The organism is Sphingomonas sp. ERG5 (assembly GCF_000803065.1).
Lineage (GTDB): Bacteria > Pseudomonadota > Alphaproteobacteria > Sphingomonadales > Sphingomonadaceae > Sphingomonas.
The window spans coordinates 1-112266 of sequence record NZ_JSXI01000069.1; the positions used below are offsets into that span (position 1 = coordinate 1).

A 112266-nucleotide genomic window follows, 5' to 3' on the forward strand; every position below is an offset into this window, starting at 1 on the left:
CCCCAACCGCCCGAAGCGGCGGCGCCGCCTTCACCTGTCCCTGAGCCTTTGCCCGCCCCGGAGCCTTCGGCGCCGCCGGTCTCGCCGGCCCGGCCGGCACGAGAACCGGTCCGCCTTGGCTTCGAGGCGATCGTCGGCGGCAAGCTGCCGATCTGGATTGGCGGTGCCGCGCTGGTTCTCTCTGCCTTCTTCCTGGTGCGCTTCTCGATCGAGAACGGCTTGCTCGGCCCGGTCGCGCGCACGATTATCGCGACACTCTTCGGTGTCGGCCTGATCGCGGCAAGCGAAGGCGCGCGCCGGCTACCGGCGACCCGAGGCGACCCGCGCATCGGCCAGGCATTGGCCGGCGCCGGTATCGCGATCCTTTACGGCACGCTCTACATCGCCGCCGCGCTGTACAATCTCATCGGCGACCTCACTGCGTTCATCCTGATGATCGGCGTAACCGTGGCGGCGCTGGGATTGGCCCTGCGTCACGGCCCGCCGACCGCGATCATGGCGCTGATCGGTGGTTTCTCCGCACCCCTGATCGCCGGGTTCGACTCCGCCGGGATCGGCCCGCTGCTTGCCTATCTCGGGCTGCTGGTCGCGGCCTTGTTCGGTCTGGCCATTCGGCGCGGCTGGGTCTGGCTGGCGCTTGCCGCATGCGGCGGCGGGTTCGCCTGGGTCAATTTGCTGATCGCGACGCTTGGCGCGAAGGATCTGGCCGGAGTCGGCGCCTTTGTCCTGCTGCTGGCGATCGGCGCGACACTGGCCCTGCCCCATACCGGGCCACGGACCGGCGCTGCCCGCCCCTGGCTACGCCTGCTGCCTTTGGTGGCGGGCTTGGTCCAACTGCTCGTCCTTGCCCCGGCGCTTGATTTCGGGCCCCTCGCCTGGGGCCTGTATCTGCTGCTCAGCGCCGCCGCGCTGTGGCTCGGCTGGCGTGACGAAGCGCTCGCGCCAGGCGCCGCCGCCGCGCTGGGGCTCGTGCTGCTGCTGCTCGCCGTCGGGCTCGACCGACATAGCGCCACGGCACCGATCGCCGCCCTTGCCATCACCCTGTTATTCGCGGTCCCCGGTCATCTTCGCGCCCGTGACAACTGGCTCTGGGCCGGCATCGCGCTGGGCGGCACGGCCGGACCAGTGCTGCTTGCCACTGCGATCGCCCATCACCTGCTCGTTCCCTTTGGCTGGGCCGCGTTGCTGGCCCTGGCGGCGGGGGCGAGCGCATCGCTGAGCTGGCGCGACCGGTCGAACGCGCGCACCGAACGCCATTTCCTGCCGGCACTGACCGGTGGCGCGGCCCTTGCCGCGATGCTGTTCATGGTCGCCCTGGTCGAGCTGCTGCCCATCCCGTGGCGCTGGCCGGCATGGCTGGCGGTCGGCCTCGCGCTGGCTGTCTGGACACATCGCTGCAAGGACGGCGGCATTGCCCTGCTCGCGCCGATCGCAGTGGCCGCGACCGGGGCCGCGGTGATCTTCGGGTTGGGCGATCTTGGTGCTTATCTCGGCAGCGTGATCGATACCGAGCCATTGCCGCCGATCGCCGACCTGATCGCCATCGGCCTGTTGCCCCCGCTGCTGCTCGTCGCCACCGCGCGCCTCCTGCCCCAAGGCAAGTTGGCGATCGGGATCGAATGGATCGCCTTCCTGCTCGCGCTGGCCTTTGTGCCCGCAATCCTGCCTGCACCCTGGCACGCCGCCGGCCTTGGCCTTGCCGCCCTGGCGACAATCACGGCCCGCCTGCCACGTAACAAGGCGCTGGCCGCGCTGCTGGCGGCGGTCGCCGCGATGGTGCCGGTGCTGGTCGGCCTGATCGAGCTGGTCGGATCGTCGCTGGGCGGGGATGCCCTGCCCTATAATCTGCTGCCGCCGATCGCGACTCTGCTGCGCGAATTGACCTTGCCGGCCGCGCTCATCGCCGGTGGCCTGGCGCTGAGGCGCGACGCATTCGGGATTGCGCGACCGGGCGTGATCGCCGCGCTGGCGGCCGTTGCCATCGCCACGCTCTATGCGCTTGCCAAGCAGCCGCTGGCTATTGCCGCCCTGCCTCGTTTCGAAGCGGTCGGGTTCCTCGAACGCGCGATCCTGACGCAAGCGATCCTGGCTGCGGCCTGGGGGTTGCGCACGCGTCAAGCCAGGCTGTCCGATGCGTTGCTCTGGTTCGGGCTCGGCCGGTTCGCCTGGTTCGACCTGGCGCTGTTCGACCCGCTGTTCGTCACCCAGTCAGTCGGTAGCGTGCCGCTCTTCAACCTGGCGACGATCCATGTCGGGCTGATTGCGGGCTGGCTTTGGCTGATCAAGGCCGACCGTCGCTGGCGGATCGCCACGCTCGGCTTGGTTGCCCTTGCCGTGGCCGCGACGGTGCGTCAGGCGACGCATGGCGCGTTCCTGACCGGCGATATCGGGCGAACCGAGAACTGGCTCTATTCCGCGGCCCTGCTCGGCCTTTCGCTGGTCTGGCTCGCGCGCGCCATTCAGAGTGGCGCTGGCGATCTGCGCGTCGCCGGGCTTGCTTTACTCACGCTGGTAACGCTGAAGGTATTCCTGATCGACGCATCCGCGCTCGAAGGAATATTGCGTATCCTGTCCTTTCTCGGCCTCGGGATCGCGCTGATCGGCATTGGCTGGGCCTATGGCCGGGTCATCGGTAAGGCAAAGGCCGGTGAGGCAGCTGGGGAAACCGAGGCGTAGTTCCCCCGACGCCGTCGCGGCGTCGCTACCAACGCATGATATAGCCGATATCGGGCTTGGCTCGCCCGGCGACCTGATCGCGCCATACCTGCTGCATCGCCTCGGCACCGCTTTGCCGTTCGATCGTCACCCAGGCTTCGGCATCGGTGACAAAGGCATGCCAGCGCTCCGCCACCGCGGCCTGGAACCCATCTTGCCCGATCGCGCCGATCAGCGCCGCGGCGGCATCCGGCGCGAAGAACCAGACCGGCTTCGGCCCCGTTGCCGCGCCCGCATCGCCAATCGCATCACCCTCGTCATGGTGGGTCACGCCGACCTTCAGGATATGGACAAGCCGGTCGGTCAGCCGCGCCTGTACATCGGCCAGCACGCCTGAATTGCCGGCGAAATCGACCAGTACCGCCGTGCCCGTCACCGCCATCGTGTCGAGTGCATCATAAGCGACGACCTGATCATATAATCCGGCCTGCTCGACGAATGCGGCGTTCGATCCGCTGGTCAGCCCGATCCGCCGAATCCCCGGGCTGCTCGTCCGCGCGACGTGCGCAAGCCCCATCGCGGTCTTGCTCGACGCGCTGGTCAGGATCACCGTGCCGGCGCCATGCCAGTCCTGACGACGCAGCTGATCGTCGATCAGGAAGCTGGTCAGGAACAATGGCTCAAACAGCATCCGCGCCTCTTCGCGCGCCGCATCATGAGTCGGATCCGCCGCGAGCCGGCGATACTGGTTATAGACCGCCGCCATTGGCTGACGATGCGCGGACAGGTCGCGAAACAGCCCCGGTGAAACCTTGCCCGGCGCAACGATCAGGTGGGTCGCCATCGGCAGATAGCCATAAACCCGCTCGCCGACCGCGATATCCGGGTGCCGCGACGCCGCGACCCGGGCATGGCCCCATACCGGCACAATCCCCCATCCTTGCGCGGCAGGAAAGAAATACCAGTATTTCACCAGCTCGCCGACCACCGCATAAGTCACATTATTGGCGGTCAGCGCGAACGATTCGATCTCCAGCAGCACCTCGCCATCCTTCGGCTCGGGCGCGATCGTCTCGTTGATTGCGGTTTGCTCCAGCGCATCCTTGCGGACCATCATCTCGCGCTTGACCGGCATCGCTTTCTCCCCAGGCTGGATTTGCTTCGATAGCCTTTCCCGCCGGCAAAGTCAGCGCGAAGAGATGCTAAATCGGCCCGATACCGTCACCGGGACGCAAATTTCGGCGGCACTTGCCAAATCGTCACGCCTGACCGACAAGGGATCAGCCTATCTGGTTAGGATCAGATGCCGATGATCACCGCGATCCGCGAAGTCCGCCGCGCCAAGGGGCTCACGCTCGACGATGTCGCGCGGCGCTGCGATCCGCCGACGACCGCGCAGACGATCGGCCGGCTGGAGACGGGAACGCGTACCGTATCGGTCGGCTGGCTCAATCGCATTGCCGACGCGCTCGGCGTCACCGCCGCCGATCTGGTCAAGCTGCCGACCCGGACCGATATTTCCGTGGCAGCGGTGCTGGATGCGAGCGGCGTCCATGCCCCGAAGCGCGAGACGAGCATCGCCCCGCCCGCTCCGGCCCCCGGCCTGATCGCCATCATGGTCGCCGCCGGTATCGGCGATTATCGCAGTGGCGATGAACTGTGGTGCGAAACGCTTGCCCCTGACAGTTTCGGTCAGGCGATGAATCGCGACGTGCTGATCCCCCGCCCCGCCGGTCGCTTCCTGTTCGGCCGCCTGATCGGGCGCGAGGACGGCAAGCTTCATCTCCTGCCGCTCGGGCCGGGCGGGCGCCAGCAAGTGGTTGCCGATCCGCCCTGGATCGCGCGCGCGGTCCGGCTGATACGCTCGCTTTAGGCTCCAGATCGGCTGTCCGACTGCGAGTTCCTCCCCGGCAGAGCGCTGGGAAACCCGCGCTGCCAAGACATCAGCAGCAGCACTGGCATAGGGGGCGCACTCGAACGGAAAGACGCGGTAGCGCAAAATCTAGCTACTGGGTGTGGCTATCCACTCGCTGCGGTTGTGGTTGATCGGTACGGCTCCGTATCCAACGCTCGCCAGAAATTGCTCCGCATCGTCATTGTTGACGCCCAGCTCTGTCATGCGAGCGCGATTGGATTCGTAGAAAATGCAGTCGATGAGCTTCTCGCGAAGAAGGCGCTCGCATCCACGAAGGACGAGCGAGTCGGCGCCCTCAACGTCAATTTTCATAACGGCAACACGACGGTCGCCAACGATGTCATCAAGACGGACAGCTGGGACGGTCAAGCCCTTGCTACCCTCGACGGCCAATCCTCCCCATCCGGTTTGCTCGTCCGGGCCGACTGCGAATGTGATCTCTCCCGTCTGATCAAGCGCAGCCTTGGCGTGCGCATCGATTCTGTCGCCCATACCATTGGCGGCGACATTTCCGGCGAGTCGCTTGAAAACATTCGGGGAGGCTTCAAACGCGATAACGCGATTGTCGGCTCGTGCGGCAGCCCATAAGAGCGAAAAATACCCCATGTTGGCGCCGATATCGACGAAGAGCCCGCCGCCCTTCGCCAGCGCGGCAATGCGGTTCGAAAGCTCGGCTTCGTACTCACCCTTGAATGCGATATGGCCCGAAATGATATCGCCAGGCAGGAGGTCCACCATGGAAACGCCCGGCACTCGTCGGAGCGCCGCGCTCCTGAACAGTTGCGGCCATTGGCTATGTCGTGCCGAGTAATAACGACTGTACACCGAACTCCGGATAGATTGCGGAAGGAAATTCAGCAGCAAAGGACGGCGCACGCTCAAGATTTTTCCCCGAATTTATTCGCGCGTGTGTGCCTCCGCGCCCGAGCATTGTCCAGACGGGAGAGTCGGACGGCGACGGCATTGGTGCTAACGATTTCCCTGTGATCGTCTCGTCGCGATCCTTGGTCCGGTCCTCTGGCGGCTGTCAGCGCATACGTATCGTGATGACAGCGCTAAGTCGGCCGGAATGCAAACATGTTGACCGGCCCCTCATAGGTCGCCGCCTTCAGCCGCGGGCTCCACGCGCTGAACGGCCTCTCCTGACCGTGGTGCAGGAAAGTGGCTGCATAGCCAAGCGTCGCCAGCAGTTCGACAACGGCTTCGGGGCATCCGTCGCAGTGGCTGGCCTGGCTCTCGACAAGCAGGTTCGGGCGGTCTCGCTTGAGCGTTTCCCAACCGCCTCGCAAAGCGGCCAACTCGTGCCCTTCGACGTCGATCTTGACGAAGCCGACGTTCTGAATCTGGAAATCGTCAAGGCGTCGTACGTCGACTTCGACAGTTTGTTCGCGGTCGAAGGTCACGCCGTCGCTGATCGACGCATAGCCCGGCATGACGTGGCCGGTTTCGCTGATCGGCATACGCAGAGTGGCAGTGCCCTCCACATCGGAGAGGGCGCATTGCTCGACCCTGATGCCTGGCCAGGCGCGTTGAAGTTGACGCGCCAAGTTCGGGTTGGGCTCGAAGGCAATGACCAAGGAGCAATGCCCGATCAAGGTGCCACTATATGGCCCCCAATTCGCGCCGATATCGATTGCCACTTTCGACCGGTCAGCAAGCGCCGACGCCAACCACAGCTCCGGCTCACCTACGCGCCGCCACGCAGCAAGCTTCAATCTTGCGCCAAGGCGCGGCGAGATGGGATCGAGGCGTGCCGCAATACGGGACATCTGGGACCAAAAAGCCATCGCGTCGCATGTTATCATCCGCGCCTTTACGCCGCAACGCTTGCCGCCCGGAAGCGGTTATGAAATTCGATCCGCGCGACCAGTGGAGCGGCGATAACGGCGTGGCAGTTCACTTGCGGTGCCGCGCTTGGTGGACCATGCGCCGTTGGCTTGGCCTGCCCGTCAATGTCATTCCCAAGACGATCCGCCACACGATCGCGACCGAGCTTCGCCGCCGCGGGGTGCCGGCGGAGCAGATCAGCGGCCTGCTGGGTCACGTCGCCATGAACCGGACGACGAGGCCTATGCAAAGGATAATCCGTCTTATCCGCGCGAAGCGAAGGCCGCGCTGACCGCCATTTTCATCGAGGTCCAGCGCTTCGCCGAATCATGGTCTGCGGACCATCCGCGGACCAAAGTTGAACGGTCCGGTGATTGTGATTGCCCAGAAGAAAAGGTTAGAATTTCCAGGCTTTAATATGGTGGGCGATGACGGGCTCGAACCGCCGACATTCTCGGTGTAAACGAGACGCTCTACCAACTGAGCTAATCGCCCCTGCCATGGGAAGCCGTGCATTTAGGCCATTTTCTGGCCGCGTCAATTCCACCTATTCGGAACAGAGCAGGACCAGACGGCACAAAGCGGATCACAGACTCCCACGCTATTCCCGAAATACCTTTCCCCTCTCCCTGATCTCCCGCCTATCGGTGGCGGGGAGAGATGAGAACCTATTCAACGAGATCGATTTCGACGCCGTGCTGATCCTGCGCGCGCTGATCTCGCGAGAGAAGGCTCCGCCAGCAGGGCAGTCGATATCGCGGCTTGCGGCTTAAGGCGACGACCTATGATGGGCCGTTCACCGTTCAGGCTTCTTGCTGGCGGCACGTGGATCTTTCGGCGCCTTGATGGAGCGATCGGGAGCGGATAAGCGTCGCGGTCTTGATCCGCCGCATCCCTAAAGTGCTGCGGGCGCATGTCATTGCGATAGCTGGCGATGGCTGCGACGAACCAGGGCGCGGCAATGACAATCCGTGCCGCGACTGCGAATGGGACAGAGCGATTAGATGAACCGCAGCTTTTTCGACCGTTTCGGCGCGCTGATAATTTTTGGGGCGATCTTCGCGTTGTTCATTGGCCTCATCATCTACGCCTCCCGCACCGAGGAGGTCAAACAGGGCCATGACGTGCCGATGGGTACACGACGCGGTTAGGCCATTATGCCAATCGGGCGCACTTTTCGTTTGGGCACAGCAGGATGTTTTCCAACCGGCCGAGTTCGGCGAACGACCCGACTTTGACGAGATGATCGATTGATCGGTCGCCGCGTGGGCGCTCGTGCTTCCGCAAGTCACGATAGATCGTGTAGTCGGGCGGCAGACAGTCTTGATAGATATACTGGGCGGTGATGTCCTTCTGGTCCAGATAGAACTGGAATATCTCGGCAATGATGATGGGCCGGTCTCGCGCGATGATCGAAGCGGCGCCTTTGAAGAATTGATCTTCGTGGCCCTCGACATCGACTTTGATGACACCGACTGGCCGGTCCCCAAGGATATCGGCATGATCATCCAGACGGCGCACCTCAATAACAACGCGCTGGAATTGCGGGTCGAACTCTTCAGCGATCTGGATCGAGGCGTTGCCCGTGTCGGCTCCTCCCGTGAAATCCTCACGCAGCAGGAGCGGAAGATGGGCATCCGCGTCCGAAAGGCCGAACTCGTGTACCGTGACAAACTGCTCCCCACCATTGGCGGCAATGTTGGAGCGCAGGCGAGCAACGTTATTGGGCAATGGTTCGAAACAATGAACCTGTCCCGGCACCTGATGGCGGCGTGCGACCCGCGTACCATAGACGCCGATGTTCGCGCCAACATCGAGATAAAGCTTGTCGTCCTCAAGGAGATCTGAGCCGATCGAGACCCACAGATCATCGAACGAGCCTGAATAATATGCCTGATATTGACCGATTGAGCGCAAATCCAGCAGCAGGCGCGACCCGTCTTTCAATGTTGCTTCCCGTAATCGGGTGGCACCTAAGGACAGAACCACTTTGTTTACCGCCATGGCTGCGCGACTCGTGCCTCGCATTTTTCCTGCCGCACGCAGCACTTTCGCGGCCGTAGTCGCAATCCCGTCTGCTACAATATTCGCCACGACTATCCCCCTGCACCCAATCTCGCGATTAGACAGATGCGGGAGTTGACGCAACTGGGGGTGGAGCATCACTGCCTTCATCAGTCGGCGCGAACGGCGATCTCGGCCAGCAAGTCGCGCCACTTCTGACGCATGAAGATGAATTCGGATGCCGTGCCGAACCGCTGTTCGTTCGACTGCATTTTCTACTCGAACTCGATGGCGAAAGATTTGGTCGACATATCAATCGTTTCTCTCTGTTCTGATGATCACGGCATGCCCGCCGATCCCATCCAACCGCGTCTTGCCGAGATCACGCAGCGCGACTTGCAAACATATTTTGCCAAGCGGTGCGCCGGTCGGTCAGATGCAAGCGTCAATCGTGGAATCGAGAGCGCGTCCGAGCCCCGCTGGCAACCGTCAAGCGACAGTCTTCAAACAACAGGCCATCACGCGATCGGCAGGCCCGCACGTTTCGCCGCCGTCAGATAGCCGATCATGCCGGCTCGCGCCGTCGCCGACAGGGCCATGAAGGCACGGCGGCGGTCGAAGGGATCGGCGTGCCGTTCGAACAACCCGGCCTCGCTCATCTTGGCGATCCAGCGCAGCGCGGTGGTCGGCGCGACCGCCGCGGCGATGCACAGGCTCGATACCGAGACCTGCGACCGTTCGAGCTCCGCTGCGAACAGGTCGAGCAGCATGTCCCAGGCGGGATCCTCGAGCAGTCCGGCGTCGAAATATTGCCCGCGCAGCCGGCGGGCGCGGATCGCGGCGCGAATATCCTGGGCATCAATATCCGTCGCATCGGTCGGCGGCGGCGATGCATAGGCGAATCGCCGATCCCCGACGCCGGGCGTATCACGCTGCAGTCCCTCACCGCTGTCGCTGCGCGTGAGCCTGGCCAGCGTCTCGGCGATCCGCGCGACTTCCTCGTTCAATCGCCGCAAGCGCGCCTCTTCGCCATCACGGCTCGATTCATGCGCAGAGGCATTGCGCGTGCGCGCGGCGATGGTCAGCGCCACCACCCGTTCGGCGACCGAGGGACGGCACAGCAATTGCACATGCGGCCCAAACAATGTCGCCGCGACCAGATCGATCTGGTCCTCCGCCAGGGTAATGATGATCCGCGCCTGCCGGCCGAGCGCAATCTCGTCGAGCACCAGCAGCGCGCCCGTCAGCAGTTCGGGCGATACCGACACCGCTTCCGCGACGATCACGTCAATCGCGCGATATTCGGCAATGTGCGCCGCCACCTGATCCCAGCCAAGCGTCGCCTCGATCCGTCCGCCGGCCAGCACCGCCGCCTCAGACACGAGCTGGGCGGCCGCGGCGTCGTCGGCAACGATCAGCATCTGAGGTGTCACCACAAAGGATGCCGCCGTCGTCTCGATCATGCCCTAGCTCCGATAAATCCCTAACCCATTCGCAAACTACGTAATTTACCCGCCATACGGGACCCGACCTTATCCATTATGGACCAAATGGCCACCAAAGTCTCGTACAAGTATACGACGTAGATCAGCCAAATAGATTTTCCTGTCAATCGAGCGACTTGACGATCTCCTCTACCATCTTCTTGGCATCGGCGAGCAACATCATCGTATTGTCCATATAGAAGACATCATTGTCCACACCGGCATAGCCGACGCCACCCATCGAACGCTTGATAAATAGGACCGTTTTGGCCTTTTCCACATCAAGCACCGGCATGCCGTAGATGGGTGAACTCTTGTCGGTCTTCGCCGCCGGGTTGGTCACGTCATTGGCGCCGATCACGAAAGCGACATCGGTCTGAGCGAATTCGCTGTTGATATCCTCGAGCTCGAACACCTCATCATAGGGCACATTGGCTTCGGCGAGCAGCACGTTCATGTGCCCCGGCATGCGTCCGGCAACTGGATGGATCGCGTATTTCACGCGCACGCCATGCGCCTTCAGCTTGTCGGCCATCTCACGCAGCGCATGCTGCGCCTGCGCCACCGCCATGCCGTAACCGGGAACGATCACCACCTGCTCGGCCTGGCTCATCAGGAACGCCGCATCCTCGGCCGATCCGCGCTTCCATGGCCGGTCGGTGGCGGCCGCCGCGCCACCGCCGCTGGTGTCGGCACCGAAGCCGCCGGCAATGACGCTGATGAAGCTGCGGTTCATCGCCTTGCACATGATATAGGACAGGATCGCACCCGACGATCCGACCAGGGCGCCAGTGATGATCATCGCGGTATTGTGCAGCGTGAAGCCCATCGCCGCCGCCGCCCAGCCCGAATAGCTGTTGAGCATCGACACCACGACCGGCATGTCCGCGCCGCCGATCGGGATGATCAGCAGGAAGCCGATCGCGAAGCTCAGGCCAGTGATGGTCCAGAAGATCCAGGGGCTCTGGTCCTGCGTGAAGTACGCGACCAGCCCGACGATCCCGGCAAGCACCGCGAGATTGATCACATGGCGGCCGGGCAGCATGATCGGCTTGCCGCCCATATTGCCGTTGAGCTTCAGGAACGCGATGACCGAGCCGGAAAAGGTGATCGCGCCGATCGCGACGCCAAGGCCCATTTCAATTCGACTTACGGGCAAGATGTGCACGACCGGCGGACCGGTATCAGATACCAAAAGCGTTGCAATTCCGAACGCTTCGGGGTTGAGGAAGGCGGCCGCTGCGACCAGCACCGCGGCCAGACCGACCAGCGAGTGGAACGCCGCAACCAGCTGCGGCATGTCGGTCATTGCGATCTTTCGCGCGGTGACCAGTCCAATGACGGCACCAACAACAATGGCGCCGAGGATTTCCAGCATCGTTACCGTATCGAAGATCGGCTCTTCCGAAGAAAAACCAGCCGCCGCGCCTGCGGCGAGATCATACGGTACGTGCGTGATCAGCGTCGTCACGACGGCAATCGTCATGCCGGCCATGCCGAAGGCATTGCCGCGCTGCGACGTCGCCGGCGACGACAGGCCGCGCAGCGCCAGGATGAAGCACACACCCGCAATTAGATAGGCCAGCGCCGCCCAAGGATTTACTGCTATGTGTTCCATCTCGCTAACCGCCCCTAATTCATCGTGCCAGCGAAGGCTGGCATCTTCCCGTTTGCTCGCGCGGAACAGGTCCACACAAAACCCCAGCTTTCGCTGGAGTGACGGCTATCCGTGTTTGGCCGCTACAGGCCGGTCCTTCTTTTTGTACATCGCCAACATCCTGGCGGTCACCGCGAAGCCGCCGAAGATGTTGACGCTTGCCAACACCACAGCCAGCAGCCCCAACCATTTCGAAGTAGCGCCCGTACCGCCAATTCCCGCCGCCGCCGAGGCGATCAGCGCACCGACGATGATCACCGACGAAATCGCATTGGTCACCGCCATCAGCGGCGTGTGCAGCGCGGGCGTGACCGACCAGACGACATAATAGCCGACGAAACAGGCCATCACGAAGATCGACAGGATTGCGATAAAGTCCATGATTATCCCCTAACGGTCCATCTTTTGCGCAAGGAAGCTCTGCAGCCCGCGCATATCGGTATTGCGCCCCACCTTGAATTCGATCGGTTCATGGCCGGACAGGAAAATCTTGATTTCGGCATCGAGATCGAACGTGCCTGCCGTCTCAACCGCAAAGGCGGTAATCGAGCGGAACGGCACGGTCAGGAATTCGCGCTTGCTGCCGGTGATGCCCTGCACATTGATGTACAGCACGCGCCAGTTGGTGAAGGCGATATAGTCGCGGATCGTCTTGTAGACGAAATAGATCGTCTCGCCATCGGTCAGCGCCTCGCCATGCTTGTCGATCAGCTCGCGCGGGTCGACCGCGGTGGCGTTGAGGATGCCCATTATTTTTCCTCCCCGATTCGGGGAGGGGAACCAGCCGAAGGCTGGTGGAGGGGGGGCGCCGCATACGCCGCAATTGCCTCAGCGGCGGCGTCAGGATCTTTGAGAATGCGCGCAGCGGCGACGTGGAGAACCTTCAGCCCATTTTCTTTCAGAAAGGCATCGCGACGCTCATCGCGCTGCGGTCGATCGCCACGATTGTGCGCCTCGCCATCGATCTCAATGGCGAGCGCCGATTCGCGGCAGTAGAAATCAATGACATACGGCCCGACCGGATGCTGGCGGCGGAATTTGAGGCCTGCCTTTTTGCCGCGCAGGCGCTGCCATAACAGTACCTCCGGCAAGCTCATTTCTTTGCGCAGCTTGCGGGCAATAGCCACTTCGGGGCGCAGCGCTCCCGGCACACCCCCTCCACCAGCTTCGCTGGTCCCCCTCCCCGTGCCGGGGAGGAGTGTCATCCTAGCAGCCTCGCGTTCACGACCTGCCCGCCTTTGGTCAGCCGGATCGCATCGCCAATCTCTTCATCGAGCACTGGCCTGCCGCTTTCCTTGTCCCAGAAGGCGCTGAGGAAATTATACAAGTTGCGCGAGAACAGCGCCGAGGCATCCGCCGCGAGGCGGCCGGCGACATTCTTGTGGCCGATGATCTTCACCCCGCCGATCTCGACGACTTCGCCCAGAACCGCGCCTTCGACATTGCCGCCGGCCTCGACCGCGAGATCGACGATCACGCTGCCCGGCTTCATGCTCGCGACCTGCGCCGCCGAGATGAGGCGTGGCGCGGGACGCCCGGGGATCAGCGCCGTGGTGATGACGATGTCCTGCTTGGCGATATGGCCCGAGACCAGTTCGGCCTGCGCCGCCTGATATTCGGGCGACATCTCGCCGGCATAACCGCCCGACCCTTCGCCTTCGATGCCCGCGACATTCTCGACGAAGATCGGCTTGGCGCCGAGCGACTGAATCTGCTCCCTGGTCGCCGAGCGCACATCGGTCGCCGAGACCTGTGCGCCGAGGCGCCGCGCGGTGGCGATCGCCTGCAGCCCGGCGACGCCGACGCCCATCACGAAGACGCGCGCGGCGGAAATGGTGCCCGCCGCCGTCATCATCATCGGAAAGGCGCGACCATATTCGGACGCCGCGTCGAGCACCGCCTTGTAGCCGGCAAGGTTCGACTGCGACGACAGGATGTCCATCGACTGCGCGCGGGTGATGCGCGGCATGAATTCCATCGCCAGTGCCTCGATACCCGCTGCGGCATAGGCATCGACCCGGGCACGCTCGCCGAACGGGTTGAGCCCCGCGGCGAGCCAGGCGCCAGGCGCGGCGCCAGTGATCGATGCGGGATCCGGCCCCTGCACGCCAAGGATGATGTCGGCGCCCTTCAGCGTTTCCGCACGGCTGCCGACCTTTGCCCCCATCTCGGCATATTGGGCGTCGGCGATCGACGCCGCCTCACCCGCATTGCTCTCCACCGCCATCTCGGCACCGAGCGCGATGAATTTCTTGACCGTTTCCGGCGTCGCGGCAACGCGGCGCTCGCCCGGGGCTTGTTCCTTGAGGACCGCGATTTTCACCCGCGGCTAGCCGGCGATCAGCCAGATGACCGCGGCTGCGATCACGGCACAGGCGATGGCGCCCCATTTCAGCAAGCTGATGATGCTGTGATAGGTCGCTTCGTGCGCCTTCATGTCACTGTTGCCGGCCATGATCTCGTTCCCTGATGTGTCAGTCCCCAATTGCGCTTAGCCGCCCCCGCGCCGTCCCTCAAGTCCCGTCCCACGAGTCCCATTGAGGGGCAGTTTAAGCCCGTCTTTACCCGTCCGCATTAAGGTTACCGCAGAACGGGAAAACAGGAATGACCGAATGACGCGCAACGGACAGCGCCTCCTCATGTTGATCGACGACGAACCGGCGCAGCGCCGGCTCGTCGCGGCGCTCGCCGCGCGTCGCGGCTGGCGCGCGGTCTTCGCCCAGGATGGCGAAATGGCGATCGCCATGCTCGGCACGCAGGACGGCATGCAGCTTGATGCGATCCTGCTCGATCATTGGGCGCCCGAGGCCGATGCCAGCATGCTGATCGCCGAGATTCGCGAACGCCGCCCCGCCCTTCCCTTGCTGATGCTCACCGCCAATGGCTCGGTGGCGCAGGCCGTTGCGGCGATGCGCGCCGGCGCGACGGATTTCCTGGTCAAGCCGCTCGCCCCCGAACGCTTGCTCGCGGCGCTCGATGCGGCGGTCGCCGGCAAGGCCGCGGGCGAGTTGCGCCCGCTGACCGAAAAGATTCCCGCCTTGCTCGCCTTTGACGAGATCGTCGGTTCGGCGCCGGATTTCCGCGCCGCGCTCGCCATCGCCGCCAAAGCGGCGCGCGCACGCGTCGCGGTGCTGCTCGAAGGCGAAAGCGGCGTCGGCAAGGAAGTCGTCGCTGAGGCGGTCCATGCCGCCTCCCCGCGCGGCAAGAAGCCGATGATCACGGTCAATTGCGGCGCGATCCCCGCCAATCTGGTCGAAAGCGAGCTGTTCGGGCACGAAAAGGGCGCCTTTACCGGCGCGTTCGAGCGCAAGATCGGCCGTTTCCAGGAAGCCGATGGCGGCACCCTGTTCCTTGATGAAGTCGGCGAGATGCCGCTCGAGGCGCAGGTCAAATTGCTGCGCGTGCTGCAATCGGGCGAAATCCAGCCGATCGGCGCGCGCCATACCCGCGAAGTCGATGTCCGCGTCATCGCCGCGACCAACAAGCGCCTGATCGAGGAAGTCGAGGCGGGCCGGTTCCGCGAGGATCTCTATTACCGGCTCAACATCGTGCAAGTGACCATTCCCCCCTTGCGCGAACGCACCGGCGATATTCCGGCGCTGGCCCGCCATCTGCTCGCCCGGATCGCGCAGCAGCCGGGGCTGCGGCCGCTCGGCATCACTGACGATGCGCTGGCGCTGCTTGGCCAATATGACTGGCCGGGCAATGTCCGCCAGTTGCAGAACGCCTTGTTCCGCGCCGCCGTGCTGTGCGACGGCGCCGCGCTGACCCGTGCCGATTTCCCGCAGATCGCGGCGCTCGGCGCGCAACGCCATACCACGCCGGGCCCGTCGCCAATGGCGACCAGCGGCGGCGTCACCCTGTTCCATGCCGACGGCAATCTGCGCGCGCTGGAGGAGATCGAGGCCGATGTCATCCGCCTCGCCATCGGCCATTATCGCGGCCGCATGACCGAAGTCGCGCGGCGGCTGGGGATCGGGCGCTCGACGCTCTATCGCAAGCTTGGCGAGCTGGGGATCGACAACGCCGCCGCCTGAGGCCTGATTCAACAACGCCATCGGACCATCCCGGCGGAATCGATGCGTCGATTTTCCCGCAGCTGCGGGAGTTGTTGCGGGAGTTTCTGGGGGAAAATGCTTTTTGAGGGTTCTGCGGGAGTCTGCGGGAAAAGCTGCGGGAGTTTTGATGGATCCGCACGGGAGTTTTTCCGCTGTGCTGCGGGAGTAACGGGAGTTGCGCGCGCAATGGTCATGCTCTGCTCGATTCAACGCTGGTCATGCTCTGCTCGATTCACATCGTTGACCGAATGGGGTTTCACCGGTGACGCGCAACCTGCGCGCTGGAGACCAGGCATGACGACACCCGAACAGCATGTGAATCGAGCTGACAATCATCGCCTGTGCTCGACTCTGTTCGCATCGTGCGAATAAGATCGGGGATGACCAGTTCAGAGGCAAAAAAGCGTATCGCCTCTTTCCTGTCATTCCCGCGAAAGCGGGGATCCCGCTGCCTCGCCCCGCACTCGGAAGAAGGAGCGGGATTCCCGCTTTCGCGGGAATGACGGGGGGTGGGTCCATCACAAGCCATTCGGTTCTGGCGATGGACGACCGGATCGCCGCGGTCATTGCCGATCTGCGGCAGCATGCCGATCCGCGCTATCGTGACGATCTGGCGCGGCGCTACGGGATCATCGCGCCGACCGCGCTCGGCGTGCGCATGACGGAGATCAAGGCGATCGCCAAGCGGCTGAAGCGCGACCATCCATTGGCGCTCGCCCTGTGGGGAAGCGACATTTACGAGGCGCGGCTGCTGGTGTCGCTGATCGCCGATCCGGCGCTGACCACGCCGGAGACGATGGATGCATGGCGCGCGGATTTCGACAATTGGGCGCTGTGCGACACATTATGCTTCAATCTGTTCGATCGCACGCCGCATGCGCTGGACAAGATCCGCGACTGGAGCCGGCTGAACGACGAGTTCGGCCGCCGCGCCGCGTTCGCCTTGCTCGCCAGTGTCGCCCTGCATGACCGCAAGGCGCCGGATGGCCCGTTCCTCGACAGTCTGCCGCTGATCGAGGCCGCCGCGACCGACCCGCGCAACTTCGTCAAAAAGGGCGTGAGCTGGGCGCTGCGCGCGATCGGCGAGCGCAACGTCGCGCTGAATCGCGCGGCGACCGGGCTGGCCGAACGGCTCGCGGCATCGGATGAGCGGACCGAGCGGTGGATCGGCAAGGATGCGCTGAAATCGCTGACCGGGCCGAAGCTGAAGGCGAAATTTGGTCTTTAGGTCGCGAACCCATGAGCGGGAACGTCCGACCCTGGCGGAAAGCGGTCACCCGCCCCATAGTCGCACCCACGCTACGGAGCCAATGATGACAGCGCGGTATCTCACCAGTGATTTCCAAAGATCGCTCATCACGACGATTGATAGCTTGGACCGGTCCGCAGTGGATTTCTTCGTATCCGCACCGCTTGTGATCGACTGCAGTAATGATCGCGCCGTATTCGAGAGTCAGCTGACCGCGACGCAACGCGCATTCATCGTCGATTCCTACAAAGCGCGGGGTCGTTTTGTCAGCTGGCTTGCGCGGCCGGCTTACAATTATACGTGCGAAAAACTTCGTGAAAGGTTCCGGCTACTTGATCAAGATGCCGTGGAGAAGGTTCGAATTTTCCTTCTGGAGTGGCGTAAAGAAACCGGAAGAATGCCCTATCAGCCAGGAAAATCCGCTTCTTTAGAATCGGGTATCGACATCATTCTTCCGATCGAAGGCATACGACTTTCCTACGATCTGTCCGCCGTGAGAGAACTGTAGTTGTTGTTTGATGGCCGCAATTGGCGGGTAGGAGTCAAAGCAGGCGCTCGGGATAAACTTCGGCCGTTCGGGCCGCAGTCGAGACACATTGCGCAGCGTTTGTGGCTGTTTCTCGATCTCGACTATGCTCGAGAGGGCCCTCGCTCGAAACGAACGGGTTTTAGGGCAGTTGTTGTTTTGCCTCACCCTCAGCCCGCGACCAGGGCCTGATCCTTCATCCCACGCCAGACCCGGAGCGCCTGAACGGTTTCCGCAACATCATGGACGCGGAGCAATTGCATGCCCGTTTCCGCGCCCTTCAGCGCCAGTGTGAGCGAGCCGCCGAGCCGCTCGCTCGCCGGCGCTTCATTGGACAGCGCGCCGATCATGCGCTTGCGGCTTGCGCCGAGCATGATCGGGCAGCCCAGGCCGTGGAACAGTGTCAGGCCGTTGAGCAGAGACAGATTGTCAGCCAGCGACTTGCCGAAGCCGATACCCGGATCGACGATGATCTTCGCGCGGTCAATGCCGCCCGCGACCGCCGCCGCCACGCGCGCGTCGAGCCAGTCATAAACTTCGGTCAGCACATGGCCGTAGCCGTTGCCGCCATGCGGCCCTTTTTTCGGGTCGGGCGAGTGCATCAGAATCACTGGGCAGCCGGCACGTGCGACCACCTCCAGCGCGCGATCGTCCCACAGTAGCGCCGAGACATCGTTGACGATGGCCGCGCCCGCCTTGAGCGCCGCCTCCATCACCGCCGCCTTGCGTGTGTCGATCGACACCAGAGTGCCACCGCCGGCGAGCTTTTCGATCACCGGTACGACGCGGGCGATCTCGTCACCTTCCCACACCGTCGGCGCATTGGGGCGGGTCGATTCACCACCGATATCGATCAGCGCGGCACCTTTGGCCGCCATGTCGAACCCGGCGCCGGCCGCGTCATCGTGCCGGCCCCCATCGGAGAAGCTGTCCGGCGTGACGTTGAGGATGCCGGCGATCATCGGCTGGTCGAAGCGCAAGGTGCGATCGCCCAGCGTCAGTGGCGCGCGCGGGGTGGTGATTGCCTGATGGAGCTTTACGGCGCGATCGTTGGCGCCGAGCAGGCGGTCGAATTCGGCGATCTGGACGGTGCGGCGGGCGCCGTTCTCGATCACTTCATAGGCGCCGAACCATTGCATCCCGCCGGCGAGCCGCGCGACTTCGCCGTCACGGCCAACCGGCGTGTCGACGAACTGGATCGGGCGGAGATGGAGGGTAGAGACTGACATCAAATCAACCGTTCGTGCTGAGCTTGTCAAAGCACCGTCCTGACCTTTTCCAACGTCAAAGGAAAGAACGGCCCTTCGACAAGCTCAGGGCGAACGGAGGATAGCGATCCTTAAATCTGCGTCGCGAGCAAATAGGTCTGCCGCAGATCGTCGATCGGCTTCAGCCCTTCGGGCGTCTCATAATGCCAGAAGGTCCAGCCATTGCAGGCCGGCGCGCCCTGCAGGACCGAGCCGAGCTTGTGGATCGAGCCGGTCGTATCGCCCGACATGACCGACCCATCGGCGCGCACCGTCACACGATAGCGGCGCTTGGCGTCAGTCAGCACGGCGCCGGCGACCAGCATGCCGTTCTCGACGATCGTGCCGAAGGCGACGCGCGGTGCGGCCTTGGGGCTTTGCATGGTCTTCAGCGCGGATTCGTCGAGCGGCAATGCCGCATCGATGCGTTCGCGCGCGGCATCAACATAATCGATCTCGCGCTCGATCCCGATCCAGCGCCGGCCGAGCCGCTTGGCGACCGCGCCGGTCGTGCCGATGCCGAAGAATGGATCGAGCACCACGTCGCCCGGCTTGGTGCAGGCAAGCAGGATGCGGTAGATCAGCGCTTCGGGCTTTTGCGTCGGATGGACCTTCACGCCGCCGCGCTTGAGCCGCTCCTGCCCGCCACAGACCGGGAATTCCCAATCGCTGCGCATCTGCAGTTCGTCGTTCAGCGTCTTCATGCTGCGATAGTTGAAGGTGTAGCGCGCCTTTTCGCCCATCGACGCCCAGATCAGCGTCTCATGCGCGTTGGTGAAGCGGGTGCCCTTGAAATTGGGCATCGGGTTGGATTTGCGCCACACCACGTCATTGAGGATCCAATAGCCGAGATCCTGAATCGCCGAGCCGACCTTGAAGATATTGTGATAGCTGCCGATCACCCAGATCGCGCCGTCATCCTTCAGAATGCGCCGCGCCTCGGTCAGCCAGGCGCGGGTGAACTGGTCATAAGCGGCAAGGCTGTCGAACTTGTCCCAGTCGTCGGTCACCGCATCGACATGGCTGCCGTCGGGCCGGCTGAGATCGCCGCCGAGCTGCAGGTTATAAGGTGGATCGGCGAAGATCATGTCGACCGACTTGGCCGGCAGCGCGCGCATCGCGGTGATGCAATCCTGCATGATGATGCTGTCTAGTGGCAGCTGAACCCGTGGCTGGTCATCGACCATTGGCACCGCAACGCGCGCCTTAACCTTGTCGATAACGCCCATAAATCATTTCCCCGTTTGTATCCCGCGCATCCCTGCGGATGTGCGGACTCCGGTCAAGTGGAGAATGGTTAACGACTATGGCCACCAAATCGTTAACAAAACGGAACATTTTGGGAAGCTGCCCAGATATTGAGTCGGCACGAGTCGGCAGACTCAATGGATGGGGTGTGGCGCGAAAGACTCGGGGGGTGATTTTTTCTCTTAAAAATCGAGCCAGGCCTGCGCGACCGGCGCGAAGCTGCGCCGATGCAGTGGTGTCGGGCCATATTGGCGCAGCGCGTCGAGGTGCGTGCGCGATCCGTAACCCTTGTTCGAATGCCAGCCATAATGCGGATGCGCCTCGGCATGGGCGATCATGATCGTGTCGCGGGTGTGCTTGGCGATGATCGACGCGGCGGCGATCGACAGCGAGATCGCATCGCCCGACACGATCGCGGTCGCCGGATGGCTCCAGCGCGGCAGGCGGTTGCCGTCGACCAGCACATGGCCCGGTGCGCAGCCAAGCGCTTCGACCGCCAGGGTCATTGCCTTCATCGTCGCCCAGAAGATGTTGAGCGTGTCGATCTCTTCGGCCTCGACGATGCCGATGCCGACCATCGCGCAATCGCGCAGCCGGTCGTGCAGGCGGGTGCGTTCAGGCGCGGAGAGTTTTTTCGAATCGTCGATCCCGCGCGGCACGCCCTTTACGGGCAGGATCACCGCCGCCGCGACGACTGGTCCGGCAAGCGGCCCGCGCCCTGCCTCATCGACCCCGACAACCGGCGCGAGGCAGAGTTTTTCATGCTTGAGCGAAGGTCGGGTCACGGGATGCGCCATGGCGGAAAGCGGCGATTCTCGCCAGCCTGATAGAGGCAGATCGCATTGCCCGCGGGATCGGTCAGCCGTGCCTCGCGCCACAGCCATTCCTGCTCGACCGGCAAATGGTCGAAGGTCAGCCCGGCGGCCTGGAGCCGCGCCACTGTCGCATCGAGATCATCGCATTCGAGAAACATTGTGCTGCCCGCTCCCTGTTCGATCGAGAGCGTCGCGCCGCCGGGCGCCTCGAACCGGGCATAGTGATCCGGGCTGTCGACGATCTGCCGCAGCCCCAGCGTCGCATAGAAATCGCGCGATGCGGCATAATCGGTCATGCCGACCGTGATCTGGTTGAGCCGCGGTTCGGGGCCGAGATCGAGCCGTACCGCATGATGTCCCATCGGCCCATGTCCCCGACCGAGCCCCGGCGCGTCGCGTAGCGCGAGGCGGACGAACCGGCGCGCGCGATCTACCGCTGTCTCCAACGGATGACCCTCGGCCAGGAATGTGGCGATCGCCGAGGCAAGGGTGCAGCCGGTGCCATGATCGCTTGTCGTGTCGATGCGCGGACTATCCCAGCGCGCGACTTCGCGGTCTGAAACCAGTAACCGATCGGTGACGGTCGCCCCTTCGCCATGTCCGCCCTTAACCAGCAACGCACACCCGTGCGCGAGGATCGCCTCCTCACCGCCCAGCGCCGCGAGTTCCGGCAGGTTCGGCGTGACGATGGTGGCAAGATCAAGCAGCCGATGCATTGCGGCGGCGGTGCCGCGTTCGTTCAGCGCATCGCCACTGGTCGCCACCATCACCGGATCGAGCACGATCGGCAGGTTCGACGGCATGCCGATCAGTAAATCCCAGACCATCTCGGCGAGCTCGGCGCGGCCAAGCATACCGATCTTGATCGCATCGACCCCGATATCGTTGACCACCGCGAAAAACTGATCGGCGACGAGGTCCGTCGGCAATGGAAAGACCCGATCGACCCCGAGCGTGTTCTGCGCGGTGATCGCGGTGATGGCGGTCATCGCGTGGCCGCCAAGCATCGTCACCGTCTTGATGTCAGCCTGAATGCCCGCGCCGCCGCCCGAATCCGAGCCGGCGATGATCAGGATGCGCGCGGTCATGCCGCGCCTTTGTGGATCCGCACGGTCGAGGCGGGGTGGCGTTCGAGCCGCTTGCCGGTGCGGGTCGGGCGGTCGATCAGTTCGCCGCCGCAATTGGGGCAGACGTCGTCGAGCCCCTCGGTACAGGCGGCGCAGAAGGTGCATTCGAACGAGCAGATGAACGCACCGGGTGCGTCGGCGGGAAGATCGACGCCGCAGCGTTCGCAATCGGGGCGCATGTCAAGCATGCACCCCCTTTACCCGTTCGTTTCGCGTGAAGTCGAGAAACCTTGTGCCGGCCAGGCGAGCTCGCAGTTCGTTGCTTCCAAATGAGTTCACGCGGAGACGCGGAGCTAATTTGCGGTGGGCTGGCTATCAGGAGCGGTTGGCGCTTCAGGGACTTCTCTGCGCCTCTGCGTCTCCGCGTGAACCCCATCCACGCTGCAGCGGCGCCACTGCAATGCAAGTCGCACATTCCCCGTTTCGCGACTCCGGCCTGAACAGCCGAAGTTTATCCGGAGCGCCTGCCGTGGCAGGCAGTTGAAGGGCCTGAAAGCGCGGGAGGCGGGGATTTACCCCGCCGCCACGCGCACCGCATCGCAGATCCGGTCGACCAGCCGCGTGACCTGATCAGGGTCGTCGCCTTCCGCCATCACGCGGATCACCGGTTCGGTGCCCGAGGGGCGGATCACCAGCCGGCCCTGGCCGGCGAGTTCCGCCTCGGCTTCGGCGATCACCGCCTTGACGCTTTCGTCCTGGAGCGGCTTTCCACCCTTGAAGCGGACATTCTTCAGCAGCTGCGGCACGGGATCGAAGCGGTGCAGCAACTCGCTCGCCGGCGCGCCCGCCCAGACCAGCTCGGCCAGCACCTGCAACGACGCGACCAACCCGTCGCCGGTGGTGGCATAATCGCTGAGGATGATATGGCCCGATTGCTCGCCACCGACATTATAGCCTTGCGCGCGCATCGCCTCGAGCACTTGCCGGTCGCCGACGCCGGTGCGGATCAGCCCGATGCCCTGCGCCGCCAGATGGCGCTCGAGCCCGAGGTTCGACATCACCGTCGCGACCAGCCCGTCATTCTTCAGCCGCCCGGCACGCGCATAGCCGCTGGCGATCGTCGCCATCAGTTGGTCGCCATCGACGACATGACCGAGTTCATCGACCACGATCAGCCGGTCGGCATCGCCGTCCAGCGCAATGCCGAGCTGCGCCCCCGATGCCACCACCGTCTCGCACAGCAGGTCGGGCGCGGTCGACCCAACGCCGTCATTGATGTTCTTGCCGTTCGGCGTGACCCCGATCGCGATCACATCGGCGCCGAGTTCCCACAGCGCGGACGGCGCAACCTGATAGCCCGCGCCATTGGCGCAATCGACCACGATGCGCATCCCGTCGAGCCGCAGGCTTTCCGGAAAGGTCGATTTGGCGAAATGGATGTAACGGCCCTTGGCGTCGTCGACGCGCCGTGCGCGGCCAATCTCCGGCCCTGAGACGAGCGGGATGTCGCCGTCGATCAGCGCCTCGATCGCCAGTTCGTCCTCATCGCTGAGCTTGTAGCCATCCGGCCCGAACAGCTTGATGCCGTTATCGGCATAGGGGTTGTGGCTGGCCGAGATCATCACGCCGAGATCGGCGCGCATCGAATGCGTCAGCATCGCCACCGCCGGCGTCGGCATCGGCCCAAGCAGCACCACGTCCATGCCGACGCTGGTGAAGCCCGCGACCATCGCCGATTCGAGCATATAGCCCGACAGCCGCGTATCCTTGCCGATCACCACGCGGTGCCGGTGATCGCCGCGCTGGAAGTGCGCGCCGGCCGCCATGCCGACCTTCATCGCCATCGCCGCGGTCATCGGGTGCGCATTGGTCGCACCGCGAATGCCGTCGGTGCCGAAATATTTTCTTGCCATTCCGCGCAATCCCATTCGCTATGCGTCCAGCGTCCGTGACGCTTCAGCTTTGTACTGCCACTATACGTAATTCCAGCCATATCGAAGGATCAGCATGTCGCAAGCCACCCGTATCCTGCTGGCGCTGATCGCCGGGCTCGTGATCGGCATCGCCGCCGCATCCGCCTCGGCCGACTGGGCGCTGGCGGCGACCAAGATCACCCAGCCGATCGGATCGGCGTGGCTGCACGGATTGCAGATGGTGATCGTACCGCTGATCGTCGGCTTGCTGGTGACCGGCGTCGGCGCAACCGCCGATGCGGCGCGCGCCGGGCGGATCGCGGGGCGATCGGTGGTGATGTTCGTCATCCTGTTGTGGAGCGCGACATTGATGTCGGCGCTGCTCGTCCCGATGCTGCTCAAGCTGTGGCCGCTGCCGACGGCCTGGGCCGAGGCGCTGCGCACATCGCTGAGCCACGCCGCAGCGCCGGCCGGCAAGGTGCCGAACCTGGGCGCGTTTTTCGACACGGTGGTGCCGACCAATGTCGTGACCGCGGCGGCGGCCGACGCCTTCCTGCCGCTGACCGTGTTCGCGATCACCTTTGCTTTCGCCATCACGCGGCTGCCGCCCGAACCGCGCGCGCTGCTGACCAGTTTCTTCCAGGCGATCGTCGACACCATGCTGGTGATCATCACCTGGGTGCTGAAGCTTGCCCCGATCGGCATCTTCGCGCTGGCGTACGGCGTCGGCGCGCAGACCGGCGCGGCGGCGTTCGGCGCGCTGCTCCATTATATCGTCACCGTCTCGGCGATCGGGCTGATCGTGCTGCTCGCCGCCTATCCGGTCGCGGCGATCTTCGGGCGGGTCGGCATCCTGCGCTTCGCCCGCGCCGTCGCACCGGCGCAAGCGGTCGCGATCAGCACGCAATCCTCGCTCGCGTCGCTTCCCGCGATGCTCAAGGCAAGCGCGGAGCTTGGCGCGCCCGCGACCAGTGCCGGCATCACCCTGCCGATCGCGGTGGCGATCTTCCGTGCGACCAGCCCGGCGATGAACCTCGCGGTCGCGCTGTATGTCGCGCATCTGCTGGGCATGCCGATCGGGCCCGGCGCGCTGGCCGCCGGTGTCGCGACCGCCGCGATCACCACCATGGGCTCGGTCTCGCTGCCCGGCACGATCAGTTTCTTCGCCTCGGTCGCGCCGGTCGCGGTGGCGATGGGGGTGCCGATCGAAGCTTTGGGGCTACTCGTCGCAGTCGAGACGATTCCCGACCTGTTTCGCACCGTTGGCAACGTGACGATGGATGTCGCCGTCACCATATCCGTGGCGCGCGCCGATGGCGGCGCAACCGAACCCGATCTGGAGGCACACGCATGAAGTACCGCACGCTGGGGCAAGACTTGAAGGTTTCCGCGATCGGGGTCGGCTGCATGCCGATGGTTCGTGGCGGGAACATTGTCTATGGCACCGCCGACGACGATGAATCGACCCGCACCATCCATGCGGCGATCGACCTTGGCATCACCTTTTTCGACACCGCGCAAATCTATGGCCCGTTCGCCAATGAAGAACTGCTCGGCGCGGCGATCAAGGGCAAGCGCGACGGGCTGGTCATCGCCACCAAGTTCGGCTTTCGCTTTGCCGGCAAGGACATTGTCGGGGTCGACGGCAGCCCGGCCAATGCGCGCGAAGCCTGTGAAGGATCGCTCAAGCGGCTGGGCATCGACACGATCGATCTGTTCTACCAGCACCGCGTCGACCCGAACGTGCCGATCGAGGAGACCGTCGGCGGGATGGCCGAGCTGGTGAAGGAGGGCAAGGTTCGTCATCTCGGCCTGTCCGAAGCCGGACCCGAAACGATCCGTCGCGCCGCCAAGGTTCATCCGATCGCCGCGTTGCAAAGCGAATATTCGATCTGGGAACGCGATGTGGAGGACGATATCCTGCCCGCATGCCGCGACAATAATATCGGCTTCGTGCCGTACAGCCCGCTCGGCCGCGGCTTCCTGGCCGGCGGTATCCGCAGCCTCGATGACCTCGCCGCCGATGACTGGCGCCGCAACGATCCGCGCTATTCGGCCGAGAACATGCCCGCCAACCTCGCCATCGTCGATGCGGTGGCGGCGGTCGCGAAGCAGCATGGCGTATCGAATGCGCAGGTCGCGCTCGCCTGGCTACTCGCCCAGGGCGACGATGTGGTGCCGATCCCCGGCTTCAAGCGCCGCCCGACGATGAGCGACAGCGCCGGCGCTGCGGATGTGGTGCTGACGGCGGATGACCTCGCGGCACTGGACGCAGCCGCGCCGCGCGGCGGGACGTCGGGACCGCGCTATGCCGAGCGCGGGATGCGGATGGTGCGGCTGTAGGACTCTGCTCCTCCCCGGCACGGGGAGGAGCCAGGTCAGATCCAGCGCCATACCCCGGCCGCCCAGCCCGCGAGCGGGAGGTGCGCCCAGGTCGCGACCAGCCACAGCACCACGCCACCGGCGATATCATGGGGCCGGAATCCGCCAAATCTGGCCCGTCCGGCGGCGATCGCGGCGAAGGGCCAATAGCTGGTCTTCGCTTCCCATGCCCGCCAGCGCTCGGGCTGGAGCGCTTCCTTCTTCTTGTCCTGCAGCGCCGCGCCGACCAACGCGAGGACGATCACCGCGACCGACAGGATGATGTTCGAGCATAGCGGGAACACCGCAATATGGCTGACGCCCCACAGCGCGAAGGCCCACATCATCGGGTGGCGCGTGACTGCGAACACGCCGCGCGCCGCCGCCGGCGCGGCCCCCGGCGTGCCCGGATTGGGCAGGGCCGGATTGCCGATCAGCGACCCGAGCAGCAGCACGCTGGCGATCAGCATCACCAGCGACGCCGCCGCCCAGGTCGCGTCACCGACCTGCCATAACGGGGTTTCAGCCCCGACCGCGCGATAGGCGATAGCGAGCCAGCCCAGCGTCACCGCCGCGACCAGCGAATAGATGATGAGGAACACGCCCTCCCCGGCTCGTGCGACGATCGGCCGGCGCAGCGGATGCGACAGCAGGAAATGCGTGCCAACGAAAGCGGCCGCCGCCGCGAGAACCATTTCCGTGCCGTCCATGCCTTGTCTCCCGGTTATTTGACTCCGTGCATCCATTTCCTGAGCGGGATGGACAGCAGCATCAGCACCACGCCAAGCCCGATCGCAATCTCGGCGATGGTCATGAACACGCCGGTATAGGTGTCCAGGCTGACCTTCAAATTGGTCACCTGGCCACCGACCGTCTCCACGCTCGCCACCTGTGCGACCACGCCCGCGACATATTGCGCGACGGAGATCGACAGGAACCACAGGCCCATCATCAACCCCACGATGCGCGCGATCGACAATTTGGTGATCATGCTGAGCCCGACCGGCGAGATGCACAATTCGGCCAGGCTGTGAATCAGGTAAAGACCCGCAAGCCACCAGATCGCGACCTTATAGTCCGGGCCGGCGAATTGCGCGCCCCAGACGAGCACGAAGAAGCCAAGCCCGACCCCGACCAGCGCAATGCCGAACTTGACCGGGATCGACGGCTCACGTCCCATCGCCGCCAGCTTGGTCCAGAGCACCGCCATGACCGGCGCGAACATGACGATGAACAGCGCATTGAACACCTGAGTCTGTCCCGCCGAAATGGTGAACAGACCGAAGATCGAGAGGTCGGTATTGCGGTCGGCAAACAAGGTCAGGCTCGACCCGGCCTGTTCGAACAAGGTCCAGAACACGGTATTGAAGGTGATCAGCACCATCGCCGCGAGCATCATCTGGAACTCGGCGCGATTGCCCGCGAACCACGACCAGATCAGGATGCCGGGCACCGACAGCAGGAAAGTGCTGAACAGCAATTTGCCCATCAGCGGCAAAGCGACGAAATAGCCGATGATGCCGGAACCCGCGGCGGCTTCGCTCGCGCTCATCAGGTTGACGAACAGCAGGTAGAAGATCGGAATACCGATCGTCGCAGCCGCATAGATGCCAAGCGCACGGTCGGCGCCTTCGCGCTTGGGTGGTTCGCCAAAGCCGCTCAGGCGTCCGCCGTCGAACTGGATCAACGCCCAGGAGACGAGCATGCCCGCTGCCGCGAGACCGAAACCGGCCCACCAGCCGACCGTCGTCGCCAGCAATGGGCAGAAGAATTGCGACAGCAGCGAACCGAGATTGATGCCCATGTAGAAGATCGTGAAGCCAGCATCGCGTCGTCCATCCTTGGCGTCGTACAGCTCACCGACCATGGTCGAGATATTGGGTTTGAAGAAACCATTGCCGACCGAGACCATGCTCAGCGCGATCAGCAGGATCATGACATGGAAGGGACTGCGCTGACCGTCCGAGGTGAAACCGCCCTTGGCGATGGTTCGTGCCGGCTGGCCATCCGCGCCAAGCAGCGAGACCGATCCGTCGTCATTGCCCTTGATCGCGAGCTTCGACGTTCCATCGATGACATAGCGAGTCTCGACCTCGCCCTTCTTTTCGATGCTGACTTCGTAGCGCTGGCCATCGATCGTCGCATAGGGTTTGGCGGTTTCGCCACCGAAGCACAGCGTGAAATAACCGATCGCCATCAGGATCGCGCCGAATTTCACGGCGCGCTTCGAACCGAGATATTGGTCGGCGAGATACCCGCCGACCAGCGGCGTCAGATAAACCAGCGCGGTATAACCACCGTAAAGGCCGGTCGCGGCGCGATCGCCGAACAGGAAATGCTGCGTCAGATACAGCGTGAGCAGCGCACGCATGCCGTAATAGCCGAACCGCTCCCACATTTCAGTGGTGAACAACCGCGCGAGTTGCGGCGGATGGCCGAACCAGGTTTTGTCCGCGGCCGGATTGACGTGGCTGATATCCGGCTCGCGCGGGGTGTCCGCGGTCGGGGTGTCCACCATTTTTAATTAGCTCCCTGAATGCCTTGGCGCCGTCAAACGCGGCGCTCCTTATGGCGCGAGACACTAGCGGCAATCACGGGGGTGTAAATATGGCTCCCGGCCCCCTAACTGGCGGCCATGTTCAACGATCTCTCCACCCCGCTCTCCTATCTCGCCACGCGCCGCTCGGGCAAACCGCGCGACCTGGTCGCGCCCGGCCCCGATGCGGCCCAACTCGAGACGATTCTGCAGATCGCCGGGCGCACGCCCGATCATGGCAAGCTCGCGCCGTGGCGCTTCGTCGTCGTGCCGGCCGGAGCGCGCGACCGCTTCGCCGCGATGCTGCTCGACGCGTACCGGCTCGAACGCCCCCAGGCCGCCCGGCTCGAGATCGAAGCGGTCACTCAGTTCGCGCACCAGGCCCCGACTTTGGTCGTCGCCTTGTTCAGCCCGCGCACCGAAAGCCATATCCCATTATGGGAACAGGAGCTCTCGGTTGGAGCGGCGTGCATGAATCTGCTTCATGCCGCGCACGCCATGGGCTTTGCGGGCGGCTGGCTGACCGGCTGGGCGACCTATTCGGACATGGTCCGCGACTCGCTTGGCGCGGCGCCGGAACGGGTGGCCGGATTCATGTTCCTCGGCACCACGACCAAGCAATTTGAAGAACGTCCAAGGCCTGATTTAAGCACAATTATTACAGAGTGGAGTGTTTAAATGACTGGACTAAACAGCCAATTGCTGTATTAGAGCAGCATGACAGCGCTTAATTCCGAAGACAGTCCGGTCTATATCAAGCTGCGTGCCACCATTTCGGCGGCGATCCTGCGCGGTGATTTCCGCGCCGGCGATCAGCTTCCCTCAGTCCGCGCTCTGGCCGCCGAACATGGCGCCAATCCGCTGACTGTCGCCAAGGCCTATCAAAGCTTCCAGGACGATGGCTATGTCGAGGTGCGGCGCGGCGTCGGCATGTTCGTGCTGGCCGGAGCAGCCGAAAAATTGCGCATCGCCGAGCGCGACCATTTCCTGCGCACCAGCTGGCCGCGTATCCGCGACCATATCGCGCTGCTTGGGCTCAATGCCAGCGATCTGCTGGAACGCGAACGCGTCTGAGCCACGACTCGAGCGATTTTTAGTCGCGCCAATCCCGTGCCGTCATCGAACCGTCATCCGATTGTCCTAGCGCGCTCTCGAGCCGCCGGGTAATCGCTGTCGCCCGAAGCGCAGGAGAAAGACTATGGTCGCCGTCCGATCGTCCAGGAACCGCACCAACACCAATGGAGCGGTGCGCGCCGCCGTTCACCGCCACGACCATTTGTCGAAACAGGGCTTGCTCGAGCGCGCCTTCACCTTCGCCTTTCGCGGCCTGGTCTATGCGCAGATCTGGGAAGACCCGGAAGTCGATATGGAGGCGCTGGCGATCCAGCCCGACAATCATGTCGTCACCATCGCCTCGGGCGGCTGCAATGTGCTCAGCTATCTCACCGCCAATCCCCGCGCGATCACCGCGGTCGACCTCAACACCGCGCACATCGCGCTCAACCGGCTGAAGCTGGTCGCGGCGCGCCATCTGCCCGATTATCAGGCGTTTCACCGCTTCTTCGCCCGTGCCGACAGCCATGCCAATGTGCTGGCCTATCGCAGCGCCATCCGCCCGCATCTCGACGAGACGACGCGGCGTTACTGGGAAGGACGCGACCTGATCGGGCGGCGCCGCATCGGCGGCTTCGCCAAGGGCGTGTACAAGCGCGGGCTGCTCGGCAATTTCATCGGCGCGGCGCATTTGCTCGCGCGGCTCGGCGGATTGAACCCGAAGATTCTGCTCAAGGCGCAGTCGATCGAGGAACAGCGCGAGATTTTCGACCGCGAATTCGCGCCGATGTTCGACAAGGGCTTCATCAAATGGCTGACCGATCAGCCCGCCTCGTTGTTCGGCCTGGGCATTCCGCCGGCACAATATGAAGCGCTGGCCGGCGATGAGAAGATGGCGGTGGTGCTGCGCGAGCGGCTCGAAAAGCTCGCCTGCGACTTCGACATCAAGGACAATTATTTCGCCTGGCAGGCGTTTGGCCGCGGCTATGGCGAAGGGCCGAGCGCGTCGCTGCCGCCGTATCTGCAGCAAGCGCATTATGACGAGATCGTCGACCGCGTCGACCGGATCGACGTGCGCCACATCAACTTCACCGATTATCTGCGCAGCCGCCCCGATGGCTCGCTCGACCGCTATATCCTGCTCGACGCGCAGGACTGGATGACCGACGAACAGCTGACCGATCTGTGGAGTGAAATCACCCGGACCGCGAAACCTGATGCGCGGGTCCTGTTCCGCACCGCCGGCGCGCCGACCATATTGCCCGGCCGCGTGCCCGACACGGTCCTCTCGCATTGGGATTACCGCGCCGAAGAGTCGCTGGATTACACCCGGCGCGATCGGTCCTCCATCTATGGCGGCGTGCACCTCTATGTGCTGAACCCGAAGCCCGACGCTGCCGCCTGACATGGCCGACCAACCCGACGCGGGCCATGCCGGGCATATGGATGCGATCTATCGGACGCAGCGCCATTTCTACGACCTGACGCGCAAATATTATCTGCTCGGCCGCGACCGGCTGATCCGCCGGCTCGATCCGCCCAAGGGGGGCAGCGTGATCGAGATCGGCTGCGGCACCGGGCGCAATCTGATCGTCGCGGCGAAAGCGTGGCCCGAGGCGCGCTTTTACGGCATCGATATTTCCGAGGCGATGCTGGAAACGGCACGGGCGAATGTCGCAAAGGCGGGTCTTGCCGGCCGCATCACGCTGGCGCAGGGCGATGCGACCGCGTTCGATGCACAAGGGTTGTTCGGCATCGCGAATTTCGACCGGGTGTTCCAGAGCTACACGCTGTCGATGATCCCCGACTGGCGCGGCGCGCTGCGCGAGGGTGCGGGCAAGCTTGCGCCCGGCGGACGGCTCGAGCTGGTCGATTTCGGGCAGCAGGAGCGGTTGCCGCGCACCTGGCGCGCCTTTCTGTATTCCTGGCTGAGGAAGTTCGACGTCTCGCCGCGTGCGGAGATGAAGGCGGCGATCGACGAGGTCGCCAACGACATCGGCGCGCGTGGCGCATTCGTATCACTCTATCGCGGCTATGCCTGGGCGGGGTCGATCGGGCGAACCGGAATCTGACGGCATAAGCCAGGACCGTTGGGGCCAACAGCCTTCACATCAGGGCGCGCCGCTGCCCTTTCCCGGGGCGGTTGGCAGCACCTGGAACGACAGCACAGCGGCGCCCCCATCATGGCTGAGCGTCAACAGGCTGTAGAACTTACCCGCTGCCTTTGCCGCGGCGAAATCCTTTCCGGTCAGCTTCGATCCATCAAGCCAGCGGTCATTCTCGCGAAGAGCGAAGAAATTTGCCGACGTGCCGAAACTGAGCGCGGGGGCAAAACCAAGCATGGCTTGGACATCGGAGACGAGATCGGGCTGCGCCGTGGCGGCCGAAATGCCGCAGGTGACAAATAGCTCGCCATGTCCGCCGGTCTCGCGCGCGCTCAGTTTCAATATCGCCGTCCCGACAGGCTTGAACCGGTCGGCGGAGGGGTCGAAATCCTTCGGCTTGCCTGGCCCGCTGCTTTGCCAGCCCGCCTGGTCGGCGCGTGACAACACTGCCTGTGACGCGCTGCCGGGCACGCAAAGCTGGTCATAAGCCGTCATCATAATCTTGTCGGTCGCAGGAGCGGTCACTGCCGCCAGAACAGCCATCAGGATCATCACATGGACCCATTCATCTGAGGCTTCCCGGCCCGCACAATTTAGGGCGTTTCCGCGGGGGCGTAAAGATGCCCCGGCGCTGCGGGTCTTCTGACGGTGCCATATCCGAAGCATCCGGAACGCCGCCGGCCGGATCGTCGTTGACCTCAGTGGAAATCGCGCGACTTGGGGATGATCCGCACATCGCGCGGATGCCGGTGCCGCGCCGCGCCCGGATGGCTTGGCGGTTGCGGATGTTCGAACACATCGGCGCGCGATAGCGGCGGTTTCGCCTCATCGGTATCGGACAGCCGGTCAAGCAGGTCGGTGCAGTCATGGATGCGATCCGCCATCAGATGGACCACGCCTTCCGGGCTCTTCTGCAATTCACCCTCGACCATCATCAGCCGCGACGCCATCACCGCGCGGCGGAAGCGTTCGAACATTCGCGCCCACAGCACGATATTGGTGATGCCGGTTTCGTCCTCGATCGTGACGAAGATCGCATTGCCCTTGCCCGGCCGCTGGCGCACCAGCACGATCCCCGCGGTCTTCACGCGGCGGCCATTATTGGTCGCCGATGTCGCCGCGCAGCTCAGCACGCCCCGGGCAGTGAAGATCGGGCGCAGGAAGCCCATCGGATGCGCCTTCAGCGACAGCCGCGTCATCTGGTAATCGGCGACGACATGCTCGGCGTCGGTCATTGCGGGCAATGCCATGTCCTCTTCCGCGCCCAGTTCCGCCGCGCGCGCCGCCGCGAACAGCGGCAAGGCGGCGGACGGCGTGCGCCGTGCGTCCCAGAGCGCGTCGCGCCGATCGAGCCCGATCGAGCGGAACGCATCCGCATCAGCGAGCAGCCGCAGCGCGCGTTCGGGCAGGCCGGCGCGGCGCGCAAGCGTCTCGATCGAAGTGAAGGCGCCGCCTTCGTCTCGTGCTTTTGCCAGATTATCGGCCCATTCCTGCTTGAACCCGGTGATCTGACGCATGCCGAGGCGCAGGGCGAAGGAGTGCTGTCGAACCCCTTCCTTCTTGTCATCCCCGCATTCGCGGGGATGACTGTGAGGGAGTGTCGAGAGAGCCGGCTCCAGCCTATTATCCCATACACTCGCATTCACATCGACCGCACGCACCTCGACGCCATGCTCGATCGCATCGCGCACGATCTGCGCGGGCGCATAGAATCCCATTGGCTGCGAATTGAGCAAAGCGCAGGCGAACACCGCCGGATGATGGCATTTGATCCAGGACGAGACATAGACCAGCCGCGCGAAGGACAGCGCATGGCTTTCGGGAAAACCATAGCTGCCGAACCCTTCGATCTGCTTGTAGCAACGCTCGGCAAAGTCGCGCGCGTATCCGCGCCGCACCATCCCTTCGACCATCTTCTCGCGGAAATTGTGCATGCCGCCGACATTGCGGAACGTCGCCATGGCGCGGCGCAACTGATTGGCCTCCGACGGCGTGAAATCAGCGGCCACGATCGCCAGCTTCATCGCCTGTTCCTGGAATAGCGGCACGCCAAAGGTCTTGCCGAGCAGGGTTTCCAGCTCATCGACAGGGCCGAATCGAGGATCGGGCGCAGGATATTCCACCGCCTCCACGCCGGTGCGCCGACGCAAATAGGGGTGAACCATGTCCCCTTGAATCGGCCCCGGCCGGACGATCGCGACTTGTACGGTCAAGTCATACAAGGTCCTGGGCCTCAGGCGCGGCAGCATGTTGATCTGCGCCCGGCTCTCGACCTGGAATACGCCGATGCTGTCACCCTTGCACAGCATGTCGTAGACTGCGGGATCATCGGTATTCATATCGACCTCGAGATTATGGTCGCCAAGCCCGTGATCGCGCAGCAAGTCGAAGCTCTTGCGGATGCAGGTCAGCATGCCGAGCGCGAGAACATCGACCTTCATCAGGCCGAGCGCATCGATATCGTCCTTGTCCCATTCGATGAAACTGCGAGCCGCCATCGCCGCATGATGCAGCGGCACCGTTTCATCGAGCCGGTTCTCGGTCAGCACGAAGCCGCCGACATGCTGCGACAAATGTCGCGGGAATGGCGCCTTCAGGATCTGGTCCATGATGAAGCGCAGCCGTACGATCTCGGGATTGTCGAGGTCGAAGCCGGCATCGACGATGCGCCCGTCCTCCATATCGCCCGAATAGCTGCCCCAGACGGTGCTCGCCATGCGCTCGGGAATGTCCTGGCTCATCCCCAACGCCTTGGCGACTTCGCGCACCGTGCTGCGCGAGCGGTAATGCGCCACTGTCGCCGCGATGCCCGCACGGTGCCGGCCATAGCGATCATAGACATATTGCATCACTTCTTCGCGCCGCTCATGTTCGAAATCGACATCGATATCGGGCGGCTCGTCGCGCTCCTCCGACACGAAGCGCGAGAAGAGCAGGTCATGCTGCATCGGATCGATCGAGGTGACGCCGAGCAGAAAGCAGACCGCGGAATTGGCGGCGGAACCACGCCCCTGGCACAGGATCGGCGGATTTTGCGAACGGGCGAACCGCACCAGATCGTAGACGGTCAGGAAATAATAGGCATAGTTGCGCTCGCGGATCAGGGTGAATTCCTCGATCAGCGAGGCGAGCACCTTGTCCGGCATCCGGTCGTAACGGTCGATCGCCGCCTGCCACGCGACATGTTCGAGCCAGGCCTGCGCCTCCCAGCCTTCCGGCACCGGTTCGTGCGGATATTCGTAGCGCAGCTGTCCGAGATCGAAGCCGATGCGCGACAGCAAGACCTGAGTCTGCGCGATGGCATCGGGGCAGTCGCGGAACAGCCGCGCCATCTCATCAGGGCTTTTCAGATGCCGCTCGGCATTGGCCTCAAGCCTTTTGCCCGCCGCGGCGATCGTCGTGCCTTCGCGAATGCAGGTCAGCACATCGTGCAGCGGCCGTTGCGCGGGCGTGGCATAAAGCGCGTCATTGGTCGCGATCAGCGGCACACCCGCTGTGCGCGCCGTGGCTTGCAGCTTGCTCAGCGTGCGGCCGTCACGGCCCCGGCGCGGCATTGCCGCCCCGAGCCAGACCCGGCCGGGCGCAACGCGCGACAGGCGGGCCAGTACATCGCCGACATCCTCAGGCGATGATGTGACGAGACGCAGCAATGGTTTGGGCGGATCGCTCTCGTCGTCGAAATTATAGTTCACCGGGTTGCGATGCGCTTCTTCCTCCTGCGCGGTGGCATAGGGCAGCACGATCAGCAGCAAATCCTGGCTATAATCGAGCAGGTCGTCGAATTTGAGGATGCAGCTGCCCTTCACCGCAGCCAGATTGCCGACCGTCAGCAAGCGCGTGAGCCGTCCCCAGCCATAACGCGTCGCGGGATAGGCGATGATGTCCGGCGTGCCATCGGAAAACACCAGCCGTGCCCCGACCACGAGCCGCAGATTCACTTCGCAACTGGCCCATTCCTCCGGCGTCAGCACCTCCGCTTCGCCCTGGGCCTTCTTGTCGGCGAGCCATGCCACGCGCGCCTTGTCCGGGGCTTCCCTGAGCGCGACAAAGGCGCGCACCACCCCGGCCACGGTGTTGCGGTCGGCAATGCCGATACCGGTCATGCCGAGCTTGCTGGCCTGGGAGACGAAATCCGCCGGATGCGACGCTCCGCGCAGGAAGGAGTAGTTGGTCGCCGCGACCAGTTCGGCAAATTCGGTCATGGCCGAAGACCAACCTGCATAAGATGTGACTCATGCACCACCCTCCGTTCGCCCTGAGCTTGTCGAAGGGCCGCTCTGCCTTCCCTGTCGTTGGGAAAGAAAAAGCGGTGCTTCGACAAGCTCAGCACGAACGGCTTTTGGGGGTATGGCTCCATCACGCGAACAGCCCGTGCACATACCAGCCGGGATCGCTTTTCTCGTTGCCGTAGAGCCCGTGCCGGAACACCCAGAAGCGTCGCCCGCGCGCATCCTCGATACGGTAATAGTCGCGCGTCAGGCCGCTGCCTGTCTCTCGCTTCCACCATTCGGCGGCGATGCGCTCGGGCCCCTCGAAGCGCGTCACGTCATGCAAGGTACGGCGCCAGCGGAACTGGCGCGGCGGGCCGTCGGGAACTTCGGCCGTGACCTGGATCGGCTGGGGCGGGTCGAACAGGTGCAAAGGCCGCAGCGGCGGTTCGCCCGGTTCCGCCTCCGGCCAGCTTTCCGGCGTTGCCGCTTCGATCGCGGGCAGCGCCAGCACTGCCTGTTCGGGGATATGCGTGTCGCGCGGTGCGAGGCGGCGGAAGCGACCGCGGCCCATGCGCACGCTCAGCCGGTCGATCAGCGCGGCCAACTCGCCCGCCGCCACTTCGCCGCCTTCGAGCAGCAATTGCGTTGGCGCGAGCGGCGCGAGCGCGGGCACGGCAAGCCGGATCAGGTCGAAGCCGAAACCGGGGTCGAGCGGGTCGGCCAAGCTGTCGAGCCGTTCGTCGAACAGCCGCATCACGATCGCGGGGTCGCGCACTGCGAGACTCGTCTCGACCGCGAGATCGATCGCGATTCCGTCGCTGCGGAAGAAGCGTGCGGCGAAACGCCGGCCGCCAAGATGGCGCTCCTCCATCGTTTCCGCCGCTTCAGCGACCAGTTCGCCGAGGATCGCCAGCGCATGCTCGGTGCGCGCGATCGGCTCGGCCAGGCGGCGCTCGACCAGCAGCGCCGGGGCCACGCGGCGCGGGGTGATGCGGCTGTCCGATTTGCCCAGCAGCCGCGCGAGCAGCGCAGTGACATCCTCACCGAAGCGCGTCGAAAGCGGCGCAGTCGGGCGGGCGGCGAGATCGGCGATGGTCTTCAGCCCGGCGCGGCGCAGCGCCAGTTCGGTCTCCTCGTCCAGGTCGAGCGCGGCGATCGGCAGGCGGCGCACCGCGGCCTGTTCGTCGGTCGCGGGCATGGTCTGGTAGCGCGCAAGCGCCTGTGCCGCTTCGGGCGTACCGGCGATCGCGTGGCGCAGCTTCATGCCGTACGCGGTCAGCCGCGCCTCGATATCGGCGGCGAGTGCTGCCTCATCGGCAAAGCCCTGCCCGCAACCGGTAATGTCGAGCGTCAGCCCGTCGGGCGGATCGACCGCGACCAGCGGCGTATAGCGATCGCAACCATCGGCGATGCGTTCGAGCAAGGCGAGGTCAGCGGCCGGATCATGATCGACCACGGCGAGTTCGGGCACGCGTGCCCGCGCATCGGCCAGCGTCAGCCCCGGCCCGAGCCCCAGGCCTTGCGCGGCGGCATCGACCGCGACGAGGCGCATTGCGCCGCGCTGCTTCTCGACAAAGACATAAGGCGCGTCATCCGGCGCGCCGGCGCGGGCGAGGCGATTGGCGGGGAACAGCGGAAACCACAGCGCCAGATAGCGCCGCGCCCCGATTGATCTGGGGCTCGATTCCGGGCGGAGTGCCGGTCTGGCCGATGCCCGCCTGGTCACGGAAGATAGCCTGGTCACGATCCCACTCCAAAATCCATCGTCCCCCGGCCCTCCCGCCGCGCTGACGCACCAATTCCACGTCGAGCGCGGTATGCCCCGGCGCATCCGCCTCAAGCGGCAGCGCCGCGACGCTGCGCACCCGCCAGCGCGTATGCGCCGCGCTCGGCGTTTCCTCGGCGGCGACACGCAGCAGCAGCGCGGTCACGCCTGAACTCTCCGCCGCCACCGCGAGACGCCGCGTCGCAGTCAGATCGAGCGCGCGTGGGCTCTTCCACAATTCGATCACCGCCACTCCGACATCGGGGCAGCGCACCACTTCCGCCGCGACGCGCAGCAGCGACAGCGGGTCGGGCAGCACACCGATCACCAGCCGCGCCGGATCGATCCCGAGATCGACCAGCCCCGGCGCATAAAGCCCGCCCCCGCCACGCTGCGCATCGCCTTCGCGCAGCCACATGATCGTCGCGTCCGCCGGCCCGACGCGCCGCGCCAGCATCGAGGCGAAACCCGCCGCGCTGCTCGCATCGTCGGCCTCACCGGCAATCACTTCATGCAACTGCCCGCGCGCCAGCCCGCCTTCCAATCGCGCATCGATCCCGGCATGACCGAGCGAGGCGAGATTGGCCGACTCGGCCACCTGCACCCCCGCCATGGCGGCGATCCGCTGCCGAAGCGCGGTAAGGGGTGAGAGCGACTCGGCCATTATCGTTCCTGATATGTTCCATTATTGGGCGCAAGGAGGGGGCTGAGTCAAGGGTTGCCGGAGCGAATTGGATTGGGAGGAGCCACCTCTCCCCGTTCGGGCTGAGCCTGTCGAAGCCCTGTTTTTTCTAGCCGCAGAAGAAGAACGGCCCCCTTCGACTGCCTGCCAAGGCAGGCGCTCAGGACAGGCTTCGACAAGCTCAGGGCGAACGGAAGAAAATGGACTCATTCAACACGAGAAAGAGCACCCTCTCAAGTCGGGTCGATGATGCCCATGCCGATCATGCGCAGCGCGGTCATGCTGGGGATGAAGAAATAATCCCCGCCGCGCGATTCGACCAGTTGCGGGATATGGTCGCACAGAAAGGGCTGGCGCCCGGTCGCCGGGTCGGTGGCGATGACCAGCTTGGCCTGTTCATCATGATTGCCGACGATCGGACACGTGTCGCTGCCCGCGTTGAAATCGAGCCCATATTGCATCCATTGCTGCTGGACGAATTCGAACTGGCGGAACAGGCTGGAGCAGATCGCCATGAAGATGATCCCCTGTTCACCGGCATCATTGGGCGCGGCGGGATCGACATGGCCATAAGGCAGGCCGCGGCGCAGGATACGGCGACGATTGACCAGTGCCGACCCGTCCCAGCTTTTCGGATTGGGTGAGGTGAAATTGGGGTCGAGCATGTCGCGCGGATTGGCGCGGCGCAAATGCGAAGTCACCGGGCAGGTCGCGCCGGCCGGGTCGGGCCGGTACGTGAAGTCAGTATATTTGAGCGCGAGCTGCGCCAGTTTCGGCTTGTCCCCGGCGGCATGGGCAGCGGCGAGCTCGGCCTGGAACGCCTGCCAGTCGGCAAAGGTCGGCGCCGCCATCAGCGGCACGCCGTCGCTCCACCGCCCCACCATCTTGGCCTTGACCGTTTCGCGCGCCTCGTTCGGATCGGCGATGCCGAACAGCCCCGCATAACGCTCGCCCGCCTGGTCGATATAAGTCGCGAAGCTGGCGACATTCTCGTGCAGCTTGCGATAGGCCATGAAAGTGCCGTTGCGGCTGAATTCGATCGGCATCGCCGCGCCCGGAATCTCCTGCGCTTCATCGGGATAGCCAAGCAGGAATTCACCGGGCGCGAGCGGCGCCCAGCTCTGGTCGGGCAGGATCTTGCCGCCGCCGATCATGCGCAGCCGTTCCGCCTCACCCGACAATTGCCCCGCGAACACCGGGTCGCCAAAGCCGTCGGACAGGCCGAAATGTTCCTTGTTGGTCGGCCAGAGCGCGCCATTATCCTTGCGCAGCACCGCCGACAGATCCTGCCACAGCGCTTCGTCGGGCCCGGTCCCGGGCAGCAGCACCACGCCGCCCTTCGAATCGGCGCAAAGCTGCTGCAGCCAGCGCGTCTCCTCCTCCAGCGCGGCGATCGGTGTGCCGTCGGAGTTCATGCCGGCATTCATCGACACGAACAGATGGACGCGGTCTTTCCCTTGCGACTTGCGCCACACCGCGTCGCGACGGTCGAGGAACGGATCGTCGCCAAGGATCGAGGCGCGCCGTTCCATGCCGTCGATGAATTCGTCGGGCATAGCGCGCAGCGTGCGGGTCGGCACCTCGAGCGCGGCAAGACCGAAGAACGTGAAGGCGATGTTGAGCGTGACCTTCGGTTTGATCAGCTGCACCTCACCGGGATAGTCCGGCACGCCCTCGGCCCGGACCACGTCCTTGACGCGCGGGTTGCGCGTGCGCAGCAGCGCTTCGCCGCGATTGGGATCCTTCCACCGCGCGGCAGTGGTGATGCGTGGGCGCAATTGCTCGACGAACTGCCGCCCCTTGGCGGCATTACGGATCGTCAGGAAGAAGTAGCGCGCCTTGGGGAAGCTTTGCCCATAAGCGCGCAGGATGCCGCCCTGGATGTCGGCAAGGTCGAGCGCGGTCATGCGGCGCCTTTCGGGAAATGGCTGCGGATCACACCGGGCGGCTGAGTCGGCGCGTCGAGATCGCCGGGGCGATGCGCGGCGAGGAAGGCGCGGAAAGCCGGGCCGAGCGTGGCGGGGTCGGCGCCTTGCCGTTCGGCGGCGAAACGCGTGAAGGCCTGTTGCAGATAGAGCGCCTTGAGCACGTCGCGCAGCGTCGAATTGGGCGCTGCCGGGAAGGACTTGCCGCCGCGCCGCATCACCAGCCAGTAATCGATCAGCAAGCCGAGCAGCGCGCCGCCAATGCCGAGCAGCAAACCCTGCCACCACGACCAATGCCAGCACCAGGCCAGCAGCAACGGCACCGCCAGCCCGAGGATCGGGATCGCGGCGAGCACGCCCTTGGACAGTGAAGGCAGCTGCGGCGCGCCGACCCAATAATCGTTGAACGGCATCGTCGTTTCGACCTGGCAGGCGAGGATGAAGCCAGCGAAGCTCGCCGCATCGGTCACGGCGTCGAAGCCGTAGCAATAGCGGAACACCGCGGTCAGCTCGACCGGCATCAGCCGCCAGAGTTCCTCGAAATAGCCGCGCGGTTCGCCCTTGCCCTCAGCATCGGCCGGATCGAAGTCGATCATCACCAGCAGATAGGGGCAGGCGAGTGAATCGACCGGCTGCGCTTTCAGCAAATCGGTACCGCGGATCGCCGAGACCAGCGCGTCGGCATGGTCACGGCCATTATAGAAGGGATCGTCGAGCACCACGATGCGCGCGAAATGCGTGCGCAGCGAGCGGGCGAACGGGCTCTGGATGCCGATCTTCTCCGATGCCTGCGACTGCAGTGCGGTCGGCAACGTCTCCAGCGCTTCGCGCACCATATGGATCGGCGAGCTCTTCATCGCCTCATGCTGGACGATGCCAGTGTTGTTGACCGGGACGATGCCGGTGAAGAAATAATGGCCGCCGTCGAGATCAGGCATCGGGCTTCTCCCGTTCGGCGTCGGGCGGCGTGGGCGCGACCTCGACCGGCATCAGCGGCGGCGCTTCGTCAATGCGCGACGGACCCTTGACCATTTGCTTCACCGCCGCGCGCACCGCGGCGATCTCCTGTTCGGGATCGAGGCCATGCGGTTCGGCGGCAGTGATCGAGGGGGCCGTGATCGAGGCGGCGCCAACCATTGGGGGCGCCGGATCGCCGGCGGTCGCGGCGATCACCTCGGGCGCGATGCCGTGCAGCACGTGCAGCGCGGGCGGCGGCCCATCGCCCTTCGGTCCCCAGCGCTCGCGCACCGCTTCGCTGCGATGGCGGTCCGCCGCACTGGTGTCGCAACTCGCCACCGGGGCATAGCCCGGCACGCCGAGCCCGCCCTGCACCTCGAGCAGCACCGCGGCATATGCGGCGGCAAGCGCCGCATCGTCACCCGCCGCATCGACGCGCAGCAGCGCCGCCTTCAGCGCCAGGGCAAGCTTGATGTCGCGCTGCGCGCTGCCCGGGGTCGCGTTGTAATAATAATTGGTGTCGACCTGATTGGCGCGGATGTAATTCTTGAACGGGGTGATCGGGATCGAGTTGGGATATTTGGTGCTGGAGTACCAGAAAGTGTCGAGCCCGCCGGGAATGCCGTCGGCGAACGCGTCGATATACTGGTCCCAGGTGCCGTTAAAATTGCTGCAGAACAGCATATAGTCATTCCGCAGAATCTGCTGCCCCTGGCCGCGTTCGGGCCATTGGTCGCGCTTTATCATCACCCAGCGCGCGAAGTGAATCAGCGACAGGCCAAGCAGCCCCGACAATGTCCCCGGCATGGCGCGGGCCAGCATGAAGATGAAGCGGTTGATCCACGTCCTGCCCGGTCGCATCGGCGTGACGACGTTCATGCCATAGGCCTTGCCCGCGACGTTCGACATCGATGCTCCCCTCGGGGTTTTACCCGACTCCGGCCCGACTCTCGCAGCGGGCGGAGTCGCGCCGCCACTATAGCCGCGGAATGGCGACGCTCCAGACGATAGGGCCAGATCGGTGACGATCGTTACGATCGCAGCGCCGCGCTCTCCACCGCTCGTGCTGAGCTTGTCGAAGCATCGTCTTTCCTTCTTCCTCGCCAGAGAAGAAGAACGGCCCCCTTCGACTGCCTGCCAAGGCAAGCGCTCAGGACAGGCTTCGACAAGCTCAGGGCGAACGGATTCTGTTGGCCCAGCCTCTAAGCCGAGGGCGCGGCGATCTCCTGCACGGTCATGCGCTTGAACTTGTCGACCAGCGCCCTGCCCTCGTCCGACTCGACCGAGATCGCCAGGCGGATCGTCGCTTCGCCCAGTTCCCAGATCAGGAACGCCGCGACGTCGAGCCGCGCCGGGTCGATCGTCGGATGGACCCGCTGCATCGCCGCCGACAACAGCGCCCCGCACACCCGGCTTTCGGTAAGTTGCAGCGCCATCAGCTGCTTGTCCGCCTGCATCCCCGACCAGATGTCGCGCATCACCGGTTCGGCCATGACGATCTCATAATAAAGGTCGAGCAGCCCGGCATAAGCGCCGACCAGTTCGTCGAGCGTCGCGACCGGCGCCAGCGCCTGCTCGATGCACAGCCGGCTGGCGGCATTGTAGCGTTCGGCCAGGGTGCGGATCAGCGCGCTCTTCTCCGGGAAATATTGATAGAGCGAGCCGATCGAGATGCCCGCCAGCGCGGCGACCTCATTCATTTTCACCTGATCGCTGCCGGTGCGCACGATGAGTTCGGACGCGGCGCCCAGAATGCGCTCGAGCCGGTCGCGGCTGCGCTGTTGCATCGGCTTGCGCCGCGCCGCCGGCGCTTCCTCGTCAAGGCGATCCGGGGCGATGGGTTCCACGATGGTCATTTTTCGAACTCCGGCCGTTGACACTCTAAAATGTGAGTGTATATCACCTTTTATGTGAGCAATGCTCATGTTAATCGTAGGAGTGGATCATGACAACCGGAAAACAGACGACGGAAGCCAGCCCCATTCTCGTGCTGGGCGGCAATGGCAAGACGGGCGCGCGGGTCGCGGCACGGCTGTGGGAGGCGGGACATCAGGTGCGCATCGGATCGCGCGCGGCAACACCGGCGTTCGACTGGGACGACAACACCAGCTGGGCCGCCGCGCTGGACGGCGTGTCGGCGGTCTATGCCTCCTATCAGCCCGACCTCTGCGTGCCCGGCGCGGTCGAGACGATCACCGCCTTTTACAACGCGGCCGCAGCGGCCGGCGTGACCAATATCGTGCTGCTTTCCGGCCGCGGCGAGCCCGAGGCGCTCGACGCCGAACGCGCGCTGCAAGCCACATCGCTCGACTGGACGATCATTCGTGCAAGCTGGTTCTTCCAGAATTTCAGCGAGAATTTCTTCCTCGACGAGATACTGGCCGGCGCGATCGCGCTACCCGACAGCCTGTCGCCCGAGCCGTTCGTCGATGTCGAAGACATTGCCGAGATCGCGGTCGCGGCGCTGACCACCACCCGCCATCGCGGCCAGCTCTATGAAGTCACCGGGCCGGAAGCGATCAGCTTCGCCGACGCCATCGCGCAGATCGCACAGGCCCGGGGCCATGAGATCGGCTATCACAGCGTGCCGATGGCGGCGTACAAGCAGGGCCTGATCGATGCGCAGCTGCCGCCGGAGATCATCGAGCTGGTGATCTACCTCTTCTCCACCGTGCTCGACGGGCGCAACCTTCCGGTCGCCGACGGGGTGCGGCAAGCGCTGGGCCGCGCGCCGGGCAATTTCGCCGATTATGTCGCGCGCACCGCGACAACCGGCGCGTGGGAGGCCAAGTGATGAAGACCATCCCGTCGACGCTGCTGATCGGCGCAGCCATCGCCACCGCGCTCAATGCGGGCGTGTTCTACGCCTTTTCCTCCTTCGTGATGGCGGGCCTTGGCCGCATCCCGCCGGAGCAGGGCGCCAACGCCATGAACGCGATCAGCGTGACCGCGGTCATGGCACCGTTCATGATCCTGTTCATGGGCGCGACCCTGTTGTGCCTCGGCCTGGCCGGCTGGTCGCTCTTCTCCTTTTCGGCATTCGACTCGAAGCTCATCCTGGCCGCCAGCCTTTTCTATGTGATCGGCTGTTTCGGCGTGACGGCGATGGTCAACGTGCCGCTGAACGACCAGCTCGCCGCCGCGCCGCCGACCGAGATCGTGGCGATGTGGCGAACCTATCTGCACGACTGGGTGCAGTGGAATCATGTCCGCACGATCGCCTCGACACTCTCCGCGCTGCTGTACATCATCGTGCTGGTGCGGCGCTGATCTTCCCTGAGCAAGCGCGCCGGATTGGGCTCAGTCGATCCGGCGCAGCAGCTCCCCGCCATCGATCACCTCGAACGTCCGCGCATCGATGTAGCGCACCGCCGCCCCGCTCGCGAGCGCCAGGCGGCGGGCGCCGGGATAATGGCGGGCGGCCGCGCCGGGCACGGGCGCGGCGACATGCTGATACTCGATCACCGTGACGATCGAATGATCCTCCGTCATGCAGCGCGTGCGGGCGATTTCCCGTTCCATGCCGCTCCCTTCGGGCCCAGCGCCCCCATCCCGGCCATCAGCGCCGTGCCATGCCCGCCGACGCCGTAGCAAACAATCATTAACCGAACCGGGTTACCATGATGGCGGGATAGTCACCGGGCCAGTGCCCCAACAGCGGGAATATGATGGGCGTCATGCGCGGGATCGGCAGGCTGGAGCGGGAGCTTCGCACCAGCCGGCAGATGTTCCGGGCCAGTTTCCACGCCGCGGCGATCGGCAAGGCGATCATCAGCGTGGCCGGGCTGTGCATCGAAGTGAACACCTCGTTCGCCACCATGCTCGGCTATAGGACCGGCGAGATGGTCGGCATGCATTTCTCCGACTTCACGCACCCGCACGACATTGCGGCGGATTTGCACCTGTTCGAAGGCGTGATGCGGGGCGAGCGCGATTCCTACCAGATGGAGAAGCGCTATCTGTGCCGCGACGGCGCGGTGCTGCATGTGCTGCTGAGCGCGACGGTGGTGCGCGAGGAAGACGGCACGCCGATCCAGTTCATCTCCGAGATCGTCGATCTGAGCGAACGTCGCCGCGTCGGCCTGGAGCTGCAGGAAGCCAATGCCAAGCTGCGCGAGCTGGTGGTGCGCGATCATCTGACCGGATTGTATAATCGCCGCGGCTTCGAGGAGATGCTGGCCACGCCGATCGGGCCGGCACCGGTCAGCCTGTTGCTGATCGACCTGGACAATTTCAAGCGCATCAATGACGGGCTGGGCCATACCGCCGGTGACCTGGTGCTGTGCGAAGTGGGCAAGAGATTGCCGTTGCAGGTGCGCGACGGCGATCATGTCGCGCGGGTCGGCGGCGACGAATTCGGCGTGATCCTGTTCGACGCGGACCATGCCGAGGCCGAGGCGGTGGCCGAACGGATCGTCACCGAGCTGGGATCCGCCTTCCAGCTCACGGGATTGCAGGCCTTTGTCGGCGCGAGTGTCGGCGTCTCCTGCTCCGGCGGCCGCGCCGCCACGTTGCGCGAGATGATGACCCAGGCCGACCAAGCGCTCTACGCCGCCAAGGGCGCGGGCCGGGGACGGTGGTGTTTCGCGACGTGAGGGCCGAGTGGGCGTGGAAGGCGAGACGGAGGGTTGCGCCCGGGCTCTTGCACCTGTTTTACCTGTTATGTCGGCGGCAATTTTTCTCAGCCTGTTAAGTTGGATTCTCGACGCGGAATTTCGCTGCTTTTCCAATCCTTGGCCCCGCATCACCTGTTATTGAATAACAAATGAGAAACAGGTCGATAACAGGTGGCGATTTTTTCTGTTTTTTGGGCTGGAACAGGTGGCGGGAAAGCCCGCTTCCCGTCGCCCGGCCGGCCCCCGGGAGCGCGGCGAAAACGCCAACACTCGCTGCTGTTTTTCGCTGTTATTTCGGTCAACTTTTTTCGATGCTGTTAAGTTGGATTTCAGCGCTGAATTTTGTCTGACTTCCCAATAACTTGATACCCATGGATGCTGTTATGAATAACAGCATGGAAAACAGCACATAACAGCATGCGATCAGCGCCGCTTCCGCCGGAACAGCGGGTCGGGAATGTCCAGCATTTTCCAGTCATGTGAAAGAGCGCGGCAGGCGCCTGTGCGGAAGCCTGTCCTGAACGATGGTGTCAGAAGGATCGGGAGGATTGAATCGGCTTTGAGCGCGGGGTGTGTGCGAGTCAGCGGGGCTCGCTCGATGCCGCGTGCTGACGCCGGTTTCTCGCCAGGAATATGATGGCGACGGTCGCCGCCGCGAAGCCCGACGCTGCCCCGACGCCAAGGGCCCAACGGGGGCCCAAATGGTCGGCGACCCAGCCCACGATCGGCGCGCCGATCGGTGTTCCCCCCAGTGCAATGCCGATGCGCAGCGCCATCACGCGTCCGCGCATGGCAGGTTCAGTGGAAAGCTGCATCACGCTATTGGTGGTGTTGGTGAACGTAAGGGCTGCCACGCCGATCACGACCAACGCGGCGGCGAAGAACCAATAGCCTGGGGCGACCGCGGCCAGCGTGCAGCCGACCCCGAAGATCCCGGCTCCGGCCAGCAACGCCGGGAATCCGGGGCGCTGGCGCCCGGCGCTGAGCAACGCGCCGGTCACCGTGCCGATCGCCATGATCGACGACAGCAGACCATAGGCGCGAGCATCCGCATGGAACACGCCGACCGCCATGGTGGAGATGAAGATCGGAAAATTCAGCCCAAAGGTGCCGATCAGGAAAAGCATGAACAGGATCGCCTTGAGATCGCCGCGCGACCAGACGTAGCGGAAGCCCTGAGTGAAGCTCCCTCTCATGCGCTGCGCCCGGGGGTGCGGGTGCAGTTCGGCGGTGCGCAGCGTCGCGAGCGAGATCAGCACCGCGATGAAGGAAACGCCGTTGATCAGAAAGGCCCAGCCGGTGCCGACGGCGGCGATGACGAGGCCTGATATTGCCGGCCCGATCATACGGGCGGCATTGAAGGACGTCGAATTGAGCGCGACCGCGTTGGCGAGGTCCGCGTCGCCGACCAGCTGCGCGACGAAGACCTGCCGCACGGGCGCGTCGAACGCCGCCGCGCTGCCGAACAGGAACGCAAAGACATAGACATGCCAGAGCTGTACCGCGCCGCTCACGGTGAGCACGCCGAGCACCAGAGCGAGCGCCCCCATCGCGGCTTGCGTGGCGATCAGCAGCTTGCGCTGGTCGAGATGGTCGGCGGCGAATCCGGTCCAGGGCAGAAAAAGAAGCTGCGGTCCGAATTGGAGCGCCATGACGATGCCCACCGCGCCCGCGCTGTGATGCGTGAGCACGGTCAACACCAGCCAGTCCTGCGCCGTGCGCTGCACCCAGGTGCCGACATTGGAGACGAAGGCTCCGCCGACCCAGACCCGGTAATTGAACCCGCGCAGCGAACGGAACATGCCCTTCGCCGGAATGCTCACAAATGCTCTGGTGTATTGCCGCCATTGAAACGGCCGAAGTGCCGGGCGCAAAACAGGCCGAGCGCCAGCATGCCCAGCCCCAGCGCCACGGCATGTTCGGTGATCCGCAGGTCGAAGTTGCCGATGCGGCAAACCAGCAGGTAGCAAGCGACGAGATTGGCGAAACCCCATAACAGGTTCACGGTCGACGAGGACAGACCTTCCCCCCGCGGCGTGGCGAAGGGGCTCTGGAACGGGCGCCCCATCGTCCCGCTGACGAAGTGCGGGATCGCGTTCGCCAGGAAGGCGCCGCCCCAGAAATAGGCCAGAAGGTGAAGCCAGGGCATCAGGCGCGCCTTTCCAGCAGGGCGATAATGTCAGCGGCCAAACCGGTCTCGCCCAGCCGCGGGAACACGTTGCGGATGCTATAGTCATGCGCTTCCGGACGCATGTCCGTCATCGCATCCGTCGCGAGCGTCACATTGAAGCCCTGCTCATACGCTTGACGCGCGGTTGCCTCGACACCGGTCCCAGTGGCAACGCCGGTGACGACCACCTGCGTGACGCCCAATGCTTTCAACCGCGCCTCCAGGTCCGTGCCGGCAAACGCGCCCCAGGTCCGCTTGGTCACGACAATATCGTCCGGCTGCCGGTCGAGTTGGGGCACAAGTTCCGCGAAATCGGCGGGCAATGCGCTCATGTCGAGCCGCGGCCGTTCAGTGCGCCCCGGCGCGCCGCCGGTGACGTTGACCAGCACGACCGGCAGATTGCGGGCACGAAATGCGTCCGCCAGCGCGCCGCTGCGTTCGATCACGCCGTCGATCGGGTGCGCCGTCGGATACGCGACAATGCCTTTCTGCAAGTCGATGATGACGAGGGCGGTAATCGGATCGAGCGCGGTGAGCGCCATTGCTTAATCCTTTCGGGCGGGGAGCGGGGGTCAGTCCTCGACAAGGCGCTGGAGCAGGGGGATGGCTGTCGCGAGCTCCTCCTGCTCCTGAGGCGAAAGGCGAGACTGGATCATGCGCAGCAGCCAGTCCTGTCGCGCCGCGCGGCCTTCGCTGATCCATTGCCGGCAAGAGTCGGTCAGCGACACGATCGTCTTCCGCCCGTCATCCGGGTCGGGCGTGCCCTGCACCAAGCCGGCGCTTTCCAGCGCGGCGATGACCGTGCCCATCGATTGCGGCCGCATCGCCTCCGCCCGAGCCAGTTCGGACGTTGTCGCGGGGCCGCTCTTTTCCAGGCCAAGCAGCACAGCCGTTTGCGACGGAGTCAGGTCGCCAACATTACCCTGCTCCCGCAAACGCCGCTTGAGCTTGCCGGCCAGCGCCCGGATGTCCTGCGCCAGCACTGCTGCGCGGTCGGTCGGCCGGTCATCGGGTGGAATAGCCATGGGCCATATATAATTATATGAAGCTTAGCTGTAAAGTTTATATTCCTATATTATCGCTTTTCCGCATCATGTCTCACGGACGCGGATCGGTAATGCCGTGATCGAGGAAAGGCAGAACCGCCCTTCGATAGACTCAGGGAGGGCGGGACGCGGCGGATCAACCCAGCCCAAAACAACCCTCGCGCGGGAGAACCGCCGCACAGACACTGCCGACATCGCGGGCCCGTGTCAGCAGCAGCGGCGGGACGATGTCGGGATCGCAACTGGCGAGCATTTCCGCTTTGGCATTCGCGCTGTTCTCCAATGCGGTGGTCCAGCCTCCTTGCGTATGGCTGGATCTAGAAAATCCGCAGATAATTTAGTATTGTGTCCCGAAATACACGGACTTGCTTGTCTTCAGATGCGAGGCCACATCGGACGGCAACGAAAATGGAGAGTGTGCATGTCTGTAAAAGTGATCGCGTTCGTCACCGTGAAGGCGGGGGAAGAAAAGGCGTTCGAAGCCGCCGCCAGCATCTGTGTTGCGGCATCACGGCGCGAGCCGGGCGTGCTCCATTATGACCTGTGGCGTGAAACCGAAGGCGAGCGCCGTTACGTGTTCAACGAACTCTATGCCGATCAGGCCGCGGCGCAGTCGCACATGGGGTCGGATCACTTCAAGGCCTTCGGCCTGGCGGCCCGCGATCTGGCGGCAGCCCGCCCAACGATTATCGCCACCACCCCGATCGACGTGGCCGAATAGAATCTCGCCGCAAACCGAGGCCATTCCGCCGCGCGCTCGCGTGCGGCGGCCCGGGCGCTGACAGACAGCAGCAAAACGCCACTTTCAGCCGGTCCCAGCGAAAAACGAGAGACGCCAAGGCGGTCGCCCGTGCTTGAGCGCGAGCAGGTAATCATCGTTGCAATCATCCTATATATCTACCAATGTGGATATATGGAAAACGATTCGGCCATCGCCGCCCTGGCTGCGCTTGCGCAGAGCACTCGCCTCGACGCATTCCGCTTGCTCGTCCGGCATGAGCCCGCCGGTCTGCCCGCTGGCGAGGTCGCCAGGGCGCTGGGCGTTCCGCAGAACACCCTGTCGGTGCATCTGGCGACGCTCGCGCGCGCCGGGCTGGTCCGCTCGGAACGGCGCAGCCGCGTCATCAACTATCGCGCCGATCTCGACCAGGTGAAGGAGCTCGCGCTGTTCCTCGTCAAGGACTGCTGCGGCGGCGACGCGGCACTGTGCGCGCCATTGATCGCCGAGCTTACTCCCTGCTGCTGAGGTCATCATGGTTCAGGACATCATAATCTATCACAACCCCGAATGCGGGACGTCGCGCAACACGCTGGCGATGATCCGCAACGCCGGGATCGAGCCGCACGTCATCGAGTATCTGAAGACCCCGCCGTCAAGGGCGATGCTGTCGTCACTGATCGAGCGCATGGGGATCGCACCGCGCGCGCTGTTGCGTGAGAAGGGTACGCCCTTCGCCGAGTTGGGCCTGGACGATCCAGCGCTGGGCAGCGAGGCGCTCATCGATGCCATGATGGCGCATCCGATCCTCATCAACCGGCCAATGGTGGTTTCTCCGCTCGGCGTCGGTCTTTGTCGCCCGTCGGAGGCGGTGCTCGACCTGCTGCCCGCGCCGCAGCACTCGCTGTTCATCAAGGAGGATGGCGAGATCGTGGAAGCGACGCGGCAATGACGATCGCCCTTCGCGCGGCCCGGCTCGATGATGCGGCGGCGATCGCCGCGATTTACGCCCATCATGTTCTGCACGGCACCGCGACCTATGAGACGATCCCGCCATCGACCGAAGCCACGCGCGAGAAAATCGCGCATATCACGGAGAAGGGCTGGCCCTATCTGGTGGCCTGCGAGGATGGGATTGTGCTGGGCTATGCTTATGCAACCCAGTTTCGCGATCGGCCGGCTTATGCCTATGCCTGTGAGGACAGCATTTATGTTTCCGTGGATCATGCACGCCGTGGGATTGGCGGCGCGCTTCTGGCGGCCCTGCTGATTGCCGCCACGAACCATGGCTTCAGGCAAATGGTGGCGGTGATCGGCGGCGGCGAACCCGCCTCCATCGCGCTGCACGCGGCGCTGGGGTTCGAGCAGGTCGGCCGCCTCCCCGCCATGGGCTGGAAGGCGGGTCGCTGGCTGGACAGCGTCTATATGCAGATAATGCTTGGCGAGGGGGCTTCGACGAACCCGGCGGGTCGTTGAGCAGCATGGCCAAGCCCGCCATGCCGGTATTCGAGCGCTACCTCAGCCTCTGGGTCGTCCTGTGCATCATCATCGGCATAGCGCTTGGCTTTGTCATGCCCGGCCTGTTTGCGGTGATTGCCTCGGCGGAGGTCGCCAGGGTCAACCTCATGGTCGCGGCGCTGATCTGGCTGATGATCGTGCCCATGCTGCTGAAGATCGACCTGGCCGCACTTGGCTCCGTGCGACAGCATTGGAAGGGTGTCGGCATCACCCTCTTCATCAATTGGGCCGTGAAGCCCTTCTCCATGGCATTGCTCGGCACGCTGTTCCTGGGCTGGCTGTTTCGGCCGCTGCTGCCGGCGCCGGAGATCAGTTCGTATATCGCGGGGCTGATCCTGCTCGCCGCCGCGCCCTGCACCGCCATGGTGTTCGTGTGGTCCAACCTGTGTGAGGGCGACCCCACCTATACCCTTAGTCAGGTCGCGTTGAACGATATCATCATGGTATTCGCTTTCGCGCCACTGGTCGGATTGCTGCTCGGTGTCGCATCGATCACCGTGCCCTGGGACACATTGCTGATCTCGGTCGCCCTCTACATCGTCGTGCCGGTCATCGTCGCACAGATCATCCGTCGTGCGATCCTGTCAGCGAGCGGGCAGCCCGGGCTCGATCGATTGCTTGGCCGCCTGGGTCCAGTATCGCTCATCGCGCTGCTGACGACACTGGTGCTGCTGTTCGGCTTCCAGGGTCAGGCGATCATCGCGCACCCGCTGGTCATCGCGCTCATTGCCGTGCCGATCCTCATCCAGGTCTATGTCAACGCCGGTCTCGCCTATTGGCTCAGCCGCCGCTTTGGCGTTGCCTGGTGCGTCGCGGCGCCCGCCGCCTTGATTGGCGCCTCCAACTTCTTCGAACTGGCCGTCGCCGCCGCGATCAGTCTGTTCGGCCTTGATTCCGGCGCGGCCCTCGCGACGGTCGTCGGCGTGCTGGTCGAGGTTCCGGTCATGTTGTCGGTGGTCAGGATCGTGAAAGCGACCAGGCCCTGGTATGAGCAAGGGATTGCCTGATGTCGCGTCTCCGCATTCTGTCCGATCCGCACCACCTGCCCGCGCTCGATCACATGTCGGTGCGGTCCGATCTTGCCGTCGGCCTTGGCCCCGTCGATCCCCCACCCAGAATATTGCTGCTCTACGGCTCGCTTCGCGAGCGATCCTTCAGCCGCCTCGCCGTCGAGGAAGCCGCGCGGCTGCTCATTCTGTTCGGCGCGGAAGTGCGGATATTTGATCCGTCCGACCTGCCACTGCCCGATCAGGTGCGGGATGACGATCACCCCGCCGTGAAGGAGTTGCGGGATCATGCGCTCTGGTCCGAAGGCATGGTCTGGTGCAGTCCCGAACGGCACGGCCAGATAACCGGCATCATGAAGATGCAAATCGATCATCTCCCGCTGCAATTTGGCGGCATGCGCCCGACGCAGGGCAGAACGCTCGCGGTGATGCAGATATCCGGCGGATCGCAATCCTTCAATGCGGTCAACTCCCTACGTCTGCTGGGCCGCTGGATGCGCATGATCACCATTCCCAACCAGTCGAGCATCGCCATGGCGTTCAAGGAATTCGATGACGACGGACGGCTGAAGGCATCGAGCTATTACGACCGCATCGTCGATGTGATGGAAGAGTTGTTTCGCTTCACCATTCTGACCCGCGCTCATGCCGCACAGCTGGTCGATCGCTATTCGGAGCGGAAGTCCGAAGCGGCCAAACGCGACGTCGCGGACGATCTTGCATCCCGTTCGGTCGCCTGAATGATATCGATGCGGCGCTGAAGAACGGCAGCTTTCGCATTCTCTAAAACCCCAAGCGAGCCAGCCGCTCGGCCAGCCTTCGCCATTAAAGCGGTCTGTCGGCTTGCGGCCCAAAAACCACGAAGGTCCCTCCCCTTCCCCCTGACACCCCATCGCGTCCTCATGAACTTCTTCGAGATGCCGGCTGGAAGGTGAGACACAGACCCCGCGAGGCCGCAACCGTCATATTCCGGCTCAATCAAAGAGCCCTGAAATTAAAGGGACACGAAATTAAAGGGACACAATACATAATTAGCACGCTGGATTATCAATGATCCGGCCGGGCGGCGGACGCCGCAGCGTGATCGCGGTGGGCGATGGGACAGGCGCGGTGATCGGCACCAACACCTATGACGAATATGGCATCCCGGGCGCGGGCAATATCGGTCGGTTCCAATATACCGGCCAGGCATGGCTATCGGAGCTGGGCCTCTATTATTACAAGGCGCGGCTCTACTCGGCGACGCTCAGCACTTCATGCAGACCGAGGATGTATAGGTAGGAAATAATCGTGGAAAACGATTTGGAAGATCGGCGTATCCAAAAAAACGGGATGGCGAGATTTGTTATCGCGATCGTTGTTTCTCCCATTTTCTTCATTTTTTTGCATTTCAATCAACCAGAAAGAGGCTTCATGATCATGTCTCTTGCTGGGGTTTTTGGTGCGGTCCTTTATGTAAAGAGGAATTTGATGAAGAAGATGTATTTCATAGCAACAATTACGATACTATTTTTGATACAGCTTACCGCAATTATTATTTTTGACCCGTCCACGAAGGGGTATCCAAGTATCGTCGTACTTCCGTTCGCCATCGGAGATCTCTTTCTTGTGCTCACAGCCGTTTTGGCTGTGGGGAAACTGATTGATAGCTTTGGAGAACGGCGCACGCGTTAAATCGCCGCTAATGACCCAGTTGCGGGCACTCCCCTTTCCAGCGATGTTGTGCGGATGAGCCGGCTTGGCGCGATCATATATGGTGTGGCGATAGGGGGGATCGCCCTGCTCTTTGGGCGCATGGCGTTTGACGCATGTCTTTATCTTTACGAGGAGAATACCGGGGATCAGTTCGCGCTTGCGGTCACTGGCTGGCTAATCTCAACGCTCGGCCCGATCGCACTGTCGGCATGTGTCTGGCTGGTGGTTCGGCGACTGAAATCACGATGGCTCTTGCATCTAACCTTCATTCCGACGGCAATATTGATTTGCAGACAGGGAGGGTATCTATTCTTTTATGGGGCCGGGGTGTCTGGCGTGAATTCACCTGAAGGCTATGCGCTGTTGATGGCGAGCGCCTTTATGCTTCTAACGGTTCTCGTCCATACGGCAGCGCTTATCGTGGAGGTTTACAGAAAGGTCACGCAGCGGGTGAGCCACGGCTAATCACTCCTGAACATTCGCCGCGAAAAAGCACGCTTCAACCTGCCAGCTGGCTGTTCGGAGCGGAAGTCCGAAGCGGCCACACGGGACGTCGCGGACGATCCTACATCCCGCTCGGTCGCTTGATCCCTAGCGCTGGAGAACCGCCGCACACCCCGCGACACCGCCGACATCGCGGCCCCGCTTCAGCAGCGGCGTGACGATGTCGGGATCGCAGCTGGCGAGCATTTCCGCTTTGGCATTCGCGCTGTTCTCCAATGCGGTGGTCCAGCCGATCGACACGCCCCGGCCCTGCCACAGCAAGCGATAGGCGAGCAGCACTGGGGCATAGTGCAGGTCCTCGTCGCGCACGAAGCCGGGGTCGACCACGGTGATCGCGCGTCCCTGTGGCCCGAGGCGATCGAACAGCGCACCGTAACGGGCGGCATTCCTGCCCTCATAGGGCGGGTCGATCAGATAACGGCGCGTGAGGGCGCTCTGGCCCGCGGTGAACAGCGCGAAGGCGCCGACCGCGACCAGCCCTGCCGCGCGGATACGGTAACGGGAATTGCCGGCGGCGTGCGCGGCCGCCAGTCGTTGCAGGAGCGTGCGCAGCGTGATCGCCGCGGCGATCGCCATGAAGGGCAGCGCGGGCAGGATGTAATGATGCAGCTTCGATGCGGCGAGCGAGATCGCAACCAGCATCGTAACGATGATCGACAGGCTGTAGAGCAAGGCGGCGCGCGCGCGGCCCTGTGCCTGGATCAGCGCGACGGGGGCGAGGATCAGCAGCAGCGGCGCGGCGACATAGCCGGCCCACAGGATGGCGAGATAGAAAGTGGCGGGCTTGCGTGCGCCGATGAGCGATTGCGCGAAACGGCCGCCCGCGTCGTTGTGCCAGCTGGCCAGCAGATAGCCCGGCGTCTCGATCTCGCGCACCGCAAGGAACAGGAGGATCGTCGCGGCGATCGCCGCGCCGGTCGCGGCCCAGGCCCAGCCCCGCCACAGCCGTGCCAGGCGCTGCGTCAGCAACAGGTAAAGGCCGACGCCAAGGCCCGGGACGATGCCCGCGACGCTCTTGGTCAGGATCGCGCCGGTCACGCACAGGCCGATCAGCGCGAGCGTGCGTCCGGCCGGGCGGCGGTGGTGCAGCGCGCCGAACAGCAGCAGGAGATAGGCGGTGGAGAAGAAGACCAGCAGCGCGTCATAATCCGCGGTCCGCGCGCCATGTTCGCCGAACAGGCCGGGGCTCGCCGCGAGCAAGGCCGCCGCCAGCGCCGCGGTCCAGATCGAGCCGGTGGTGCGCCGCACGAACATCATGACCATGGCCAGCGTGCCCAGCGTCGCGATCATGCTCGGCAAGCGCAGCGCCCAATCTGATTCCCCGAACAGGCGCACGCTGCCCACCATCAGCCAGATGAGCAAAGGCGGCTTGGTGTTCCACAGATCGGGTTCACCGCGATAGGTGGTGACCAGGCTGAACCCGTTGCGGTTCATTTCCAGCGCGTTGACGATGTTGCGCGATTCATCCCACAACAGGATCGGCAATGGCCGTGCATCGAGAAACAGAAACAGGCCGGTGATCAGCAGCATCGCGGCGATGATCAGCCGGTCGCGATGACGCAGGCCGGCGCGCGCTGGCCGGTCCACCGGAAGCGTGTCGCCCTGGGAAATCCGCGCCATGAACATGCCGGCAAGCGTTACGCGCGCATGGTTACCCATTCCCTAATGCCGCTGCGCGCGGGGCAGGTTTCAGGCAATGGCGCGGCCGACCGAGAAGTCCTCACCCGAGGCGCGGCGGATTTCCTCAACCAGCCGCGCGACCGACAGGACCGAAAGCGCGCGGCCCTGCTGCGCGATGATCCCGAGCCGTGCCAGCCCGCCAAATTCGCGCGTGACCGCTTCGCGGTGCGACCCGACCCGCGACGCGATCACCGAATGCGTCGGCGCCGGCTCAAGCAGCGCCCGATCGTCATGAATGCCCGCCGCATTGGCGAGGCGAAGGAGTTCGCACTGGATTCGCGCGGTCGCCGCCATGGTCGACATTTCGAAATGCCGTTCGGTCAGGCGCCGGATCTCGTTGGCGAATTGATGCGCGAGCCACAGGCCGGCGCCGGGGATCAGGCGCAGGATATCGAGGAAATCATCGCCCTTCACCTGCACCAGTCGACTGTCCTGGCGCGCGATAACGGTGGCCGAACGCGGCCGGCCGTCGAGCGCGGCGAATTCCCCGAACAGCGATCCAGCGCCGATTTCGCGGATGATCATTTCGCGGCCGCGCGCCGAGATCATGCTGACTTCGACCAGCCCGTCAATGACGAGATAGGCGTCGCGGTCGGTCGCGCCGGTGTCGATGATGATCCGGCCACGCCGCGCGCTCAGCGCGCGACCGCGCTCGATCATCACCGCGCGAAGTTCATCGGGCAGCGCCGTGTCGGCGATCATGTCGCTCGCGGACATATCCGTTTCCCCCCCATGGTCGTTTTCCGCCTGCTCCCCAGCTGCGGTTAGATGGGCCAGGGTACCGGTTCGCGGTCAAATCGGAAAGCCGGCGCGGCTTTTGTCCCACATCGGTTCTGTCTCGTATCGGGCGTTGTATTACGCCCGGCATCGCTTCAAGATCTGCGCGGGGGACTTGGAGATGGGGCGGCGGATCGCGATCATTGGCGGTGGGCCGGCGGCATTGGCCGCCGCGTTCGACCTGGCGGCGCGCAACACTGGCGACGACGAGATCACGCTCTATCAGATGGGCTGGCGGATCGGCGGCAAATGCGCGAGCGGCCGGGACCCCGTGACCGGACGCGTGCACGAACATGGGCTGCATGTCTTTGCCGGCTTCTATCACGAGTCGCTGCGGCAATTGCGCATGGTGTACCGGCGCTGGCAGGAGTGTGGCCAGCAGCCCTTCCCGATCGAGCAGGCGCTGATGCCGGTCAATGGCTGCATGCTGGCCGAACCCCGCGCGCGCGTCATTCCGATCGAAGTCGATCCGTCGAACCGGCCGCTCGATTATGATCAGTCGTCGATCGAAGCGATCGACCTGGTCGGTGCGCTGATCGAAACGGCGTTCGGGCAATTCCTGCGCCGTGCCGAGACATTGCCCTTTCCACTGCGCCTGCCCTTTGCCGCGATCGAACGGCGGCATGAATTCCTGCTCGGCGAAGCGATGCGGCTGCTGCGCGCGGCGATTCCACGGCGGACCGCGACCCAGACCGCACCGGCGGAGCGGCTGGCGGCGCGCGCGCTGGCATTGGCATTGCGGCCGCTGCGCGATGCGCTGTCCCTGTTCATCACGCTCGGCATCGGCGACGCCAAAGCGCGCGACGAAGCGACGCTTGCCGCGCTGGCCGCGGTGGTCGCGATCGGGCTGCTCGACGACGATATGCTGCCGGGCAATTTCGACCGCGTGAACGATATGGAAGCGAGCGCGTGGCTGCGCCGTCACGGCGCGAACCGGGTGGTGCTCGAGTCATCCTATGTGCGCGGCGGCTATGATTATCCCTTCGCCTATCGGGACGGACAGACCATGCCGACGCGGCGCTGGATCGCGGCGGGCACGGCGATCCGGGGCTATCTCAACCTGGTACTGACCTATCACGGGTCGCTCTTCTATCATTTCGAGGGAGCGGCCGCGGAGATCCTGTTCACGCCCTATTATGAGGTATTGCGCGCAATGGGGGTGCGCTTCGCCTTTTTCCACCGCGTCGATGCGATCGAGCTCGATGCAAGCGGGACGCGGGTCGAACGCCTGCGCGGCGTGCGCCAGGCGATACCGCTGGGCGATCGGTTCGATCATGACCCGTTGATTGAGCATGGCGGGCGGAAATGCTGGCCGACCGAGCCGAAGTTCGGCTTGCTCAAGGATGGCGAGGCGCTGCGGGCCTGGCTTGCCGAACAGCGGCTGACCCTCGAATCCGACGGCTTTCCCGCATCATGTCCGTTCGCCGAGCCATTCGAGCTGGCGTATGGCGACGTGGACGGCGGCTTCACTCATGTCATCCTGGCGGTACCGCCCAAGGTCGTCGCCGGGATCGCCGCGCCGCTGATCGCGGGCGATGCGCGGTGGCGCGACGCGGTTGAATCGGCACGCCAGATTCCGACCATCGCGGTCGAGTTGCGCGGGACCGATCCGCTCGCGGGCCGGATCACGCACGGCGCGTTGCTGACCGCGAACGAACAGCCGTTCGGGACCTGGGCGGACATGTCGTTCGTGCAGGAGGCTGAGGGCGGCGATGGGGCCGCGCATTTGAGCTATCTCTGCGGCGCCTGGCCCGACCATGCGCGCGAACCGGGCGAGTCCTGGCCCGATTTCGTCGCGCGCGAATTGCGCGATGCCCGGGCACTGACCGACATCTGGCTGGGCAAGAATCTGGAGCGGACGCTCAGGCTTGGGCTGGGCCGGCCGGACGGTCCGATCCCGGTGATCGACAGCATCGAGGTGCGCGTCAATCTCAATGCGAGCGAAGGCTATGTGCTGTCGCCGCCCGGCAGCATCGCCAAGCGGCTGATCCCGGGCCAGCCCTATTTCGAGACGATGTTCGTCGCAGGCGACTGGACGCGCACCGGCATCGATGCGGGCTGTTACGAAGCGGCGGTGCTGTCGGGCCTGGCATGCGCCGCGGAGATCCTGCGCGCGCCGGCGCAGCCATGATGCCGTGACCGGCATGACCGCCCGGGGATCCGCGATCGATGGCCGCGTCTTCGGCTTCGATTATTGCGGTTTTTCCGATTGGGTCCAGCGCCGCATCGACACGCAGGGCGACGCCGCGGCGGAATGGGTCACCGAGCAGCTGGATGCGGCCTTTGCCCATATCGAGACGGGACTGCGCGGTGCGGGGTTCGAACCGGTCGAGACACTCGGCGACGGGTTGATCGCGCTTGCCGATCCCGGCGCCGCGTCGGACACGGCGTTGGGCGACATCGTCGCGCAGGCCGGTCTTGGCCTGCCCTTCCGCAGCGCCTGCGCGTTGGGGAGCGTGCAGCCGATAGCGCTGGTCGACAGGCTGACGCTCTGGGCGGGTCCGGGGATTGCGCGGTGCCATCTGGCGATGCGCGCTGCACCCGAACGCGACGATGGCGGCGCACCGAGGCAGGAGGGCGCGTTTGCGCCGCATCGCTTGCTGCGCGCGGAAATCGTGTCCGAGACGGTCGGCTTTGTCTGCCTGAGGCAAGGGAAGGCCGCGCTGTCGCCCGACACCCTCCAGGCGATCGCGCAGTTGGTCGATGCGTCCGCCGCGGCGTTTGGCAGCGCGATCGAGAAAGCGACGCAGGACGAAAAGGGCATATTGCTCCGGGCGCATTTCGCCAGCGATGCCGAAGCGCTCGCCTGGAGCCGCTATGTCCGCGAAGGACTTGATCCGGAAACGGATTTCGGGATCGGGCTCGCCCATGGGCTGCTGTATCGGCGCGCATCGGCCAATGGCCGGTCGGCGCCGGTCGTGCACGGCGCGGCGGTGAATCGCGCGGCCAAGCTGGCGGGACGCACGCGCGACCTTGCCTGTGCACCGGAGGTCGATACGCGCACCGTGCATTTGCGGCGCGGTGCGCTGGGCAATGCCAGCCTGGTATTGCGCGCCGAGGAAGAAGCGGCGATCGTCGGCGAATTGGCGCGGGGACACCGCCTGATCGAGATCGTCGCCGAACCGGGGCTGGGCAAAAGCCATTTGCTCGGGCGCTTCGCGGATCGCTGGCCCGAGCGAGCGATCACGACCGCCGCGCGGCCTCAGGCCGTGCTCGAGCCGTATCGGGTCCTGCGCGACCTGCTCCTGTCGGCGGCTACGAGCGGGGAGGACCGCGCCTTGTGCCGGCGGCCCGCCATGGCCGGCGAAGCGGCGCTGATCGCATGGGGCGACAGGATCTGCGCCGCGCTGCGCCGCGGCATCGCCACACGGCCAACTCTGCTCATCATCGACGATCTGCAATGGGCCGATGCCTTGTCGCTGAAAGCCATGGCGTCGCTGTACGAGAGCGGCGCGCGGTTCCTGGTGGCGCGGCGGCCGGGCAAGGCTCCGCTTGCCGCCGATCGCAACATCACCCTCGCGCCGCTCGGCGACGAGGCGATCCGCACGTTGCTCGGGCCACTTGGCGATGATGACGCCTTTGTCCGGCTGACCGCGGGCAACCCGTTTCATGCGGTGCAATTGTCCGGCGCGCTGCACGACGGAGTCAGGCTCGACGATGCGGCGGATGCCGACGCGGTGGTCGATGCCCGGCTGCGGGCGCTGGCCGATGCCGACCGGGCGATCGTCCGGCTCGCGGCGATCGCGGCACGCCCGCTCCCGGCGGACGCGCTGGCCGCGCTGGCGCGGCGATCGGCGTTCGATCTTGCACCGAACGCGCTCGACCGGCTGGTCGGGCGCCGTTTCCTCCACGCCGGCGACGGACGCTATGAAGTGGTCCATCAATTGCTGGCGGATCGCATGCTGGCGACCCTGCCGCCATCGCTTGTCCCCGGGCTGCACCATGATGCGGCCCGGGTCCTGTCGGCACTGGCGAGAACCGGGCCGGACCCGGTCACGCCCGATGAGGTCGCGACGCATTGGGCAGCCGCGGGTGCGCATGGCCGGGCGAGCCTGTGCTTCGGCAAGGCCGGGCTGGACGCGCTCGATCACGGCGCACATGCCGCCGCATTGGCCTTTCTCGAACGGGCCGAGACTTCGGCGCGGGACTCCAAAGCCGGCACATCGCGCCGCGGACTTTGGGCGGCGAGCCGGGCGCTTGCCGCCTGGGGCCAGGGCAATGTCGCACTCTGCGCCGCCGAGGCGGACCGCGCCCGCGCGCAACTTGCCGGCCACTGGGCGCCCGCGGCTTGCCCGGCGAGCCGGCAGCGCGTCCGGTCGGCACGATTGCGCGCGCATGTCGCCGGGGCCGAGGCGGGATATTATCGCGGCGATCTCGGCGCGATCCTGCGCGGCAATCTCGGGGCGATCCGCTGGGGTGCAGGCACCGGCGATCCGTCGAGCGCGCGGGCGCGCGGGCTGGCGTTCGTCGCCACGACGCTTGGCATGCTGAGGGGCGGACCAGTCGCGCGGATCGCCAGCCGCATCGCGCTGGCGGTCGATCGCGCGCCGCGTTCCGCCGCCTATGTCCATGCCGCCCGCGCGGTCGTCCATCTCGGCTTCGGGCAATGGACGCGGGCCGATGCGCGCCTCGCCCTGGCCACCGCCGCGCTCGACCTGGATCCCGAGCCGCAACTGGCCGAGGTCCTGCTGACGCTGGCCGCGCTGCGCCATCAGCTGACCGGCGAGGCCGAGCGATCGCGCGCCTGTTTCATCGATCTGGGCAGGAAGGGACATGCGCGCGGCAATGCGCTGATCGAGGCCTGGAGCCATTATGGCCAGGCCATGCCGCTGATCGGCGCGGGCGATTTTGCCGCAGGAATCGCTGCGATCGATCGCGCGCGGGGCTTGTTCAACGGGCTCGGCGATCTTCAGTCGGAATTGATTTGCCATGGCCTGCGCGCCCAGGCGGCGGCCTTTTGCGACGATCGCGACGCCGCGCTGGCGCTGTGTGACACCGCGCGGGATCGTGCGGCACGCTTGCCGCCAACCAATTTCGGCTCGCTCGAAGGGTATAGCGGCGCGGCGCTCGCCCTGGCGCGGCTTGCCCGGCACGCGCGGTCGGCGGGCGAGCGCGACGCGATCATCAAGCGGTACCGCGCCACGCGGCGGCCGCTCAGCCGCTATGCCCGGGCATTTCCGATCGGCCGCCCGAGGCTTGCCTTTGCCGACGCTCTGCTGGCGGGGCGCGCGGATCGGATGGATCGCGCCGCCGTCGCCGCAACGCGGCTCGGCATGCATGGCGATGCATGCAACATGGCCCCTGACGGCTTGTGGAGGATCAATCCGTGACTGACGACGCAAAGGATTTCGCCGCCCGGCTGGCGCGCGCCGAGGCGCTGCCGCGCTATAGCGCGCCTATACTCGACATCGTTGCCGAACCCCCTTTCCTGCACCGCGACACAGTGCTGCATTGTCTGATCCTGAAATCGGACATCGGTGTGCTCCAGGCGGCGGTCGACGACATGTTCGCACCATTGGGCCTGTCATACCAAGTCGCGTCCTCCGCCGTGCTGCTGACCGCGCTTTATGTCGGCCGGGCGAGCGCGTCCGGCGGGCAATATGGCCGTTATGGCTGGTCAAGCGAGATCGACGTGGCGTTCTGGGCGCTGGCGCGGGGCAGTGACGGCAAGCTGGTCTGGATCCCATTCTACATGTTCGTCGACAGCGGCATCGCGCTCGTCGCCGGGCGCGAGATCTTCGGCTTCCCCAAGCAGATCGCGCAGTTCGATCGCGACATGTCGACATTGGGCAGCGACGCGGCGGTGAGCGTGCGGACCGATTTCTTCCTGCCCTCGCTCGCCCCGGCCGTGGCGGTGCGCGACACGCTGGTGCGGATTCGCGCCGCGGACGGGGTGGAAATGAAGAGTATGGAAGGAATCGAGAAGATCGACGAGTCGGCATTCGAGCACATGTTCGCCGACGCGATGGGGCTGGGCGAATCGATCGTGAACGAAGTGACGCCGCCCTATGGCACGCCCAACGGGATCGCGGTGCCGATGCTGTTCCTGAAGCAGCTGCGCGACGCCGCCGCGCCCGACCGGGCATGCTATCGGGCGGCGATCCTTGCCGATACCAAAAGTGTGGGCATGGTCAGCCTGTCGGTCATCGGCAAGAAGCTGGCCGTGGATCTGACGCCCAGCGTCAGCCATCCGATCGCCAGAGACCTGGGCCTGGTGTCCGGCATGATCGCGGAGACGGGCTTCGTCATCCGGCAGGATTTCGACGTCAATATCGGCCGTGTCCTGACCTGATCCCAGGGCCGAAAGCCATCGTGCGGAAAATCACACCGCCGATGTGAGAAGCATCACCGACGCCCCGCCATGCGGCGGCTACCTCATGGCCCAGGGGCGATGAGTGGGGACGGGCTGACGCAGTCCGGCAAAACCGAGCAGTTCCGCTGATCGACCGGCCAGGCCGGTCGATCAGCGGGAGGCGCGGCACCAACTCGATCGACACCACCAACACGCGTCCGACGTCATAGCGTCCGGGCCAACGGAGGATGTCATGAACAGAGCAGTGGTGGTCGGTATTGGCGATTATGGGCGGCTGAACCAGCCTTTGCCGGGCTGCGGCAACGACCGCGACGGCTGGGCCGGATTGCTGCGCACCACGCTCGGCCTGTCCGGCACGACGATGCGGATCCGCGCCGATGCCCAGGCCACCCGCGTCGTGCTGCTTGACGATCTGCGCTGGCTGCTGGCCGACGTCCAGGCGGGTGACCAGCGCGTCTTCTTCTTCGCCGGGCATGGCGCCCGGCTGCGCCGCACCGATCCAAACACCGGCGTGATCGACGACACGCTCGACGAGACGCTGGTCGCCTATCCCGGCGCATCGGACGATTACGAGACTTTCATGCTGTTCGACGCCGACCTGGCCGCGCTGATCAACCAGTCCGGCTTCCCGACATCAGCGCGGCTGACCCTGATCCTGGATGCCTGTCATTCGGGCGGGATGAATCGCCCCTTCCTGGTGCCGGGCGCGGAAATACAGGATCCCTTGCCGCGCTGCCTGCGCATCGACGACGCCGAGCTGCGCGCGCGCGAATGGGAAATCGCCGTGCCGCAAGTCCGCGCGTTCGGCAGCCTCGACACGGTCGAGGTGCCGCGCGTCATCGTCGCCGCGGCCCGCCCCGAGCAATCGGCCTGGGACGACCGCATGGATGACGGCCAGCGCCACGGCGTCTTTTCCTATCACGCGACCCGCGCAATTTCCGGACGGCCCGGGATCAGTTTCAACGAGCTGATCACGACCGTCACGCCCCCCATCGCCGTCAAATATCCGCAGAATCCCAATCTGCTTGGCGATACCGGCCGGTTCCCCGGCATCATGTTCAACTGAGGAGGAAGCAATGGCTACGAACGACTTTATCTGTGCGCTGAATTTCGACGATCTCGACCTGTCTAGCCCCGACACATGGCGGAACCAGATGATCGACCTGGTCAAGGACGAGACGTTCGATTCGATCATGCGCGACCTGTCGGTCACCGGCACCGCGATCGGTGCCGGTCCGACGGCGCGCGACTGGGGCGGCGGGTGCGACGTGCATGGCGACGTCCATTCCGGCGGCGGCGCATCGGGCGGCATCAGCTGCGGCATCCACTTCTGAACCCTTTCAATCGGAGAAAGACAATGGCCAAGTCCAATTTCATGTTTCGCGTTCCCGGCTGCGACATCCAGGACGTCGACGGGTGCCGCAACAAGCTGATCGACATCTTCCGCGATCCCGAGTTCGACACGTTCGTGCGCAGTTTCCAGGCCAATCTGGCAACCGCGAGCACCGCGCCGGCACCGCGCGGCGGCGAAGCCTCGCTGAGCGGCAAGGCCGACAGCAATGGCGGCTGGAGCGTCGAGGGCAAGATCAGCATCACATTCTGACAAAGGGATCCGACCGATGGCCACGACCAGAAAGCCGTTCGAGTTCACCGTCGCGATCAATGACGTCGTACTCGATGCGAAAACCATCTCCTCGATCGAGGGGAAACTCGGCACGCTGATGCTCAACGAACTCGCCAAGCTCGATCTCGCGGGTCCGCTAGTCACCAAGCCGCTGCCCACTGCCCGATCGTTCGACGGCAATGGCGGTGGGCTGGCCGGCATGCATATCGGTCGGGAATGACCATGCGCGACCGGCCATTATGCCCAAGCGCGCCGCTGAGTACCAAGGCGCGCGTCATCGGGGTGGTGACCGGTCAGGGCGAAATTGCCTTTCTGGGCAAGGCCATCCCCGTGGATCAGGCCTTTGTCCAGGAAGCGAGAACGGGCCGCGAGCCGGAACGGAGATTCCGGCTCGCGGCTCCTTGCGCACGGACTGGTTGCGCCAATTGGGCGGGGCAAGGATGCTCATTGCCCGAGCGTGTGCACGCAGATCTTGCCGGAACCGTCCAGACCGACCGGGCGCTGCCCGAATGCGGCATTCGCCGGCAGTGCGTCTGGTATGCGCAATCAGGATCGAAGGCCTGCCAGGGCTGCCGTTTCGTCGTCACGCGCGCTGCGATGGGGGCGGTCGAACAGGGGCCGTGATCCCGAACGGGGGGCTCGCAGAAGTCCGAACCAACACATCTCATCATCATAACTTCGGCGAGAATGGCGATGGCTTGCCTTCAGAAAAGCTCGTCCAGCATCAGGTGAAATTCCAGCTTGCGCCGGTCGGGCTCGGGGATGCCATAGCGCCGAAAAAGCCTTTCCTGTAGCGCGGGACCCACCTCGCCCAGACAATTCCAGAGTATGGCGAGATCCTGGTAGCGATCGGCGATCCCAGCCCAGCCAACGTCGATGCAGCCAACGACCTCACCGTCATGGATCAGGAGATTATCGAGCGAGAAATCGCCATGTGTCACGACCCGATCGGGCGAAAGCGGCAACAGGCTCTGCATTTCATCCCAGATGCGTTCGGCGGTCCAGCCGGCCCGCTCTTCATCGAAGTCGTCGACATCGACCAGCCCGGCATCGATCCGTGCCGCCGCACGGGCAAGCCGGAGCGTGTGGTCGCTGTTGAAAGGGCATTCACTCACTGGAATGGAATGCAACCGGTGCATGAATCCGACCAGCGCATCGACAATGACGGGACCGGCATCAGACCCCAACGACTTGCTTTTCGGCCTCGCTTCAAACGGATGGAGAGGGTCAGTCGGCCCGGCCGGTAGCGGAGAAGCAAATCTTCGCCGCGTCAAACTTGCTCCACATTGAATATCCCATCAATCCAGTAGAGATTAGACTCTCAGGTCAATCATGAGGGTCAGGTAGCGTATGGCCGGCAGGCAAAGATCACGACAAGGCGGCGAGATCGATCGGGCGACACTGATCGTCGCGATCGCCATTTATGGCGGCTGGCTTGCCGCGACGGCATGGCATGCCCTCATCCCGACGCCGCTGCTTATCCTGATCGGCGCGTGGCTGATCGCCTGGCACGGGTCGCTGCAGCACGAGACGATCCATGGGCATCCGACACATATCGCGGCGATCGATCGCGCGATCGGCTTCATGCCCTTGTCGCTCTGGCTGCCCTATGCGCTCTACCATCGCAGCCATCTCGCGCATCATGGCAGCGCCGCGATCACCGATCCGCGCGAGGACCCCGAATCCCGCTACGTCATACGCCGTGGTGGTCTGGCCTGGCTGGCGGCACGCATTCAATCGACGCTGTTGGGGCATATGCTCGCGGGGCCGCCGATCGCGCTCGCACGGTTCATCGGCACCGAAGCCCGCCGCGTCATCGCCGAACCCGCGCAAGTCGCCCGCGACTGGCTTCCGCACCTGATCGCGGTCGCGTTCATCCTGCTCTGGCTCGACCATGTCGGACTGAGTCCGGGGCGCTACATCCTGACCTTTGTCTATCCCGGCATGGCGCTGACCATGCTGCGGTCCTATGCCGAGCATCGCGCCGAGCTGAGCACGATCGGCCGCGCCGCATCGGTCGAGCGCGGCGGACTGTTCGGGCTGCTGTTCCTCAACAACAACCTCCATGCCGCGCATCATGAACGGCCGGGACTCTCCTGGCACCGGCTGCCGGCCTATCATCGCCATCACCGCGCACGGCTGATCCGCGAGGGCGCGATCCTCTATGCCGGCTATGGTGAGATCGTGCGGCGCTTCGCCCTGCGCGCACATGATTCACCGCTGCATCCCGCGGTCGAACAGGGCGCCAAATGACGACGGGAATCGCCTCGCTCGGCATGTATGATCATGGTCCGCAGCAGGTCGCGAACGATCGATTGTGGAACGAGCTGGCCCGGATCCTGCGCGCCCGCGGCGTCGCCGGCGTGCCCGACCGGCTCGAACGCCGCCGCTCGGTCCAGGATACATGGCATCATCCCGACCTGCTCTTCGGCCAGATCTGCGGCTATCCGCTGGTCACCGATCCGTCACTGGCGCTTCGGGTGATCGGGGTGCCGGTCTATGACGCACCGGGCTGTGGCGGCGGATTGCATCGCAGCTTCCTCATCACCCGGCAGGAGGACGCCGCCTCGATCGCGGCATATCGCGGCAAGCGCGCCGCGATCAATGACCGGCACTCCAATACCGGCACCAACCTGTTCCGCGCGCTGATCGCGGATCTTGCCGGGAGCGAGCCTTTTTTCAGCGAGGTGCGCGAGACCGGCGCACATCGCCAGAGCATCAGTGCGATCGTCATGGGCGAGGCCGATATCGCCGCGATCGATGCGGTGACTTATGCCGCCGTGCTGCGCGCCGAGCCCGAACTGGCCACGACATTGCGGATTCTCGGTTCGACCGCGGAGTCGGCGACGCCGCCCTTCGTGACATCGCGGAACACCAGTATCGAAACCGTCGCCGCGCTGCGCATGGCGCTGGCCGATATCACCACCGACCCGGGGCTGGCCGATGTCCGCGCCACCCTGTTCCTGGGCGACATCCTACCTGGCAGCCTTGAGCGTTACGCGCCGCTGCGCACGCTCGAAAGCGACGCCGTTGCCGCCGGTTATCCCGACTTACGCTGATCAACCAGAAAGGGCGTTCCCATGCGATCCGTCACATCCCTCGCTTTTGTCCTGAGCACATTTCTTGCGACCACCCCGCTTGCCGCCCAGACGATCGTCTTCGACCCGCATCTCGACTTGCCGAAATCGGCGGCGGAGGCAGGCTGGACCGGTCTTGCCGACCCGATTTCGCAGTTCGACCTGGAACGCGCGCGAAAGGGCGGGCTGACCACCGCCGCGATTGCCCTGTTCGTGCCACAGGGCGCGCGCAATCCCGCAGCGCTGGTCACCGCCCAGCGCGATGCCGTCGCCCGCGACGCGGCGATCCATGCGATCGCCGACGGCAACGCCACGCGCGCGGCATTTGCCCGGTCGCCGGCCGATGTCAGACGTATCGTCGCAGGCGGCAAGTTCGCCGTGGTCGAAAGCCTGCTCAATGCCTGGCCGCTGGGCGAGGATCTCGACGCGTTCGACCGCTGGCATGCGCGCGGCGTGAGTATCGTCGGCTTCGTGCATGCCGGGCATAACCAGTTCGCCGATTCCTCGCGGCCTGTGCTTCAGCTCGGCGATCGCGTCACCGAACATAACGGACTGTCGCCACTCGGGCGCGCGGCGGTGAAGCGGCTCAACGATCTGGGCGTGCTGATCGACGTCTCGCAATTGTCGGATGCGGCCTTCGACCAAGTGCTTGCGCTCAGCCGCGCGCCGGTCATCGCCAGCCATTCCGATGTCCGCACCCTGGCCGACAGCCCGCGCAATCTGACCGATGCGCAACTTGACGCCCTGAAGGCGAAAGGCGGCGTCATCGCGATCAACGCGTTCAGCGCCTATCTGCGCGCGCGCAGCCCCGAAACCGCAAAGGCCGTGGTCGCACTGCAAGGCGAATATGGCCTGTCGCCCACCGACGCCAAGATACTCTCGCCGGAAAAACAGGTCGAGTATGACCATCGCTATCACGAGATCGTCGGCAAGGAACCCAAGGCTTCGGTGGAGGAGTTGATCAACGCGGTCGATTATGCCGTGAAGCGGATCGGTATCGATCATGTCGCGCTGTCATCGGATTTCAATCATGGCGGCGGCGTCACTGGCTGGTCCGATGTCGGCGAGACCGGCAATGTCACGGCCGCGCTCACGCGCCATGGCTATACGCCCGCGCAGATCGCGAAACTATGGGGCGGAAATGTCCTGCGCGTGTGGCAAGCCGCGATCGACGCCCGCGATCCGGCCTACAAGTCCAGGCTGGGGTAATGCGTTCGATCGACCGCGCACGAGGTTCATCGTGTTCTGCAATCTCTCCGGCGCAGCGCTATTGCATAGCTACATAGTAGGAATACCATCATGTGCGACTCGGCCCTTTGTAAGCAGGGCGTTTTTCGGAGTGACGTTTTGGGAGAGGCGTGATGACTGCGATCACCTTGCCTGCCAGCGATCTGTTTTCCGTGATCACGACCGGCGACCGGCGCCATCGGTCGGCATTGTGGCCGCTGCCCGACCTGTTCCGCGCCGGTGATGCGCATGTCGATTATGCCGCCGACACCGATGCGCAGCGCAACCTCTGGGCGGTAAGGCTCGACGAAGCGGTGCGCCGGGCCGAACGGCCGGTCCTGCTCGTCGCCAGCGGCGCGAGCTGTTTCGCGGCCGCCTGGTGGGCGCGGCTGTCGCCATCCTATTATGTATCACAAGTCGCCGGTGCGCTGCTGTTCGATCCGCTCGGCCATGGCGGCGATGCCGAGGTCGCGGAGAGGTTCGCCTCGCCGCACATCGCCCTGCCCTTCCCTTCGGCGATCATCGGTCGCGACACCCGGCGCGACAGCCGGGAGCCTCTGCACCTTTTGGCCGAGGGATGGGGCGGTGCGATCCTCGATATGGCTGCGGATCAGGACCAGCTCGATGCCGGCGGCGCCTGGCAGCAAGCGCATGCCTTCATCTCGCGTGCGACCGCGCGGGTGGTGGAGCGCCGGATGCGCGTCGCCGATGCGCTTGGCCTGATCGACTGATCGACCCGGCTTCGGGAAACGCGCACCGCATCGGCACGCGCCCCGAAGTGCGAGGCGGTTACCAGGTGAGGCCGACCCGTGCGTAAAGATAGCGGCCATTGAAGCCGAACGGCGAGTAATAAGGGAAGCCGACCAGGCCAGTGCTGTTGAGCAATGTGCCGCGCGACGATGCGAGCTTCACATAGTCCGGATAGGTATCGAACAGATTGTTCGCCCCCACCGCGACATTCAGGTTCCGGATCACCTGATAGCGCGCTTCGAGATCGAAGATCGTGTGACGACCGGTATGGATGTCATCCGCGGCAAAGCCATTGCTGCTCGGTTGAGTGACGTCGCCATAATAGGATGCCCGCCCCGTCAGGCCGAGATCGCCCAGCGACCAATCGACCGTGCCGACCAGCTTGGTGCGCGGCGTGCCCTGTTCGAACGAAATGATCCGCTGGCGGCTGAAGATCGGCAACGGCGCGGTGCTGGTCGGCACGCCTGCGATGGGCGTGGTGATCGTCACCGCACCGGGAGCGCGGGTGACCTTGATATCGTTGAAATTGCCCGCCACGGTCAGATCGAAAGTGCCGAGATTGTCGGTTTTGGTGCGATAATGCGCCACCACATCGATGCCCTTGGTGGTCGAACGGATGCCGTTGAGGAAGAAGCGGCCCGCCGTCACGCTGAACGGTGCGAGCAGGGTCTTGATCACCGGAGGCGCGCCGGTCGGGTCGGTGAGATTCTCTGACAGCGCGATCTGATCGCGGATCTTGATCTGATAGGCATCGACCGACAGATCGAATCCACCGGATTTCAGCACTATGCCGGCCGAAAGGTTACGCGATTTTTCCGGCCGCAACGGTTTGCCGCCGAGTGCGAGGCCGACCCCGCTGGTCGACGGGAACAGGCCCGTTTCGACGATATTGCCGCTGTTCAACACCGAAGCGGTCGATTTGAAATATTGCTGCTGCAGCGAGGGCGCGCGGAAACCAGTGGATGCGGTGCCGCGAATCGCGATCCAGGGCGCGAATTCGTAACGGGCGGACAGCTTGCCAGTCGCGGTTTCGCCGAAGTCCGAATAGCTTTCGCCGCGTACCGCTGCACCCAGAGTCAGCGCGTCATTGGGCTTTGCCTCAATGTCGAGATAGCCCGAGACATTGTCGCGATGTGCGTTAATCACGTTCGACGGCTGGAACCCGGGAAAGCCCTGGGCCCCCGAACCAAGCGTCGAACCCGCACCCGGCGCGCGGTCATAGGAAGCATGCTCGCCGGCGCCGATCTTGAAGCCTTCGCGGCGATATTCCCCGCCCCAGGCGACATTGATCGTGCCCTCACCAAGCGGCAGTTCGTTCGACACATCGATGCCACCGACGATCTGATCATATGCCAGCGAACCGGCGTAGAAATCGCGCTGCGATGCCGCGCCATAAGTGGCGTTGCCCGAATTGCGCGTGTTGAAAGTCAACTTGTTACGCCCGTAGGAGAGGTTGAGATCGACCTTCCAGCCGGACAATTCACCGCGCAGGCCGCCAGCCACGGTCAGATCCTCCGATTTGACCGCGATCAGCGGCGTGAAGCCATCGGGGTAGAGGCTGGCAAGCGCGTCCGCACTGGCATTGGCATTGCCGCCAGTGCCCCCGACGATACGCGGCGTGGCCGCGCTGACGCTGTCGCGGTGCTGATAGCCACCAAAGCCGTACAATTCCCAGCCGCTGTCGCCGATCGGTTTGCCGGCATTGGCGTAGAAGCTATACTGTTCAACGTCCGGATCGCCGAAGCGCGAGCGGACGCGGATCGGCGTTTTGCGCGGGTCGAAATCGCCGCGGCTGGTCGGGTTGCGGTTCAGATATTCGCCGGAGAGAGTCAGGAAGCCGTCCTGACCGAGTGCGATGCCCTGCCAGCCCGAGACGGTGACGGTCTCTCCGTCATGTTCGCTGCGCGAGCCGCGTGCAGTGTCGACATCAGTGATGTACTGGCCATAGGTGACGGTCGCGCCGCCGCCGCTGCGCGCTTCACGCAAGCGCAGATTGACCACGCCGGCGATCGCGTCCGAGCCATATTGCGCCGCTGCACCATCACGCAGCACTTCGATCCGGTCGAGCGCGACCGAGGGAATGGTGTTGAGATCGACCGCCGCCGATCCGCGTCCGACCGAGCCATTGGTGTTGAGCAGCGCCGAGGTGTGCGCACGCACGCCGTTGATCAGCACGAGCGTCTGATCGGGCGAAAGGCCGCGCAGCGTGGCCGGGCGGATCGAATCGGTGCCGTCCACCGCCGAGGAACGCGGGAAATCGATCGACGGCACGATCGCGGCGAGCGACGCCGCGATCTCGGTGGTGCCCTGGCGCTGCAGCGCGGCGGCGCTCAGCACATCGACTGGCGAGCTGCTGTCGAGCCGCGAGCGCCCGGCGGTGCGTGTGCCGGTGACGACGATGTCGCTCTGGTCTTCAGCCGTTTCCGGCGCGGCAGCGTCCTGCGTGTCCGCAGGCGCGGCCTGAGCGCTGGCGGCGGTGGCATAGGTGAGCGCCAGCGTCGATGCGGCGAGGGCGAGAAGCGGCCGGAGAGTCGTCACGATCATTGTCCCTTTGTTCAATTCGAGATGTTCTGTTCGATGGAATGAGGCGGCGCGCCGGGCGCTTCAGCGCCCGGCGTCCCGAAGTCGAGCGCGGCAGTGAGCCGGCGTCGGGGGTTATGGCTGATCCGCGCTGGCCGGTTGTGCGACGGTGCGCAGATAGGGGCGATGCGTCGTCCACCCTTCAGGGAACAGCGCGCTTGCCTCCCCATCGGAGACGGACGGCAGGATGATGACATCTTGGCCCTGTTGCCAATCCGCCGGTGTCGCGACCTTGTGCCGGTCAGTGAGCTGCAGACTGTCGATGGTCCGCAGGATTTCGTGGAAGTTGCGGCCGGTCGATGCCGGATAGGTCAGCGTCAGGCGCACGCGTTTGGCACCGTCGATGACGAAGACGCTGCGTACCGTCGCAGTGTCCGATGCATTGGGATGGATGAGGCCAAGCAAGGTCGAGATACGGTGGTCGCTGTCGGCGATGAGCGGGAAATTGACTTCGCTGCCCTGCGTGGCGGCGATATCGATCGCCCATTCATGATGCCGATCGACCGGGTCGACCGACAGGCCAAGCACCTTGACTCCGCGGCGGTCGAACTCGGGCTTCAGCCGCGCGACGGTGCCGAGTTCGGTGGTGCAGACCGGCGTGAAATCGCGCGGATGCGAAAACAGCACGACCCAGTCGCTGCCCGCCCAGGCATAAAAGGACAGCGGACCAATGGTGGATTCCTGCGTGAAATCCGGAACCACATCGAACAGATTGAGCGACATACATCATCCTCTTCTGGGGAGGATGACAATCTCTACTCTTTGGATAGGAATTGATGCGAAGAAAATTTATCAGCCTGCCAAGTTTGAAGACTGAGGCCTGTCTGGCGCGGTACTTCAGCCGGTGGCACCGCCGCCGGCTGCGCGCTTTTCCTGCACAGCGCGCCGCACCGGCTGACCCGAACGAACACCAGTCGGCTGACCATCCTTGAGCACCAGCGCGCCGTTGACCCAGACTCGCGAAATGCCGACCGACAATGCCGAGGGCGTCTCGCTCGTCGCGCGATCGGCAATCGTCACGGGATCGAACAGCACCAGATCGGCATGGGCGCCGGGACGAATGACACCGCGATCGGTGAGGCCCATATGATCCGCGGCGGCACCAGTCATCTTGTGGACCGCCTGCTCCAGCGTGAGCAAAGGCTGTTCACGCACATAGCGCCGCAGGACGCGCGGGAAGGAGCCGGCGCCCCGCGGATGGCGGTCTTCAAGCATGCCGTCGCTGCTGATGTTGGAGGAAGGCCAGGCGATCAGCCTGGCGACATCGTCGCTGCGCATGCTGGTGCCGATCACCATTTCGTGCGCGCCCGGCACTTGCGATTCGGCGATCAGTTGCATGAGCGCCACCGCCGGGTCGATACCACGCTTGACCGCGACTTGCGCGACGGTCTTGCCGACGAGCGAAGGATCGGGGCTGAAATCGGACAGCAGCAGGCCATCGGCGGGCGCAAGATGCTTGAGCGCGAACTCAGCGCTTTCGCGGTTGGTGAAATCGCGCTTGGGGAACATCACCGTCAACGTCGATTGCCAATATTCATACGGGTAGACGTCGCCGGTGATGTCGACACCGGCGGCGCGGGCACGGTCCATCACGCCGAGATAGCGATCCGCCTGACCCCACCAGTCGGTCATGGCGAGCTTCATGTGCGAGACCTGCACCGGCATGCCGGTGGCGCGGCCGATCTCGACGATCTCGTCGAGCGCCGCCCAGATATATTGATCCTCGCTGCGAATATGGCTGATATAGCGGCCACCCGACTGTGCGGCCTCTCGGGCGAGTGTCAGCACCTCGTCCTTGCTGGCATAAATGCCCGGATCATATTCGAGTCCCGTGGACAGCCCGATCGCGCCCGCCTGCATGCCGGCGCGGACCAGCGCCCGCATACGCTCGACCTCGGCAGCGGTGGCGACGCGTTTGAAATTCTTTCCCAGCACCGCGTCGCGGATCGAATTATGCCCGACATAGGAGGCGATGTTCACCGCGACGGGCGTCTTCTTCATTCGATCGAACAACTGACCCAAGGGAAGTTCGGATCCTCCGTCCTGGCCGACGATGATCGTGGTGATGCCCTGGCTGGTCGCGGTCAGCGCATCGGGTTTCTTGAACAGGCCATGGTCATGATGGCTATGCGTGTCGATGAAACCGGGCGAGAGCACCAACCCGCCCGCATCGACGATCTGGTCGTCCGCACGCGGCGCCAGATCGCCGACCGCGACGATCCTGTCCCCTTCGATCCGGACCGAGGCCGGGCGCGCCGGCGCGCCGGTCCCATCGACCACACGCGCGCCGGTGATCAGTGTCGATTGCGGCGCCGCGGCACCGGCGATGCCGACCGGTGCAAGCACCATGGCGGCTGTCGCCAGCATCCGGATCCCCGACCGGCGCAGCGTGTCGATCCAGCGTGGCCGTGTGGCCGATTGCGGTGCTGCCATACGGTACTTGCTCATCTCGCCCCCTCCCCGAATTTGTTCAATTGTTGATCATGAAGGATGACACCTGACCGTCGGACGCGATCCCCAGGCTCACTGTTGCGGCGCGATCACCGAAGGTCGCCACATAGGTGTACAACGTATCGTCACCGAGCTCGCGGCGATCGCTGAGCTCAAGCTTCGTCACTGTGCCGAGCTTTTTCAGGATCGATGCGAAATACCGGTTCGCCATCGCGGGAAAGCCCACCGCGGCAAGCGGCAGGTCCTGCTGGGTGAGCGCGCCCGCGCGCGCCTTTTCGACCAGCGCCGAGACGCGGCGCTCGATCGCGGGCTGGGCGGCAGGGCGCGGACCGCGCGCGGTGAGCGCGGGATCCCAGAGTCCGGCAATACCATCGACAAAGGTGTCGAGCTTGGTGTCGGCCGAGTTGCTCAGCAGGATGATCGACAGGTCATCGCCAAGATAGCGCGAGACATAGGTGCGGAACCCCTGCCAGGCGCCGCCATGATGATAGCGGGGTTGGCCGCCCGCGGTTTCGATCCGCCAGGCAAATCCATAAGGATAGGGTTTGCCGCTGTTGAGTTTGACCGGAGTATAGATTTGCTGCCAGCTGGCGGCGGTCAGCACCTTGCCCTGCTCGATGCCACGCACCCACGCAATCACGTCATTGAGCGAGAAATAGAGCGAGCCGTCCGCGGTCGTATTCAGCGAGGGCGATACCCAATCCTGGTTCTTCAACACGCCGTTGACGAGATGATAGCCCGAAGCACGGTGCGGCACGATGTCGGCATCGCTGATCCCGCGTGCCGTCTTCATGCCGAGTGGTTTGAACACCTGCGCGTCGAGAACCTCGAGATAGGACTGGCCCGTCGCCTTTTTGACGAGAATGCCGAGCAAGACGTAGCCGGTGTTGCTGTAGCTCCAGCGCGCACCCGGCTTGAAATCCAGCGGCAGCGCATAAGCGACCTTCACCAGTTCGTCGTCGCTGTAATCGCGCCGATAATCGAAGTCCGGACCATAATTGGCGACACCCGAAGTATGGGTGAGGAGGTGGCGAATGGTCATCGTGCGCCAGGTCGCCGGCGCGTCGGGCAGATATTTGCTGACCGGATCGTCGAGCCCCATCTTGCCGCGTTCGACTTGCGACATCACTGCCGCCGCGGTGAACATCTTGCCCACCGAACCGGACTGGAAGATCGTGTCGGGCGTCACGGGAATATCATGCTCGACCGTTGCCAGGCCGTAACCCTTGGCCACGACGATCTCGCCCTTGCGCAACACCGCGATCGCGATGCCGGGCACTTTCTCCGCCTGCATTTCGCTCTGGACGAACGTATCGAGCCGCTTCTCGAAACTACCCGGATCGGGCGCCGCGATCGCCGACGCGGCGATGCACAGTGCCGCCAATGCACATAAGGTGGTGATCCGCCTCAACATCATTCTCTCCCCTTAGTTTGTTGTTTGTAACGAGCCCGTCGTGGCGAAGGCCGATGCGCCGCCGCCCCATATTTCTTCGCCGCACCAGACTAGGCCATCGCGATAGATGGCGCCCGGCGCGCGATCGCGCTGCAGCAGGATAGGGCCGTCGAGATCGACGACATCGCAGAACTGGCCGATGACAAAGGCCGGCGCCATGGCCAGCGAAGTACCCAGCATGTTGCCGACCATCACGCCCAGCCCCCGCGTGCGCGCCGCGTCGACCATCGCCAGCGCCTCGGTAAGGCCGCCGCATTTGTCGAGCTTGATGTTGATCATCGAAAAGGCGTCGCTCAACCCTGCCACGTCCTTGAGCCCCTGCACGCTTTCATCGGCTGCGAGCGGGATCGGGGAATACAGGCCCCTGAGATCGGCATCGCGGTCCAGCGGCAAGGGTTGTTCGATCAGCGCCACATCCGCGGCGACCAGTATCGGGATGAGCGCCTCCAGCGTCGATCGCGAAAAGCCCTGATTGCCATCGACGCCAAGCCAGACATCGGGTCGTGCCGTGCGCACCGCGTGCACGCGATCGGCATCGAGGCCATCCCCGGTCAGCTTGAGCTTGATCGCGCGCGCATCGGCAAAGGCGATGGCGCGCTCCGCGACGACCTCAGGCGTATCGGCGCCGATCGTCCAGGTGGTCAGGCAAGGCTTTTGCGCGACGATATTGGCGGATTGCCAGGCGGGCCGCCCCGAACGCGCTGCCTCGAAGTCCCATAGCGCGCAATCGAGCGCATTGCGCGCGCCGCCAATGGGCAACAGCGACTGCAGGCGCGCGCGATCCATGCCCGTACCGAATGCTTCGCGGAGCGAAGCGATATCGGCGGCGATGCCGGCCGGGGTCTCGCCGAGATAATCGACCCCTGCCGCCTCGCCGCGCCCTTCATGCTCACCATCGCGCACGGTCGCGACGACCAGCTCGATTTCGGTGTAGGTCCGCCCGGTGATGCGGAACGGGTTGGCAAGCGGCCATGTCTCGATGCGAACGTCGATATCCATAGGGCATTCCCGAATGTGATCCGCCGCCGGAAGGCACCGGTGACGAAGAAGGTCAGTCGAAACCCGCCGCGATGTGCGCGATGAGCGCGCCGGGGCCTCTCGCCACCGGATCGAAGCAAGGCAGCCCCAGCCGATCGGCGACCGCGCGCAAATGCGCATCGCGGTCCGACGCGGGCAGGTTCGATGTATTGATGCTGATCCCGGCACAGCGCACCGCTGGATTGGTCATGCGCGCCATGCGCAGATTGACCTCGATGCATTGCTCCAGGGTCGGGAGCGGAAAATCGGGATAGCCGTCGATATGAACCCGACCCGCGGCATGACACAGGATGATCGCGTCGGGCTGCGACCCATGGAGCAAGCCAAGCGCAACCCCGGCATAGGCGGGGTGGAAGAGCGATCCCTGCCCTTCGATCACGTCCCAATGATCGGGATCATTGTCGGGCGAGAGCGACTCCGCCGCGCCAGCCACGAAATCGGACACCACGGCATCGATCGGCACGCCTTCGCCGGCGATCAGGATCCCGGTCTGGCCGGTGGCGCGAAACGTCGCCTTGCAGCCGCCCGCCATCATGTCGCGCGCGATGGCGAGCGCGGTATATTTCTTGCCGACGGCACAATCGGTACCGACCATGAGCATGCGCCGGCCCGAACGCTTGCGGCCCGAGCCAACCGGGAAGCTCCGACCCGGGTCACGAACATCGAACAAACCCGCCCCGGATGCGTGAGCCGCGGCGGCGATTTCGGGCACATTGGCGAGCCGGGCGTGCATGCCGCTCGCCACATTCAGCCCCGCGCCGAGCGCCGCGACGATCGGCTCGATCCATTCGGGCGCGATCGCGCCGCCAAAGGGCGTCACGCCGATCACCAGCGTCTGCGCACCAGCGGCGCGCGCCTGGGCAAAATCCAGGTCCGGAAGCCCGAGATCGACGCCACACGATGGAAGCCGCCATTGTCCCACGCACCGTTCGCGCGCCCAGTCGACCAGTCCGCAGGCCGTCTTGGCGTCCAGCCGGTCCCCGACATCACCCAGGAAGAGCAGATATTTTCCAGGGATGATCATACGGCGCGAACTTTCTTTCCATGATGCGGGCTCTACACGCCCGTGACGGCTTGATGGTTATAATTATATCTATAGAAGTCAACTGACAAAAATATAACATATATCGCCGACACACTGGGAGAGCCGCGTTGAAAACCTTCTTGACCCTGTCCCGATCGACGCCAGCGCCTGAACAAGGCCGCCTGAGGAGGCGCGCATGAATCCGTTCGCGCGCAAGTCCGTTTCGGAACTGCAGGGCAATGCCGAAACCGGCGGCCTGACTCGCACGGTCGGCCTGTTCGCTCTGATCTGCTTCGGCGTCGGCAGCACCGTCGGCGCCGGCATATTCGTGCTGACGGGCACGGTTGCCGCGCAGCATTCCGGGCCAGCGGTCGCATTGTCCTTCCTGATCGCCAGTTTGGTCTGCCTGTTTGCCGGGCTCTGCTATGCCGAACTCGCGGCGATGATGCCGGTGGCGGGCAGCGCCTATTCCTATAGCCATGCCTCGATGGGCGAAGCCGCCGCCTGGATGGTCGGATGGTGCCTCGCGCTCGAATATCTCTTCTCCGGCGCGCTCGTCGCGATCGGCTGGTCGGGCTATGTCCAGTCGGTACTGCACGATATCGGCTTTGGCTTTCCGGCATTGTTCGCGCAGGCGCCGTTCGAACTTTCGACCGCTCGCCACCTGGTGGCGACGGGTTCGATCCTGAACTTGCCCGCGGTGCTGGTGACGTTGCTGTGTACCGCGCTGCTGCTGCGCGGCACCGAATTTTCGGCGCGGATCAACAATATCATCGTCGTGGCCAAGATCGGTGCGATGCTGCTGGTCGTCGCGACGGGATTCGCCTTTGTCGACCATGCCAACTGGACTCCGTTCGTGCCCGGCAACACGGGTGTCTTTGGCCATTTCGGCTGGTCTGGGGTCATGCAGGGCGCCGGCGTGCTGTTCTTCGCCTATGTCGGCTTCGATGCCGTCACGACCCTGGCGCAGGAAGTGAAGGACCCGCAGCGCACCCTGCCCCGGGCGCTGCTGGCGTCGGTCGGCGTGACCACCACTCTTTATGTCCTTGTCGGCCTCGTCATCACCGGACTGGTCAGTTACCGCCTGCTCGACGTTCCCGATCCCGTCTATGTCGCGCTCAACGCCGCAGGGCCGGGGCTGGCCTGGACCAAGGTGATCGTCGGCTTCGTCGCGATCGCCGGGCTGGTCTCGGTGCTGCTCGTCACGCTGCTTGGCCAGGTCCGGATCTTCTACGCGATGGGGCGCGACGGCCTGCTGCCCGCAGCGTTCACCCGCGTTCGGGCGCGGTCGCACATTCCGCATATCGGCACGCTCGTGACGGGAACGATCGCATCGATCGCGGCTGGGCTGCTGCCGCTGAGCCTGTTGGGCGAACTGATCTCGATGGGCACGCTGTTCGCCTTTGTGATGGTCGCGCTCAGCGTCATCGTACTGCGGCGGCGCGAGCCGGACGTCGCGCGTCCGTTCCGCGTGCCGCTCTATCCCTGGACGCCATTGCTCAGCATTACGGCATGCCTGTATCTGATGTGGACCCTGCCGCAGGACACCTGGATCAGGCTGTTCCTGTGGCTGGCGATCGGCGGCGCGGTCTATCTGTTGTACGGCCTGCAGCGCGGGCGCGATCGCGCGGACGGGCCGGCCGGATAGCCCGGCCGCGCCTTACAATTTGTCGGTCTTGCGCGTGGTCGAACCGCCGACATGCCCGGTATGCGCCTGATAGAGTTCGGACAGGCGCTCCAGGCGCCGCTCCACGGTTTTGCCAAGGCTTCCGATCACGTCGTTGACGAGCAGATTGACGGCGCAGCCCAGCGCGACCTGCGAACTCCAGAACAATTCCACCTCGGTGGAGACCGCGATGACATGGCTGGTATATTTGCGGATCCAGTCGCAGAATTTGTCGGTGATCATGACGATCGGAATGCCTTCGCGATTTGCCCGCGCAGCCAGTTCGTACGACTGTTCCGAATAGCGCCGCATATCGATCAGCACGAGGCAACGACCCTTGGGATCGGCCGCGAAGATTTCATGGTAATTGCCTGCTGATGTGTCGACGATGCTGACGCCGTCGCGCGCATATTGCAGCAGATGCGCCAGTGTTGCGGCGACCCCGCGCTCGGTCTGGAATCCGGCAATATGGACTTGCCGGCTGCTCGCCAGCAGCGCGACGATCTGCTTCCAGCTTTCGCTCTCCGCCATCGCATAGACTTCGATGATCCCGGCCAATTCCAGTTCCAGGCTGCGCTTGGTGCGGTTGCTCTCACCGCGCGCGCCGACAAATTCGGTCACTTGATCACCGACCAGCCAGGGCACCCCCGACATGGTCATGCGCAATCCGGCCTTCAGATCCTTGAAGTGGCGATAGCCCATCTTGCGCGAAAAACGCCCGACGGTGATCGAGCTCACGTGCAATTTTCCGGCGATCGAATTGGCGGTCTCGAACGCGATCCCGCCACGATTGGTCAGGATGAAATTGGCGATCGTCCGCTCCGCTTGCGTGAAGCTCTCGAGACTATCCTCGAGCCGCTGCAGCAAATCACGCGACGTGTCAGCTTCACCCTGCACAGACCATCTCTCCCGGTTCCTGACGACATGCCTCCTTAGAATAGCGCCCTAGCCGACGCCAGCATGGCGCCCCTTCCCATTTTACGAACCAGTTTTCGGCGCACCGCATATAACCAATGTTACTTATTTGACATAATATGCATGAATGACATAATTGTATCTGGTCAACAGATACCGCCCGTGCCGGCGGTTCGTGGCCAGCAAAGCCAGGGCTTGACCCGGCAACGGGAAAAAAGGGGACCAATGATGATCAGACACAACGGCATCGGGCGCCGGGCTAGCGGCGCCATGCTGGCGTCAGCCGTATCGCTCGTGGCCTTGACCTGCCCTGCATCCGCGCAGGAAGCCGTGGCCGGGACCGGCCTGCAGCAGGCCGATGGTGGCGAAAGCGCCTCGACAGTCGACGATATCGTCGTCACGGCGACCCGACGTTCCGAATCGGTCCGCGACGTGCCGTTCAACATTCAGGCGATCACCGCCGATACGCTGGAGAAAACCGGCGCCACCGATATCGCCGATTTCGCCCGCACGGTGCCTGGGCTGTCCATGACCGATGACGGCCCCCGCGTCGGCGTCAAGCTGGTGCTGCGCGGGTTGCGCACTGGCAGCGAGGCAGCGCTGGCGCCGACGACGACGGTCTATGTCGACGAAGTGCCCATGGACATGCCCTATCGCGGCGCCCCGCTTGACCTGAAACTCATCGACATCGAGCGCGTCGAAGTGCTGCGCGGTCCCCAGGGAACCCTGTTCGGCGGTGGCGCGATCGGCGGGACGATCCGCTATATCTCGAAAAAACCCGATATGGATGCGATCGAGGGCAGGATCGGCACCGAACTATCGACCACCCGTCATGGCGGGGCCAATTACAATGTCAGCGGGATGATCAACCTGCCCGTCGCCGACTGGATCGCGATTCGCGCCAATGCCGGCCAATTCAACAATGACGGCTTTATCGATAACACCGTGCTGGGCACGAAGAACGTCAATGACGATCGGACGACCTCGAGTCGCATCGCCGTGCTGATGAAACCGGCTTCGGGTCTGGACATCAGCCTGTCCTATTTCCGTCAGACGGCGCGCTATGGCGAAAGCAACACGTCATGGGAAAGCAAGCCCAGGCTCTCGACCGATGTGGTTCATCCCGCCATCACACGCTACAAGGCTCAACTCGCCAACCTCACATTGGCCTATGATCTCGGCTGGGCCAACTTCACCTCCAGTTCCTCCTATGTGGACGAGCGGTTGAGTACGGAGAACGATTCCACCTTTGGTATTCGCGACGGCATCTTCGGCAGCTTTCTCGATCCGAGTGACCTGCCGGAGTTCACGGTGATCACCCGGCGCCGCGCCAAGTCGCGCAATTTCACGCAGGAGGCACGCCTGGTTTCCAGCTCGGACGGGCCGTTCGCCTGGATCATCGGCGGGTATTACAACAAGATGCGCGTCCAGGAGAAGCAGGAGGAACTGGTCCCGATTCCCTTCCCCGGCCAGGCCATTTTCGAACAGAATATCATTGGCGCCAAGCTGAACGACGACAAGGAATATACTTACGAGAGCATCACGAAAACACGGCAGCTCGCGGTGTTTGGCGAGCTGAAGTATAATTTCACCGCTGCCTGGCAGGCTTCGGTGGGCGGTCGCTATTTCGATGTTCGCGGGACAGGCGATTTCTTTTCCATCGACCAATGGTTCGGCCAGAACGCACGCGACGCCAACGGCCTGGCGCGTACGATTCCGCTGCCGGGCGAGTTCTCCAAAGGCCTGTACCGTGAAAAGGGAAGCGTCTGGCGCTTCAACAGCTCGTACAAATTCGGCGATGCCGGTCTGATCTACGTAACGATTGCCCAGGGTTTTCGACCAGGTGGTTTCAACCTGACCACGCCCAATACCGGTATTCCGCCCGAAGGCCGGCAATTCGCCTCCGACGATCTCATCAGCTATGAGATCGGCGGAAAATTCTCGCTGCTGGAGAAGCGGATTTATGTGAGCTCCGCGCTGTTCCGCATCGACTGGTCGGACATTCAGACGACCGTGCGGACGCCGCTGGGTTTCTCCTATCAGGGCAATGCCGGAAAGGCCGTGTCGCAGGGGGTGGAACTGGAGATCAACGCGCATGACATATTCCTGCGCAATCTCTCCTTCAGTCTTGGCTACGGGTTTACCGATGCGAAGCTGACCGAGACGATCGCGGGCATCGGCTTCAAGGGGGAACGGACGCCGCTGGTCCCGCGCCATTCGCTGTCGATAATGGCGGATTACAGCGTCGATATCGCCAACGACCTCAAGGCGGGCCTGAATTGGCTCACAAGCTATACGAGCGGCAGCTATGCCGATTTCGGCCGCTTCAAGCCGGTCAGGGATGCGGTAACCGGCCTGCCGGTTCCCGCATCCCGCCCCAACTCTCAATATCTGCCGCTCGATGGTTATTCGCTGACGAATCTGTCGTTACGCATCGAAGGTAAAAGCTGGAGTGCGAGGGTCTTCGTCGACAATCTGTTTGACGCGCAATTCAAGACATCGCGCACCTTCTACACCGCGAACAGCCCCTACGCAGCCTCCGATGTGCTATTTTACGCCAACCGCCCGCGCACGATCGGCATCGGGCTCTCCAAGACTTTCTAGCGCGACACAGTGATCGGAAACACGCCGGCCGTGGCAGTCCCGGATTTTGTCCGGGGCTGTCACGACCGAGGCAACGGCTTATCTGCCGAAACGATATGAGAGCGAAAGAAAGCCAAGAGGCTGCGTCTTGTGAAAGACGATCGGACTGTCTTTCACCTTGCCGAGCAGCGTGGTCACGCCGCCAGCGGCACCGAGGCTGAGTCGATCGGTCAGCCGGTACTGCGCACTGAGCATGAACGAGGCGTCGTTGAATCCGCTTCCGGGGCGAAATTGCGACAGTCCCGACGCGCGGGACTGTTCCGCATTCACGCCGAAATATCGGTCATTATGCTTCTTGTCGGCCCATGTCGTCCCGATCGTCGGGACAAGCGTCAGGCGTGACGAGACGGAGACCGGATATGACAGGCTCGCATCGGCGATGATGCCCTTGGTGCTGCCGGCGAACCCCTTTGTCGCCCCGATGGTGGCGACAAAGCCTGCGCCCTTGAGGCTCATGAACCCCCGGCCACCCGCGCCGAACGAAAGCTTGCCGATTCCGGCGGGCGCGTCCTTGCTGCGATAGCCCTGCATGACCGTCACGCTCGCGCCAATGGTAATATGATCGGTATCGATCGCGTTGATGCCGATACCATTTTGCAGATTGGCGAAAAATGGTCCCCAGGACACATCGATCACCGGGACAGGCAGGGCACGATAATTGTCCGAACCCTGATAGGCCGGCGCATAGCCCGCGCCGATGCCGATGACGATATGATCCTTATCTTTGTCGCTATCCTGTTCCTGGGCCTGGGCCGATACGCCCCAGAAAATGAGCGGCAGCATGGCGAATGCCACTATGCGCAGGGGACGGGGATGAGAAAGGCGTGTGTGGGAAAGATTGGTCACTAATATTCTCGCAGGGTTTGCGCCACGGGTCGCCGTGGACGCTGGGGGGAAAGGGAAATCGGCCTGCCCGGAACGGCATATGGTCGGACGAGCCGCGGCGGTTGATTCCGGGTGTGGATGCGCCGGCGCCGTCGAAGGCGGGGCGCGCTCCTGTTCGCAGCGCGACGCAACGAGGGCTTCGATCATGCTGATCTGTTGCGGATCATAGCCAGCGTTGCGCATGCGCTCCCGCTCGGCCTCCGCCAATCCGCGCCGCTGAAGCCGAAACAGGACGGCGTAGCGCCGAAGGGCTTCAAGCCGGGGGTTGGCAAGCGGCAAATGCTGACGCTGGTCGGACAGGAAAAGAGTGCAACGCCACGACGGCATGACACTCGACAGCGGGTCGCCGCGCGCAAGAGCGATCACCGCGAGTTCGATCTTCGTCATCATCGTGTCGGGCACCAATCGTCTCCTTCCCCCCTGAGACACCGGCACGAGCGCGCACCCTCATCAAAAAAGTCGCGCCGCCACGGCGGCGCTGAGAAGCCGGTCGTGGCGACGTCAATCACGCTCCGGCTGATCCGATGGCCACAACCGGATTGCGAGACTCCAGCGCTGAGGTTAGGACCGCGCGATGCGCGAAGACGGGGTCGATGAGCAGAGGCTGGCAAGTGGCGGTCTTGTCGGGACCTTCATGGAATCGCGACCGTCGTTGCTGCGCTATCTCATCCTGCGCGGTGCGAGCGCAGATGAAGCCGACGATATTCTCCAGGAGGTCTATCTCAAGCTTTCGATCGACGGGATCGGTCCTGTCGCCGAACCGCGCGCCTATCTGTACCGGATGGCGACCAATTATTTTCTCGGGCTTCGCCGCACGGCGGGCCGGCGAACGCGGCGCGAGGAGGATTGGGTGGAGGCCCATAGCGGTGAGGAACGGGAGGTTGATGAGCAGCCATCGGCCGAAACGCATCTCATCGCGCGCGAGCAACTCGCGATCCTGCAGCGCGTACTCGACGGGCTTCCCGACCGGACCCGCGTCATTTTTCGCCGCTTCCGCGTCGATGGCGAGCCCCAGCGCCAGATCGCCGACGACATTGGCATCAGCGTGAGCGCGGTCGAGAAGCATCTCGCCCGGGCCTATGAAGCGATTTCAGCGGCAAAGCTTCGTCTTGATGGGGATCGCAGCGACCCGCGGCATCTCAGGGGTGAGAGAGGTCGTCATGGCATCTGACGCAAGGCACAGCGTTCGCGCACAGGCCATCGAATGGCACATCCGGCTTCGCCACGGCGATGACGCGAGCTGGGACGCATTCGCCGAATGGCTGGCCATGGATCCGCGTCACGCCGAGAGTTACGACGAGATCGAGCAAGCCGATCTCGCGATCGAACCGCTGTTGTCCGACGTCGTTTTTCTCGAAGCCGCCAATGATACCGATGCGCCTTCCGATCCGCCAGCATCCCGCTGGACGTGGTGGGGGCTTGGCGGCGGCGCACTCGCCGCGTCAATCGCGGCGGCCATCGTCCTGATCCCACAAGGGTCGACCAGCCGGTACGAGGTGGTGACGGGACCGGGGCAACGCGAGATCGTTACTCTGGAGGCGGGGACTCAGGTGACGCTCAACGGCTCGACGCGCATGACCTTCGATCGCAAGGATCCGCGCTTCGCATCGCTCGCTGCAGGGGAGGCATTGTTCCAGGTGCAGCATGACAACGCCCGGCCTTTCGCGCTTGAGGTCGGCGAAAGCCGCGTTGAGGATCTTGGGACGGTCTTCAACGTCGTGCGCGATGCGGGCGAGGTGCGCGTCGCCGTGGCCGAAGGCAAAGTCCTCTACAAATCCGAAAAAGAAGCAATCCCGCTCCAGGCCGGGCAAACGCTGGTCGACCTGCCCTCGGCGGGAGCCGTTCGCGTGACCCGTGCGCCGATCGCGTCGGTCGGTGCCTGGCAAAAGGGGCGGCTCGTCTATACCGGCGAACCGCTGTCGCAAGTGGCGGCCGATCTCGGTCGTGCGCTTGGCGTCCGGATCACCGTCGCGCCCGACATCGCCGGTCGGCCCTTCTCCGGCGCTATCGCTATCGACGGGACCGGGCCGGACCAGCTCAGGCGTTTGATGCCGGCCCTGAACGTGACCTTCGAGTCCGGGACCAATGGCTGGGCGATGAAGTCTGCCGGTGCGGCGCGCTAGATGGGCGGCACTTGCCGCAAGTTCCGTTCTTGGCCTCGGCATGGCCGATGTCGCGCATGCCAAGCGATTCAACATTCCGGCCGGCCGTCTCGGTGAGGTTGCGGCCGCACTGGGCGAGCAGGGCGGAATCACGATTGCCGTGGCGGACCCGGATCTTGCCGTCCGCCCCTCCCCCGGCGTCAAAGGCGATTTCTCGCTCCGTGCCGCACTGGCGCGCGCCTTGCGCGGGACAGGTACGGAAGCGGTCTTCTATGACAGGGCCACCGTTCGCATCGTGAGGCGACGCGTGGCGACGCAGCCCAAAGGGCCGGCGCCGGCACCACCCAAAGCTGTCGATGCCGACTGGGATTCCGAGATCGTCGTCACGGCCAGCAAGCAGAATATTCCGATCGGCGCCTATCCCGGCTCAATCAAACTCCTCGAACTCGATTCGGGTTGGGATGCCCGCAATGCGGCCGGCGGAACGGCGTCGATCACGAAACTACTCCCGGCACTCGGTTCCACCAATCTCGGCCCCGCGCGCAACAAATTGTTCATTCGCGGCATCGCCGACAGCAGCTTCAACGGCCCGACCCAGGCCACGGTGGGCCAGTATCTCGGCGATGTCCGGCTCAATTACAGCGCGCCCGACCCGAACCTCAATCTCTACGACATGAAGCGCATCGAGGTGCTGGTCGGGCCACAGGGCACCCTTTATGGCGCGAGCTCGCTCGGCGGCATCATTCGCCTCGTTCCCAATGCGCCTGATGTGCAAGACGCATCGGCGACAGCGTCCGTCGGCATCAGCTCCACGCGGTTCGGCGGGTTGGGCGGCGACGGCGCCGCCATGGTCAATCTGCCGGTGATCAAAGGCCGGATCGGCGTTCGGTTCGTGATCTTCGGGACCCGTGAAGCCGGGTATATCGACGACCCGTCGCGCGGCCTGCGGGATATCAACAGCACCACAAGCTATGGCCAGCGCATGACCTGGCATGTTGAGGACCTGTGGGGCCTGGACATCGATATCGGGGCCGCCACGCACAACACCTCGACCCGGGATGGGCAATATGTCCTTCGCGGCGATCCGCCGCTCATCCGCAACAATGCGATCCCGCAGCCCTTCAAGAACACATATTACATGTCCTATCTCACACTGCGCCGAATGCTGGGGCAAGCGGAACTGGTGTCGACGACGTCGGTCGTCCAGCATGACATCAAGACGGTCTTCGACGCGACGGGTCATGACGGATCGACGTCGCCTGCCCGCTTCGAGGAAGACAACAACATCATCCTTGTCAGTCACGAAACCAGGGTTTCGGGCGGCGGGAAGAATTCGCCTTGGGTGGCGGGCATCACCAGCATCTATAATGCCAGCGCGCTTTCGCGCTCGCTTGGCCCGCCCGATGCTCCGGCACGGATCGCTGGTGTCGTTAACCACCAAGCCGAAGCGGCCGTGTTCGGCCAGTTCTCCAGGCCGCTCCTGTCGAACGTGACGGGTACGCTCGGCGGACGCCTCACCTTTGCGCGCAGCGTCGGCAATCTGCTCGACAATCCAACCGACAAATCAAAAGAGCCCTTCCGCAACGAACTGCGCTTCTCTCCAACTTTTGCGGTCGACTGGCATCCGCGCGGAAGGTTTTCGGCCTTTCTGCATTATCAGCAGGGATATCGTGCCGGCGGACTGGCCGTGGCGCCATCGGGATCGGCGCTGGAAAGCCGGAAGTTCGATACGGATGACCTGAAGATGAGCGAGATCGGTATTCGACTTGGCAACAAGGACCATAACCGTTTGTCGCTTCGGGCGGCCTTCTTCTTCGCCGACTGGAATCATATCCAGGCCGATCTCATCGACAGCTCCGGACTGCCCTACACCTCCAATATCGGCAGCGGCCGAATTTTCGGGCTGGATGCGGACGTCACATGGCGCCTGTCGCCGGCTCTGACTGTCACCGCCGCGGCGTTCATCAACGATAGTAACCTCTATGCCCCGGAGCCGGAATTCACCGGTTCCGGCATGCGAGCCTTGCCGAACGTCCCGCGCAATGGCATCCGCCTGGTGACCGGCTGGCGCGGGAATATCGCGCCCGGCATCTCCCTGAGCGGCGAGGCGTCGTTGCGTTACGTCGGCGAATCCTGGCTCGGGATCGGACCCCTGCTCGATATTCCGCAAGGACATTACACCGTCGGGGATGTCGGCGGCCGGGTCGAGTTCGGAAAATTCGGAGTTTCGCTGGACGTTACCAACCTGGGCGACGTTCGCGGAAACAGCTTCGCGTTCGGAAATCCCTTTGGTCTGGCACGGCGCGATCAGATGACGCCGCTGCGGCCGCGCACCATCCGGCTGGGGCTTCACGCACGCTTCTGAAAAATCGTTGTGAAACCAGCCGATCGCCGAACCTCCCCGGACGGCAGCGTCGGGTCCAGGCGCAACGCTTCTCGGAATAGCGTGACCGTGCTGCCCCGCTGCGAACGACACGCACCGGGAATAAAATCCGAACGCGTCCAGTCCTGAAGGGGAATGATATGGCTGCCCCACACAGGAGCAGCCATCCGAGCGAGCCGGAGCGCAAGATGGACCCAACCACCGCAATCGATTCCCCAGCCGTTGCGGAGGAGGTGCAACGACATGACGCCGTATCGATGACGCTTCACTGGCTCACCCTGTTGCTCTTGATCGTCCTGTTCTGGACGGCCTGGGCACGGGAGGAGGTGAGCGACGGCGATACTGCGGCGTTGCTCCTGACCGTTCACCGTTCGACAGGCGTTTTGATCTGGGCCGTCACGCTGTTCCGGCTTGCCTGGAAAACGACGGCGGCCCGGACGCCGGCCCTGCCATCGGGGATGCCAAGAGCCCAGCGATGGGCAGCGCGCGCCAGCGAAGTTGCCCTTTATCTGATCCTGGTCGCCCAGCCGATAACCGGTTTTGTCCAGAGCATTGCGCGCGGCAAGCCCCTGCCCCTGCTCGGACTGTCGGTCCCGGCCGTGATGGCACGCGACGAGGCGCTGACGCACCTTTTCCATGACATCCATGAGACAACCGCGACGGTGCTGCTCGTGCTTGTCGGCCTGCATGCCTGCGCTGCGTTGCTGCACGGTATCGTGCTTCGCGACGGCGTGTTCAGCTCGATGCTGCCGGCGCGCAAGCGATCCACCGAAGAATAAATTCGCCGCTGGGGAATATCGCGCCGCGACGGCCGGTCTTCCTCGTTGAACATCTATCATTGGGGTGACGATGATGACCGACGACATCGAAGAAGGCATGAACCGGCGCAGCCTGCTCAGCCACTGCGCCGGTTGGGCCGGTACGGGCGCGCTCTATACACTCACCGGCGGGATCGCCTCGTCGATCAGCCTCGATGCAGCGCTGGCCGCGCCGCTGGCCAGGGGCAAAACCAAGCCCTTCACCTTCCTGCAGATCAGCGACACGCATCTCGGTTTCGACAAGCCCGCCAATCCCAATGTGCGCGGCACCGCACTCGAGGCGGTCGCCAAGATCAAGGCGCTCACGCAGAAGCCCGATCTCATCATTCACACCGGCGACATCACTCACCTTTCCAAGGACGAGCAGTTCGACGACGCCAAGCAGATTCTGAGCGATCTCGGGGCGCCGATCTTCCATGTCCCGGGCGAGCACGACTTTCTCGACGAGGGCCAGGGCAAGACCTATCTCGCGCATTACGGCAAGGGCACGCTCGGCACCGGCTGGTACAGTTTCGACCATAATGGTGTGCATTTCGTCGCGCTCAACAATGTCGCCAATCTCAAGCCCGGCGGCATGGCGCATATCGGTGACGACCAACTCGCCTGGCTGAAGAAGGACCTTGCCGGCCAGTCGGCGAGCACGCCGATCGTCGTGTTCGGCCATATCCCCTTGTGGACCGTCTACGAACAATGGGGTTGGGGCACCGACGACAGCGCGCAGGCGCTTGGCTTCCTCAAGCGCTTCGGCTCGGTCACTGTCCTCAATGGCCATATCCACCAGATTATCCAGAAGGTGGAAGGCAATGTCTCTTTCCACTCGGCGCGCTCGACCGCCTATCCGCAGCCCGCGCCGGGAGCTGCTCCGTCGCCCGGCCCCCTGAAAGTCCCGACGGAGCAGCTTCCCTCAATGCTCGGCATCCGTACCGCACGCTTCGTGCGCGGCAACGAACCGATCGCACTGATCGACCAGTCATTCGCCTGAACGATCCCCCTGATCATTTCCGTGGAGTCAATAATGACAAGTTTGTCCAAATCCTTGCGCCATGTTGCGCTGCTGCTTGCCCTTTCAACGCCGGTGATCGGACTGGTCACGACGCGCACCGCGATCGCGGCCCCCGCCAAAACGCAGGCGGTATCCATCAAGGGGTTTGCGTTCAGCCCGCAGGTCCTGACGGTCGCGCCCGGCACGACCGTCACCTGGACCAATGTCGATGAGGATCCGCACACCGTCACTGCCAACGACCGGAGCTTTCACTCGGCTGCGCTCGATACGGACGACAAATACAGCTTCACCTTCACCAAGCTTGGTGACTATGCCTATTTCTGTTCGCTTCATCCGCATATGACCGGCAAGATCGTCGTAAAGGCGGGCTGACGATGATGCTGGCATGCAAGGCAGGACGACCATGAACGGCCGCGGATTCTTCCGTCCCCGCCTGGTGTCTGCCCTGCGCGGTCGGCAACGAGCCCAGGAACGCGATCAGGCGTTGCGGACCGAGCACTTCCGGCTTGTGATGCTGCCCCATATGGACGCCGCCTACAGCTATGCGCGGTACCTCAGCCGCAACAGCGCGATCGCTGAGGATGTCGTGCAGGATGCTTTCCTTCGCGCCTTTCGCGGGTTCGACAGATGGCGCGGCGACAATCCCAAGGCATGGCTGCTGGCGATCGTGCGCAATTGCTATCTCGATACCGTCGCGGCGCGGCGGGATCCGTTACGCGGCGCCGAACCGGTCGAAGCGATCGACGAGTGCGCGACCGTAATGGGCCAGGTCGAACAGCTGGAGGATCGGGCGGCACGGCGCAGCGATGCCGCCATGCTGCGCCGGACGATTGAGGATTTGCCCGAACCATTCCGTGAGACATTGGTTCTGCGCGAGCTGGACGAACTGAGCTACAAGGAAATCGCCACGATCACCGGAGTTCCAATTGGCACCGTCATGTCGCGCCTCGCCCGCGCAAGGGCCATGCTCGGCGCACTTCTCCTGCCGCAAAGTGGCGAAACGTGGGAGGCGCGAACATGACGGCGTGCGACGACAAACTATTGTTGCTGCAAGCACATGTCGATGGAGAGCTCGACGCCGCCAACGCTGTCGCGCTCGAAGCGCATTTACGGAGCTGCACCGCTTGTGCCGATGAATTGGCGCGGATCGAGGCGGTACGAGGAATTCTGGCAAGTGCCGAGCCCGGCTACCGCGCCCCCGAAGGTTTGCGGTCGCGCATTGACGCACTGATCGACGCTGAAGCTCAGGCCGCGCCCGGTCCTTCTGCGCGACGTCCGGTCGAGCGAACGCCCGAATTCCACCCCAGCGCCGGCGTGATGGCGATCAACAGAAACTGGGGGGGCGGACTGGCGACAGGTCTCGCGCTCAGCGCGGCGCTACTCTTTGCGCTGCCGCAGCTCATCCGCTCGAATACCGAGGACCAGTTGATCGACAGCCATATCCGATCGTTGTCGCTCAGTAGTCATTTGACCGATATCGCGACGTCCAATCGTCACGTCGTGAAGCCCTGGTTCAATGGCAAGATCGATTTCGCGCCGCCAGTTCCCGAACTGGCGGCGAAAGGCTTCCCGCTGGTTGGCGGGCGGCTCGACTATGTCGACGGCCATGAGGCTGCGGCGATCGTCTACCGGCGGCGGCTGCATACGATCAACGTCTTCGTTCTACCGGCGGGAAAGCTCTCCTTACCGGTTAGCATGAGCAGTAAGCATGAGGGCTATAGTGTTGTCCGCTGGACGAAGAATGGCCTCGCATTCTGGGCGATCTCAGATATCGACCTGGCTGACCTCGAGCTTTTCCAAAGGACGTTTGTCAGTGAGCCCAGCCTGTAGCTGGATTTCACCGCGATCTATCGGGAGTTGGCATCTGAGCCAATTGGAGTGGCGAACATGAAACGCGTTCTGCTCGGGCTTCTCCTCGCTGCTCAGATATTATGGCCTGCGAAATCGGAAGCTCGTGTGACGATCGGCCCGCACGCCGCTCAGGAACCGACCGGCTTTGTCACTGCCTGGGCGACGACCTTGGATGCGGCTGAACCGGAGAACCTGGCGACCGGAAAGAAGCCGCGGACTCAGTATGAAACAGTCGACCTGGCTCTTTCAGGCACCCAAGTCAGGTTGAGATTCTCCAACATCTTGAATGTGAAGCGTTTGGACATTGTGGAAGCGTCCATCGCCTCCGTGTCGAATGGAAAGGCTGTCGGGAAAAGGCTGGCCCTCAGTTTTGGGAGAAGAAGGGGAACGATGATCTCCCCCGGGGAAGCGACTTTCAGCGACCCCATGAAATTGCTCGTGCGCGCAGGAGACAGACTCTCGATCAGTTTTACATTGAGGCAATCTCTCGAAGAGGCCCCGCTTCATGATATCACGCTCGACCCGCCGGCAACTTCCGATAGCGGCGAGAGTGCATCGGGCAGCGGGACGAGACCATCCGACCGAGCCCAACCCTGGAGACTTGTCGACCGCGTGCTGGTGAACCCAAGGCAAGCAGCAAACGTGGCGATCGCTATTGGCGACTCCCTTACCGACGGCGATGGGGATATCAGCACCAAGCGCGAGACATGGCCGTGGATCGTTTCCAAAACGCTGTCGGAGCGCCTGATTGTTCTTAACCTGGGTCGCGCCGGTTCGAGACTTGAGCGTGACGGGCTTGGCATAAGCGGCCTCAAGCGCTTGCGATCCGATGGGCTGACGATTCAGCATCTCAAATATGTGTTTCTCGAATTTGGCCTCAATGATCTCGGATTCCCGGGTGTGACTTTGGGATCAAAACTGCTGGAGACTCCAGCGCGTGCGCCGAGCGGACAAGAGCTTGAGCGTGCATTTACAAAGGCAATCGCGATGACGCATCAACGCGCGATCTGCGTCGTCATCGCCACTCTTCCACCTTTTCATGACGCCGATTTTCCGGGCTATTTCTCGGAAGGCAAGGAAAGCGCGCGCCAGCAGCTAAACGCCTGGATTCGGCATGCAGCTCCAGCGGATGCGGTCATGGATATCGATGAGTCTCTTCGGGATCCAACCTCTCCGACTCGCCTCAGAGAGGCGTTCAAGTCGCGCGACGGCCTTCATCCCAATCGCCTGGGCCAGAAGGTGATGGCGCAGACGGCACTGGAGGCGTTCAATAAAGCCAAAGCCAAATGTGGGTGATGAGTTCCGCCGACGTAGCACCATGCGCCCGCACCATATCAAACGCCACCTATACCTGGCTCCACGACACCGGCGGGGCAGAGGGGGTGCCAGGGCAAGAGGTCTTCGACAAAGCAGCGATGCCTCCCGAACTTCTCGGGAAGCGTAATGCGGCCGGGCAATTTCGCGAGGTGCCCGACGGCTTCCAAGGCGATCCGACTTTGGTCGCGTCGGACATATTCGACAACGATGGCACTCTTGGCGGCTTCATGGAAGAGATCGCGGTGAGTGTGTGGTCGCACTCAAGCTATCGCCGATAGAATCATGGCGGTCCGCAGCTTAGGAAGTTGAAAAAACGGCAGAAATCTGCCGTTTTTTTGACGTCCTCGAATGTTCCCGAAAGAACAATGGTGCCCAGAAGAGGAAACCTGATGGACGCCCAAGCAACTGACTTCAAAGCGCGATTTCCATCGCCTTCTCGCCAAGAGACACATTATCACGCACACGTCGCGGCGCAACCCTTAGGCTTCCAAGCGAAACAGCGAAAAAACTTCGGATACTCTCGCGAGGACCGTATTTCGATCGATCAAGCTTGCTTATGGGCTCGATCGAGCACGCGGAAATTCGCGCCGTGATCGATAACGTTTTCCATTTATCGATCAAAATTTGGTTTATCCATGATCGATAAATCGCCGATATATCGATCATGATGTGAAACTGGCAGCAGCCGGAATGGCCGGACTTTTCCCGTGATGCGTCCCGGCTCCAGAAGGCAGACGCCCTGTTCCTCGAAGGCGCAGGCATTGCGCCGATTGCTGCTCGACGCGTGGAGCGTATTTGTCATGAGCGCCGCATCCTCCGCACAGGAGACAGAGACGGAAGGCGCCAATTAGAATTGAAGTATAACGAAAAAATCGCACAAAATGGTTCTGGCTATAATAACAGCCATAATCAAATAGCGACTTTTGGCGCACCATGGCGACCTTGGGTGGCGGAAAGTTCATCGAGGAATTGAACGGCGAGACGCAGTAAAATTCCTTGAAACTGTGAACAACCCAGACGAGATGCGCCTAATTGACCCGTAAAACCTGGCAATGCTGCCATTAAACGGCGCTCCCCACTTCAATGTGGAAAACCACAATAGGTGATGCCGCTTCACCGGTGCATTCCCCGATCATCGCAAAGCAGGTGATGATGATGACGCAGATGCTCGGGAAATGTTTCAGGCCACTCGCCACGATCAACACGCGAATTTTGATTGGCGGCGGCGTTCTCGGGTTGGTCCTCATCAGCGAGGCGGCGTTCGCGTTTGGGGCCAACCTGGTATAGGATGATGCTTCGCCGGTCGTCAGTTTGTGCACCCCGGATCAGCGACTGGCCCCCGCAGCATCGGTCGGGTGGAAGGCGCACGCTTCAAATGATAGCTCGCAACCCGCTTCGGCTGACGACGCTTTTACCGCTGTGACCGGCACGGACGACAGCGACACCGCTTCGACAATCGACAATACGGCACGCCATCAGGCCGCAATGGCCGAGGAATTGGGCCTGCTGATCGATGGTGCGACCAACTACGCGATCTACATGCTCGACCCCCAAGGGCGCGTGACAATCTGGAATCGGGGCGCGGAACGAATCAAGGGTTGGACCGAGGCGGAGATCATCGGGCGAAATTTCGAATTATTTTACCCACCTGAGGATATTGCCGCGGGCAAGCCCTCGATCGATCTTGCCCGCGCCAGTCAAGAAGGCCGCTTTGAGGAGGATAGCTGGCGCATCCGCAAGGACGGATCCGAATTTCTCGCCAGCGTCACCGTCACCGCGCTGCGCGACGAGGCTGGCGCGCTGCGTGGCTTTGGCAAGGTGATCCGCGACATCACGGACCATAAGGCGGCAGAAGCCGCGGTCGCGCGACGCGAACACCATCTGCGCTCGATCCTGGCGACAGTGCCCGATGCGATGATCATCATGGATGAGCGTGGCACCGTCGCCTCGTTCAGCGCGGCAGCCGAGCGCGTGTTCGGCTATGCCGAAGCGGATGTCGTGGGCCGCAATGTGAGCATGCTGATGCCCGATGCAGATCGAGGCGCGCATGACGACCATCTCAAAACCTATCTCGCGACCGGTGTTCGCCATGTCATCGGCAACGTGCGAAACGCGACGGCGCTCCGCCGCAATGGCGACAGCTTTCCGATCGAACTTGCGGTCGGCGAGGTGTCGATCGGCGGCGAACGCATTTTCACCGGCTTCATTCGCGACATGACCCGGCGGCGCGACACCGAACGCCAGATGCGCGATCTCCAGTCGGAACTGCTGCACGTCTCGCGAGTCAGCGCCATGGGAACGATGGCGTCCACGCTGGCCCATGAGATCAATCAACCCCTGACCGCCATTGCGAACTATCTCGAAACCGCGCGAGATATGATCGGCGAGACTGACGACGTGCTGATGAAGGATATCGCCGAGGCGCTTGCGCTGGCTGCGGCTCAGTCCCTCAGGGCGGGCACCATCGTCCGCCGGCTGCGTGCATTCGTCGATGGCGGCGAAACCGGTTTCCGCATCGAGCGGCTCGACGAATTGGTGGACGAGGCGACAAGCCTTGGATTGCTCGGCGCACATGAGGCCGGGATCACGGTCATGATGACGATCGCGGCCGGTCTCGACCGGGTGCTGGTCGATCGCGTGCAGATCCAGCAGGTGCTGGTGAATCTGATCCGCAATGCCATTCAATCGATGGGCGGGTCGGCGCGCAAGGAATTGACCATCGCCACCGCCCCTGATCGTGCTGGCTGGGTAAAAGTCACGGTCACCGATACCGGTGCCGGGATCGACCCCGCTGTCCGCGAGCGGCTGTTCGAAGCATTCGCCACGACGAAGGAGGATGGCATGGGGCTTGGCCTGTCGATCTGCCGCACGATCGTCGAAGCCCATGGCGGCCGGATTTGGGCCGAAGCGTCCGAGGGCGGTGGCACCGCATTCCATTTCTGCGTTCCTCTCGCCGGAGACGAAGATGTCTGAACCCGAACGCATCGTTCATGTCGTCGACGATGACGAAGCCATCCGTCAATCGATCGGCTTCATGCTGCGCAAGGCCGGATTCACGGTGAAGAACTATCCGTCAGGCACCGACCTCCTGAAAGTCGCGAACCGACAGCTGCAAGGCTGCGTCCTGCTCGACGTCCGCATGCCCGGTATCGACGGGCTGGAGGTGCAGCAGCGTCTGGCGCAGCTCGGCATCGCGCTGCCGGTCATCATGCTGACAGGGCATGGCGACGTCTCGCTCGCGGTGCGCGCGATCAAGGCCGGCGCGATCGAATTCCTGGAAAAGCCTTTCGAGCGGACCGCGCTGCTGGCGGCGATCGAGGAAGCTTTTCGTCTCGCTGATCGGGGCGAACAGAAACAGCTCTCGTCCGCCGATGCGGTCGTGCGACTGGCCGGACTGACGGCGCGCGAGCGTGAAGTCCTCGACGGGATGGTGCTGGGGCGGCCGAACAAGCTGATCGCATATGATCTCGGGATCGCGACCCGCACAGTCGAGGTCCACCGCGCCAACCTGATGGCCAAGGTTCATGCAAACAGCCTTTCGGACGTCCTCAGGATCGCTTTCTCGGCGGGGTTGGACGAGCGCGCGTAAGGCGCGTCACCCCTCGCCTTCTACGTACAGACAGCCGCCGGCTGGCATGCCAGATCTGCTCGTCACAAGGACAAGTGATGACACAGCAGAGCCACTCCCCCTCCACCGAAAGCATCGGCGTCTCGCTGGTCGATGGCGATGCCGCCATTCGCCACGCGCGCCAGTTGATGCTGAGGTCGGAAAACTACGATGTGCGGTCCTATCCGACCTCCACCGCGCTCCTCGCCGATCCGCGATCGAGAGACTATCCGTGTATCGTCATCGATATCGAAATGCGCGAAAGCGATGGCCTTGACGTCCTGAGGCAGATGCGCGCGAGCGGCTGGCGCGGCAAGGCGATCCTGCTCGACGGCGAGGATCCGGCGGGTGACGTGGCCAAGGAGGCCAAGCTTCACGGCGACCGGGTATTCGAGCGCACGATTGGCGACCGGCCGTTAGTCGCCGCGATCGCCGCATCGATCGATCGCAGCTGGAGCGGGTGGAACACCCAAGGCTAATCGATACGCCAATCGTCAATCCGTCCCTGCCAATAGACGCCTTCGCGACCGGCAATCTCCCAGCCGACTTCGCCGGCGAACGGCAGCCATCGGCCGAGATGAGAGCGATCGTCCGAAAAATGCCCCCGCGATCGGTTCGATGCGGAGCGCGGCCGATCGGTGCGAAGGCCTCGGCAATGCGCCCCTCCCCGCTTAGGGTGAGGACGACTTCGACAGCGCTTTCGCCAATCCCAGCACCGACCACCAGCTTGTCCGGGCCATCGACACGCCAGCGAAGCGATGGATTGGAGAGAATGGCGTCGGGGCCCATGTCAGTTCGGCGAGATACCGCCTCAGCTCACCATGTGCGAGCGCGGGCGTGGGCGGTGTACGCGCGATCGGGATGACGCGGAGCGCCATGACATCGAGGCGTGCCACGCCGTCTTCCAGCGCGTCGCACACGAAGATCAAGCCGATCGGACCGAAACGCGCGCGCCACGCAAAATCGCATGTTCCAGATGCGATGGTCTGACGGGCGCTGAACAGCATCCAGGAGTCCGAACCCAGCGCACGTTTCATGCGCCCCGCCTGGGTCAGCGTGACGATTGACCCCCCTGCCCTGCGGACACGCGCCGAGGCGCTGAGCGAGGTTTCGCACGGCGACCGGCAGGCCTTCAGACGGGCGGGGACCGCAATCGACCATCAGGCGCGCCTCATCGCGCGGCACTCAGCCAATGAACGATTGTGAACAGGATTGCCCCGCCACCCGACCGCATTCTTCGTTTGAAAACGCTTCTCGAAAGAACCAGCCTCAGCCGATCGACGCTTGATCACAAAATCGACGCCGGCACATTCTCCCACATAAGTGCGCATCGCCAAGCGGTGCGTCGGATGGCGGGAAACAGCCATTGCCGCTAGGATGCGCAATCCGATGTTTTACGATGCGGCCGATTATCCGCCGAGGTGGCGCGCCAGGATCCCGCTCCCCTCCGTATAAGTACAGCACCGCGTCGTAACCCCCGAGTCATCGACGACTGCGACAAGCGGCGTTGGGCGCATTTTCCGCCTGCGGGCCGCCATGTCGAACGATTGCCTCGAAACGAAGCGATTTGACAGCATCATCTTTCGGTGCCGCTCATCCGAACGAGAGAGGACGAATGATGATGCTCACGAGATTACTCCGAGAGCACGACAAGCTTCGCACAATCGGCGCGGATTTGGCCGTGCTGGTTTCGTCCAGCGAGCCATGTGATCTTGATGAACTGGTACAGAAACGCTGCGAGATGACACGAATGGTGCATCAGCATCTTGCCTATGAGGAGCGGCAGTTGTTCCGGCGCCTCCGAAATGATCCGGACCCGGCGTCGCGCAGAGCCGTCGACGATTGCGCGACCGGCATCGAACAGCTCCATGTCGCCTACAAGGCGCATGTGGCAATGTGGACGGTCAAAGAGATAGCCGCCCGTTGGCCCGATTTTCAGAAGGCCGTGAAGATGCTGATCATCGGCATGCGGATGAAGCTGGATCGCGAGGAACGTGAGCTGTTCCCCCTCGTCGCCGAAACCACGGAAGTGGGGCCGCGCTGGCTCCCGGGTACCCGCAACTGGGCCGGCGACGGGATTGAGATCCAGTCGGCCATAAGGCGCTCAAGCGCGGTGCGCGACCCGGCGCCGTCCTTCATCCACACCACTTCCCTAAAGATATCGCGACAGACAACATGATCCCCATCCGGGTCCTGATCGTCGACGATTCCGTCACGATTCGCGCCATGCTCGAACATATCATCTCACGCGATCCGGCGTGCCAGGTGGTCGGCATTGCGGCAGATATCGACGACGCCCGCACCTTGATGCGCACCAGCCGACCCCATGTCATAACGCTGGATCTGGCCATGCCCGGCCTGGGCGGCCTGTCTTTCCTGGAGGAATTGAAGGGACATCCGCATCCCCCGATCATCGTCCTGTCCTCATCGGCCAAAGACGGCGCACCCGAAGTGGAGGAAGCGATGACGAGCGGTGCAGCAGCGTGCTTCGACAAAGGCAAATTGCTGAGCGCCTGTCCGTTGTTCGTGCGCACGCTGAAAAAAACGGCGCGGCTGACCAACGTAACCGCATCGGCCAAATTCAAACACCAGCCGATGCCGGTCATCCCACAGGCGACTAGGCCGTCAAAGGCTCCGCACTCTCGGCCAGAAACTTCAGGGTGAACAACATGACCCGGTCAGCATCGGAGACAGTCATTTTCCAGGCTTCACAGTTCCAGAAGCGTTCTGGCATCTCCTTGAGGACCTCGGCCGAATACCGCACCGCCTCCATTCTCGCCGCGGCCAAATCGGGCCATTCAGATCCCTGCAAGTCGGGCAAATCCTCACCGTCCACGATATCGAAGAAATAGTGGGGCATAACGTCTTCCAGCTCGGGGCGAGAGCGCCACGGCTCTCAGTCGCCTATGCCGCTTGGGTAAGAAGACGATGGCGAAATCTACAGTGGAACGCCGCCTGGTGCAATATAGTGGATACCCATAGCGGTTCAGGATGCGGGACAATTTCATCGAGAACATTTGAGTGCCATTCCAGCATGGCGTCGTCACGGCCACCAATAGGTATTTTCCCGAGCGAGCCGCTCGTGATGGCGTCGCTAAAACGATGCGTCCGGGGGCCTTAAGATGCGGGAGGTCGTCCAAGCGAAAGATGATCTGCTGGCACTGGTGGTTCGCGACCTCGGCCTGCGCAGCGCCCTGATCGGGCGTTTGTCGATGCTGGGGGAGAGCATTCTCTCTTTGGAAGGGTCATTTGAACAACCCGCGATCCGCCGGCACGCGCGTCCGCCGGTGATCCTGATCATCGACCTGGAAAGCCTTGATGGCCGGCTCGATGAGCTGCTTGCAACGCGACACTGGAAAGGGATCATCATCATTGCCGAGGCAGCGGCGCCATTGGACAATGACCAGGTCCGAATGGTCGGTTTAGGCGATGCACTTTCACGTGTCGTGGAAACGCTCGCGGACTGGCGCTGCGATTCGCGGCTTATCCCGGCGGAATGAGCCCTGCTGCAAAAGCGATGCGCAATGCCTCGGGCAGATTACGCACGCCCAGTTTTGTCATCAGATTGGCGCGATAGATCTCGACCGTGCGCGGGCTGATTTCGAGTTCGTGAGCGATAACCTTGTTGGCCCGTCCCTCGATAAGTCCGGTCAGCACGTCGCGCTCACGTGGCGATAGTGCAGCGATCTTGGCCGCGGCCTGTTGCATATGTGCAGCAGCAGCACTGTCCTCCGTCAGCCTGGCAAACGCGCCCTCGATCGCGGTGAGCAATAATTCGGCCTGATAGGGCTTTTCAATGAAGTCGATCGCGCCCGCCTTCATCGCCTGCACCGCAAGCCCTACATTGCCCTCGCCAGTAACGATGATCGTCGCGAACGCTTTGGCATCCTGATCGCGGATTGCCTGCAGCACATCGAGTCCACTGGCCCCCGGCATATGAAAATCGAGTAGCAAGACGCCGGGATCGAGATCGGGCACCTCCGCCACAAACTGGTCGCCGCTGCGGAAACTGCGCACCACCAGATTAGTTTGCAGGGACAACAAGGTATGAAGCGACGCGCGCACCGCGTCGTCATCGTCGACGAGATAGATTGTGCGTGTCATCCCTCCAACTCCTCCACTTCTTCGAGCGCCGGCAGCGTGAAGCGGAATTCCGCACCACCGCCGATACGGTCCATCGCAACCAGCTTGCCGCCATGTGCCTCGACAATGCGCCGCGATATCGACAGGCCGATGCCCATGGCGGAACCCGACTTGGTCGTCGCAAACCGCGAATAGAGTTCGCCGCCGATTGACTTGGGCAAACCCCGGCCATTGTCGCTCACCGAAAGCTCGTTCATGCCATCCGCCACCCGACGCGAAGCGATGACGATCTCACGCGCGCCGGTCGGCTGCTCCCGCAGCGCATCGACCGCGTTGCGCAGAAGATTCACCATAACCTGCTGTACCTGAATACGGTCGGCGAACACCATGTCGGCAGCGGGGTCGAGGTCGTAGCTCAACTTGATTCCGAACTGGGCGGTGCCGAACAGGACCAGATCGACTGCCTCGCGAACCGTCTTGGTAAGCGATTCAGCACGCATTTCGGTTTCACTCTTGGCGAGGAAGTCGCGCAACCGTCGGATGATCTCACCCGACCGCAACGTCTGATCCTCGCCCATTTTGAGCAAGTCAGCGACCCGCGTACTGTCCTCACCGCGTTCGATCAGCATGCGCGCCGAAGCAAGAAAATTGGCGGTGGCGCTGAGCGGTTGGTTCAGTTCGTGCGCCAGATCGGCCGCGACCTCACTCATCGCGCTCTGACGTGAGATATGGGCGAGTTCGGCATTGAGCTCGCTCATCCGTTGTTCCGTGGCATGCCGATCGGAGACGTCGCGAATGACGCCAGTGAACATGCGTTCCCCACCAAACCAAGCCTCTCCGACATTCAACTCGACCGGAAAGGGCTCACCGTCCACGCGCCGGGCGGTGAGTTCACGGGCGAGCCCGCTGGCGTCCCGCGGTCCAGCATCGAACGGACGCGCGAGAGCCTGGCCATGCGCCGCGGCAATCACCTCCGGGATCAACAATTTGACGTCGCTACCGATCGCGGTGGTGCTGTCACAACCAAACATGCGCTCGGCCGCCGCGCTGAAGCTGCGGATCGTGCCGGCCAGATTGAAAACGATCGTCGCGTCCGGAATGACGTCAATGATCGACCGCAATTGCTGCGCCGCTTCGCGCTCATAGCGTTCGGTGACGTCGACATTGGCCGCGACGACCGAGGCAAGCTGGCCATCTTCCTGATAGATCAGCCTCGCGGTCCCTTCGATCGTGCGCATGGCGCCGTCCGGCTGTCTGAAGCGATACTGGAAGGTGATCCGCTCGTCGTGATTGGCCGCCGCGCGGGCAACCGAATCCATCACCCCCTTGGTATCCTCCGGCTCGACCAGTGCTTCCCACAGTGCGAAACTGCTCAGGCTGCCGGGTTCCAGGCCTAGTCGCTGCTCGGACCCGGAAGACCATTCCAATTGCCCGGTCACGACGTTCCAGTCGGATATGCCGAGCTGATAGGCTTCCGCAGCGATCGCGAAACGCGTTTCGCTGGCGCGCAATGCGGCTTCTTGTTCGATCCGTTCGGTCATATCGACATTGGCCGCGACGATCGACGCCATCACGCCGTCCGCGTCATAGAAACACCGCGCGGAACCTTCCACCGTCCGGGTCAATCCATCATTCTGGCGCAAGTGATAGCGAAACGCGATGAGTTCATCATGATTGCTTGCCGCACGGGCGATTGTGTCCATCAACGCCTCCGCGTCGCCCGGTTCGATCAGCGCAGCCCATTTTTCGTAGGTTGAAAGGCTGCCGGTCTCGAGCCCGAGTCTGCGCTCGGAGCCCGGCGACCATTCAAGCTTCCCACTCGCGATATCCCAATGGGATACGCCAAGACGCTGTGCTTCGGCGGCGATGGCGAAGCGGGCTTCGCTTTTGCGCAGTGCCTCTTCGGCGCGAACGCGATCAGAAATGTCCAGCATCTTGACGACGAACAGCGCTTCACGACCAGGGCGTTCTACGACCTGAGTGCTCTGGAGTACTCTGATCCGCGATCCGTCACGGCACCCGACACTCAAATCGATTTCGCCGACCGAAGCAGCGCCGGAAATCTCGCGCCCATTCGCCCCTGCGCCATGTGGCTGCAGCAATTCCTGCATTTGTCGACCAATCGCATCGATCGCAGACCAGCCATAAAGCTGTTCGCAACCGCGTGACCAATGGACGATTTCACCGTTGGGCCGGGTCAGCACGATCGCCGCGACATCCAGCGCACTGGTGATTTCCTGTGATTTGGCCTGTTGATGCGCGAGTCGGTCGATGGAGAGCCGAACCAGCAATCCAACAACGACGACATTACATAGAATGGCGATCAAGTCGGTCGAAAGCGGCGATACCAGGAACGCGATCGGCACCCATCGCACGACGACCAGGGGCAGAATCGGCAGCAACACAACAAGCCCGACAAGAGGCCATCGCAGGCGGTTTCGCGCCCTAAAAAGATTCCAGCGCGTGCCCTGACGCCAGAACAGGAAGGCGGACGCAAGCAATATGTTGGCGAGCGCCGCAGGAAAGGGCGATATCAGGGTTCGCGTCACGGTATCGCGCGCCGGAATGATTGCGAACAGCAGCACCATCGAGAACAAGCCGACGCACAGCGAGGCCGCAGCGAGCAGATTGGCGAGCCCCGCGCTAATGTTGCCGCGATGCGCCGACAGGAGCAGTGCCGTGCTGAGAAAAGCGAACGCAACGATCGAATTTATCGCCGGCGGGTCGCGGAATCCGGCGGCGCCCCACACCAGGCGTTCAACGGAAAACGGCGTGCCGACGCCCGGCAACTCCCCGCTCGCCTGTGCGGTGAACGCGAATAATGCGATCAGGAGAGGTATGGCAAGCAGCAGGGGCGCCACGCGATAGTCAAGCAGGGTCGCGGCGAAGCCGGCGAAGAGGAACAAATAACCCAGGGCCGCCAAGGGCCATATCGGGTACCCGGCAATGCCGAAGCCCTGGAGCACCGGCACGTCGACCAGCCATCCGGTAAACGCAATACCGCTGACAAGTCCCGCGGCCGCGACAAGGCCGAACACGATCCTCTGCTCTTCGACTGCCGCGTTCGTCCGACGCGCAGCGAGTTGCCGCTTCAATTCTTCGCTTTCCCTTCCGGTAGCGCTTTTTTGTGGAATAGAACGCTAGCACCGTCAGGGCTAAGAGGCGCGCTGGAATGAGTATGGAGGCAACTATCTGGTCCAAAACGGCTCTAATCCTTCGCGGATGAACATCGACAAGCGGGGTCGTTGTGCTCCGCTCCGCCAAACTCACCTCATCGACAGGCGGCGCACGATCGGGCGCTGCGGTCGTTTCTGCCGCAGCCAATCGATCAGCCGCCAGTACAGCATCGCGCCACCGATGCGCAGGACATCCCCCGGCAGCATGCTGTGCCGATCGGCCGGCGACCGCGAACCATTATTGCCTGGCCAGAATTCGGCGGCGTGTGACCCGCGCACGACGCGAAAGCCGCTTGGTACGCCCCTCCACTCAGTTGCCGGCTGCGCCTTGGCCGACCGGATCATGTCGCGGCTGCATCGCCGGCACCGGCTGAAGGCAAACCCCTGATTGATCTGCACGTCGAGCATCATCGTGTGGTTCGGCAGGTGACAGCGCAGAGGCATGGAGAACCTCGTTTCCTATATGAACCATGAGATGGTGGGTCGCGAGTGTGATGAGATCAGAGGGGCCCCGCTTGAGCACGTAAACCAGATCCCAGATTTCGAAGCGCCGCCCGGTCGCGACGAGCAACACCGAGTGCCCGATATGGCCGCGCTCGCGCATCAGCGCAGGCAGGATCATCATGTCGCCGGGCGTGACCAGCGTCGATTCGACAAAGCCATAATCTCGGCGCAGGCGATGCGGATCTTCCGGGATGCTGCTGGCCTCGGCGTCGAACTGCCGTCGCATCGCATAGAGACGATCGAACGCAACAAGGCACTGTGCTTCCTCGTGCAAGCCGATGAACAGCATTTTGTCCGGTGACCGGAGCCGGATCGTTTCGCCGAAGTGATGCGGCAGCAGGATCTCACCGTCGCTTGTCACATCGCACACAGCGCTACCAAAAAAGAGCTCGTCCATTAGTATCCCCATTGCCGCCATGGCAACGTGGTTAACTGAGGCCTCTCGAGTCGTAGAATTCCGTTAAAGTACGATCGTGATATCCCGGACCCGTTATATTGCGTAGTCCATGTGACTATTAAATACAGCCACTCCATCGACACAGTAAATTGTCGAATATTGCCGACAAATGATGGCGCATGACCCGAGGATCCGCTGCAGCCGCGTAGTTATACTGGATCGCGACTCTCTGCTTGTCGGAATATCTCTCCGATCTCGGCACGACTCGCCGCGGCAGGAGCATTGGGATGGCGAAGAATCAGGCGGAATGTTGTGATACGCCCGGCGTCACCGTGTTTGGCGTTGGCGGTGCGGGAAGCAATGCGGTGGCGCAACTGATCGGGCGCGACGACTGCGGCATGAAGATCATCTGCGCTAATACCGATGTGCAGGCACTTCGCGCCGTCCCGGCCGCCAGCCGGCTGCAACTCGGGCAGAGCCTGACCGGTGGGCTGGGTGCCGGCACGCGAGCCGAGATCGGACGCGCTGCCGCAGAAGAAGCGATGCCGGAGATTGTCCGTGCGCTGGAAGGGTCTTCGCTCTGCTTTATCGCGGCCGGGCTTGGCGGCGGCACCGGCACCGGTGCCGCGCCGATCATTGCCCGCGCGGCCCGCGACAAAGGTATATTGACCATCGGCGTCGCGACCATGCCCTTCGCCTTTGAAGGCAAAAGGCGCATGCACGCGGCGGAAATGGGTTCGATCGATCTGCGCGGCAGCGTCGATGCACTGATCACGGTATGCAATCAGAACCTGCTTGACGTCGTTGGCCGTGAGTCCACGCTGCGCGCCGCGCTCGGGCTCTCGGATTCGATCGTCTGTGAAAGCGCGACCGACTTCGCATCGTTGCTCGGTACAACCGCTTTGAAGCGCGTCACTGCGGCTGATCTGCGCGCGATCCTGTCGTCCAGCGGCAATGCGGTCGTGGGCTTCAGCGAGCGCTGTACTGGCAAGGACAGGGCGGCCGAAGCGGCGAAATCGGCGCTGAACAATCCTCTGTTGGAAGGAGTGCCGGCGACGGCGCAACGCCTGCTCGTCACCGTGGCGGGCGGCGGCGATCTGGGCCTGTTCGAAGTTGATGAGGTGATCGCGTTAATTCGAGCCGGCACGATGGACGATGTGGAACTGGCTTGGGGGGCCGTGATCGACCCGGCGCTCACCGGGCGGCTGCGCGTGGGCATCGTCGCCGCCGGCTTGCCCCCCGCCCAGCCGATCGGAGATAGCGCGGCGGCCTATATCCTGGTCCCGCGGGCAAACATCCAAGAGGCAGCATATCCTACCCCGGCAAACGATGTTTCAGCCGCGCTCTCCTTTCCTCGTGCGCAATGTCCTGGCATGCCCCCCGCAGCGGCAGAGATCATCGCATCGGTCTCCATCCCATCGAAATCCATACCAACAAGCACTGACTGTGAAGAACCCCTCCTGACATTGACGCCCGACCTGACCGCCGTCGCCGGTACAGCGGGCGAAGCGATAACGGGAGATGGCCCAGCGCGTCAGGCCAGGACGCCAAGCCTCGTGGATCGCCTTTTTGACGCGACGCATGACCTGAAGCGACGTCTGGGTCGCCGCCTAAAAAGGACCAGCGATCATATCGCTCCCGCGACATCGCGGACGTTTTATGTCGCCGAGGCATTCGCCTCGCCGCGCCCCTAATTGGCAATGTTATGGCCCGTTGACGAGAGCGACATAGTTGGCATTGTGCTTTTTGGATCTGTCGGCGACGGCTCTGATGGGTTTGAGCTAGTTGAAGAAACGCTCAACGAGGTTGCGGCATCGATGGCGGAAAACGCTGAACGCGGGAATGTTGACCTGGCGCGCGAGTCATCGCTTGTCACCGGTGCTCGAACGCCGCGCATTGGTCCGCAACCAGTGGCACCTCGCCGGCGAGGCGTTGATCGCGTTAATCACGGTGATGGCCGCCTCGATGATCGTCACGCTCGGCCCTGTGCCGCTTGGCCTCGGCAGTTTCGAGACCTGGTCGACACCGGCACTTAGCCTTTTAGGCGTGCTTGGAGACAGCGTTCGCGGCGCCCCTGATGCTACGCGGGCTCACTCTCTGGCTGCCCTTACTGCCACGCTTGTTCATGATGCGTGTCATCGTCCGGAAAAGGCCCCGCCCCTGCGCGCTCGGGAAGCCCGGTTGAACCGGCTGGGGCCGATTGCGCGGCCGGCTCCATATCGCGCCGTGGGACTCTGCGTAGTTTCCGAGCGTATCGGGCGACAGCGATCGGGCATAATCATCATGGCGTCGACAGGATCGATCGTCTTTTTTCGAGAAAGTATTCGCTGATGACTGCCCCCACGAGCTGCGATACCGATCTGCAACGAGATATAGTCGCTGAATTGAGCTGGGATCCGAGCGTACCGGCCGGCCAGATCGGCGTCACCGTCAAGGACGGCGTGGTGACGCTGACCGGGCATACGACCAGCTTCTTCGGCAAACATGCAGCGGAAACCGCCGTGAGCAGGGTCAAGGGTGTCCAGGCGATCGTCGAACATGTTGAGGTGGTGCTGAACGGCAGCACCAAGTTTCACGACGAAGACATCGCCGCGGCTGCCAGCTTGCGACTGGGGTCCGACGGGGCGATTCCGCAGGGCGCGATCATTCCGCGCGTCGAAGACGGGTGGATCACCCTCCTCGGCGAAGTGGATTGGCATTTCGAACGCGATGCGGCGGAACGGAATGTGCGGCCGATCGCCGGTGTCGTCGGCGTGGTGAACATGATCACGGTCAAGCCTCGCGTCGATGTGCTCGACGTGCGCGAGAGCATTCGCAGCGCCCTGCATCGCTCGGCCTTCCTGGATCGCGATACCGTCATGGTCGCGGTCGATGGCGGCACGGTTCGCCTGACCGGCAGCGTCTCCTCGATTCACGAACGCGACGTGGCCGAACAGACCGCGTTGCAGGCAGCCGGTGCGGTCAGCGTCGTCAACATGCTCACCATCGCCTAGCGTATCGTCGCGGGGCTTCCGGAGTGTAGGTCGCTATCCCGCGATCAGGCGGCAAGGCTGGCCGTGTGCAGCGCGATCTGCTCGTCTTCCAGCGATCGCAGGACACGGATTTCCGTGCCGCTCCACGCCAGTTGCCGGCGGAGCGCATCGCCAACCGATGTGTCGTGCTCCCCGATCCCACCGGTCAGGACTAGCATATCGATCCCCTCAAGGACCGCGATCATCGCGCCGATCTGCTTGCGGACGGATTGGTAGAACAATCGGACCGCCAGATCCGCGTCCGGATTATCTGCTGCGGCCTCGTGAAGGACACGCATGTCGCCGGACAGGCCGGACACGCCCAGCATGCCGGATTGATGGTCGATGAGCTGTTCCAGTGCGGCACCGTCCAGGCCTTTTTCGCGCAGCAGATAGAGCAGGACACCAGGGTCGATATCCCCGCTCCGCGTCGCCATCACCACGCCGCCGGCGGGGGTGAGCCCCATACTGGTGTCGATCGACCGGCCATCCCGCACGGCGGTGACGCTCGCGCCATTGCCGAGATGGGCGATGACCAGCCGTGCCGGCAGATCGGGCCCAAGCTGTCGGACGATGGATTCACACGACAGCCCGTGAAAACCATAGCGCCGGACGCCGGGTGCGCGAAAGACGCCGGGAATGGGGAGTATCCTCGCCACATCGGGCATGCCCGCATGAAACGCCGTATCGAAGCAGGCGGCCTGCGGCAGTGTCGGATAACGCGTGCGCGCGGCCTTGATCAGCGCAAGGGCGGCAGGGCCATGGATCGGTGCGAACGCACAGGCGCTGACGAGGTCACGGATGACGGCATCGTCGATCAGGCAGTGGGCATTTCGGTCCGCCCCGCCATGCACCACCCGATGGCCGATCGCGATTGGCGCCGGCGCATCAGCCCTACCAAGCGCCGCGTCGACAGAATCGAAAAGGGCGCCGTGGTCGTCGGTCGTCTCGAAGCTGCCGGCAACCAGTTCCCTGGGTACCCCGCGCCCCATTTCAAAGAGGCCGAATTTGAGCGACGACGACCCGCTGTTGAACGCAAGGACCACGGAGCGAGCATCGGCGATCACCGCAGCCATTGCCAGTCGCGCACCTCCGGCAGATCGTCGCCATATTCGGCGATGTAGAGCTTGTGACGCTCCATCGTCGTCCAGTAGCGATTGCGCTCCCGATCGACGATGTGATGCAGTCGCGGCACCCGCTCGATCGCATCCAGCGCCAGGCGGTAGCGGTCGAGGTCGTTGAGCACGACCATGTCGAACGGCGTCGTCGTGGTGCCTTCCTCCTTGTAGCCGCGCACATGGATATTGGCGTGGTTGGTCCGGCGATAGGTCAGCTTGTGCACCATCGCGGGATAGCCGTGGAACGCGAAGATCACCGGTTTGTCGGTGGCGAAAAGCGCATCGAACGCGTGGTCGTCCAGCCCGTGCGGGTGTTCCGATTGCGGCTGCAGGACCATCAGGTCGACGACATTGACGACCCGGATGCGGATGTCCGGCACATAGTGGCGCAGCAAGCTGACCGCAGCCATCGTCTCAAGCGTGGGCACGTCGCCGGCGCACGCCATGACGATATCGGGCTCGCCCTCATCGCTCGCCCAATGCCAGATACCGGCACCGGTCGTGCAGTGCCGCACCGCCTCGTCGATCCCGAGCCATTGCCATTCCGGCTGCTTGCCCGCCACGATCACATTCACATAGCCGCGGCTGCGCAGGCAATGATCGGCGACGGACAGCAGGCAGTTGGCGTCGGGTGGCAAATAGATGCGCGCGACATCTGCGGTCTTGTTGGCGACATGGTCGATGAAGCCGGGATCCTGATGCGACAGGCCGTTATGATCCTGGCGCCAGACATGCGAGGTCAGCAGGTAGTTGAGCGAGGCGATCGGCGCGCGCCACGGAATCTTCTTGGTGACCTTCAGCCATTTGGCATGCTGGTTGACCATTGAATCGACGATATGGACGAACGCCTCGTAGCAGGAGAACAGGCCGTGGCGGCCGGTCAGCAGATAGCCCTCGAGCCAGCCCTGACAGAGATGCTCGCTCAGTATCTCCATCACGCGTCCGTCGGCGCTGAGATCGGTATCGATCTCCTCGGTCCTCGCCATCCAGGCCTTGCCGGAGACTTCATACACCGCGTCGAGCCGGTTCGAGGCAGTCTCGTCGGGGCCGAACAGCCGGAAGTTCACCGACTCCAGATTGCGCTGCATCGTGTCGCGCAGATAGGAGCCAAGGATGCGGGTGGCCTCCGCCCTCACGTGTCCCGGAACTGATACCGGCACGGCATAATCGCGAAAATCGGGAAGCGACAACGGCTGGAGCAGCTCACCGCCATTGGCATGGGGGTTCGAGCCCATCCGCCTGTGCCCGGTCGGCGCGAGCGACGCATAGTCGTCGCGGAATCTGCCGTGCTCGTCGAACAGGTCCGCCGGCCGGTAGCTGCGCATCCATGCCTCGAGCTGGCGCAGATGCTCGGGATCCGTGAAATTGGCGATCGGCACTTGGTGCGCCCGCCAGGTGCCTTCGACCGGTTTGCCGTCGACAACCTTCGGGCCAGTCCAGCCCTTGGGTGTCCGGAACACGATCATCGGCCAGCGAGGACGTTCGGGAGCGGCTCCGGGGACACGTGCGGCCGCCTGGATTTCCTGGATGCGGGCGAGCGCCCGGTCGAGCGAACCGGCCAGCAGCTGGTGCATTTCGGCGGAATCATCGCCCTCGACGAAAAAGGGATCGTAGCCATAGCCGCGCAAGAGATCGCTCAGCTCGTGCGGATCGATCCGGGCGAGGACGGTCGGATTGGCGATCTTGAAGCCATTGAGATGGAGGATCGGCAGCACTGCGCCGTCGCGTGCCGGATTGAGAAACTTGTTGGAATGCCAGCTGGTCGCCAGCGCGCCGGTTTCGGCCTCACCGTCGCCGACCACACAGGCAACGATCAGATCGGGATTGTCGAACGCGGCGCCATAAGCATGGGCAAGCGAATAACCGAGCTCCCCACCCTCGTGAATCGACCCTGGGGTTTCAGGCGCGACATGGCTGGGGATCCCGCCGGGCCAGGAGAATTGCCGGAACAGCCGGTGCATCCCGCTCCGGCTGCGCTCGATTGCCGGATAGCGCTCGGTGTACGAGCCTTCCAGATAGGTATTGGCGACCAGTCCCGGTCCGCCGTGGCCGGGTCCGATGACGTTGATCATGTTCAGATCATGCTCGACGATCAGCCGGTTGAGGTGGACATAGAGGAAATTCAGACCGGGCGTCGTACCCCAATGGCCGAGCAACCGAGGCTTGATGTCCTCGATCGCCAGAGGGCGCTCGAGCAGCGCATTATCGCGCAGATAGATCTGGCCGACGGACAGGTAATTGGCCGCGCGCCAATATGCA

The 112266-nt window shown here is 63.7% G+C and carries 111 protein-coding genes, 1 tRNA gene and 2 pseudogenes (1 of these 114 only partly in view); 59 read left to right on the forward strand and 55 right to left on the reverse strand.

Features of this window, described 5'->3' with window-relative positions; all coding sequences use genetic code 11:
- A partial coding sequence (locus OO12_RS22460; protein WP_152616603.1) for a DUF2339 domain-containing protein occupies window positions 1-2676 on the forward strand: 2676 nt, incomplete at its 5' end.
- Window positions 2677-2701: 25 nt separating this feature from the next.
- Here the strand turns inward: OO12_RS22460 and OO12_RS22465 are convergent.
- Window positions 2702-3790: a DUF2855 family protein gene (locus OO12_RS22465; protein ID WP_034161004.1), complete on the reverse strand. Its 1089-nt coding sequence runs from the start codon at window positions 3788-3790 to the stop codon at window positions 2702-2704.
- A 174-nt stretch (window positions 3791-3964) separates the two neighbouring features.
- On the opposite strand from OO12_RS22465, the gene OO12_RS22470 reads away from it, so the two are divergent.
- Window positions 3965-4528, forward strand: a complete 564-nt coding sequence (locus tag OO12_RS22470) for a helix-turn-helix domain-containing protein (protein WP_034161087.1) — start codon at window positions 3965-3967, stop codon at window positions 4526-4528.
- A gap of 129 nt (window positions 4529-4657) precedes the next feature.
- Here OO12_RS22470 and OO12_RS22475 read toward each other — a convergent pair whose 3' ends face one another.
- Together OO12_RS22475 and OO12_RS22480 are read right to left on the reverse strand one after the other, a co-directional pair.
- The gene (locus tag OO12_RS22475) at window positions 4658-5308 is read right to left on the reverse strand and encodes an FkbM family methyltransferase (protein ID WP_034161005.1); all 651 of its coding nucleotides are present in this window, start codon (window positions 5306-5308) and stop codon (window positions 4658-4660) included.
- 317 nt (window positions 5309-5625) lie between these two features.
- A complete protein-coding gene (locus OO12_RS22480; RefSeq protein ID WP_052216187.1) occupies window positions 5626-6339 on the reverse strand; it encodes an FkbM family methyltransferase in 714 nt (237 codons plus the stop codon).
- Between the two features lie 77 nt (window positions 6340-6416).
- On the opposite strand from OO12_RS22480, the gene OO12_RS22485 reads away from it, so the two are divergent.
- Window positions 6417-6689, forward strand: coding sequence for a tyrosine-type recombinase/integrase (locus OO12_RS22485; RefSeq protein ID WP_052216188.1), 273 nt, complete (start codon window positions 6417-6419; stop codon window positions 6687-6689).
- A gap of 127 nt (window positions 6690-6816) precedes the next feature.
- On the opposite strand, the gene OO12_RS22490 is transcribed toward OO12_RS22485, so the two are convergent.
- Window positions 6817-6892, reverse strand: a tRNA-Val gene (locus OO12_RS22490).
- Window positions 6893-7401: 509 nt separating this feature from the next.
- Here OO12_RS22490 and OO12_RS28740 point away from each other — a divergent pair.
- A complete protein-coding gene (locus tag OO12_RS28740; protein WP_160296882.1) occupies window positions 7402-7548 on the forward strand; it encodes a hypothetical protein in 147 nt (48 codons plus the stop codon).
- A 4-nt stretch (window positions 7549-7552) separates the two neighbouring features.
- Here OO12_RS28740 and OO12_RS27180 read toward each other — a convergent pair whose 3' ends face one another.
- The 8 genes from OO12_RS27180 to OO12_RS28945 form a co-directional block, all read right to left on the reverse strand.
- Window positions 7553-8491, reverse strand: a complete 939-nt coding sequence (locus tag OO12_RS27180) for an FkbM family methyltransferase (RefSeq protein ID WP_160296883.1) — start codon at window positions 8489-8491, stop codon at window positions 7553-7555.
- Window positions 8492-8919: 428 nt separating this feature from the next.
- On the reverse strand, window positions 8920-9864 hold the full coding sequence (locus OO12_RS22500) for a MarR family winged helix-turn-helix transcriptional regulator (protein ID WP_052216190.1): 945 nt from the start codon (window positions 9862-9864) through the stop codon (window positions 8920-8922).
- Window positions 9865-10009: 145 nt separating this feature from the next.
- Complete coding sequence (locus OO12_RS22505; protein ID WP_034161006.1) at window positions 10010-11503, reverse strand: NAD(P)(+) transhydrogenase (Re/Si-specific) subunit beta; 1494 nt, start codon at window positions 11501-11503, stop codon at window positions 10010-10012.
- Window positions 11504-11608: 105 nt separating this feature from the next.
- On the reverse strand, window positions 11609-11923 hold the full coding sequence (locus tag OO12_RS22510) for an NAD(P) transhydrogenase subunit alpha (protein WP_034161007.1): 315 nt from the start codon (window positions 11921-11923) through the stop codon (window positions 11609-11611).
- Window positions 11924-11932: 9 nt separating this feature from the next.
- Window positions 11933-12292: a PH domain-containing protein gene (locus OO12_RS22515; RefSeq protein WP_034161008.1), complete on the reverse strand. Its 360-nt coding sequence runs from the start codon at window positions 12290-12292 to the stop codon at window positions 11933-11935.
- Entirely contained in the window at window positions 12292-12639 is a 348-nt protein-coding gene (locus OO12_RS27725; RefSeq protein ID WP_235364980.1) for an endonuclease domain-containing protein, read from the reverse strand. The genes OO12_RS22515 and OO12_RS27725 overlap by 1 nt, the downstream gene beginning before the upstream one ends.
- 104 nt (window positions 12640-12743) lie before the next feature.
- Entirely contained in the window at window positions 12744-13865 is a 1122-nt protein-coding gene (locus tag OO12_RS22525) for an NAD(P) transhydrogenase subunit alpha (RefSeq protein ID WP_034161010.1), read from the reverse strand.
- 6 nt (window positions 13866-13871) lie between these two features.
- Window positions 13872-13997: an aa3-type cytochrome c oxidase subunit IV gene (locus OO12_RS28945; RefSeq protein WP_200887539.1), complete on the reverse strand. Its 126-nt coding sequence runs from the start codon at window positions 13995-13997 to the stop codon at window positions 13872-13874.
- 157 nt (window positions 13998-14154) lie between these two features.
- Here OO12_RS28945 and OO12_RS22535 point away from each other — a divergent pair, with 157 nt between their 5' ends.
- The 3 genes from OO12_RS22535 to OO12_RS22545 all read left to right on the forward strand — a co-directional run bounded on the left by OO12_RS22535 (window position 14155) and on the right by OO12_RS22545 (window position 17357).
- Entirely contained in the window at window positions 14155-15579 is a 1425-nt protein-coding gene (locus tag OO12_RS22535; protein WP_034161011.1) for a sigma-54-dependent transcriptional regulator, read from the forward strand.
- Window positions 15580-16141: 562 nt separating this feature from the next.
- On the forward strand, window positions 16142-16828 hold the full coding sequence (locus OO12_RS22540) for a DNA alkylation repair protein (protein ID WP_034161012.1): 687 nt from the start codon (window positions 16142-16144) through the stop codon (window positions 16826-16828).
- Between the two features lie 85 nt (window positions 16829-16913).
- Window positions 16914-17357: a hypothetical protein gene (locus tag OO12_RS22545; protein WP_152616604.1), complete on the forward strand. Its 444-nt coding sequence runs from the start codon at window positions 16914-16916 to the stop codon at window positions 17355-17357.
- A gap of 188 nt (window positions 17358-17545) precedes the next feature.
- Here the strand turns inward: OO12_RS22545 and folP are convergent, their stop codons facing one another.
- The 6 genes from folP to glmM form a co-directional block, all read right to left on the reverse strand.
- Window positions 17546-18604, reverse strand: coding sequence for a dihydropteroate synthase (gene folP / locus OO12_RS22550; RefSeq protein ID WP_034161014.1), 1059 nt, complete (start codon window positions 18602-18604; stop codon window positions 17546-17548).
- Window positions 18605-18714: 110 nt separating this feature from the next.
- Window positions 18715-19851, reverse strand: coding sequence for a site-specific DNA-methyltransferase (locus tag OO12_RS22555; RefSeq protein WP_034161015.1), 1137 nt, complete (start codon window positions 19849-19851; stop codon window positions 18715-18717).
- A 201-nt stretch (window positions 19852-20052) separates the two neighbouring features.
- A complete protein-coding gene (locus OO12_RS22560) occupies window positions 20053-20655 on the reverse strand; it encodes a ribonuclease HII (RefSeq protein WP_235364970.1) in 603 nt (200 codons plus the stop codon).
- Window positions 20652-21773 carry a bifunctional hydroxymethylpyrimidine kinase/phosphomethylpyrimidine kinase gene (gene thiD / locus OO12_RS22565; protein ID WP_034161017.1) on the reverse strand — a complete coding sequence of 374 codons (1122 nt, stop codon included), beginning with the start codon at window positions 21771-21773 and terminating at the stop codon, window positions 20652-20654. The genes OO12_RS22560 and thiD overlap by 4 nt, the downstream gene beginning before the upstream one ends.
- Window positions 21770-22000, reverse strand: a complete 231-nt coding sequence (locus OO12_RS22570) for a DUF1272 domain-containing protein (RefSeq protein WP_034161018.1) — start codon at window positions 21998-22000, stop codon at window positions 21770-21772. The genes thiD and OO12_RS22570 overlap by 4 nt, the downstream gene beginning before the upstream one ends.
- A 324-nt stretch (window positions 22001-22324) precedes the next feature.
- Window positions 22325-23665 carry a phosphoglucosamine mutase gene (gene glmM / locus OO12_RS22575; protein ID WP_034161019.1) on the reverse strand — a complete coding sequence of 447 codons (1341 nt, stop codon included), beginning with the start codon at window positions 23663-23665 and terminating at the stop codon, window positions 22325-22327.
- Between the two features lie 94 nt (window positions 23666-23759).
- Here glmM and OO12_RS22580 point away from each other — a divergent pair, with 94 nt between their 5' ends.
- Window positions 23760-25019 (forward strand): dicarboxylate/amino acid:cation symporter, encoded by a 1260-nt coding sequence (locus OO12_RS22580; protein ID WP_034161020.1) that lies wholly within the window; start codon window positions 23760-23762, stop codon window positions 25017-25019.
- The gene (locus OO12_RS22585; protein WP_034161021.1) at window positions 25016-26008 is read left to right on the forward strand and encodes an aldo/keto reductase; all 993 of its coding nucleotides are present in this window, start codon (window positions 25016-25018) and stop codon (window positions 26006-26008) included. The genes OO12_RS22580 and OO12_RS22585 overlap by 4 nt, the downstream gene beginning before the upstream one ends.
- 35 nt (window positions 26009-26043) lie before the next feature.
- On the opposite strand, the gene OO12_RS22590 is transcribed toward OO12_RS22585, so the two are convergent.
- Complete coding sequence (locus tag OO12_RS22590) at window positions 26044-26736, reverse strand: NnrU family protein (RefSeq protein WP_034161022.1); 693 nt, start codon at window positions 26734-26736, stop codon at window positions 26044-26046.
- Window positions 26737-26750: 14 nt separating this feature from the next.
- Complete coding sequence (locus OO12_RS22595; RefSeq protein ID WP_034161023.1) at window positions 26751-28544, reverse strand: peptide MFS transporter; 1794 nt, start codon at window positions 28542-28544, stop codon at window positions 26751-26753.
- Between the two features lie 117 nt (window positions 28545-28661).
- Between OO12_RS22595 and OO12_RS22600 the strand changes: the two genes are divergently transcribed.
- From OO12_RS22600 to OO12_RS22615, 4 genes are all read left to right on the forward strand, one after another.
- Window positions 28662-29240 (forward strand): nitroreductase family protein, encoded by a 579-nt coding sequence (locus OO12_RS22600; protein ID WP_034161024.1) that lies wholly within the window; start codon window positions 28662-28664, stop codon window positions 29238-29240.
- 39 nt (window positions 29241-29279) lie between these two features.
- Window positions 29280-29636 carry a GntR family transcriptional regulator gene (locus OO12_RS22605; RefSeq protein WP_034161025.1) on the forward strand — a complete coding sequence of 119 codons (357 nt, stop codon included), beginning with the start codon at window positions 29280-29282 and terminating at the stop codon, window positions 29634-29636.
- A 124-nt stretch (window positions 29637-29760) separates the two neighbouring features.
- Window positions 29761-31020 (forward strand): DUF3419 family protein, encoded by a 1260-nt coding sequence (locus OO12_RS22610; RefSeq protein ID WP_034161026.1) that lies wholly within the window; start codon window positions 29761-29763, stop codon window positions 31018-31020.
- A 1-nt stretch (window position 31021) separates the two neighbouring features.
- Complete coding sequence (locus OO12_RS22615; RefSeq protein ID WP_034161027.1) at window positions 31022-31687, forward strand: class I SAM-dependent methyltransferase; 666 nt, start codon at window positions 31022-31024, stop codon at window positions 31685-31687.
- 39 nt (window positions 31688-31726) lie between these two features.
- On the opposite strand, the gene OO12_RS22620 is transcribed toward OO12_RS22615, so the two are convergent.
- The 8 genes from OO12_RS22620 to OO12_RS22655 form a co-directional block, all read right to left on the reverse strand.
- Entirely contained in the window at window positions 31727-32272 is a 546-nt protein-coding gene (locus OO12_RS22620; protein ID WP_152616605.1) for a hypothetical protein, read from the reverse strand.
- Window positions 32273-32418: 146 nt separating this feature from the next.
- Window positions 32419-35922, reverse strand: coding sequence for an error-prone DNA polymerase (locus tag OO12_RS22625; protein ID WP_034161029.1), 3504 nt, complete (start codon window positions 35920-35922; stop codon window positions 32419-32421).
- A 154-nt stretch (window positions 35923-36076) separates the two neighbouring features.
- Window positions 36077-37600, reverse strand: a complete 1524-nt coding sequence (locus tag OO12_RS22630) for a Y-family DNA polymerase (protein WP_034161092.1) — start codon at window positions 37598-37600, stop codon at window positions 36077-36079.
- The gene (locus tag OO12_RS22635) at window positions 37521-38360 is read right to left on the reverse strand and encodes an ImuA family protein (RefSeq protein WP_034161030.1); all 840 of its coding nucleotides are present in this window, start codon (window positions 38358-38360) and stop codon (window positions 37521-37523) included. Before OO12_RS22635 ends, OO12_RS22630 begins: the two co-directional genes overlap by 80 nt.
- A 251-nt stretch (window positions 38361-38611) precedes the next feature.
- On the reverse strand, window positions 38612-40285 hold the full coding sequence (locus OO12_RS22640; protein WP_034161031.1) for a Dyp-type peroxidase: 1674 nt from the start codon (window positions 40283-40285) through the stop codon (window positions 38612-38614).
- Window positions 40282-41241 (reverse strand): hypothetical protein, encoded by a 960-nt coding sequence (locus OO12_RS22645; RefSeq protein WP_034161032.1) that lies wholly within the window; start codon window positions 41239-41241, stop codon window positions 40282-40284. The genes OO12_RS22640 and OO12_RS22645 overlap by 4 nt, the downstream gene beginning before the upstream one ends.
- The gene (locus OO12_RS22650; protein WP_235364971.1) at window positions 41234-42169 is read right to left on the reverse strand and encodes a hypothetical protein; all 936 of its coding nucleotides are present in this window, start codon (window positions 42167-42169) and stop codon (window positions 41234-41236) included. Before OO12_RS22650 ends, OO12_RS22645 begins: the two co-directional genes overlap by 8 nt.
- Window positions 42170-42462: 293 nt before the next feature.
- Window positions 42463-43116, reverse strand: a complete 654-nt coding sequence (locus OO12_RS22655) for a TetR/AcrR family transcriptional regulator (RefSeq protein ID WP_034161033.1) — start codon at window positions 43114-43116, stop codon at window positions 42463-42465.
- 89 nt (window positions 43117-43205) lie between these two features.
- Here OO12_RS22655 and OO12_RS22660 point away from each other — a divergent pair, with 89 nt between their 5' ends.
- Together OO12_RS22660 and OO12_RS22665 are read left to right on the forward strand one after the other, a co-directional pair.
- Window positions 43206-44054: an SDR family oxidoreductase gene (locus OO12_RS22660; RefSeq protein WP_034161034.1), complete on the forward strand. Its 849-nt coding sequence runs from the start codon at window positions 43206-43208 to the stop codon at window positions 44052-44054.
- Complete coding sequence (locus OO12_RS22665; protein ID WP_034161094.1) at window positions 44054-44530, forward strand: anthrone oxygenase family protein; 477 nt, start codon at window positions 44054-44056, stop codon at window positions 44528-44530. The genes OO12_RS22660 and OO12_RS22665 overlap by 1 nt, the downstream gene beginning before the upstream one ends.
- Before the next feature lie 30 nt (window positions 44531-44560).
- Here OO12_RS22665 and OO12_RS22670 read toward each other — a convergent pair whose 3' ends face one another.
- Window positions 44561-44782: a hypothetical protein gene (locus OO12_RS22670; protein WP_034161035.1), complete on the reverse strand. Its 222-nt coding sequence runs from the start codon at window positions 44780-44782 to the stop codon at window positions 44561-44563.
- 155 nt (window positions 44783-44937) lie between these two features.
- Here OO12_RS22670 and OO12_RS22675 point away from each other — a divergent pair, with 155 nt between their 5' ends.
- Window positions 44938-45855, forward strand: coding sequence for a GGDEF domain-containing protein (locus OO12_RS22675; RefSeq protein ID WP_235364972.1), 918 nt, complete (start codon window positions 44938-44940; stop codon window positions 45853-45855).
- A gap of 602 nt (window positions 45856-46457) precedes the next feature.
- Here OO12_RS22675 and OO12_RS22680 read toward each other — a convergent pair.
- The 4 genes from OO12_RS22680 to OO12_RS22695 are packed head-to-tail and all read right to left on the reverse strand — an operon-like array spanning window position 46458 to window position 49071.
- Window positions 46458-47699, reverse strand: a complete 1242-nt coding sequence (locus OO12_RS22680; RefSeq protein ID WP_034161036.1) for an MFS transporter — start codon at window positions 47697-47699, stop codon at window positions 46458-46460.
- The gene (locus tag OO12_RS22685; RefSeq protein ID WP_034161037.1) at window positions 47696-48025 is read right to left on the reverse strand and encodes a hypothetical protein; all 330 of its coding nucleotides are present in this window, start codon (window positions 48023-48025) and stop codon (window positions 47696-47698) included. Before OO12_RS22685 ends, OO12_RS22680 begins: the two co-directional genes overlap by 4 nt.
- Window positions 48025-48588 carry an isochorismatase family protein gene (locus tag OO12_RS22690; protein WP_034161038.1) on the reverse strand — a complete coding sequence of 188 codons (564 nt, stop codon included), beginning with the start codon at window positions 48586-48588 and terminating at the stop codon, window positions 48025-48027. The genes OO12_RS22685 and OO12_RS22690 overlap by 1 nt, the downstream gene beginning before the upstream one ends.
- 30 nt (window positions 48589-48618) lie before the next feature.
- On the reverse strand, window positions 48619-49071 hold the full coding sequence (locus OO12_RS22695) for a MarR family winged helix-turn-helix transcriptional regulator (protein WP_034161039.1): 453 nt from the start codon (window positions 49069-49071) through the stop codon (window positions 48619-48621).
- Window positions 49072-49513: 442 nt separating this feature from the next.
- On the opposite strand from OO12_RS22695, the gene OO12_RS28745 reads away from it, so the two are divergent.
- The 9 genes from OO12_RS28745 (at window position 49514) to OO12_RS22740 (ending at window position 54495) form a co-directional block, all read left to right on the forward strand.
- Window positions 49514-49813 (forward strand): putative quinol monooxygenase, encoded by a 300-nt coding sequence (locus OO12_RS28745; protein WP_034161040.1) that lies wholly within the window; start codon window positions 49514-49516, stop codon window positions 49811-49813.
- A 192-nt stretch (window positions 49814-50005) separates the two neighbouring features.
- Window positions 50006-50338, forward strand: coding sequence for an ArsR/SmtB family transcription factor (locus OO12_RS22705; protein ID WP_034161041.1), 333 nt, complete (start codon window positions 50006-50008; stop codon window positions 50336-50338).
- A gap of 7 nt (window positions 50339-50345) precedes the next feature.
- Window positions 50346-50762, forward strand: a complete 417-nt coding sequence (arsC, locus tag OO12_RS22710) for an arsenate reductase (glutaredoxin) (RefSeq protein WP_034161042.1) — start codon at window positions 50346-50348, stop codon at window positions 50760-50762.
- Window positions 50759-51286: a GNAT family N-acetyltransferase gene (locus OO12_RS22715; RefSeq protein WP_034161043.1), complete on the forward strand. Its 528-nt coding sequence runs from the start codon at window positions 50759-50761 to the stop codon at window positions 51284-51286. The genes arsC and OO12_RS22715 overlap by 4 nt, the downstream gene beginning before the upstream one ends.
- Before the next feature lie 5 nt (window positions 51287-51291).
- Window positions 51292-52335, forward strand: coding sequence for an ACR3 family arsenite efflux transporter (arsB, locus tag OO12_RS22720; RefSeq protein WP_034161044.1), 1044 nt, complete (start codon window positions 51292-51294; stop codon window positions 52333-52335).
- The gene (gene arsH, locus OO12_RS22725) at window positions 52335-53075 is read left to right on the forward strand and encodes an arsenical resistance protein ArsH (RefSeq protein ID WP_034161045.1); all 741 of its coding nucleotides are present in this window, start codon (window positions 52335-52337) and stop codon (window positions 53073-53075) included. Before arsB ends, arsH begins: the two co-directional genes overlap by 1 nt.
- Window positions 53076-53385: 310 nt before the next feature.
- The gene (locus OO12_RS22730; protein WP_034161046.1) at window positions 53386-53616 is read left to right on the forward strand and encodes a hypothetical protein; all 231 of its coding nucleotides are present in this window, start codon (window positions 53386-53388) and stop codon (window positions 53614-53616) included.
- A gap of 9 nt (window positions 53617-53625) precedes the next feature.
- Complete coding sequence (locus OO12_RS22735; protein WP_152616607.1) at window positions 53626-54009, forward strand: hypothetical protein; 384 nt, start codon at window positions 53626-53628, stop codon at window positions 54007-54009.
- Window positions 54010-54063: 54 nt separating this feature from the next.
- Window positions 54064-54495 carry a hypothetical protein gene (locus OO12_RS22740; RefSeq protein WP_034161048.1) on the forward strand — a complete coding sequence of 144 codons (432 nt, stop codon included), beginning with the start codon at window positions 54064-54066 and terminating at the stop codon, window positions 54493-54495.
- A gap of 126 nt (window positions 54496-54621) precedes the next feature.
- On the opposite strand, the gene OO12_RS22745 is transcribed toward OO12_RS22740, so the two are convergent.
- The gene (locus OO12_RS22745; protein WP_082006738.1) at window positions 54622-56193 is read right to left on the reverse strand and encodes an ArnT family glycosyltransferase; all 1572 of its coding nucleotides are present in this window, start codon (window positions 56191-56193) and stop codon (window positions 54622-54624) included.
- 30 nt (window positions 56194-56223) lie between these two features.
- Window positions 56224-56931 carry a Crp/Fnr family transcriptional regulator gene (locus tag OO12_RS28270; protein WP_052216192.1) on the reverse strand — a complete coding sequence of 236 codons (708 nt, stop codon included), beginning with the start codon at window positions 56929-56931 and terminating at the stop codon, window positions 56224-56226.
- A gap of 181 nt (window positions 56932-57112) precedes the next feature.
- On the opposite strand from OO12_RS28270, the gene OO12_RS22755 reads away from it, so the two are divergent.
- The 8 genes from OO12_RS22755 to OO12_RS27185 all read left to right on the forward strand — a co-directional run bounded on the left by OO12_RS22755 (window position 57113) and on the right by OO12_RS27185 (window position 65552).
- Window positions 57113-59122 (forward strand): NAD(P)-binding protein, encoded by a 2010-nt coding sequence (locus OO12_RS22755; protein WP_034161049.1) that lies wholly within the window; start codon window positions 57113-57115, stop codon window positions 59120-59122.
- Between the two features lie 13 nt (window positions 59123-59135).
- Window positions 59136-62321: an AAA family ATPase gene (locus OO12_RS22760; RefSeq protein ID WP_160296884.1), complete on the forward strand. Its 3186-nt coding sequence runs from the start codon at window positions 59136-59138 to the stop codon at window positions 62319-62321.
- Entirely contained in the window at window positions 62318-63283 is a 966-nt protein-coding gene (locus OO12_RS22765) for an acetoacetate decarboxylase family protein (protein WP_152616608.1), read from the forward strand. The genes OO12_RS22760 and OO12_RS22765 overlap by 4 nt, the downstream gene beginning before the upstream one ends.
- Before the next feature lie 253 nt (window positions 63284-63536).
- A complete protein-coding gene (locus tag OO12_RS22770) occupies window positions 63537-64370 on the forward strand; it encodes a caspase family protein (protein WP_082006741.1) in 834 nt (277 codons plus the stop codon).
- Between the two features lie 10 nt (window positions 64371-64380).
- Window positions 64381-64638, forward strand: coding sequence for a hypothetical protein (locus OO12_RS22775; protein ID WP_034161053.1), 258 nt, complete (start codon window positions 64381-64383; stop codon window positions 64636-64638).
- 23 nt (window positions 64639-64661) lie between these two features.
- Complete coding sequence (locus tag OO12_RS22780; protein WP_034161054.1) at window positions 64662-64907, forward strand: hypothetical protein; 246 nt, start codon at window positions 64662-64664, stop codon at window positions 64905-64907.
- Window positions 64908-64923: 16 nt separating this feature from the next.
- A complete protein-coding gene (locus tag OO12_RS22785; protein ID WP_034161055.1) occupies window positions 64924-65148 on the forward strand; it encodes a hypothetical protein in 225 nt (74 codons plus the stop codon).
- Window positions 65145-65552: a hypothetical protein gene (locus OO12_RS27185; protein ID WP_160296885.1), complete on the forward strand. Its 408-nt coding sequence runs from the start codon at window positions 65145-65147 to the stop codon at window positions 65550-65552. Before OO12_RS22785 ends, OO12_RS27185 begins: the two co-directional genes overlap by 4 nt.
- 80 nt (window positions 65553-65632) lie before the next feature.
- Here the strand turns inward: OO12_RS27185 and OO12_RS22795 are convergent.
- Window positions 65633-66106: pseudogene (locus OO12_RS22795) on the reverse strand (aminoglycoside phosphotransferase APH(3')); the annotation flags it as partial.
- Between the two features lie 172 nt (window positions 66107-66278).
- On the opposite strand from OO12_RS22795, the gene OO12_RS22800 reads away from it, so the two are divergent.
- The 4 genes from OO12_RS22800 (at window position 66279) to OO12_RS22815 (ending at window position 69963) form a co-directional block, all read left to right on the forward strand.
- Complete coding sequence (locus tag OO12_RS22800) at window positions 66279-67181, forward strand: fatty acid desaturase (RefSeq protein WP_034161056.1); 903 nt, start codon at window positions 66279-66281, stop codon at window positions 67179-67181.
- Complete coding sequence (locus OO12_RS22805) at window positions 67178-67987, forward strand: phosphate/phosphite/phosphonate ABC transporter substrate-binding protein (RefSeq protein ID WP_052216194.1); 810 nt, start codon at window positions 67178-67180, stop codon at window positions 67985-67987. The genes OO12_RS22800 and OO12_RS22805 overlap by 4 nt, the downstream gene beginning before the upstream one ends.
- Before the next feature lie 21 nt (window positions 67988-68008).
- On the forward strand, window positions 68009-69214 hold the full coding sequence (locus OO12_RS22810) for a dipeptidase (protein ID WP_052216195.1): 1206 nt from the start codon (window positions 68009-68011) through the stop codon (window positions 69212-69214).
- A gap of 152 nt (window positions 69215-69366) precedes the next feature.
- The gene (locus OO12_RS22815) at window positions 69367-69963 is read left to right on the forward strand and encodes an alpha/beta hydrolase (RefSeq protein ID WP_034161057.1); all 597 of its coding nucleotides are present in this window, start codon (window positions 69367-69369) and stop codon (window positions 69961-69963) included.
- A gap of 58 nt (window positions 69964-70021) precedes the next feature.
- On the opposite strand, the gene OO12_RS22820 is transcribed toward OO12_RS22815, so the two are convergent.
- The 6 genes from OO12_RS22820 to dgcN form a co-directional block, all read right to left on the reverse strand.
- Window positions 70022-72520 carry a TonB-dependent receptor plug domain-containing protein gene (locus tag OO12_RS22820; protein WP_034161102.1) on the reverse strand — a complete coding sequence of 833 codons (2499 nt, stop codon included), beginning with the start codon at window positions 72518-72520 and terminating at the stop codon, window positions 70022-70024.
- A gap of 117 nt (window positions 72521-72637) precedes the next feature.
- Entirely contained in the window at window positions 72638-73285 is a 648-nt protein-coding gene (locus tag OO12_RS22825) for a peroxiredoxin (protein WP_034161058.1), read from the reverse strand.
- 114 nt (window positions 73286-73399) lie between these two features.
- Window positions 73400-75010, reverse strand: a complete 1611-nt coding sequence (locus OO12_RS22830) for an N-acyl-D-amino-acid deacylase family protein (protein ID WP_200887540.1) — start codon at window positions 75008-75010, stop codon at window positions 73400-73402.
- A 22-nt stretch (window positions 75011-75032) separates the two neighbouring features.
- Window positions 75033-76427 (reverse strand): serine hydrolase domain-containing protein, encoded by a 1395-nt coding sequence (locus tag OO12_RS22835; RefSeq protein WP_082006750.1) that lies wholly within the window; start codon window positions 76425-76427, stop codon window positions 75033-75035.
- Window positions 76428-76439: 12 nt separating this feature from the next.
- A complete protein-coding gene (locus tag OO12_RS22840) occupies window positions 76440-77465 on the reverse strand; it encodes a dipeptide epimerase (RefSeq protein ID WP_034161060.1) in 1026 nt (341 codons plus the stop codon).
- Between the two features lie 52 nt (window positions 77466-77517).
- Window positions 77518-78528 carry an N-acetyltransferase DgcN gene (dgcN, locus tag OO12_RS22845; RefSeq protein WP_034161061.1) on the reverse strand — a complete coding sequence of 337 codons (1011 nt, stop codon included), beginning with the start codon at window positions 78526-78528 and terminating at the stop codon, window positions 77518-77520.
- A gap of 196 nt (window positions 78529-78724) precedes the next feature.
- Here dgcN and OO12_RS22850 point away from each other — a divergent pair, with 196 nt between their 5' ends.
- Complete coding sequence (locus tag OO12_RS22850; protein ID WP_034161062.1) at window positions 78725-80176, forward strand: amino acid permease; 1452 nt, start codon at window positions 78725-78727, stop codon at window positions 80174-80176.
- A gap of 12 nt (window positions 80177-80188) precedes the next feature.
- Here OO12_RS22850 and OO12_RS22855 read toward each other — a convergent pair whose 3' ends face one another.
- Window positions 80189-81091: a MurR/RpiR family transcriptional regulator gene (locus tag OO12_RS22855; RefSeq protein WP_034161063.1), complete on the reverse strand. Its 903-nt coding sequence runs from the start codon at window positions 81089-81091 to the stop codon at window positions 80189-80191.
- A 246-nt stretch (window positions 81092-81337) separates the two neighbouring features.
- On the opposite strand from OO12_RS22855, the gene OO12_RS22860 reads away from it, so the two are divergent.
- A complete protein-coding gene (locus OO12_RS22860; RefSeq protein ID WP_160296886.1) occupies window positions 81338-83713 on the forward strand; it encodes a TonB-dependent receptor in 2376 nt (791 codons plus the stop codon).
- Window positions 83714-83791: 78 nt separating this feature from the next.
- On the opposite strand, the gene OO12_RS28750 is transcribed toward OO12_RS22860, so the two are convergent.
- Window positions 83792-84535: a MipA/OmpV family protein gene (locus OO12_RS28750; protein ID WP_034161104.1), complete on the reverse strand. Its 744-nt coding sequence runs from the start codon at window positions 84533-84535 to the stop codon at window positions 83792-83794.
- 676 nt (window positions 84536-85211) lie between these two features.
- Between OO12_RS28750 and OO12_RS22870 the strand changes: the two genes are divergently transcribed.
- From OO12_RS22870 to OO12_RS28280, 11 genes and pseudogenes are all read left to right on the forward strand, one after another.
- A complete protein-coding gene (locus OO12_RS22870) occupies window positions 85212-85808 on the forward strand; it encodes an RNA polymerase sigma factor (RefSeq protein WP_052216196.1) in 597 nt (198 codons plus the stop codon).
- Window positions 85798-86760, forward strand: coding sequence for a FecR family protein (locus tag OO12_RS22875; RefSeq protein WP_034161065.1), 963 nt, complete (start codon window positions 85798-85800; stop codon window positions 86758-86760). Before OO12_RS22870 ends, OO12_RS22875 begins: the two co-directional genes overlap by 11 nt.
- Before the next feature lie 40 nt (window positions 86761-86800).
- The gene (locus tag OO12_RS22880; RefSeq protein ID WP_034161066.1) at window positions 86801-89104 is read left to right on the forward strand and encodes a TonB-dependent receptor; all 2304 of its coding nucleotides are present in this window, start codon (window positions 86801-86803) and stop codon (window positions 89102-89104) included.
- A gap of 206 nt (window positions 89105-89310) precedes the next feature.
- Complete coding sequence (locus OO12_RS22885; protein ID WP_034161067.1) at window positions 89311-89901, forward strand: cytochrome b; 591 nt, start codon at window positions 89311-89313, stop codon at window positions 89899-89901.
- 73 nt (window positions 89902-89974) lie between these two features.
- Window positions 89975-90922, forward strand: a complete 948-nt coding sequence (locus OO12_RS22890; protein ID WP_235364973.1) for a metallophosphoesterase family protein — start codon at window positions 89975-89977, stop codon at window positions 90920-90922.
- A gap of 33 nt (window positions 90923-90955) precedes the next feature.
- Complete coding sequence (locus OO12_RS22895; RefSeq protein ID WP_034161068.1) at window positions 90956-91315, forward strand: cupredoxin domain-containing protein; 360 nt, start codon at window positions 90956-90958, stop codon at window positions 91313-91315.
- Between the two features lie 31 nt (window positions 91316-91346).
- Entirely contained in the window at window positions 91347-91964 is a 618-nt protein-coding gene (locus OO12_RS22900; protein WP_082006751.1) for a sigma-70 family RNA polymerase sigma factor, read from the forward strand.
- A pseudogene (locus OO12_RS29450) lies at window positions 91961-92062 on the forward strand (zf-HC2 domain-containing protein); the annotation flags it as partial. The gene OO12_RS22900 and the pseudogene OO12_RS29450, both read left to right, overlap by 4 nt.
- 18 nt (window positions 92063-92080) lie before the next feature.
- Window positions 92081-92773: an anti-sigma factor family protein gene (locus OO12_RS22905; protein ID WP_235364974.1), complete on the forward strand. Its 693-nt coding sequence runs from the start codon at window positions 92081-92083 to the stop codon at window positions 92771-92773.
- 57 nt (window positions 92774-92830) lie between these two features.
- A complete protein-coding gene (locus tag OO12_RS22910) occupies window positions 92831-94090 on the forward strand; it encodes a GDSL-type esterase/lipase family protein (protein WP_034161069.1) in 1260 nt (419 codons plus the stop codon).
- Window positions 94090-94389 carry a hypothetical protein gene (locus OO12_RS28280; protein WP_152616610.1) on the forward strand — a complete coding sequence of 100 codons (300 nt, stop codon included), beginning with the start codon at window positions 94090-94092 and terminating at the stop codon, window positions 94387-94389. The genes OO12_RS22910 and OO12_RS28280 overlap by 1 nt, the downstream gene beginning before the upstream one ends.
- Before the next feature lie 332 nt (window positions 94390-94721).
- On the opposite strand, the gene OO12_RS28285 is transcribed toward OO12_RS28280, so the two are convergent.
- From OO12_RS28285 to OO12_RS28760, 3 genes are all read right to left on the reverse strand, one after another.
- Window positions 94722-94913: a hypothetical protein gene (locus tag OO12_RS28285; RefSeq protein WP_152616611.1), complete on the reverse strand. Its 192-nt coding sequence runs from the start codon at window positions 94911-94913 to the stop codon at window positions 94722-94724.
- A gap of 107 nt (window positions 94914-95020) precedes the next feature.
- Entirely contained in the window at window positions 95021-95173 is a 153-nt protein-coding gene (locus tag OO12_RS28755) for a hypothetical protein (RefSeq protein ID WP_160296887.1), read from the reverse strand.
- Window positions 95173-95358 carry a hypothetical protein gene (locus OO12_RS28760; protein ID WP_160296888.1) on the reverse strand — a complete coding sequence of 62 codons (186 nt, stop codon included), beginning with the start codon at window positions 95356-95358 and terminating at the stop codon, window positions 95173-95175. Before OO12_RS28760 ends, OO12_RS28755 begins: the two co-directional genes overlap by 1 nt.
- Window positions 95359-95530: 172 nt before the next feature.
- Between OO12_RS28760 and OO12_RS22925 the strand changes: the two genes are divergently transcribed.
- The 3 genes from OO12_RS22925 (at window position 95531) to OO12_RS27190 (ending at window position 98197) form a co-directional block, all read left to right on the forward strand.
- Window positions 95531-97084 carry a PAS domain-containing sensor histidine kinase gene (locus tag OO12_RS22925; RefSeq protein WP_235364975.1) on the forward strand — a complete coding sequence of 518 codons (1554 nt, stop codon included), beginning with the start codon at window positions 95531-95533 and terminating at the stop codon, window positions 97082-97084.
- Complete coding sequence (locus OO12_RS22930) at window positions 97077-97700, forward strand: response regulator transcription factor (protein WP_034161072.1); 624 nt, start codon at window positions 97077-97079, stop codon at window positions 97698-97700. The genes OO12_RS22925 and OO12_RS22930 overlap by 8 nt, the downstream gene beginning before the upstream one ends.
- A 77-nt stretch (window positions 97701-97777) precedes the next feature.
- Window positions 97778-98197, forward strand: coding sequence for a response regulator (locus OO12_RS27190; protein ID WP_052216198.1), 420 nt, complete (start codon window positions 97778-97780; stop codon window positions 98195-98197).
- A gap of 192 nt (window positions 98198-98389) precedes the next feature.
- Here OO12_RS27190 and OO12_RS22940 read toward each other — a convergent pair whose 3' ends face one another.
- Window positions 98390-98872: a DUF6544 family protein gene (locus OO12_RS22940; protein WP_327196047.1), complete on the reverse strand. Its 483-nt coding sequence runs from the start codon at window positions 98870-98872 to the stop codon at window positions 98390-98392.
- Between the two features lie 461 nt (window positions 98873-99333).
- On the opposite strand from OO12_RS22940, the gene OO12_RS22945 reads away from it, so the two are divergent.
- The gene (locus OO12_RS22945; RefSeq protein WP_034161074.1) at window positions 99334-99897 is read left to right on the forward strand and encodes a hemerythrin domain-containing protein; all 564 of its coding nucleotides are present in this window, start codon (window positions 99334-99336) and stop codon (window positions 99895-99897) included.
- Window positions 99894-100382, forward strand: a complete 489-nt coding sequence (locus OO12_RS22950) for a response regulator (protein ID WP_052216199.1) — start codon at window positions 99894-99896, stop codon at window positions 100380-100382. Before OO12_RS22945 ends, OO12_RS22950 begins: the two co-directional genes overlap by 4 nt.
- Here OO12_RS22950 and OO12_RS28290 read toward each other — a convergent pair.
- Window positions 100336-100578 (reverse strand): DUF6894 family protein, encoded by a 243-nt coding sequence (locus OO12_RS28290; protein ID WP_152616612.1) that lies wholly within the window; start codon window positions 100576-100578, stop codon window positions 100336-100338. The genes OO12_RS22950 and OO12_RS28290 overlap by 47 nt on opposite strands.
- Before the next feature lie 262 nt (window positions 100579-100840).
- On the opposite strand from OO12_RS28290, the gene OO12_RS22955 reads away from it, so the two are divergent.
- Entirely contained in the window at window positions 100841-101218 is a 378-nt protein-coding gene (locus tag OO12_RS22955; protein ID WP_034161075.1) for a hypothetical protein, read from the forward strand.
- Here the strand turns inward: OO12_RS22955 and OO12_RS22960 are convergent.
- The 4 genes from OO12_RS22960 to OO12_RS22975 all read right to left on the reverse strand — a co-directional run bounded on the left by OO12_RS22960 (window position 101202) and on the right by OO12_RS22975 (window position 105878).
- Window positions 101202-101822, reverse strand: coding sequence for a response regulator transcription factor (locus tag OO12_RS22960; protein ID WP_034161076.1), 621 nt, complete (start codon window positions 101820-101822; stop codon window positions 101202-101204). The two genes, OO12_RS22955 and OO12_RS22960, sit on opposite strands and share 17 nt — an antisense overlap.
- A complete protein-coding gene (locus OO12_RS27195) occupies window positions 101819-104896 on the reverse strand; it encodes a PAS domain S-box protein (RefSeq protein ID WP_052216200.1) in 3078 nt (1025 codons plus the stop codon). The genes OO12_RS22960 and OO12_RS27195 overlap by 4 nt, the downstream gene beginning before the upstream one ends.
- A gap of 171 nt (window positions 104897-105067) precedes the next feature.
- On the reverse strand, window positions 105068-105322 hold the full coding sequence (locus OO12_RS22970) for a hypothetical protein (protein ID WP_152616613.1): 255 nt from the start codon (window positions 105320-105322) through the stop codon (window positions 105068-105070).
- On the reverse strand, window positions 105288-105878 hold the full coding sequence (locus OO12_RS22975) for a division/cell wall cluster transcriptional repressor MraZ (RefSeq protein ID WP_034161078.1): 591 nt from the start codon (window positions 105876-105878) through the stop codon (window positions 105288-105290). The genes OO12_RS22970 and OO12_RS22975 overlap by 35 nt, the downstream gene beginning before the upstream one ends.
- 287 nt (window positions 105879-106165) lie before the next feature.
- Here OO12_RS22975 and OO12_RS22980 point away from each other — a divergent pair, with 287 nt between their 5' ends.
- The 3 genes from OO12_RS22980 to OO12_RS22990 all read left to right on the forward strand — a co-directional run bounded on the left by OO12_RS22980 (window position 106166) and on the right by OO12_RS22990 (window position 108871).
- On the forward strand, window positions 106166-107572 hold the full coding sequence (locus OO12_RS22980) for a cell division protein FtsZ (RefSeq protein ID WP_052216201.1): 1407 nt from the start codon (window positions 106166-106168) through the stop codon (window positions 107570-107572).
- A 148-nt stretch (window positions 107573-107720) separates the two neighbouring features.
- A complete protein-coding gene (locus OO12_RS22985) occupies window positions 107721-108209 on the forward strand; it encodes a hypothetical protein (RefSeq protein WP_034161079.1) in 489 nt (162 codons plus the stop codon).
- Window positions 108209-108871, forward strand: coding sequence for a BON domain-containing protein (locus OO12_RS22990; protein WP_034161080.1), 663 nt, complete (start codon window positions 108209-108211; stop codon window positions 108869-108871). Before OO12_RS22985 ends, OO12_RS22990 begins: the two co-directional genes overlap by 1 nt.
- 44 nt (window positions 108872-108915) lie before the next feature.
- Here OO12_RS22990 and OO12_RS22995 read toward each other — a convergent pair whose 3' ends face one another.
- Together OO12_RS22995 and OO12_RS23000 are read right to left on the reverse strand one after the other, a co-directional pair.
- Entirely contained in the window at window positions 108916-109965 is a 1050-nt protein-coding gene (locus OO12_RS22995) for an acetate/propionate family kinase (protein ID WP_052216202.1), read from the reverse strand.
- On the reverse strand, window positions 109953-112266 hold the 3' portion of the coding sequence (locus OO12_RS23000; RefSeq protein ID WP_052216203.1) for a phosphoketolase family protein. The gene runs 104 nt beyond the window's last position; the window shows 2314 of its 2418 coding nt (coding positions 105-2418); its start codon lies beyond the right edge, outside the window; the stop codon is at window positions 109953-109955. The genes OO12_RS22995 and OO12_RS23000 overlap by 13 nt, the downstream gene beginning before the upstream one ends.

Excerpts from the sequence above, each read along its gene's own strand:
- OO12_RS22755 (WP_034161049.1), top strand. The coding sequence starts at position 57,113 with ATGGGGCGGCGGATCGCGATCATTGGCGGTGGGCCGGCGGCATTGGCC.
- OO12_RS22635 (WP_034161030.1), bottom strand. The coding sequence starts at position 38,360 with ATGGCCGAGTCGCTCTCACCCCTTACCGCGCTTCGGCAGCGGATCGCC.
- OO12_RS22900 (WP_082006751.1), top strand. The coding sequence starts at position 91,347 with ATGAACGGCCGCGGATTCTTCCGTCCCCGCCTGGTGTCTGCCCTGCGC.
- OO12_RS28280 (WP_152616610.1), top strand. The coding sequence starts at position 94,090 with ATGAGTTCCGCCGACGTAGCACCATGCGCCCGCACCATATCAAACGCC.
- OO12_RS22745 (WP_082006738.1), bottom strand. The coding sequence starts at position 56,193 with ATGGGTAACCATGCGCGCGTAACGCTTGCCGGCATGTTCATGGCGCGG.
- glmM (WP_034161019.1), bottom strand. The coding sequence starts at position 23,665 with ATGGCAAGAAAATATTTCGGCACCGACGGCATTCGCGGTGCGACCAAT.
- OO12_RS22590 (WP_034161022.1), bottom strand. The coding sequence starts at position 26,736 with ATGGACGGCACGGAAATGGTTCTCGCGGCGGCGGCCGCTTTCGTTGGC.
- OO12_RS22600 (WP_034161024.1), top strand. The coding sequence starts at position 28,662 with ATGTTCAACGATCTCTCCACCCCGCTCTCCTATCTCGCCACGCGCCGC.
- OO12_RS22890 (WP_235364973.1), top strand. The coding sequence starts at position 89,975 with ATGACCGACGACATCGAAGAAGGCATGAACCGGCGCAGCCTGCTCAGC.
- OO12_RS22860 (WP_160296886.1), top strand. The coding sequence starts at position 81,338 with ATGATCAGACACAACGGCATCGGGCGCCGGGCTAGCGGCGCCATGCTG.
- OO12_RS22540 (WP_034161012.1), top strand. The coding sequence starts at position 16,142 with ATGGACGACCGGATCGCCGCGGTCATTGCCGATCTGCGGCAGCATGCC.
- OO12_RS22515 (WP_034161008.1), bottom strand. The coding sequence starts at position 12,292 with ATGGGCATCCTCAACGCCACCGCGGTCGACCCGCGCGAGCTGATCGAC.
- OO12_RS28740 (WP_160296882.1), top strand. The coding sequence starts at position 7,402 with ATGAACCGCAGCTTTTTCGACCGTTTCGGCGCGCTGATAATTTTTGGG.
- OO12_RS22885 (WP_034161067.1), top strand. The coding sequence starts at position 89,311 with ATGGACCCAACCACCGCAATCGATTCCCCAGCCGTTGCGGAGGAGGTG.
- OO12_RS27725 (WP_235364980.1), bottom strand. The coding sequence starts at position 12,639 with ATGAGCTTGCCGGAGGTACTGTTATGGCAGCGCCTGCGCGGCAAAAAG.
- OO12_RS22805 (WP_052216194.1), top strand. The coding sequence starts at position 67,178 with ATGACGACGGGAATCGCCTCGCTCGGCATGTATGATCATGGTCCGCAG.
- OO12_RS22585 (WP_034161021.1), top strand. The coding sequence starts at position 25,016 with ATGAAGTACCGCACGCTGGGGCAAGACTTGAAGGTTTCCGCGATCGGG.
- OO12_RS27190 (WP_052216198.1), top strand. The coding sequence starts at position 97,778 with ATGACACAGCAGAGCCACTCCCCCTCCACCGAAAGCATCGGCGTCTCG.
- OO12_RS22995 (WP_052216202.1), bottom strand. The coding sequence starts at position 109,965 with ATGGCTGCGGTGATCGCCGATGCTCGCTCCGTGGTCCTTGCGTTCAAC.
- OO12_RS22480 (WP_052216187.1), bottom strand. The coding sequence starts at position 6,339 with ATGTCCCGTATTGCGGCACGCCTCGATCCCATCTCGCCGCGCCTTGGC.
- OO12_RS28285 (WP_152616611.1), bottom strand. The coding sequence starts at position 94,913 with ATGACAAATACGCTCCACGCGTCGAGCAGCAATCGGCGCAATGCCTGC.
- OO12_RS27185 (WP_160296885.1), top strand. The coding sequence starts at position 65,145 with ATGACCATGCGCGACCGGCCATTATGCCCAAGCGCGCCGCTGAGTACC.
- OO12_RS22485 (WP_052216188.1), top strand. The coding sequence starts at position 6,417 with ATGAAATTCGATCCGCGCGACCAGTGGAGCGGCGATAACGGCGTGGCA.
- OO12_RS22500 (WP_052216190.1), bottom strand. The coding sequence starts at position 9,864 with ATGATCGAGACGACGGCGGCATCCTTTGTGGTGACACCTCAGATGCTG.
- OO12_RS22840 (WP_034161060.1), bottom strand. The coding sequence starts at position 77,465 with ATGGATATCGACGTTCGCATCGAGACATGGCCGCTTGCCAACCCGTTC.
- OO12_RS22580 (WP_034161020.1), top strand. The coding sequence starts at position 23,760 with ATGTCGCAAGCCACCCGTATCCTGCTGGCGCTGATCGCCGGGCTCGTG.
- OO12_RS22505 (WP_034161006.1), bottom strand. The coding sequence starts at position 11,503 with ATGGAACACATAGCAGTAAATCCTTGGGCGGCGCTGGCCTATCTAATT.
- OO12_RS22645 (WP_034161032.1), bottom strand. The coding sequence starts at position 41,241 with ATGCCTGATCTCGACGGCGGCCATTATTTCTTCACCGGCATCGTCCCG.
- OO12_RS22850 (WP_034161062.1), top strand. The coding sequence starts at position 78,725 with ATGAATCCGTTCGCGCGCAAGTCCGTTTCGGAACTGCAGGGCAATGCC.
- OO12_RS22595 (WP_034161023.1), bottom strand. The coding sequence starts at position 28,544 with ATGGTGGACACCCCGACCGCGGACACCCCGCGCGAGCCGGATATCAGC.
- arsB (WP_034161044.1), top strand. The coding sequence starts at position 51,292 with ATGGCCAAGCCCGCCATGCCGGTATTCGAGCGCTACCTCAGCCTCTGG.
- OO12_RS22545 (WP_152616604.1), top strand. The coding sequence starts at position 16,914 with ATGACAGCGCGGTATCTCACCAGTGATTTCCAAAGATCGCTCATCACG.
- OO12_RS28750 (WP_034161104.1), bottom strand. The coding sequence starts at position 84,535 with ATGCTGCCGCTCATTTTCTGGGGCGTATCGGCCCAGGCCCAGGAACAG.
- OO12_RS22970 (WP_152616613.1), bottom strand. The coding sequence starts at position 105,322 with ATGATCCGGTCGGCCAAGGCGCAGCCGGCAACTGAGTGGAGGGGCGTA.
- OO12_RS28270 (WP_052216192.1), bottom strand. The coding sequence starts at position 56,931 with ATGTCCGCGAGCGACATGATCGCCGACACGGCGCTGCCCGATGAACTT.
- OO12_RS22990 (WP_034161080.1), top strand. The coding sequence starts at position 108,209 with ATGACTGCCCCCACGAGCTGCGATACCGATCTGCAACGAGATATAGTC.
- OO12_RS22660 (WP_034161034.1), top strand. The coding sequence starts at position 43,206 with ATGACAACCGGAAAACAGACGACGGAAGCCAGCCCCATTCTCGTGCTG.
- OO12_RS22465 (WP_034161004.1), bottom strand. The coding sequence starts at position 3,790 with ATGCCGGTCAAGCGCGAGATGATGGTCCGCAAGGATGCGCTGGAGCAA.
- OO12_RS22730 (WP_034161046.1), top strand. The coding sequence starts at position 53,386 with ATGATCCGGCCGGGCGGCGGACGCCGCAGCGTGATCGCGGTGGGCGAT.
- OO12_RS22695 (WP_034161039.1), bottom strand. The coding sequence starts at position 49,071 with ATGGCTATTCCACCCGATGACCGGCCGACCGACCGCGCAGCAGTGCTG.
- OO12_RS22705 (WP_034161041.1), top strand. The coding sequence starts at position 50,006 with ATGGAAAACGATTCGGCCATCGCCGCCCTGGCTGCGCTTGCGCAGAGC.
- OO12_RS22470 (WP_034161087.1), top strand. The coding sequence starts at position 3,965 with ATGATCACCGCGATCCGCGAAGTCCGCCGCGCCAAGGGGCTCACGCTC.
- OO12_RS22655 (WP_034161033.1), bottom strand. The coding sequence starts at position 43,116 with ATGACCATCGTGGAACCCATCGCCCCGGATCGCCTTGACGAGGAAGCG.
- OO12_RS22690 (WP_034161038.1), bottom strand. The coding sequence starts at position 48,588 with ATGGCGCTCACCGCGCTCGATCCGATTACCGCCCTCGTCATCATCGAC.
- OO12_RS22830 (WP_200887540.1), bottom strand. The coding sequence starts at position 75,010 with ATGAGCAAGTACCGTATGGCAGCACCGCAATCGGCCACACGGCCACGC.
- OO12_RS22950 (WP_052216199.1), top strand. The coding sequence starts at position 99,894 with ATGATCCCCATCCGGGTCCTGATCGTCGACGATTCCGTCACGATTCGC.
- OO12_RS28760 (WP_160296888.1), bottom strand. The coding sequence starts at position 95,358 with ATGAGGACCAACCCGAGAACGCCGCCGCCAATCAAAATTCGCGTGTTG.
- OO12_RS28745 (WP_034161040.1), top strand. The coding sequence starts at position 49,514 with ATGTCTGTAAAAGTGATCGCGTTCGTCACCGTGAAGGCGGGGGAAGAA.
- OO12_RS22535 (WP_034161011.1), top strand. The coding sequence starts at position 14,155 with ATGACGCGCAACGGACAGCGCCTCCTCATGTTGATCGACGACGAACCG.
- OO12_RS22605 (WP_034161025.1), top strand. The coding sequence starts at position 29,280 with ATGACAGCGCTTAATTCCGAAGACAGTCCGGTCTATATCAAGCTGCGT.
- OO12_RS22665 (WP_034161094.1), top strand. The coding sequence starts at position 44,054 with ATGAAGACCATCCCGTCGACGCTGCTGATCGGCGCAGCCATCGCCACC.
- arsC (WP_034161042.1), top strand. The coding sequence starts at position 50,346 with ATGGTTCAGGACATCATAATCTATCACAACCCCGAATGCGGGACGTCG.
- OO12_RS22570 (WP_034161018.1), bottom strand. The coding sequence starts at position 22,000 with ATGCTTGACATGCGCCCCGATTGCGAACGCTGCGGCGTCGATCTTCCC.
- OO12_RS22800 (WP_034161056.1), top strand. The coding sequence starts at position 66,279 with ATGGCCGGCAGGCAAAGATCACGACAAGGCGGCGAGATCGATCGGGCG.
- OO12_RS28945 (WP_200887539.1), bottom strand. The coding sequence starts at position 13,997 with ATGGCCGGCAACAGTGACATGAAGGCGCACGAAGCGACCTATCACAGC.
- OO12_RS28290 (WP_152616612.1), bottom strand. The coding sequence starts at position 100,578 with ATGCCCCACTATTTCTTCGATATCGTGGACGGTGAGGATTTGCCCGAC.
- OO12_RS22930 (WP_034161072.1), top strand. The coding sequence starts at position 97,077 with ATGTCTGAACCCGAACGCATCGTTCATGTCGTCGACGATGACGAAGCC.
- dgcN (WP_034161061.1), bottom strand. The coding sequence starts at position 78,528 with ATGATCATCCCTGGAAAATATCTGCTCTTCCTGGGTGATGTCGGGGAC.
- OO12_RS22810 (WP_052216195.1), top strand. The coding sequence starts at position 68,009 with ATGCGATCCGTCACATCCCTCGCTTTTGTCCTGAGCACATTTCTTGCG.
- OO12_RS22685 (WP_034161037.1), bottom strand. The coding sequence starts at position 48,025 with ATGCCCTGGCTTCACCTTCTGGCCTATTTCTGGGGCGGCGCCTTCCTG.
- OO12_RS22715 (WP_034161043.1), top strand. The coding sequence starts at position 50,759 with ATGACGATCGCCCTTCGCGCGGCCCGGCTCGATGATGCGGCGGCGATC.
- OO12_RS22510 (WP_034161007.1), bottom strand. The coding sequence starts at position 11,923 with ATGGACTTTATCGCAATCCTGTCGATCTTCGTGATGGCCTGTTTCGTC.
- OO12_RS22945 (WP_034161074.1), top strand. The coding sequence starts at position 99,334 with ATGATGATGCTCACGAGATTACTCCGAGAGCACGACAAGCTTCGCACA.
- OO12_RS22980 (WP_052216201.1), top strand. The coding sequence starts at position 106,166 with ATGGCGAAGAATCAGGCGGAATGTTGTGATACGCCCGGCGTCACCGTG.
- OO12_RS22615 (WP_034161027.1), top strand. The coding sequence starts at position 31,022 with ATGGCCGACCAACCCGACGCGGGCCATGCCGGGCATATGGATGCGATC.
- OO12_RS22985 (WP_034161079.1), top strand. The coding sequence starts at position 107,721 with ATGTTGACCTGGCGCGCGAGTCATCGCTTGTCACCGGTGCTCGAACGC.
- OO12_RS22620 (WP_152616605.1), bottom strand. The coding sequence starts at position 32,272 with ATGATCCTGATGGCTGTTCTGGCGGCAGTGACCGCTCCTGCGACCGAC.
- thiD (WP_034161017.1), bottom strand. The coding sequence starts at position 21,773 with ATGACCGCGCGCATCCTGATCATCGCCGGCTCGGATTCGGGCGGCGGC.
- OO12_RS22880 (WP_034161066.1), top strand. The coding sequence starts at position 86,801 with ATGGCCGATGTCGCGCATGCCAAGCGATTCAACATTCCGGCCGGCCGT.
- OO12_RS22955 (WP_034161075.1), top strand. The coding sequence starts at position 100,841 with ATGCGGGAGGTCGTCCAAGCGAAAGATGATCTGCTGGCACTGGTGGTT.
- OO12_RS22835 (WP_082006750.1), bottom strand. The coding sequence starts at position 76,427 with ATGTTGAGGCGGATCACCACCTTATGTGCATTGGCGGCACTGTGCATC.
- OO12_RS22475 (WP_034161005.1), bottom strand. The coding sequence starts at position 5,308 with ATGGTGGACCTCCTGCCTGGCGATATCATTTCGGGCCATATCGCATTC.
- OO12_RS22610 (WP_034161026.1), top strand. The coding sequence starts at position 29,761 with ATGGTCGCCGTCCGATCGTCCAGGAACCGCACCAACACCAATGGAGCG.
- OO12_RS22740 (WP_034161048.1), top strand. The coding sequence starts at position 54,064 with ATGAGCCGGCTTGGCGCGATCATATATGGTGTGGCGATAGGGGGGATC.
- OO12_RS22625 (WP_034161029.1), bottom strand. The coding sequence starts at position 35,922 with ATGACCGAATTTGCCGAACTGGTCGCGGCGACCAACTACTCCTTCCTG.
- OO12_RS22670 (WP_034161035.1), bottom strand. The coding sequence starts at position 44,782 with ATGGAACGGGAAATCGCCCGCACGCGCTGCATGACGGAGGATCATTCG.
- OO12_RS22675 (WP_235364972.1), top strand. The coding sequence starts at position 44,938 with ATGCGCGGGATCGGCAGGCTGGAGCGGGAGCTTCGCACCAGCCGGCAG.
- OO12_RS22555 (WP_034161015.1), bottom strand. The coding sequence starts at position 19,851 with ATGGGCGTTATCGACAAGGTTAAGGCGCGCGTTGCGGTGCCAATGGTC.
- OO12_RS22815 (WP_034161057.1), top strand. The coding sequence starts at position 69,367 with ATGACTGCGATCACCTTGCCTGCCAGCGATCTGTTTTCCGTGATCACG.
- OO12_RS22760 (WP_160296884.1), top strand. The coding sequence starts at position 59,136 with ATGACCGCCCGGGGATCCGCGATCGATGGCCGCGTCTTCGGCTTCGAT.
- OO12_RS22910 (WP_034161069.1), top strand. The coding sequence starts at position 92,831 with ATGAAACGCGTTCTGCTCGGGCTTCTCCTCGCTGCTCAGATATTATGG.
- OO12_RS28755 (WP_160296887.1), bottom strand. The coding sequence starts at position 95,173 with ATGGCAGCATTGCCAGGTTTTACGGGTCAATTAGGCGCATCTCGTCTG.
- OO12_RS22775 (WP_034161053.1), top strand. The coding sequence starts at position 64,381 with ATGGCTACGAACGACTTTATCTGTGCGCTGAATTTCGACGATCTCGAC.
- OO12_RS22960 (WP_034161076.1), bottom strand. The coding sequence starts at position 101,822 with ATGACACGCACAATCTATCTCGTCGACGATGACGACGCGGTGCGCGCG.
- OO12_RS22640 (WP_034161031.1), bottom strand. The coding sequence starts at position 40,285 with ATGACCGCGCTCGACCTTGCCGACATCCAGGGCGGCATCCTGCGCGCT.
- OO12_RS22780 (WP_034161054.1), top strand. The coding sequence starts at position 64,662 with ATGGCCAAGTCCAATTTCATGTTTCGCGTTCCCGGCTGCGACATCCAG.
- OO12_RS22650 (WP_235364971.1), bottom strand. The coding sequence starts at position 42,169 with ATGTCGAACGTCGCGGGCAAGGCCTATGGCATGAACGTCGTCACGCCG.
- arsH (WP_034161045.1), top strand. The coding sequence starts at position 52,335 with ATGTCGCGTCTCCGCATTCTGTCCGATCCGCACCACCTGCCCGCGCTC.
- OO12_RS22785 (WP_034161055.1), top strand. The coding sequence starts at position 64,924 with ATGGCCACGACCAGAAAGCCGTTCGAGTTCACCGTCGCGATCAATGAC.
- OO12_RS22975 (WP_034161078.1), bottom strand. The coding sequence starts at position 105,878 with ATGGACGAGCTCTTTTTTGGTAGCGCTGTGTGCGATGTGACAAGCGAC.
- OO12_RS22825 (WP_034161058.1), bottom strand. The coding sequence starts at position 73,285 with ATGTCGCTCAATCTGTTCGATGTGGTTCCGGATTTCACGCAGGAATCC.
- OO12_RS22895 (WP_034161068.1), top strand. The coding sequence starts at position 90,956 with ATGACAAGTTTGTCCAAATCCTTGCGCCATGTTGCGCTGCTGCTTGCC.
- OO12_RS22870 (WP_052216196.1), top strand. The coding sequence starts at position 85,212 with ATGCGCGAAGACGGGGTCGATGAGCAGAGGCTGGCAAGTGGCGGTCTT.
- OO12_RS22875 (WP_034161065.1), top strand. The coding sequence starts at position 85,798 with ATGGCATCTGACGCAAGGCACAGCGTTCGCGCACAGGCCATCGAATGG.
- OO12_RS22770 (WP_082006741.1), top strand. The coding sequence starts at position 63,537 with ATGAACAGAGCAGTGGTGGTCGGTATTGGCGATTATGGGCGGCTGAAC.
- folP (WP_034161014.1), bottom strand. The coding sequence starts at position 18,604 with ATGTCAGTCTCTACCCTCCATCTCCGCCCGATCCAGTTCGTCGACACG.